The 115343-nt window shown below is 40.7% G+C and carries 115 protein-coding genes, 2 tRNA genes and 1 pseudogene (2 of these 118 cut by a window edge); 10 read left to right on the top strand and 108 right to left on the bottom strand.

Annotated features, from left to right (window positions below):
- Window positions 1-421: the 5' portion of a hypothetical protein gene (locus tag LKD41_RS08815; protein WP_022243214.1), read on the bottom strand. It extends 20 nt beyond the left edge of the window; 421 of the gene's 441 nt are visible here — the first part of the coding sequence; the start codon lies at window positions 419-421; its stop codon lies off the left edge, out of view.
- A gap of 228 nt (window positions 422-649) precedes the next feature.
- On the opposite strand from LKD41_RS08815, the gene LKD41_RS08810 reads away from it, so the two are divergent.
- The 7 genes from LKD41_RS08810 (at window position 650) to LKD41_RS08780 (ending at window position 6226) form a co-directional block, all read left to right on the top strand.
- Window positions 650-722, top strand: a tRNA-Thr gene (locus LKD41_RS08810).
- A 162-nt stretch (window positions 723-884) separates the two neighbouring features.
- Complete coding sequence (locus LKD41_RS08805) at window positions 885-1424, top strand: helix-turn-helix domain-containing protein (protein ID WP_022243215.1); 540 nt, start codon at window positions 885-887, stop codon at window positions 1422-1424.
- A 9-nt stretch (window positions 1425-1433) separates the two neighbouring features.
- The gene (gene potA / locus LKD41_RS08800; protein WP_227700955.1) at window positions 1434-2507 is read left to right on the top strand and encodes a spermidine/putrescine ABC transporter ATP-binding protein; all 1074 of its coding nucleotides are present in this window, start codon (window positions 1434-1436) and stop codon (window positions 2505-2507) included.
- The gene (locus LKD41_RS08795) at window positions 2500-3321 is read left to right on the top strand and encodes an ABC transporter permease (protein WP_227700954.1); all 822 of its coding nucleotides are present in this window, start codon (window positions 2500-2502) and stop codon (window positions 3319-3321) included. Before potA ends, LKD41_RS08795 begins: the two co-directional genes overlap by 8 nt.
- Complete coding sequence (locus LKD41_RS08790) at window positions 3315-4094, top strand: ABC transporter permease (protein WP_227700953.1); 780 nt, start codon at window positions 3315-3317, stop codon at window positions 4092-4094. The genes LKD41_RS08795 and LKD41_RS08790 overlap by 7 nt, the downstream gene beginning before the upstream one ends.
- Before the next feature lie 3 nt (window positions 4095-4097).
- Entirely contained in the window at window positions 4098-5147 is a 1050-nt protein-coding gene (locus LKD41_RS08785; protein ID WP_227700952.1) for an ABC transporter substrate-binding protein, read from the top strand.
- 161 nt (window positions 5148-5308) lie between these two features.
- Window positions 5309-6226, top strand: coding sequence for a DUF5688 family protein (locus tag LKD41_RS08780; protein ID WP_022243220.1), 918 nt, complete (start codon window positions 5309-5311; stop codon window positions 6224-6226).
- Here LKD41_RS08780 and glgA read toward each other — a convergent pair.
- The 23 genes from glgA to LKD41_RS08665 form a co-directional block, all read right to left on the bottom strand.
- The gene (glgA, locus tag LKD41_RS08775; protein WP_227700951.1) at window positions 6216-7655 is read right to left on the bottom strand and encodes a glycogen synthase GlgA; all 1440 of its coding nucleotides are present in this window, start codon (window positions 7653-7655) and stop codon (window positions 6216-6218) included. The two genes, LKD41_RS08780 and glgA, sit on opposite strands and share 11 nt — an antisense overlap.
- Before the next feature lie 458 nt (window positions 7656-8113).
- The gene (gene spo0A, locus LKD41_RS08770; protein ID WP_227700950.1) at window positions 8114-8911 is read right to left on the bottom strand and encodes a sporulation transcription factor Spo0A; all 798 of its coding nucleotides are present in this window, start codon (window positions 8909-8911) and stop codon (window positions 8114-8116) included.
- 221 nt (window positions 8912-9132) lie between these two features.
- On the bottom strand, window positions 9133-10422 hold the full coding sequence (gene spoIVB / locus LKD41_RS08765) for a SpoIVB peptidase (protein ID WP_227700949.1): 1290 nt from the start codon (window positions 10420-10422) through the stop codon (window positions 9133-9135).
- A gap of 135 nt (window positions 10423-10557) precedes the next feature.
- Window positions 10558-12234 carry a DNA repair protein RecN gene (gene recN, locus LKD41_RS08760; RefSeq protein ID WP_227700948.1) on the bottom strand — a complete coding sequence of 559 codons (1677 nt, stop codon included), beginning with the start codon at window positions 12232-12234 and terminating at the stop codon, window positions 10558-10560.
- Window positions 12235-12267: 33 nt separating this feature from the next.
- The gene (argR, locus tag LKD41_RS08755) at window positions 12268-12720 is read right to left on the bottom strand and encodes an arginine repressor (RefSeq protein ID WP_022243225.1); all 453 of its coding nucleotides are present in this window, start codon (window positions 12718-12720) and stop codon (window positions 12268-12270) included.
- A gap of 14 nt (window positions 12721-12734) precedes the next feature.
- The gene (locus LKD41_RS08750) at window positions 12735-13589 is read right to left on the bottom strand and encodes an NAD(+)/NADH kinase (protein ID WP_227700947.1); all 855 of its coding nucleotides are present in this window, start codon (window positions 13587-13589) and stop codon (window positions 12735-12737) included.
- Window positions 13590-13593: 4 nt separating this feature from the next.
- Window positions 13594-14394 carry a TlyA family RNA methyltransferase gene (locus LKD41_RS08745; RefSeq protein ID WP_117841129.1) on the bottom strand — a complete coding sequence of 267 codons (801 nt, stop codon included), beginning with the start codon at window positions 14392-14394 and terminating at the stop codon, window positions 13594-13596.
- 5 nt (window positions 14395-14399) lie between these two features.
- On the bottom strand, window positions 14400-16265 hold the full coding sequence (gene dxs / locus LKD41_RS08740) for a 1-deoxy-D-xylulose-5-phosphate synthase (protein ID WP_117841130.1): 1866 nt from the start codon (window positions 16263-16265) through the stop codon (window positions 14400-14402).
- Window positions 16266-16295: 30 nt separating this feature from the next.
- Window positions 16296-17183 (bottom strand): polyprenyl synthetase family protein, encoded by an 888-nt coding sequence (locus tag LKD41_RS08735; RefSeq protein WP_022243229.1) that lies wholly within the window; start codon window positions 17181-17183, stop codon window positions 16296-16298.
- Window positions 17183-17434 (bottom strand): exodeoxyribonuclease VII small subunit, encoded by a 252-nt coding sequence (gene xseB, locus LKD41_RS08730; RefSeq protein WP_227700946.1) that lies wholly within the window; start codon window positions 17432-17434, stop codon window positions 17183-17185. Before xseB ends, LKD41_RS08735 begins: the two co-directional genes overlap by 1 nt.
- A complete protein-coding gene (xseA, locus tag LKD41_RS08725; RefSeq protein WP_227700945.1) occupies window positions 17431-18648 on the bottom strand; it encodes an exodeoxyribonuclease VII large subunit in 1218 nt (405 codons plus the stop codon). The genes xseB and xseA overlap by 4 nt, the downstream gene beginning before the upstream one ends.
- Window positions 18645-19040 carry a transcription antitermination factor NusB gene (gene nusB, locus LKD41_RS08720; RefSeq protein WP_022243232.1) on the bottom strand — a complete coding sequence of 132 codons (396 nt, stop codon included), beginning with the start codon at window positions 19038-19040 and terminating at the stop codon, window positions 18645-18647. The genes xseA and nusB overlap by 4 nt, the downstream gene beginning before the upstream one ends.
- Before the next feature lie 97 nt (window positions 19041-19137).
- The gene (locus LKD41_RS08715; RefSeq protein ID WP_022243233.1) at window positions 19138-19515 is read right to left on the bottom strand and encodes an Asp23/Gls24 family envelope stress response protein; all 378 of its coding nucleotides are present in this window, start codon (window positions 19513-19515) and stop codon (window positions 19138-19140) included.
- A 22-nt stretch (window positions 19516-19537) separates the two neighbouring features.
- Window positions 19538-21502, bottom strand: coding sequence for an EAL domain-containing protein (locus tag LKD41_RS08710; RefSeq protein ID WP_227700944.1), 1965 nt, complete (start codon window positions 21500-21502; stop codon window positions 19538-19540).
- Between the two features lie 2 nt (window positions 21503-21504).
- On the bottom strand, window positions 21505-21984 hold the full coding sequence (locus tag LKD41_RS08705) for a hypothetical protein (RefSeq protein WP_117698585.1): 480 nt from the start codon (window positions 21982-21984) through the stop codon (window positions 21505-21507).
- A 46-nt stretch (window positions 21985-22030) separates the two neighbouring features.
- The gene (gene metA, locus LKD41_RS08700; RefSeq protein ID WP_022243236.1) at window positions 22031-22963 is read right to left on the bottom strand and encodes a homoserine O-acetyltransferase MetA; all 933 of its coding nucleotides are present in this window, start codon (window positions 22961-22963) and stop codon (window positions 22031-22033) included.
- Between the two features lie 78 nt (window positions 22964-23041).
- Complete coding sequence (ligA, locus tag LKD41_RS08695) at window positions 23042-25015, bottom strand: NAD-dependent DNA ligase LigA (RefSeq protein WP_227700943.1); 1974 nt, start codon at window positions 25013-25015, stop codon at window positions 23042-23044.
- A gap of 22 nt (window positions 25016-25037) precedes the next feature.
- Window positions 25038-25778 carry a pseudouridine synthase gene (locus LKD41_RS08690; protein ID WP_227700942.1) on the bottom strand — a complete coding sequence of 247 codons (741 nt, stop codon included), beginning with the start codon at window positions 25776-25778 and terminating at the stop codon, window positions 25038-25040.
- Window positions 25779-25981: 203 nt separating this feature from the next.
- Window positions 25982-27241, bottom strand: coding sequence for an SH3 domain-containing protein (locus LKD41_RS08685; RefSeq protein WP_227700941.1), 1260 nt, complete (start codon window positions 27239-27241; stop codon window positions 25982-25984).
- Between the two features lie 139 nt (window positions 27242-27380).
- Window positions 27381-27452, bottom strand: a tRNA-Arg gene (locus LKD41_RS08680).
- 47 nt (window positions 27453-27499) lie between these two features.
- Complete coding sequence (locus LKD41_RS08675) at window positions 27500-29353, bottom strand: ABC transporter ATP-binding protein (RefSeq protein WP_227700940.1); 1854 nt, start codon at window positions 29351-29353, stop codon at window positions 27500-27502.
- A gap of 1 nt (window position 29354) precedes the next feature.
- Complete coding sequence (locus tag LKD41_RS08670) at window positions 29355-31673, bottom strand: ABC transporter ATP-binding protein (protein ID WP_022243241.1); 2319 nt, start codon at window positions 31671-31673, stop codon at window positions 29355-29357.
- 54 nt (window positions 31674-31727) lie between these two features.
- Window positions 31728-32234 carry a MarR family winged helix-turn-helix transcriptional regulator gene (locus LKD41_RS08665; RefSeq protein ID WP_022243242.1) on the bottom strand — a complete coding sequence of 169 codons (507 nt, stop codon included), beginning with the start codon at window positions 32232-32234 and terminating at the stop codon, window positions 31728-31730.
- Window positions 32235-32438: 204 nt separating this feature from the next.
- Between LKD41_RS08665 and LKD41_RS08660 the strand changes: the two genes are divergently transcribed.
- Window positions 32439-33470, top strand: a complete 1032-nt coding sequence (locus LKD41_RS08660; RefSeq protein WP_022243243.1) for a 3-deoxy-7-phosphoheptulonate synthase — start codon at window positions 32439-32441, stop codon at window positions 33468-33470.
- Window positions 33471-33628: 158 nt separating this feature from the next.
- On the opposite strand, the gene xerD is transcribed toward LKD41_RS08660, so the two are convergent.
- The 7 genes from xerD to LKD41_RS08625 form a co-directional block, all read right to left on the bottom strand.
- Window positions 33629-34513, bottom strand: coding sequence for a site-specific tyrosine recombinase XerD (xerD, locus tag LKD41_RS08655; RefSeq protein WP_227700939.1), 885 nt, complete (start codon window positions 34511-34513; stop codon window positions 33629-33631).
- Window positions 34514-34713: 200 nt separating this feature from the next.
- Entirely contained in the window at window positions 34714-35289 is a 576-nt protein-coding gene (locus tag LKD41_RS08650) for a stage II sporulation protein M (protein ID WP_227700938.1), read from the bottom strand.
- 22 nt (window positions 35290-35311) lie between these two features.
- A complete protein-coding gene (locus LKD41_RS08645; protein ID WP_227700937.1) occupies window positions 35312-35881 on the bottom strand; it encodes an NUDIX hydrolase in 570 nt (189 codons plus the stop codon).
- Between the two features lie 102 nt (window positions 35882-35983).
- Window positions 35984-37504, bottom strand: coding sequence for a ribonuclease Y (gene rny / locus LKD41_RS08640; RefSeq protein ID WP_431978789.1), 1521 nt, complete (start codon window positions 37502-37504; stop codon window positions 35984-35986).
- 126 nt (window positions 37505-37630) lie between these two features.
- The gene (locus LKD41_RS08635; RefSeq protein WP_227700935.1) at window positions 37631-38248 is read right to left on the bottom strand and encodes a regulatory protein RecX; all 618 of its coding nucleotides are present in this window, start codon (window positions 38246-38248) and stop codon (window positions 37631-37633) included.
- Window positions 38248-39336, bottom strand: coding sequence for a recombinase RecA (gene recA, locus LKD41_RS08630; protein WP_022243249.1), 1089 nt, complete (start codon window positions 39334-39336; stop codon window positions 38248-38250). Before recA ends, LKD41_RS08635 begins: the two co-directional genes overlap by 1 nt.
- 299 nt (window positions 39337-39635) lie before the next feature.
- Window positions 39636-39842, bottom strand: coding sequence for a helix-turn-helix transcriptional regulator (locus LKD41_RS08625; RefSeq protein WP_022243250.1), 207 nt, complete (start codon window positions 39840-39842; stop codon window positions 39636-39638).
- Between the two features lie 178 nt (window positions 39843-40020).
- Between LKD41_RS08625 and LKD41_RS08620 the strand changes: the two genes are divergently transcribed.
- Entirely contained in the window at window positions 40021-40377 is a 357-nt protein-coding gene (locus LKD41_RS08620) for a helix-turn-helix domain-containing protein (RefSeq protein WP_227700934.1), read from the top strand.
- Window positions 40378-40516: 139 nt separating this feature from the next.
- On the opposite strand, the gene trxA is transcribed toward LKD41_RS08620, so the two are convergent.
- From trxA to sigK, 74 genes and pseudogenes are all read right to left on the bottom strand, one after another.
- Window positions 40517-40828: a thioredoxin gene (gene trxA / locus LKD41_RS08615; protein ID WP_022243252.1), complete on the bottom strand. Its 312-nt coding sequence runs from the start codon at window positions 40826-40828 to the stop codon at window positions 40517-40519.
- Between the two features lie 84 nt (window positions 40829-40912).
- Window positions 40913-42502 (bottom strand): peptide chain release factor 3, encoded by a 1590-nt coding sequence (locus tag LKD41_RS08610; RefSeq protein WP_227700933.1) that lies wholly within the window; start codon window positions 42500-42502, stop codon window positions 40913-40915.
- A gap of 11 nt (window positions 42503-42513) precedes the next feature.
- On the bottom strand, window positions 42514-43668 hold the full coding sequence (locus LKD41_RS08605; RefSeq protein WP_227700932.1) for a phosphopentomutase: 1155 nt from the start codon (window positions 43666-43668) through the stop codon (window positions 42514-42516).
- 104 nt (window positions 43669-43772) lie between these two features.
- On the bottom strand, window positions 43773-44483 hold the full coding sequence (locus tag LKD41_RS08600; RefSeq protein ID WP_022243255.1) for a SpoIIIAH-like family protein: 711 nt from the start codon (window positions 44481-44483) through the stop codon (window positions 43773-43775).
- Window positions 44480-45070 (bottom strand): stage III sporulation protein AG, encoded by a 591-nt coding sequence (locus LKD41_RS08595; protein WP_022243256.1) that lies wholly within the window; start codon window positions 45068-45070, stop codon window positions 44480-44482. Before LKD41_RS08595 ends, LKD41_RS08600 begins: the two co-directional genes overlap by 4 nt.
- The gene (locus LKD41_RS08590) at window positions 45067-45660 is read right to left on the bottom strand and encodes a stage III sporulation protein AF (protein WP_227700931.1); all 594 of its coding nucleotides are present in this window, start codon (window positions 45658-45660) and stop codon (window positions 45067-45069) included. Before LKD41_RS08590 ends, LKD41_RS08595 begins: the two co-directional genes overlap by 4 nt.
- A 43-nt stretch (window positions 45661-45703) precedes the next feature.
- On the bottom strand, window positions 45704-46921 hold the full coding sequence (locus LKD41_RS08585) for a stage III sporulation protein AE (protein WP_227700930.1): 1218 nt from the start codon (window positions 46919-46921) through the stop codon (window positions 45704-45706).
- Window positions 46918-47301: a SpoIIIAC/SpoIIIAD family protein gene (locus tag LKD41_RS08580; RefSeq protein WP_117947070.1), complete on the bottom strand. Its 384-nt coding sequence runs from the start codon at window positions 47299-47301 to the stop codon at window positions 46918-46920. The genes LKD41_RS08585 and LKD41_RS08580 overlap by 4 nt, the downstream gene beginning before the upstream one ends.
- Window positions 47302-47310: 9 nt before the next feature.
- A complete protein-coding gene (gene spoIIIAC, locus LKD41_RS08575; RefSeq protein WP_022243260.1) occupies window positions 47311-47505 on the bottom strand; it encodes a stage III sporulation protein AC in 195 nt (64 codons plus the stop codon).
- 11 nt (window positions 47506-47516) lie between these two features.
- Window positions 47517-48035 carry a stage III sporulation protein AB gene (locus LKD41_RS08570; protein WP_227700929.1) on the bottom strand — a complete coding sequence of 173 codons (519 nt, stop codon included), beginning with the start codon at window positions 48033-48035 and terminating at the stop codon, window positions 47517-47519.
- Window positions 48023-49027 carry a stage III sporulation protein AA gene (gene spoIIIAA, locus LKD41_RS08565; RefSeq protein WP_227700928.1) on the bottom strand — a complete coding sequence of 335 codons (1005 nt, stop codon included), beginning with the start codon at window positions 49025-49027 and terminating at the stop codon, window positions 48023-48025. The genes LKD41_RS08570 and spoIIIAA overlap by 13 nt, the downstream gene beginning before the upstream one ends.
- 10 nt (window positions 49028-49037) lie before the next feature.
- Window positions 49038-49226, bottom strand: a complete 189-nt coding sequence (locus tag LKD41_RS08560; protein ID WP_227700927.1) for a hypothetical protein — start codon at window positions 49224-49226, stop codon at window positions 49038-49040.
- A gap of 543 nt (window positions 49227-49769) precedes the next feature.
- Entirely contained in the window at window positions 49770-49946 is a 177-nt protein-coding gene (rpsU, locus tag LKD41_RS08555) for a 30S ribosomal protein S21 (RefSeq protein WP_021737899.1), read from the bottom strand.
- A gap of 160 nt (window positions 49947-50106) precedes the next feature.
- Window positions 50107-52770, bottom strand: coding sequence for an alanine--tRNA ligase (gene alaS / locus LKD41_RS08550; RefSeq protein ID WP_022243263.1), 2664 nt, complete (start codon window positions 52768-52770; stop codon window positions 50107-50109).
- A gap of 18 nt (window positions 52771-52788) precedes the next feature.
- Window positions 52789-52953 (bottom strand): hypothetical protein, encoded by a 165-nt coding sequence (locus tag LKD41_RS08545; RefSeq protein ID WP_022243264.1) that lies wholly within the window; start codon window positions 52951-52953, stop codon window positions 52789-52791.
- Window positions 52954-53081: 128 nt separating this feature from the next.
- Window positions 53082-53840 (bottom strand): MBL fold metallo-hydrolase, encoded by a 759-nt coding sequence (locus LKD41_RS08540; protein WP_227700926.1) that lies wholly within the window; start codon window positions 53838-53840, stop codon window positions 53082-53084.
- 10 nt (window positions 53841-53850) lie between these two features.
- Window positions 53851-55155 carry an amidohydrolase gene (locus tag LKD41_RS08535; protein ID WP_022243266.1) on the bottom strand — a complete coding sequence of 435 codons (1305 nt, stop codon included), beginning with the start codon at window positions 55153-55155 and terminating at the stop codon, window positions 53851-53853.
- A gap of 93 nt (window positions 55156-55248) precedes the next feature.
- Entirely contained in the window at window positions 55249-56085 is an 837-nt protein-coding gene (locus tag LKD41_RS08530) for a purine-nucleoside phosphorylase (protein WP_022243267.1), read from the bottom strand.
- A gap of 38 nt (window positions 56086-56123) precedes the next feature.
- Window positions 56124-60644 carry a PolC-type DNA polymerase III gene (locus tag LKD41_RS08525; RefSeq protein WP_022243268.1) on the bottom strand — a complete coding sequence of 1507 codons (4521 nt, stop codon included), beginning with the start codon at window positions 60642-60644 and terminating at the stop codon, window positions 56124-56126.
- A gap of 8 nt (window positions 60645-60652) precedes the next feature.
- The gene (ispG, locus tag LKD41_RS08520; RefSeq protein WP_022243269.1) at window positions 60653-61711 is read right to left on the bottom strand and encodes a flavodoxin-dependent (E)-4-hydroxy-3-methylbut-2-enyl-diphosphate synthase; all 1059 of its coding nucleotides are present in this window, start codon (window positions 61709-61711) and stop codon (window positions 60653-60655) included.
- A 28-nt stretch (window positions 61712-61739) separates the two neighbouring features.
- The gene (rseP, locus tag LKD41_RS08515) at window positions 61740-62771 is read right to left on the bottom strand and encodes an RIP metalloprotease RseP (protein ID WP_022243270.1); all 1032 of its coding nucleotides are present in this window, start codon (window positions 62769-62771) and stop codon (window positions 61740-61742) included.
- A 1-nt stretch (window position 62772) separates the two neighbouring features.
- A complete protein-coding gene (gene dxr / locus LKD41_RS08510) occupies window positions 62773-63915 on the bottom strand; it encodes a 1-deoxy-D-xylulose-5-phosphate reductoisomerase (RefSeq protein WP_022243271.1) in 1143 nt (380 codons plus the stop codon).
- A gap of 8 nt (window positions 63916-63923) precedes the next feature.
- Window positions 63924-64730, bottom strand: a complete 807-nt coding sequence (locus tag LKD41_RS08505) for a phosphatidate cytidylyltransferase (RefSeq protein WP_022243272.1) — start codon at window positions 64728-64730, stop codon at window positions 63924-63926.
- A 1-nt stretch (window position 64731) separates the two neighbouring features.
- Window positions 64732-65433 (bottom strand): annotated as a pseudogene (locus tag LKD41_RS08500) (isoprenyl transferase); the annotation flags it as partial.
- Between the two features lie 82 nt (window positions 65434-65515).
- A complete protein-coding gene (gene frr / locus LKD41_RS08495) occupies window positions 65516-66070 on the bottom strand; it encodes a ribosome recycling factor (RefSeq protein ID WP_022243274.1) in 555 nt (184 codons plus the stop codon).
- A gap of 15 nt (window positions 66071-66085) precedes the next feature.
- A complete protein-coding gene (gene pyrH / locus LKD41_RS08490; RefSeq protein ID WP_022243275.1) occupies window positions 66086-66781 on the bottom strand; it encodes a UMP kinase in 696 nt (231 codons plus the stop codon).
- Window positions 66781-67638, bottom strand: a complete 858-nt coding sequence (locus LKD41_RS08485) for a polymer-forming cytoskeletal protein (protein ID WP_022243276.1) — start codon at window positions 67636-67638, stop codon at window positions 66781-66783. Before LKD41_RS08485 ends, pyrH begins: the two co-directional genes overlap by 1 nt.
- Before the next feature lie 21 nt (window positions 67639-67659).
- Window positions 67660-68643 carry a polysaccharide deacetylase family protein gene (locus LKD41_RS08480; RefSeq protein WP_022243277.1) on the bottom strand — a complete coding sequence of 328 codons (984 nt, stop codon included), beginning with the start codon at window positions 68641-68643 and terminating at the stop codon, window positions 67660-67662.
- 186 nt (window positions 68644-68829) lie between these two features.
- Complete coding sequence (gene tsf / locus LKD41_RS08475) at window positions 68830-69768, bottom strand: translation elongation factor Ts (RefSeq protein ID WP_022243278.1); 939 nt, start codon at window positions 69766-69768, stop codon at window positions 68830-68832.
- 105 nt (window positions 69769-69873) lie between these two features.
- A complete protein-coding gene (gene rpsB, locus LKD41_RS08470) occupies window positions 69874-70611 on the bottom strand; it encodes a 30S ribosomal protein S2 (protein ID WP_022243279.1) in 738 nt (245 codons plus the stop codon).
- Between the two features lie 142 nt (window positions 70612-70753).
- Window positions 70754-71308 carry an endolytic transglycosylase MltG gene (locus tag LKD41_RS08465; protein ID WP_227700925.1) on the bottom strand — a complete coding sequence of 185 codons (555 nt, stop codon included), beginning with the start codon at window positions 71306-71308 and terminating at the stop codon, window positions 70754-70756.
- Window positions 71298-71963, bottom strand: a complete 666-nt coding sequence (locus LKD41_RS08460; protein ID WP_227700924.1) for a DUF6115 domain-containing protein — start codon at window positions 71961-71963, stop codon at window positions 71298-71300. The genes LKD41_RS08465 and LKD41_RS08460 overlap by 11 nt, the downstream gene beginning before the upstream one ends.
- 19 nt (window positions 71964-71982) lie before the next feature.
- On the bottom strand, window positions 71983-72291 hold the full coding sequence (locus tag LKD41_RS08455) for a hypothetical protein (RefSeq protein ID WP_022243282.1): 309 nt from the start codon (window positions 72289-72291) through the stop codon (window positions 71983-71985).
- A gap of 36 nt (window positions 72292-72327) precedes the next feature.
- Window positions 72328-73923: a FapA family protein gene (locus tag LKD41_RS08450; protein ID WP_227700923.1), complete on the bottom strand. Its 1596-nt coding sequence runs from the start codon at window positions 73921-73923 to the stop codon at window positions 72328-72330.
- Window positions 73924-73936: 13 nt separating this feature from the next.
- Window positions 73937-74707: a FliA/WhiG family RNA polymerase sigma factor gene (locus LKD41_RS08445; RefSeq protein ID WP_227700922.1), complete on the bottom strand. Its 771-nt coding sequence runs from the start codon at window positions 74705-74707 to the stop codon at window positions 73937-73939.
- 24 nt (window positions 74708-74731) lie between these two features.
- Window positions 74732-75040 (bottom strand): hypothetical protein, encoded by a 309-nt coding sequence (locus tag LKD41_RS08440; RefSeq protein ID WP_117699038.1) that lies wholly within the window; start codon window positions 75038-75040, stop codon window positions 74732-74734.
- Between the two features lie 15 nt (window positions 75041-75055).
- On the bottom strand, window positions 75056-75541 hold the full coding sequence (locus LKD41_RS08435; RefSeq protein ID WP_022243286.1) for a chemotaxis protein CheD: 486 nt from the start codon (window positions 75539-75541) through the stop codon (window positions 75056-75058).
- A 14-nt stretch (window positions 75542-75555) separates the two neighbouring features.
- Entirely contained in the window at window positions 75556-76176 is a 621-nt protein-coding gene (locus tag LKD41_RS08430) for a chemotaxis protein CheC (protein ID WP_022243287.1), read from the bottom strand.
- 70 nt (window positions 76177-76246) lie between these two features.
- Window positions 76247-76711, bottom strand: coding sequence for a chemotaxis protein CheW (locus LKD41_RS08425; RefSeq protein ID WP_022243288.1), 465 nt, complete (start codon window positions 76709-76711; stop codon window positions 76247-76249).
- A gap of 15 nt (window positions 76712-76726) precedes the next feature.
- Window positions 76727-78814 (bottom strand): chemotaxis protein CheA, encoded by a 2088-nt coding sequence (locus LKD41_RS08420; RefSeq protein WP_022243289.1) that lies wholly within the window; start codon window positions 78812-78814, stop codon window positions 76727-76729.
- A gap of 2 nt (window positions 78815-78816) precedes the next feature.
- Entirely contained in the window at window positions 78817-79884 is a 1068-nt protein-coding gene (locus LKD41_RS08415; RefSeq protein ID WP_022243290.1) for a protein-glutamate methylesterase/protein-glutamine glutaminase, read from the bottom strand.
- Window positions 79885-79899: 15 nt separating this feature from the next.
- Window positions 79900-80640, bottom strand: coding sequence for a flagellar brake protein (locus LKD41_RS08410; RefSeq protein WP_227700921.1), 741 nt, complete (start codon window positions 80638-80640; stop codon window positions 79900-79902).
- A gap of 8 nt (window positions 80641-80648) precedes the next feature.
- The gene (locus LKD41_RS08405) at window positions 80649-81524 is read right to left on the bottom strand and encodes a MinD/ParA family protein (protein WP_227700920.1); all 876 of its coding nucleotides are present in this window, start codon (window positions 81522-81524) and stop codon (window positions 80649-80651) included.
- 4 nt (window positions 81525-81528) lie between these two features.
- Entirely contained in the window at window positions 81529-82764 is a 1236-nt protein-coding gene (gene flhF, locus LKD41_RS08400) for a flagellar biosynthesis protein FlhF (RefSeq protein ID WP_227700919.1), read from the bottom strand.
- A 1-nt stretch (window position 82765) separates the two neighbouring features.
- On the bottom strand, window positions 82766-84799 hold the full coding sequence (gene flhA / locus LKD41_RS08395) for a flagellar biosynthesis protein FlhA (RefSeq protein ID WP_022243294.1): 2034 nt from the start codon (window positions 84797-84799) through the stop codon (window positions 82766-82768).
- A 30-nt stretch (window positions 84800-84829) separates the two neighbouring features.
- On the bottom strand, window positions 84830-85957 hold the full coding sequence (gene flhB / locus LKD41_RS08390) for a flagellar biosynthesis protein FlhB (RefSeq protein ID WP_022243295.1): 1128 nt from the start codon (window positions 85955-85957) through the stop codon (window positions 84830-84832).
- Between the two features lie 25 nt (window positions 85958-85982).
- On the bottom strand, window positions 85983-86765 hold the full coding sequence (gene fliR, locus LKD41_RS08385; RefSeq protein ID WP_227700918.1) for a flagellar biosynthetic protein FliR: 783 nt from the start codon (window positions 86763-86765) through the stop codon (window positions 85983-85985).
- Window positions 86766-86785: 20 nt separating this feature from the next.
- The gene (fliQ, locus tag LKD41_RS08380) at window positions 86786-87055 is read right to left on the bottom strand and encodes a flagellar biosynthesis protein FliQ (RefSeq protein WP_227700973.1); all 270 of its coding nucleotides are present in this window, start codon (window positions 87053-87055) and stop codon (window positions 86786-86788) included.
- Between the two features lie 20 nt (window positions 87056-87075).
- The gene (gene fliP / locus LKD41_RS08375) at window positions 87076-87933 is read right to left on the bottom strand and encodes a flagellar type III secretion system pore protein FliP (RefSeq protein WP_022243298.1); all 858 of its coding nucleotides are present in this window, start codon (window positions 87931-87933) and stop codon (window positions 87076-87078) included.
- Window positions 87926-88324: a flagellar biosynthetic protein FliO gene (locus LKD41_RS08370; RefSeq protein ID WP_022243299.1), complete on the bottom strand. Its 399-nt coding sequence runs from the start codon at window positions 88322-88324 to the stop codon at window positions 87926-87928. The genes fliP and LKD41_RS08370 overlap by 8 nt, the downstream gene beginning before the upstream one ends.
- Window position 88325: 1 nt before the next feature.
- A complete protein-coding gene (locus tag LKD41_RS08365) occupies window positions 88326-88688 on the bottom strand; it encodes a response regulator (RefSeq protein ID WP_022243300.1) in 363 nt (120 codons plus the stop codon).
- Between the two features lie 20 nt (window positions 88689-88708).
- Window positions 88709-89875: a flagellar motor switch phosphatase FliY gene (fliY, locus tag LKD41_RS08360; protein WP_227700917.1), complete on the bottom strand. Its 1167-nt coding sequence runs from the start codon at window positions 89873-89875 to the stop codon at window positions 88709-88711.
- A 3-nt stretch (window positions 89876-89878) separates the two neighbouring features.
- Complete coding sequence (gene fliM / locus LKD41_RS08355; RefSeq protein WP_022243302.1) at window positions 89879-90859, bottom strand: flagellar motor switch protein FliM; 981 nt, start codon at window positions 90857-90859, stop codon at window positions 89879-89881.
- A 42-nt stretch (window positions 90860-90901) separates the two neighbouring features.
- The gene (locus LKD41_RS08350) at window positions 90902-91414 is read right to left on the bottom strand and encodes a flagellar basal body-associated FliL family protein (RefSeq protein WP_022243303.1); all 513 of its coding nucleotides are present in this window, start codon (window positions 91412-91414) and stop codon (window positions 90902-90904) included.
- An 11-nt stretch (window positions 91415-91425) separates the two neighbouring features.
- Window positions 91426-92259: an OmpA/MotB family protein gene (locus tag LKD41_RS08345; protein WP_118057398.1), complete on the bottom strand. Its 834-nt coding sequence runs from the start codon at window positions 92257-92259 to the stop codon at window positions 91426-91428.
- Window positions 92259-93059 carry a motility protein A gene (locus LKD41_RS08340; RefSeq protein ID WP_117841168.1) on the bottom strand — a complete coding sequence of 267 codons (801 nt, stop codon included), beginning with the start codon at window positions 93057-93059 and terminating at the stop codon, window positions 92259-92261. The genes LKD41_RS08345 and LKD41_RS08340 overlap by 1 nt, the downstream gene beginning before the upstream one ends.
- Before the next feature lie 254 nt (window positions 93060-93313).
- The gene (locus tag LKD41_RS08335; RefSeq protein WP_227700916.1) at window positions 93314-95020 is read right to left on the bottom strand and encodes a flagellar hook protein FlgE; all 1707 of its coding nucleotides are present in this window, start codon (window positions 95018-95020) and stop codon (window positions 93314-93316) included.
- 81 nt (window positions 95021-95101) lie between these two features.
- On the bottom strand, window positions 95102-95500 hold the full coding sequence (locus LKD41_RS08330; RefSeq protein WP_022243307.1) for a TIGR02530 family flagellar biosynthesis protein: 399 nt from the start codon (window positions 95498-95500) through the stop codon (window positions 95102-95104).
- A 30-nt stretch (window positions 95501-95530) separates the two neighbouring features.
- Window positions 95531-96253 (bottom strand): flagellar hook capping FlgD N-terminal domain-containing protein, encoded by a 723-nt coding sequence (locus tag LKD41_RS08325; protein WP_118057400.1) that lies wholly within the window; start codon window positions 96251-96253, stop codon window positions 95531-95533.
- Window positions 96254-96266: 13 nt separating this feature from the next.
- Window positions 96267-97742: a flagellar hook-length control protein FliK gene (locus tag LKD41_RS08320; protein WP_227700915.1), complete on the bottom strand. Its 1476-nt coding sequence runs from the start codon at window positions 97740-97742 to the stop codon at window positions 96267-96269.
- 35 nt (window positions 97743-97777) lie between these two features.
- Window positions 97778-98602, bottom strand: coding sequence for a MotE family protein (locus LKD41_RS08315; protein ID WP_227700914.1), 825 nt, complete (start codon window positions 98600-98602; stop codon window positions 97778-97780).
- Window positions 98603-98617: 15 nt separating this feature from the next.
- Window positions 98618-99064, bottom strand: coding sequence for a flagellar export protein FliJ (gene fliJ / locus LKD41_RS08310; protein WP_117698273.1), 447 nt, complete (start codon window positions 99062-99064; stop codon window positions 98618-98620).
- 9 nt (window positions 99065-99073) lie between these two features.
- Window positions 99074-100381, bottom strand: a complete 1308-nt coding sequence (fliI, locus tag LKD41_RS08305; RefSeq protein WP_117698274.1) for a flagellar protein export ATPase FliI — start codon at window positions 100379-100381, stop codon at window positions 99074-99076.
- Between the two features lie 10 nt (window positions 100382-100391).
- Window positions 100392-101183, bottom strand: coding sequence for a FliH/SctL family protein (locus tag LKD41_RS08300; protein ID WP_158552072.1), 792 nt, complete (start codon window positions 101181-101183; stop codon window positions 100392-100394).
- Window positions 101176-102183, bottom strand: a complete 1008-nt coding sequence (gene fliG / locus LKD41_RS08295; RefSeq protein ID WP_022243314.1) for a flagellar motor switch protein FliG — start codon at window positions 102181-102183, stop codon at window positions 101176-101178. The genes LKD41_RS08300 and fliG overlap by 8 nt, the downstream gene beginning before the upstream one ends.
- Window positions 102184-103791 (bottom strand): flagellar M-ring protein FliF C-terminal domain-containing protein, encoded by a 1608-nt coding sequence (locus LKD41_RS08290; RefSeq protein WP_227700913.1) that lies wholly within the window; start codon window positions 103789-103791, stop codon window positions 102184-102186.
- A 21-nt stretch (window positions 103792-103812) separates the two neighbouring features.
- A complete protein-coding gene (gene fliE / locus LKD41_RS08285; protein WP_022243316.1) occupies window positions 103813-104124 on the bottom strand; it encodes a flagellar hook-basal body complex protein FliE in 312 nt (103 codons plus the stop codon).
- A gap of 27 nt (window positions 104125-104151) precedes the next feature.
- Window positions 104152-104595 carry a flagellar basal body rod protein FlgC gene (gene flgC, locus LKD41_RS08280; RefSeq protein ID WP_022243317.1) on the bottom strand — a complete coding sequence of 148 codons (444 nt, stop codon included), beginning with the start codon at window positions 104593-104595 and terminating at the stop codon, window positions 104152-104154.
- A 22-nt stretch (window positions 104596-104617) separates the two neighbouring features.
- Entirely contained in the window at window positions 104618-105007 is a 390-nt protein-coding gene (gene flgB / locus LKD41_RS08275; protein ID WP_117698276.1) for a flagellar basal body rod protein FlgB, read from the bottom strand.
- A 225-nt stretch (window positions 105008-105232) separates the two neighbouring features.
- Window positions 105233-106006 (bottom strand): GTP-sensing pleiotropic transcriptional regulator CodY, encoded by a 774-nt coding sequence (gene codY, locus LKD41_RS08270; RefSeq protein ID WP_022243319.1) that lies wholly within the window; start codon window positions 106004-106006, stop codon window positions 105233-105235.
- Window positions 106007-106097: 91 nt separating this feature from the next.
- Complete coding sequence (gene topA / locus LKD41_RS08265) at window positions 106098-108188, bottom strand: type I DNA topoisomerase (RefSeq protein ID WP_227700912.1); 2091 nt, start codon at window positions 108186-108188, stop codon at window positions 106098-106100.
- A 34-nt stretch (window positions 108189-108222) separates the two neighbouring features.
- Entirely contained in the window at window positions 108223-109317 is a 1095-nt protein-coding gene (dprA, locus tag LKD41_RS08260; RefSeq protein WP_227700911.1) for a DNA-processing protein DprA, read from the bottom strand.
- Window positions 109318-109322: 5 nt separating this feature from the next.
- A complete protein-coding gene (locus LKD41_RS08255) occupies window positions 109323-110861 on the bottom strand; it encodes a YifB family Mg chelatase-like AAA ATPase (protein WP_022243322.1) in 1539 nt (512 codons plus the stop codon).
- A gap of 219 nt (window positions 110862-111080) precedes the next feature.
- The gene (gene sigK / locus LKD41_RS08250) at window positions 111081-111716 is read right to left on the bottom strand and encodes an RNA polymerase sporulation sigma factor SigK (protein WP_227700910.1); all 636 of its coding nucleotides are present in this window, start codon (window positions 111714-111716) and stop codon (window positions 111081-111083) included.
- 120 nt (window positions 111717-111836) lie between these two features.
- Here sigK and LKD41_RS08245 point away from each other — a divergent pair, with 120 nt between their 5' ends.
- A complete protein-coding gene (locus LKD41_RS08245; RefSeq protein WP_227700909.1) occupies window positions 111837-112805 on the top strand; it encodes an RluA family pseudouridine synthase in 969 nt (322 codons plus the stop codon).
- Here LKD41_RS08245 and trpS read toward each other — a convergent pair.
- The 3 genes in view from trpS to LKD41_RS08230 are tightly spaced (at most 6 nt apart) and all read right to left on the bottom strand, a layout consistent with a single transcriptional unit that may run on beyond the window.
- On the bottom strand, window positions 112802-113806 hold the full coding sequence (trpS, locus tag LKD41_RS08240; RefSeq protein WP_227700908.1) for a tryptophan--tRNA ligase: 1005 nt from the start codon (window positions 113804-113806) through the stop codon (window positions 112802-112804). The two genes, LKD41_RS08245 and trpS, sit on opposite strands and share 4 nt — an antisense overlap.
- A complete protein-coding gene (locus LKD41_RS08235; protein ID WP_227700907.1) occupies window positions 113807-114355 on the bottom strand; it encodes a DUF5662 family protein in 549 nt (182 codons plus the stop codon).
- A gap of 6 nt (window positions 114356-114361) precedes the next feature.
- On the bottom strand, window positions 114362-115343 hold the 3' portion of the coding sequence (locus LKD41_RS08230; protein ID WP_227700906.1) for a glycogen operon protein GlgX. It continues 866 nt past the right edge of the window; only the last 982 of its 1848 coding nucleotides appear in the window; the start codon falls outside the window, past its right edge; it ends in the stop codon at window positions 114362-114364.

The raw sequence follows: 115343 nt of genomic DNA, 5'->3' as shown, positions 1-115343 counted from the left end.
GATTATTTTCCTTCTGGAATTTTAAGGCAAACAAAGCTGCCCCATAGCATAAAATTCCAATCAGCATAAATATCACTTTACCGGAAATTATTCCAACGACAATCTCTGCTGCTGCAACAATTCCATGCAGCCAGACAGGAAGGTTATGCAGACATGCAGCAAGTCCCGCTTCAATCAACACTACAATACATACGCTCACTACCGGCATCTTCCATACCAGTATACCCAGAACAATTTCCAATACGGCAAAAACCACAAATACACATAACATAATCAGCGCGCTGTTTTCCTTTAATTCTGCAATCGTAAACTGACTGTTCTTCTTTGCATAATTTTTCTTTGCGCTGTTGATTTTCTTCTTCATATTCTTCTTACTGTCCTCAGTTTTCTTTCCCCCTGAAACAAATTCCTTCACTTCCATGAAAAAAACTTCCTCCTTGTAATGATTTCCCTTTTCATAAGCCGGTTCATCTTTCTCCGGTTCTTACACATCTACGCCCATTATACCAAGTAACCATTGAAAGAACAACTTTTTTCAAAAAAACATTGCAAATTTATTTTTTTCTATATATAATATTATAGTATGATTTTAATAAATAAAGGGTTGTCTGAGAAAAATATTTTATTTCGCATATAACCAGATTATTCTGCTTCCGTGGCTCAGTTGGTAGAGCGGCGCATTCGTAATGCGTAGGTCAGGGGTTCGAGTCCCCTCGGGAGCTTTTTTTGTTGTCTAAAAATAATCTAAAAATAGTATTGACATTTCTCTTTCAATTTCTCATAATACTCCTTAGTGAGTTTATTATTATTAAACTTCAAATACATTATTAGCTTCATTTTGTAAAAACTATGTAAAATCACTTTTCATGGAAAGGAAGTACAAAATGGATATTGGAAATAAAATCAAGGAGCTGCGGATTCTCTACGGTCTCACCCAGCAGGAACTGGCTGACCGTCTGGAATTATCCAAAGGATTTATCTCCCAGTTAGAGCGTAATCTTACATCTCCTTCCGTGGGTACACTTTTAGATATTATCCAGTGTCTCGGCACTACGCCGGCAGAATTTTTTGCAGATGATGAACCTGCACAGCTTGTCTTTAAAAATGAAGATTATTTTGAAAAAGAAGATGCGGAACACAGGAGCTTAATCGAATGGATGGTTCCCGGTGCCCAGAAAGATATGATGGAACCGGTACGGCTGACGCTGAAGCCCGGCGGCACATCAGACATCTATCTTCCACATGAGGGAGAAGAATTCGGCTATGTACTTAAGGGCTCCATTAAAATCATATATGGTACCCGTACTTATACTGCAAGACAGGGGGAGTCTTTTTATCTTAAGTCCAATAAAAAGCACCATATCGAAAATACCGGCAGGAAAGATGCCGTTCTTATCTGGGTTACAAACCCGCCAAGTTTTTAGGAGGTTATGATGGGCAAGAAATTAATACAATTAGAAAATATTACCAAAACTTATGACGGAAATATGATTTTGGATGACTTAAATCTTTATGTAAAGGAAAACGAATTCTTAACACTGCTGGGACCTTCCGGCTGTGGAAAGACTACTACCCTGCGTCTTATCGGTGGTTTTGAGACACCGGACACCGGACGTATTATTTTTGATGGAAAAGATATTACTTCTCTTCCGCCAAATGAGCGTAAATTAAATACCGTATTCCAGAAATACGCACTTTTTACCCATATGAGCATTGCAGATAATATTGCTTTTGGTTTAAAAATCAGTAAAAAAAGCAAGGCTTATATTCAGGATAAAATCAAATATGCCTTAAAGCTTGTAAACTTAGACGGTTATGAAAACCGCAGCATTGATTCCTTAAGCGGTGGCCAGCAGCAGCGTATTGCCATTGCCCGTGCCATTGTAAATGAACCAAAGGTGCTCCTTTTAGACGAGCCTTTGGGCGCACTGGATTTAAAAATGCGTCAGGACATGCAGTACGAACTGATTCGTCTGAAAAATGAACTTGGCATTACTTTTATCTATGTTACCCACGACCAGGAAGAAGCCCTTACCATGTCAGACACCATTGCTGTCATGAATCAGGGCTATATCCAGCAGATTGGTACTCCGGAAGATATTTATAATGAGCCGGAAAATGCATTCGTTGCCGACTTTATCGGAGACAGCAATATCATTGACGGTGTCATGATTGAGGATAAATTAGTCAGCTTCTTAGGCATCAAGCACGAATGTGTCGACACCGGTTTTGGTAATAATAAACCGGTAGACGTAGTCATCCGCCCGGAAGATATTGAGATTGTAGAAGCCGGCACCGGTTTTATGGATGGTGATATTACTTCTGTTATCTTCAAGGGTGTCCACTATGAAATCGAAATTATGGCTGGCGGCTATGAATGGCTTGTTCATACCACCAAATATTTTGAAACCGGAAGCCATGTAGGAATGAAGGTAATCCCTTTCAATATCCAGATTATGCATAAACCGGAATCCAGTGACGAAAAGGCGGTGGAACTCGATGCATAATGCCAGAAAAAGACTTTTAGCCGGACCTTATCTGGTCTGGATTATTGGATTTACTGTACTTCCGATTCTGATGATATTATATTACGCATTCACCAACAGTGACGGTGGTTTTACCTGGGCAAATATTGCTGCAATTGCAGACCCGGTACATATAAAAGCACTCCTGCTTTCCTTGAAGCTTGGTATCTTATGTACGGTTGTCTGTCTCCTGCTCTCCTACCCGCTTGCCATGATATTAAACAGTCTTCATATCAAGCATCAGAGCTTTGTGGTATTTATCTTCGTCCTGCCAATGTGGATGAACTTCATGCTGCGTATTTTAGCATGGCAGATGTTACTTTCCAATAATGGAATTATCAATGGATTCCTTTCCATTTTTGGCATCCCGAAGCTTCATATGTTAAATACCCAGGGAGCCGTTGTATTTGGCATGATTTATGATTTTCTTCCATTTATGATTATGCCGATTTACAATTCCATAGTACGTATCCGCAAGGAAACAATAGATGCGGCAAGGGATTTAGGTGCCAACAGTTTTATCACCTTCTTCCGTATCATTCTGCCGCTTACTGTGCCTGGAATTATCAGTGGAATTATTATGGTATTCGTACCGGCACTTACCTCCTTTGTTATTTCAGACCTTTTAGGCGGAGGTAAAGTACTTCTCATTGGAAATGTTATTGAGCAGTCCTTCATGCAGGGTTCCTACTGGAATTTAGGTTCCGGACTTTCCATTGTACTTATGCTTTTTGTATTAATCAGTATGGCATTTATGAATCGTGCCGGTGAATCAGGAGGGCATGCAGTATGGTAAAGAAAAGTTTATCAAGAATTTATCTTGCAATTATTTTCCTGTTTCTGTATCTTCCGATTGGAGTTCTGATTGTACTTTCCTTCAACAACTCCCTCTCCCGTGTAAAATGGGGCGGATTTACGACAGAATGGTATCGCAATCTTGTTTCTGACCCGACTATTATGAATGCCTTTTATACCACGATTCTGATTACCGTTGCATCTTCTGTGATTGCTACAATAATCGGAACCATGGCTGCAATCGGAATCAGTGCCATGCGGAAAAGGAACCGTCAGATTATGCTTGGTGCAACTAACATTCCACTTCTGAATGCAGATATTGTAACCGGTATTTCCCTGATGCTGCTTTTTGTCCGCTTTACAGCGCTTGGAACATCAACCGTATTGATTGCACATATTACCTTTGACATTCCATATGTCATTTTAAATGTACTGCCTAAGCTTTCCAACACCTCCTCCCATACCTATGAGGCTGCCAGAGACTTAGGCGCAACACCACTTTATGCATTTTTCAAAATTGTATGGCCGGATATCAAGCCTGGTGTATTCTCCGGTTTTCTGATGGCTGTGACAATGTCCTTAGACGATTTTTCCATCACCTACTTTACCAAAGGTGCCGGTGTCAACACATTGTCTACCATGATTTATACCCAGCTGCGTAAAGGTATTATTCCGGAAATGTATGCACTGTCTACGATTTTATTCTTCCTTGCTCTGGTGCTTCTTCTGATTATGAATTACCGCAGTGTCAAGGATGCGAAAGGAAGGTCTTAAGAAATGAAGAAATTCTTATTTTCATTTATGCTTATTGCTGGTCTCCTTACTCTTTCCGGCTGTGGACAGAAAGAGGATGAAAATGCACTTGTTATTTTAAATTATGGAAAATATATAGAGCCGGATGTTATCCAGCAATTTGAAAAAGAAACCGGTATTACCATCAAATACGAAGAATATGAAAGTCCGGAGGAAATGTATACCAAATATAAGGCGGGTTCCATCAAATACGATTTAATCTGTACCTCCGACTATATGATTCAAAAGCTGATTCATGAAGGCGAAGTTCTGGAAATGGATTATGATAATATTCCACTTTACGAAAACATCGACCCGACCTATGTGGAATTTTCCAAGGCCTTTGACCCGGAAACGAAATACACACTACCTTATTTCTTCGGCACACTGGGTATTCTCTACAATAAAACCATGGTAGATGAAGCTGATATGGACAGCTGGAATGTTCTCTGGGATCCGAAATATAAGGGACAGATTATCATGGAAAATTCCGTCCGCGATACCTTCGTTCCTGCACTCCGGCTTTTGGACTATTCCATCAATACTACGGATGAAGATGAATTAAACGAAGCACTTTCCATGCTTTGTGACCAGAAAGATTTAGTCTACTCCTATCTGGTAGATTCTTCTGCCGATGAAATGATTGCCGGAAATGCTGCCATGGCTCTTATTTATTCCGGAGAGGCTGCCTATGCACAGGATTATAATGATGATCTTGATTATGTGGTTCCGAAAGAAGGTTCTAATATGTGGATGGACTCCTGGTTCATTCCTAAAACCTGCCAGCATAAGGATGCTGCAGAACAGTTTTTAAATTATCTCTGTCGTGAAGATATCGGTATGGAAAACTTTGACTATGTCTGGTATGCTACACCAAACACCGCTGTTTATGACGAACTGGATGAAGAGGTTCAGGAAAGTACTACTATTTTTTCTGATCAGGAAACTTTAGAAAACTGTGAAATTTTTAACAGTCTTGATGTCCCGGCTACAGAAACTTATGACTATCTATGGAAGAAATTAAAATCTTACTAAAATATTCTGGTCTCTAAAAGATTAGAAATTTTTTAGAAAAATTTCATATTACCTTTCTTGTTATTCAAGACACAAGATGATATATTGAAAGTCCATTGGAATAATCCATGGACTTTCTTTTCTATTTATTCATTTTTACCATTTCTAACCAGGAGGTCTTTATGACATATCAACAATTTCTTACTGAAATCCAGTTACAAATTCATTCTCTGTTTGATACAGATGTTACGATTCAGCTGCATAAAATCCAAAAAAATAATGGCGTTACTTTGGATGGACTCACTATTCTGCAAAAGGGCTGCAACATTTCTCCCACTATTTATCTCAATGATTATTACAAAGAATATCAGGCAGGAAAAAGCATACATAACATTATTTTACATATCCGGGAAATTTACCGGGCTTACCGTCCCAGCAGCTCTGTCGATGTAGCATTCTTTACTAATTTTGAAAATGTACGGCACCGCATCCTCTTTAAACTGATTCATTATCAGAAAAATGAGGAACTCCTCAAAGAAATCCCTCATTTTCGTTATCTTGATTTTGCAGTTGTTTTCTATTGTCTTTTATCTAGCTCAAGTCAGGGAAACGCCACTATTCTGATTCGTTCCACTCATCTTTCCTACTGGAACGTCTCCGCAGATGCGTTATATTCTTATGCCTTAGAGAATACGCCGGCACAGCTTCCTGCTGATTTTGAACCATTAATGCCATTACTCAATAAGCTTATGCCAATGCCCTTTCCTGCAGATAGCATGGAAGAAGAATCCGAAACACCGCTTTATGTATTAACCAATAAAGCCAGACTCTATGGTGCTTCCTGCATTCTCTATCCAAATCTTTTAGATTCCATTGCAGATAAGCTCACATGTGACTTCTATCTGATTCCAAGCAGTATTCATGAATTTCTGATTCTTCCTGTTCTGCCCGGAACCTGTATACAGGATTTAAATGCTATGATTCATGAAGTAAATTCCACTCAGGTTGAGGAAGAAGAAATCTTATCCGATCACGCTTATTTCTATTCCCGTTCCGAAAAGCTTCTTACTTCTATGTCAGAAGAAAGGACTACAATCTAGCATATAATTTTTCATATTCCTTTGCAGAACTGGACCAGGAGAAATTCTGCTCCATGCCACGTCTTGCGATATCCAGCCACCCGGTCCGGTTCTCATGGAATACCTGATATGCATAAAAAAGACTGTCACGCATTTCATGAGCATTATAATTGGAAAAAGTAAAACCTGTTCCGGTATGCTGATACTCATTATATGGCTCTACGGTATCCTTTAAGCCACCGGTCTCGCGAACCACCGGTACTGTTCCATAACGAAGACTCATCAACTGGCTCAGACCACAGGGTTCAAATAAAGATGGCATCAAAAAAGCATCTGATGCTGCATAAATTCTATGTGCTGCTTCTTCGTAATACATAATATTTGCCTTCAGTCTGTCCGGATACCTGCTCTCATAATAACGGAACATATTCTCATAACGTTCCTCTCCGGTTCCTAAGGCAACAATCTCAAATTTACCGGAAGAAAGCAGTTCATCCATCATATAATCTACCAGTGCAAATCCCTTCTGCTCTGTCATTCTTGAAACAATTCCAACTAACATCACATCATCCGAATACGGAAGATTCATATCCTTTAAAAGTGCCTGCTTGTTTTTCCGCTTACCCTCTTCTAAATCATTGGCATCATATAAATAAGCAATCTTTGGATCCGCTTTCGGATTATATTCATTATAATCGATTCCATTAATAATACCGCTTAATTTATAGCTGTTACTGCGAATGAGACCATCCAAGCCTTCGCCACCATCCGGAGTTGTTATCTCATAAGCATATGTAGGACTTACCGTTGTTACAGCATCTGCATATACAATACCACCCTTCAGATAATTTCCCTCTCCATACGACTCTAATTTGTCCGGTGTAAAAAGAGCATCCGGCAATCCGGTAATATCTTTTACTGCCTTTAGATTCCAGCGCCCCTGGAACTGTAGATTGTGTATCGTAAATACCGTTTTCATATTCTGGTAAAATACATTTTTCTTATAGATATTCTCCAGATATACCGGAACCAGTCCCGTCTGCCAGTCATGGCAATGAATAATATCCGGCTGGTAATTCATATGCGGCAATGCTTCTAATACTGCCTTTGAGAAAAATGCAAATTTTTCTACATCTTCGTAAATATTATTATATGGTCTTTCTCCCGCAAAATAGAATTCATTATCAATAAAATAATACTGGATTCCATCTTCCTTTGCCTCCAGTATTCCTACATATTGTTTTCGCCAGCCCAAATCTACATAAAAATGCAATATATGATGCATTTTCTTACGCATATCCTCACGGATACACATATACTTCGGCAGCATGACACTGACTTCATATTCGTTTTTTGAAAAATATTTTGGCAGTGAACCTGCAACGTCTGCAAGGCCGCCTGTTTTGATAAATGGAACTGCCTCTGATGTAACAAATAATACCCGCTTCATTTCTGTTACCCCCAAATCTGATACCCTTTTTACAAATACGCTGCGCTTTCTTTCGCAGTGCATCTTCGAAAGCCTACGGCTTTCTCGATGTACGGGCATTCGCCCTATTTACGCTCACACTCGCAAATCCGCTGTGCTTTCTTTCGCAGTGCATCTTCGAAAACCCTTGGTTTTCTCGATGTACGGGCATTCGCCCTATTTACGCTCACACTCGCAAATCCGCTGTGCTTTCTTTCGCAGTGCATCTCGAAAACCCCTGGTTTTCTCGATGTACGGGCATTCGCCCTATCAGCCGACAGAAATACGCGATACTTTGTGCAAGCACAGTATCGCGTATTTCTGTCGGCTGCACTGCTCATTGCTTACGCTCATTATACCACGTTATGGGGGAGCAGAAAATACCTAAACTGTCTGATTCAGATACTATATTTTGCTGCCATTTTGTAGAAACCACTCTTTTAATACGCTTTATATTCCAGGCGGATTCTGTCTGCAATCAGTGCTATAAATTCTGAATTCGTCGGTTTACCTTTTCCATTGTTTATCGTATACCCAAACAGCTCATCAATCGTGTCCATTTTGCCACGACTCCATGCCACCTCTATTGCGTGGCGGATAGCACGTTCTACGCGGCTGGCTGTTGTCTGATATTTTTTTGCGATTGTCGGATAAAGTATTTTTGTAATGGAGTTAAGCATTTCAATATCATTTACCGACATAATAATTGCTTCACGCAAATACTGATATCCTTTGATATGTGCCGGAACTCCTATTTCATGTATAATATTTGTCACTTTACTTTCCAGATCCTCCGGCTTTGTCGAAGGCTTTTTCTCATATGCTCCGACTTTTTTTGATTCCACAGCATTCATTCCCCGGAGCACTCTTGTACTTTTTATCCGATTGATAATCATATCATTATCGAAGGGCTTCATAATGTAATAATCCGCCCCCAGATTAAATGCATCTTCTGTAATCCGGTCCTGTCCTACCGCACTGATAATAATAAAACTAGGACATTTTCTTATGGATTTATCTTTTTTTACTTTTTCTAACAGTGCAAGTCCGTCAAGTTTTGGCATAACTATATCCAATAAAACAACATCCGGCTGTTTATGTTTGATAATCTCATATGCTTCGACCCCGTTCTTCGCCGTACCAACCACCTGCAAATCCTTATCGCTGGCTACGATTTCATCTAAAAGCTGTACCATTCTCTCGTTATCATCTGCAATTGCTACATTTAATTTTTCCATTTCAAACCTCCTGCCGTTTCCACTCTTTTGTACAAAGATGAAACTACTTGTATTTAAACACAACTTTTCTGTCGTTTCAAGCTAAAGCGTTCATCTTATTTCGACATCAATATTGCCCGGAAGACAACGGCTGCCTTCTTCCCCTTATACATTTTGTATCATAATTATATCCTGACATAAATTATGTCGAAACATGTCGTTAAATTATAAACTGTTTTTTCTTATGGATTCGACGTTTTCTCTATCTCTAACATATCCTCAATAAAAATACCATACCCCTTCTTTGCATCATCGACGAACACATGGGTAACTGCACCTATCAGCCTTCCGTTCTGAATCACCGGGCTGCCGCTCATTCCCTGTACAATACCTCCGGTGCTCTCTAACAGTGCCGCATCCTCTACTTCAAATAAAATACTTTTGTTCTCCTTATTCTTCCGATAATTAACTTCCGTAATTCTTATCTTATAATGCGCTATCGTTCCGTCGATATCACTGATAATTTCTGCTTCTCCAGGTTCAATATCCTGCTTATAACCAACCGGATAAGCTACGGCATTTTCCAGCAAATTATTTTTTTCATGTAATGTTCCATAGATTCCTCGTTCGCAGTTCTCCTCAATATCTCCCATACAATATTTTTCTTCATAATTAATGACTCCTGATAATTCACCCGGTTTACCGGATTCTCCTTTTACGATTCCCACCAGTCTGCTGTTATAAAGTTTTCCCGTCCCCACTTCCAGCATACTTCCGGTATCCATGTCTGTTACCGCATGTCCCAGTGCCCCATAGCTTCCATCCTGGCTGATATAGGTAAGTGTTCCGATTCCTGCCAGATCATCCCTTACCCAGACTCCTAATTTATACGTTTCTTCTTTTGACAATTTCGGCTGTATATATAATTCTAATGTTTCTCCATTTCGACGTATCCGAAGCACTAAAGATTTTCCTTCACATTTATCGACAGCATCCATTAACGCCTCCTTATTTTCAAGCTTTTTTCCATCTACTGCACAAATATAATCTCCACTCTTTAAAACATTCTGTGCCGGTGCATACAGTACTCCATCCATCCCTTCAAAATTTCCCGTTCCGATGACAAAGATGCCATCCGTCTGCACATAAATACCAATATTTTCCCCGCTGGCATAGACCTCCTGTTCCGCTACAATATCTGCCTGCACCTCTTTTATTGGTATAATTCCAAATAGCTTCGCTCGTAAAACAACCGTATCTGAAGCCATATCTATTTCATTTCTTTCGGCACCGGCCTTGTCCATGCTGCTTTGCAGCTGCTGATTTTCCATTACAGATGTATCGATAAATCTCTTTCCGGAATCCCGGCATTCGAAGGTCACCGGCATGGAAATGTCCAGTTTACTTAAATCACCATCGATAAGTTTTACTTCATCCGGAACCATATTTAACATAAGCTGGTAAGCAAATACCAGCCAGACAATCACTATAATCTGCCATATATTTTTTATGCTTTTTCTTATTAATCTCATCCGCATTATATTTTCCTCACTACAGGCATAATAACTACAGGAAACTCTCTTTACAGCTTTCCCGCGTAAAATAAAAACAGGATATTCATTGAATATCCTGTTTTTATTATGTGTATTATTGTTTGATTCAATCGTTTATTTTTTAGCATTTTGTGCCAGGTTAAGCATTTCTCTTGCACTTTCCAATACGGTGTCTGTAATCCTCACTCCACCAAGCATTCTTGCTAATTCAGTTACCTGCTCATCCTCGGTGAGTCTTCGTATGGTAGAAATGGTTGTCTCATTTTCTACGGATTTTTCAATACTGAAATGGGCATCTGCCATTGCAGCAATCTGCGGCAGATGTGTGATGCAGATTACCTGATGATGTTCTGCAATCATATGCATTTTTTCAGATACCATCTGCGCCGTCCTTCCGCTGATTCCTGTATCAATTTCGTCAAAAATCAAGGTTTCTATTTCATCATTTTTAGCAAGCACTGTTTTTAATGCCAGCATAATTCTTGATAATTCTCCACCGGATGCTACGCTGCCAAGTGGTTTTAATGGCTCTCCCGGGTTGGTTGCAATGACAAATTCCACTTCATCAAAGCCATCTGCTCCAAAAGTCTCTTTCTGCTCAAATTTCATTTCAAAACGAACATCTAAGAAGTTCAAATCTACTAACTGCTCCCTGATTTTTTCTGCCAGTTCCTTCGCATATTTTTTGCGGATTGCAGATGCTTTTTCTGACTGCTTCTGCAATGTTTCTTTTAATGCATTTTCCTGTTGCATAAGCTTCTTATGATATATATCATAATTCTGCAGCTTCTCTGCTTTTTCCTTTTTTTTCTCTAAGGATGCTAAAATTTCATCTATCGTATGACCGTATTTTGCCTTCAGATGGTTGATTTCATCCAGACGCTGCTCTGTCCCGGCAAAAGTCTCATCATCAAATTCAGCCTCATCCATATAGTCCGCAATTTCCCGGTTCAAATCATTCAAAAGATTATCAATTTCCAAAAGTTCATCTGCCATCCCACGAATTGCATCATCATAATCTGCCACAGATGACAATTCTCTATGAGCTCTTCCGGTAAGCTCCGATGCACTGCCGTCTTCCATGCTGAGTAATCCATGGGCTGCATGAATTGCTTCCATAATTTTCTTTCCGTTCAGAAGCTTCCGGTATTTTGTTTCTAAAACTTCATCTTCGCCAGCTGTTAATGCAGCTTCTTCAATTTCATGGATTTCATATTCTAAAAGAGATAATTCCCGCATCCGGCTCTCTTCATCCAGAGAAGCTTCTTCTAACTCTTTCGTAACTTCACGGTACTTTTTATAAGTTTCTTTCAACTCACTTTTGATGTCCGACAGTTCATTTCTTGCATAATCATCAAGGATTTCTAAATGCTTCTGTTTCTTAAGCAGCGACTGGTGTTCATGCTGTCCATGAATATCAATCAGCAACGCAGAAACTGCTTTCATCTTTGATGCCGGAACACTTTCCCCATTGATTTTGGCGATGCTTCTTCCTCCGGAAATCTTTCTGCTTAAAATCAGCATATCATCCTCCGGATAAACATCAAGCCCGGAAAGTGCTTTCTTTAAAGCATCTGATTCTACATCAAAAATCAGCTCCACAAAGGCATTCTCCTCATTATCCCTTAACATCTCTTTGGATACCTTTTCTCCCAGAGCCAGATTAATGGAACCAATGATAATTGATTTTCCGGCTCCTGTCTCTCCGGTCAGGATATTTAACCCTTTTTCAAAATCGACTTCCGCCTCATCAATGAGTGCCAGGTTCTTAACATGCAGGTTTCTTAACATATTTTCTCCTTCTACTCTCTCTCGTCTTTCACTCTAATCTTCCATAATCCGGCGAAGACGTCCCATTAACGCCGTGGTATCCTCTACGGTACGGACAGCGCACATAATTGTATCATCTCCAGCAATGCTTCCTACTATTTCATGGCAATCCATGGCATCCAATGCTGCCGCAACTGCCATTGCCATTCCGGATACCGTCTTAATCACAAGAATATTCTGTGCCATATCCATAGATACAAAACCATCCCGGAATACACGGACATACTTTTCTGTCATGTCTTCCTTATTTTCAGATAAAGCTACATATTTCTGACGGCCATTGCTCAATGCTACCTTAGTCAGTTTTAACTCTCTGATATCCCGTGAAACCGTTGCCTGTGTCACATGATATCCTTCCTGCTCCAACTTTGCTGATAATTCTTCCTGTGTGCCTATCTCATTCTTCTGAATTAATTCCAGAATCTTTGCATGTCGTCCTATCTTCATTACAGTCCCTCCTGTTATGTATAATTCTGCATCTTTTTCCGCAAAATTTCAAGGAAACTAATCTTACTCAAACGAATAATCCCTACGGATTCTTCTGCCTTATGCACTACAATCTTGTCACCAACCTTAAGTTCCACTCCGGAATCTCCATCGAAGCTCACTTCCACCTGCTCATCCCGCTGGCTTCTCCGCATGCCTACTTCAATGGTAATTTCATCTTCCGGTCCGATTACAATGCTCTTGGAATTCAACGTATGTGCATTGATTGGTGTCAACAGCAAAAGGTTGGCTTTCGGGTCCACAATAGGGCCACCTGCCGACATACTGTAACCGGTGGAACCGGTTGGTGTTGCCACAATGATTCCATCCGCCTTAAAATTATAGAGATACTCTCCATTTACATAAGCATTCAGATTCACAATCTGAAGTGCTCCCGTACGATGGATGACCACATCATTTAACGCAACCCTCTGAATCTTCTCTCCGCCACTTTGTACGGTATAGCCATCTAAAAGCATTCTCTGCTCTATGGTATAACGGTCAGCCATCAATTCATCAATTGCCGGGAATATCGTATTCTCTTCTACCTCACAAAGATATCCAAGCTTTCCTAAATTAATTCCCAGCAGCGGAATATTTTTCTTTACCAGATTGCGTGCCGCACGAATTAATGTTCCATCTCCACCAATAACAAGCACCGCCTCGGTTTCTGTTGGAATTTCTTTTTCCACTGATTCCGCTTTTTCTTCCTCAAAGCTGGCAAAATAATCACAGGTTCCACCCTTACGTCTGATGTAATCTATAATCTGATTGGTAAAAATAAGTTCACTGTCTTTTTGTGCGTTTACAATTATGAAAAAATGCTTCATATATCTAGGACAATGATGTATGTGCCGCCTCTACGATGGCCTCCACATCAATGGTCTCCTCCTTCTTGCTCTCGCTGTTTTTCTCAATATATACCAGATATTCAATATTTCCCTCCGGCCCCTTAATCGGTGAATAGGAAAGATTATGAACAGAAAATCCATTTTCCAACGCAAAATCAATTACCTTATGGATGACTTCCTCATGTACCTTTGGGTCACGGACAACACCTTTTTTTCCTACTTTTTCCCTTCCGGCTTCAAACTGTGGCTTAATCAGGCAGACCATTCTTCCACCGTCCCGCAGCAGCTCCCTTGCCGGTACCAGCACCTTGGTAAGAGAAATAAAAGATACATCAACGGATGCAAAATCAAGGACATCTGCAATATCTTCCGGCGTTACATAACGGATATTGGTTTTCTCCATACAGACAACCCTTGGGTCATTTCTTAATTTCCAGGCAAACTGTCCATATCCTACATCTACAGAATATACTTTCACTGCACCATTTTGCAACATACAGTCAGTAAATCCGCCGGTGGATGCGCCGATATCCATGCAGACCATTCCCTCTAAAGAAATATCAAATTCCTTCATTGCTTTCTCTAACTTCAGTCCACCACGGCTGACATATTTTAATGTATTTCCCCGGACTTCAATCTCTGCCTCTGTATCAAAATTTGTTCCTGCTTTATCCTCTCTCTGTCCATCCACAAAGACATTTCCTTCCATAATCATAGTCTTTGCTTTTTCCCTGGATTCTGCCAGTCCCTTCTGTACCAAAAGAACATCCAATCTTTCTTTCATCGTTCTTACTGTGCCTTTCTGTCTATAATCTTACCGATAATTCCATCTGCATCAATTCCTGTTTCTTTGCGGAGAAGTTCTACATTTCCATGCTCTACATACACATCCGGTATTGCAATATTTAAAACCTCCATGGAACCATCTCCATTTGTATTCATAAATTCCAATACATGCTCTCCAAAGCCTCCGGATTGCACATTTTCTTCCAGCGTAACCAGAAGCTTATGATTCTTCTGCAGCTTAAGAAGCAGTTCTTCATCAAAAGGCTTCACAAATCTTGCATTGACAAGAGAGCAGGAATAACCTTTTTCTTTTAATTGTTCCCTTACGGTAAGTGCTGTCTTTACCATGCTTCCTACTGCCAAAAGTAAAATTTCACTCTCTTCATAAAGAACTTCTGCCTTACCATATTCTAACGGTGCCCGATATTCCTTTAATTCATCAAAGGCTTCGCCTCTCGGATATCGTACTGCAATCGGTCCGGAAAAATCCACGGCATATTTTATCATATCTGATAATTCCCACTTATTCTTAGGTGCTAAAATTGTCATATTCGGCAGACAGGAAAGATAAGATAAATCAAAGATTCCCTGATGAGTTTCTCCATCACTGCCCACAAGTCCTGCACGGTCAATGGCAAATACTACATGCAATTCCTGTATACAGACATCATGCAGAATCTGGTCATATGCTCTTTGCAGGAAAGAAGAATAAACCGCTACAATCGGCTTCAAACCGGCTGCTGCCAATCCTGCGGCAAAAGTCACTGCATGTTCTTCTGCAATTCCCACATCAAAGAAACGTTCCGGGAACATATTCCGGAATCTTTTTAGTCCGGTTCCATCTGCCATTGCCGCTGTAATGGCAACCACTTTTTCATCCCGGTCGCCCAATTTACGCATAACCGTAGAAAAAATATCGGTATAATTGGCTTTTACCCGTTTCACAAGAGGCAGTCCTGTCTCAACATCAAAGGCTTCCGTTCCATGAAAACGTGCCGGATGGCGTTCTGCCGGAAGGTATCCTTTTCCTTTTTCCGTAATCACATGTACCAGAACCGGTCCTTCCACCTTAGAGGCTTCTTTGAATAATTTCACCATGGCAGGAATATTATGACCATCTACCGGTCCTAAATAAAGGATTCCCATATTTTCAAAGAGCATGCCCGGAATCACAAGCTGCTTGATTCCATTTTTGGTCTTACGGATTTTCTCAACAATACGTTCTCCATATTTCGGAATGCTGTTCAGGGAATTCGTAATACCATTCTTTAATCCCTGATAAGATTCTGCGGTACGAAGTCCGCTTAAATATCTGGATACACCGCCGACATTTTCCGATATAGACATCTTATTGTCATTTAAAACAATAATCAGATTTGACTTTAATTTGGATGCATTATTCAATGCCTCATAAGCCATTCCGCCGGTCAATGCACCATCTCCGATAACAGAGATGACTTTGTACTTTTCTCCGGTAATCTCCCTTGCCATTGCATAGCCTAATCCTGCGGATATGGAAGTCGAACTGTGTCCCGTATCAAAGCAGTCGCAATCACTTTCATGACGTTTGGGGAATCCGCTCATGCCGCCGTATTTTCTCAGTTCATCAAAACCGGCTTTTCTTCCTGTCAGTAATTTATGGGTATAAGACTGATGTCCTACATCCCAGATAATTTTATCCTCTGGTAAATCAAAAGCAAGATGCAGTGCCATGGTAAGCTCTACCACGCCAAGATTGGAGGCAAGGTGCCCACCGGTTTTTGATATTTTATCAATCAAAAAAGAGCGGATTTCCTCTGCCAGAATCGGAAGTTCGTTTTTATTTATCCTTTTTATATCGTTTTCATGCTCAATCTTTTCCAGCACCATGTATCTTTACTCCTTTGGTTTCTGAAGTTCTTATTTCTCCCTATGAATCAGATATTCCACCAGATGAATCAGAAATTCATTTTTTACCACCAGTGATTCTAATAAATTCACTGCATGTTTTGAATATCGTTTCACATCTTCCTGTGCTTTTTTCAATCCCTCATATGTAACATAAGTTGCCTTTTCGTTTTTGGCATCACTGCCAACCGGTTTTCCAAGCACTTCCTGATTACCGGTAACATCTAAAATATCATCCTGGATCTGGAATGCCAGACCAATCTCTGATGCCGCCTCTTCGATAATCTTCTGCTCGCTTTTCGTGGCTCCTGCAAGAATTGCACCAATTAACATAGATGCTTCAATCAAAGCACTGGTCTTTAATTTATAAATAAAATCTAACTGGTCTCTGGTGACAGACTGTGTTTGATCCGTTTCCACATCTACGGTCTGTCCCCCTACCATACCATAAATTCCGGCTTTCTGTGATAATACAAGCAATGCCTTTGCCACATTAGGCGTCTGTTCCGTCTGTAATGCTGTCAATGCTGTCTCATAGGCAAAATTCAAAAGACCATCCCCGGCAAGAATTGCCATAGCTTCTCCATAGACAATATGCGTTGTCTTTCGTCCGCGGCGGTATTCATCATTATCCATTGCCGGCAGATCATCATGAATTAAAGAATAAGTATGAATCATCTCAATGGCTGCCATGAATGGCTCAATTACCTCTGATTTTCCACCAAACATGCGGTAAGTTTCCAACATCAGCATTGGTCTTAACCGCTTTCCTCCTGCAAGAAAACTATAATTCATGGCTTCAATTACCTGCTTCTGATAGCCTTCTTCCTCCGGAAGATATTTTTTTATGATGTTTTCAATCTGTTCTGTCCGCTTTGTAAGCTCTGCTGTCATATCCATTAAAATTCCTCCAGCATTCCCTGTTCATTCAACACTAACATTTTCTTTTCAATCGAATCTATCCGCTCACTGCAGTGTTTCAGCTTCTTCATGCCCTGCTCATAGCAGACAAAGGATTCATCCAGAGAAATGTCTTCCTCCATATGTGCAATCAGCTGTTCCACTTCTGCAAATAAATCCTCTAAATTCTCATTTTCTTTTTTTTCCGTTATATTATCTGTCTCATTTTCATTGATTGTATGATCTGTCATCTTCCGATTTCCTCCTGGCATATGATTTCTTCTACTCTTGCCTTAACGGTTCCGTCTTTTACACTGATCTGCAATTGTTCTCCTTTTGAAACCTGTGAAACACTTTTTAAACCATTCTTCCGGCTGTCAGAAACATATGCATATCCCTGTCCCAATCGTTTCAATGGCGAAATATCATCGAAATGCTGGGCTAACATCCGAAGTCTTGCCTTATTCTTATCTAACTGCTGTGTCATGCCATGCTCTAAGCGAAGCTGTAATTCCCCCAGATACTGTTTTTGACTGTTCAGACGATATACAGGACTCTGTTGCATTAATCTTGCCTTCAGTGTCTCCATGCGTCCCTGTATCACAGCAATTTTACTCTTCATGCTGCGCATCAGATGTACCCGGTCAGTCCGTATCCGCTGTAACATCTGATTCCTGTCATATACCGCAAGTTCTGCTGCTGCAGACGGAGTCGGTGCCCGCAAGTCTGCCACATAATCCGCAATGGTGTAATCCACTTCATGTCCCACTGCAGAAATAACCGGTGTTTCACATTCAAAAATTGCCCTTGCAACAATTTCTTCGTTGAATGCCCATAAATCCTCTATGGAGCCACCACCACGCCCCACAATGATAATGTCCAAATGCATGGCATCCAATGCATGAATCCCATTTACAATGCTTTCTTTGGCACCCTCACCCTGTACCAGTGCCGGATATAGAATAAGCTGCACATAAGGATTTCTTCGTGCAGCAATATTACGGATATCCTGTATTGCAGCCCCGGTAGGTGCTGTAACAATTCCAATGCGTCCGGCATACTGCGGAATCGGTTTTTTATACTCTTCCGCAAACATGCCCATTTCCTCAAGTTCCTGTTTCAATTGAAGAAATCTGGCATATAAATCCCCTGCACCGGCAAGTGTAATTTCTTTTGCATATATCTGATATCTGCCGTCCCGTTCAAATACTTCAATAGAACCTGTTACCTCGACTTTGTCGCCATCCTTCATACGAAAGGATAACCCACCCCGGTTACCGGCAAACATAATTGCACTGATGGCACTGTTATTTTCCTTTAAAGTAAAATAAATATGACCGGTGGAATGATATTTACAATTCGATACCTCACCCTTCACACATACCTGATGCAGGACAAAATCCTGGGCAAACATATTCCTGATGTATCGGTTAATCTGGGTTACCCCATATACTTTCTTCATCATGCGATTTTTGCCAATATTCCGTTGATAAATGCCGGTGAATCATCTGTTCCATATTTTTTTGCCAGTTCTACTGCTTCATTGATGGCTACTCCGGTTGGAATATCCTCTTCATATTTTATCTCATATACAGCAAGACGAATCAGGGTCAGATCAACTTTGCCCATACGGGTTGTTTTCCAGCCTTTGGATGATTCATTGATAATCTTATCGATTTCCTCTAAAACAGCAATAATCTTATTAAATTTATCTTCAATATAGCGCTCATCCGGCTTCTCAATCGGTTCATTCTCTTCGATAAACAGATTCATCTGCTCTTCGTATTCCTTCTCACTATAAAATTCCACACGGAATAACATTTTAAATATCTGTTCTCTGATTTTTCTCCTGCTCATGTTGTATCCTTTCAATATTGGTCTTCCATGTAACTATAAAAAAGAATGCTTTAACAGCATTCTTTATTATACTACATCTGCGGTTATCACAAAAGTATTATTTCGTATTTTTCATGTCAACCGTAGCAATTCTGACATTAACAATTGCTACGGATAATCCTGTCATAGTCTCAATTGCAGATTTTACCTTCTCCTGTACTTTCTCAGATACTTCTGGAATAGAATAGCCATAAGAAATATTTAAAGCTACTTCTACGCTGACTGTTTTCTCTGCCACTTCTACCTTAACACCCTTAGATAAATTCTTCATTCCAAGTTTGCTCACCAGTTCATTGGTAATATTGCCAGCCATGGATGCAACTCCTTCTACTTCTGTTGCTGCAAGTCCTGCAATAATAGCAACGACCTCATCTGCCACATGTACTTCCCCAAGGTTATCTTCTTTTATTTTAACAACTTTTCTATTATCTGCCATCGTTTTGCCTCCTACAAAAATATTATGTGGTTATTATATCAGATAATTCATTTTTTGAAAACCTTTCCGCATAATATTGTGCATTTTCCCTGCGTAAAAGTTCTAAGAAATCTCTGTCCGGAATCGGCTTGGAATAAAAATATCCCTGCAGATAATCACAGTGCTGTTCTGTCAGATAATCTACATATTCCTGGTTTTCTACTCCTTCTACCACAATCTCAAGCCCAAGTTCTTTAATCATGCGGATAGTATTACGCAATGCAATCATTGCCTTTTCATTTTTAAATGCTTCCCACAGAATGGTTTTATCAATTTTTACGATACGGAATGGAAACCGGAACAGATAATCCGTATTGGAATATCCCGAGCCATAATCATCCAAAGAAAACTCAATGCCCTGCTTATGCAGTATCTTGATATTGTTTTCCAACATATCACTATGGGCTGCCGCTGTCTCAGTAATCTCAAGATTGATCTGGGCTGGTGCTACATGATACTTCTTCATTATTTCCGTCAACCTCTCGGCAAGATTTTCCTGCATACACTGCACCACAGACAGATTTATTTCTATATACTGTAAGCCATAGTCTGTAAGCTGCTTTTCCTGGATAAAACGACAGACTGTCTCAAATACAAATTCTCCAATCTGCATAATCATTCCGCTCTTTTCTGCAATTGGAATAAATTCTTCCGGAGAAATGTAGCCCATACTCTGATCTTTCAGCCGGATCAGTGCTTCCGCAGATACGATTCTGTTTTCTGTCACCGAATAAATCGGCTGGTAAAAGACTTCGAAACCTTTATGGTCTACTGCATCATTCAAAAGTTTCCGGATACGAAGTTCCCTCTTTGGCCGGTCAATATCCATCTCAGCAGTCTTTAATACTACATTTCCATTTTCAGATGATAATGAACGCATATACTGGATATAGTCAATTAATCCATTCAGATTATTCGCATCACGCGGACACACAATACTGCTGATATGAATCCGGAATTTTGTCTCTACACTGCCGGAATGCCATGGCTGTTCAAACCGGTCCAGAATCTGCCGGATCAGTAAGGAAGAATCAATATCCTTCTTCTTCCGGTCTAACGCCAGCACATATACGCTCTGTGAAAACTGGTAAATACGGGAATTGTCGATAAGCTTACGAAAAAATGCCGCCATTTCCTTCAGGAATTCATTGACGGAATCATTTCCCAATGTCTGCCGCATCACCTTTAAATTATGCACTTTAATGACAAGCATCGGAAAACGCTCACTTCCTAACAGGCGTTCCTCCGACTCTTTTAAAAATGCCCTCCGGTTCATAATTTCAAGCTCCGGCACCGTATATTCCTGTGGCCTTTCCGAAGAAATCAGATATAAAAGTACGCACATTGCCATTCCAAAAAACTGAAACCGGAAACCCGGAAATGCAATATGAAGCACCAGTGTAAACACACTTACAACTGCAAATACAGTCGTAGAGAATAATACTTCAAAGCTGAGCCGTTTTCGGAAACGAACCAGAAACACTTCCCCCATCAGATAAAAATAAATCATACATAGGTAGAATAACATAATTCCATTCTGTCTCTGATAGCTGCCATCCGTTCCCACTTTAAAAAGATATGATATAAATAACTGTACTACCAGCAATGCGATTACAATCCAGGCCGGTACAAACAACCATCCCTTTTCCTTCCGGATAAAGCGTTCCACTCTTCCTGTCAGGCACAGAATATACAAAAGATATGCTGCCGCTGCCACAACCTGTCCTAAAATACAGATATAGAGCAGGACTGTAGTTCCTGTTTTTCCGAAAGTAATTTCCTCCCAGAACAGTAAAAAGTCGCTGGTAGATACGACAAGCAGAGCATACAACATTACGCGGTATACCCTGCTTTGAAAATTGTCACTGTATTTTCTTAAATGATACGCAACTAATGCAGTCAGAAGAACAAATGCAGCCGCAATATCGTAGTATACTAAATGCTCCATTCTTATCCCTCACACTCTGCATAAATATTATCTGAAAGATATTTTACATCACTGAACGGTTCCTGCTCTGTTGTTTCTTCTGCCATTCCTGCCGCCTTTATCTTCGTCAGTTTGTCGATATAAAAATCCACAGCCTTCTTTGACTCTTCGAAAGTATATAACGCTGCCGGGGAATTCCATTCCCTGATATAAACCTTGTTGTAGTCAATATAAGCAATCATGGCAAAATCGCCGTCTTCCGGGTTAAGAAATGTCTTCTGCATGGATGCATGCATATCACAGCCACGGATGATTTTATCCTCTTTGTTTTTCTTCTGCCCGGTTACAGCTTTTGCAGACTTCTCTCCGGATTCCGTTTTATTTCCGGATGCCTTCTTTTTCTTCTGGTCTTCTTCCACCATCCGGTCTATGGCATCTGCTGCACGATTCATTGCTTCGAAAATATCAAGTTGTCCCTCTACACCTTTTTTCTCCGTTTTCATTGTGCCCCCTGTATTTTCTTAAGCCTTTTTCCAAAAAGAAATCTGCTTATTTTCCCACAATTTTTCTGGTATTGATATAATCATATGGTGTCTGCTGATACACATAATAATTCAGCCAGTTTGCATATAACATATTACCGTGTGAACGCCACTGCAGTAATGGTTTTGCATTGATATCATTGTCCGGATAATAATTCTCCGGCATGGCAATATCCATCCCTTTCTGCAGATCACGCTTATATTCCTCATCCAATGTATAACGGTCATATTCCGGATGTCCCATTACAAAAATTTTGCGTCCCTCATTGGCAATTGCCAGAAATACACCTGCTTTTTCTGATTCTGCAAGAATGGTAATATCCTTTACTTTCTCAATATCCTCTTTACGGATTCCGGAATGTCTCGAATGCGGTGCCATAAAGCGGTCATCAAATCCCCTTACCAGTGGTACTTTGCGGTTCTTTACCTGATGTTCGAAAATTCCAAACATTTTCTCATCCAGCATATATTTTGGGATACCATAGTGATAATAGAGGGCAGCCTGTGCGCCCCAGCATAAATGCAGGGTTGATGTTACGTGGGTCTTAGACCACTCCATAATATCACAGACTTCCTTCCAGTAATCCACCTCTTCGTATTCCATGGTTTCTACCGGTGCACCGGTTATAATCAGTCCGTCCAGATTCTCATCCCAGATTTCATCCATTGTCTGATAAAAATGATTCAGATGACTCATGGATGTATTCTTTGATTCATGGGATGATACCGTTAAAAAGGTAACATCAACCTGTAATGGTGTATTTGCAAGTGAACGCAGCAATTGCAGTTCCGTTTCTTCTTTTAATGGCATCAGATTCAGTATTCCAATCCGGATTGGGCGGATATCCTGATGTTCTGCTCTTCCCTCATCCATAACAAACACATTTTCCCGTTCCAGAATCTCTCTGGACGGTAAATCGCTCATTATCTTAATCGGCATATTATCTAACCTCTTTTCATCATATACACATATCTCATCTCATAATACCTTAATTTTACGAATACTTCAATATGCAATTCACTTTCCGAAACGTTCCACAAACATATCTTCAGAAATAATCGGAATGCCAAGACTCTTTGCTTTCTGATTCTTTGATGATGTGGATTCAATATCATTATTCACAAGATAATCTGTCTTCTTAGAAACACTGCCGGTAACAGAGCCGTTCTGGCTCTCCACATACTCTTTAAATTCGGTACGGTTTTTAAACTGATGGACATCACCGGTAATGACAAAGGTAAGTCCTTCACAGGTTCCGCCCTCTGTCACCTTCGGCTCTACTTCCGCAATGTTTAATATTTCTTCTAATGCAGCTACCGTATGACGGTTTTGATTCTGTCTGTACCAGTCCAGCATGGAAGTCGAACGCTCCGGTCCGATTCCGTCAATATCCTCAAATCCTTCCCCTGCATGCAGTTTCTGAAAGAAACCTCCTGTGCCAAGGGCAGCAATCATTTTCTTTCCTGCATCGGTGCCAATCTGCGGAATGCATAGTGCATAAATAAAATGTACCGGATCAACATTTTTGCTCTTTTCAATTGCCTGCAGCATATTGTTACAGGATTTCTCGCCAAATCCGTCTAAAGAGCGGATTTCATCCGCATGATTTTTAAGTGTATAAATATCTTCAAAATAATGGATATATCCTAAGTTCATAAACTTTAGCATGGTCTGTATGGACAATCCGTCAATGTCCATGCCGGGCTTGCTGACAAAGCGGCTGAATTTTTTTACATGCTTTGCGGTACAGTCCGGATTCGTACAATGTAAAGTCTTTGTTCCGCTGTGTTCACTGATTCTGATTTCCGTTCTGGCATGGCATACCGGACAGAATTCCGGAATCGTAAAAGTTCCTTCCTTTTTCTTTACGCCGATACATTTTGGAATAATCTTATTTGCTTTAATAATATCAAGTGTTGTCTTCCCATCTTCTCCGATTCCAAGACGTTCCATTTCACTGATATTACAAAGGGAGGCTCGGCTTACGGTGGTTCCCTCCAGTGCAACCGGCTCAAATACTGCTACCGGAGAAATGGTAGATGCCGCACAGGACCACTCTACATATTTTAATGTGGTCTCCGCAGAGACATCCTGCCATTTAAACGCATAACCGGCTCTTGACGCATGATGCCCGGTAACACTACCCGTCTGGGCATAATCATTATCTTCGTAACAGATAACCAGTCCATCTACCGGAATGTCCATTTCACCATCTTCTACCTTCTTTGTCCAGCGTTCTACAACTTTCTCCAACCCTTTCGCATCGGTCAATTCATGTGCTACTGTCGTAAATCCAAGCTTCTCAAGATAATCCATCCGTTCTCCCCAGGATGACATTGTTTCATCCAGATGCACCAGTGTAAATGCATAAAAATGAATATGGCGTTCCTTTACTTTATCAAGATTGCTCTTATCCAGACCTAAAGTGCCGGATGCAAGATTTCTCGGATTGGCATATTTTTCATCATCATCTTCAATGGTATCATTGATTAATTCAAAATCTGTATAGGTAATAGCCGCTTCGCCACGGACTACCAGATGTCCCTTATATTTTACAGTCTTTGGAATCCCTTCAATGGCATCCTTCATAAATGTGATATTGCTGCCGACGGTTCCATTTCCTCTTGTTAAAATCTTAACAAGTTTTCCATTATCATAAGTTACTACCAATGTTAATCCATCCAGTTTCCAGGATAACCAGACTGGTCTTTCTCCCGCCCACACCTGTAAATCAGAAATCCGTTTCGTCTTGGCAAGGGAAAGTGCCGGATATTCATGCGCTTCCCGTTCACCATTGCTTTCCTCAAATCCGGCATTCTGTGTCGGACTTTCCGGCAGAATATATCCTGTTTTTTCTTCTAACCGGGTCAGTTCGTCAAACATGCCATCCCATTCATAGTTTGACATAATTTCATCCTGTCCATTGTAATATGCTTCGGACGCCTCATTTAACGTTTTTACCAGTTCCTCAATTCTCTTCTTCTCATCCATGGATATGCTCCTTACCCTCAATCTATTTTGGCATTACTGTTGTATTGCTGGAATTTAAAATGCGCCGGTTCAGCTCAGTCCACTCTTCCGCCGTTACTCTGCGGTACTTTCCTTTTTTGAGACTGCCCAGTTCTATATTCATAATGCGGACTCTCTTTAATTTTACTACTTTATATCCGCAATACTCACACATCCGGCGGATCTGCCGGTTATACCCCTGGGTTAATATGATTCGGAATTTACGCACATCCAGTTTTTCTACTGCACATGGTCTTGTAACCACACCAAGTTCTTCCAGTGGAACTCCCCCGGACATTTTCTTTAAAAATGTCTCCGTTATGTCATGATTTACGGTAACTTCATATTCCTTTTCATGCATATTCCCGGCACGCATCATCTTATTTACAATATCCCCATTATTTGTCAATAATATAAGTCCCTGGGAATCTTTATCCAGTCTTCCTACCGGATAAATACGTTTCGGATAATGAATATAATCAACAATATTGTCTTTTTCGTCTTTTGCAGCAGTGCAGACAATGCCCACCGGCTTATTAAATGCAAGAAGAATCATTTCCTCTTCTTTTTTTATTTCTTTTCCATCTACGCGCACTCGCTGTCCCGGCATCACCTTACAGCCAACAGAAAGAACTTTTCCATCTACCGTAATGCGTCCCTGCTCAATCAGACGGTCAGCTCCTCTCCGGGAACAATATCCTGCTTCACTTAAAAATTTATTGATTCTGACTCCGTTTTCTTCCATCGATAGTTTCACCCTGTGTAAATTTTCTCACTGCCCGCGGAACAAAGAATGTGCCAAGGCACATTCTCGCGCCTGCGGCAGTCGCTTGCAACATCTACCTTATACGCCGCAGTGTGCATCCTCGCGGAGCGTTTTTTACTTTACAGAAAAGCAATTTCCTGTAAAGTAAAAATAACGGAGGTCCTAAGACCTCCATCTGTTTATTATTTTAAGAACTCTGTCTTAACATATCCTTCTTTATCTTTCCAGGTGACTTTTGTCCACCCTTCTGCATAGCTCATCTGAACAGTAACAGAATCTCCTGCATAAGCAACTCCAACCTTGGATGCGGTCTCACTCATAGAGGAACGGATATTAACCGTATTGGTTAATGTAATCTTAGTGCCCGCTGCAATTCCGCTGGTGTCTGCCGCCGGCTCCTGTGCCGGTGCTTCTGTTGAAACATAGTCACTCTTTACATATGCCGGTGTACCATTGTAATCAATGCTGCTCCATCCATCTTCTGTCGTACCGGTTCTTGTCAGTGCAGTTCCCCTTTCAACTGTTCCAAGCAATGCTCCGGACTCATTCGGTTCCTGTCTGACATTTACTTTATCCAGTGTATATACCGTCTCCGTTGTCACTTCCGGCTCAGCTGGTGTCTCTGGTTCCACCGGTGCCTCTGGTTCCGCTGGTGTCTCTGGTTCCGCCGGTGTCTCCTCTGTTGCCGGCTGCTGCTGTGCCTGTGCCTGTGCGATTGCTGTTGCCCATGCATTATATGCATCAGCAATTGTAACCGTTACCATATTAGAAAGATTTTCATCTGAAGCAATTGCTTTTTCATAATTTGCCTGTACTTCTGCCTGTAATGCAATGACATCTTCCTGTGTTTCAAAACTACTGATTAAGTTTTCCACATTATTATCGGTCGGCTGTTCTTTATAATGACGGTTAAAGCTGCTGTATAAGTTATCAATATAAAGTGCTCCCTGCTCATTCTTCTTTACATAGAAGAACTCCATACCAGGTGCTGTAGTATCTACTCCTGCGAATTTCAAATCCAGCGTTACACAGACAAGATAAGAATCTGCTTCTAATCCTGACTTGGTATAACATTTGATATTCTGATAACTCTCTGCATACTGTGACATCATGGTAATCAGGCTCTGTTCATTCTCGGAAACAGGTGTTGCATAGGTCTGTAATGTTGCCAGATCACCTGCCGCATATGCATTGTAATAATTCTGCATCAGGGTATTGATTTCCGGAACGGCATCTACCTGAAAGTTCTCTGATTCGGTACTCTGTTCCGTAGAAAGTCCATTATCTTTATCTTTATTTCCACTGCTGAATTTTATCATTACTACTGCCAATACAACAAATAATATTACTGCAGTAAAATATTTCCAGTTCTTCTGAAAGAAACTACTTATATCATTCTTTGATATCTTACTCATTTTTTCTTTGATTTCTGACGCTTTCATATCTGTCCTCCTAACCTTACCCATGACCCCCAAAAAAGCATGCTTTGTGAGCTGCCCGTGTAAATAATGAAAAACGTTTCTTATAAGTTTTGCGGGACATAAATCCCGCAAAAAAAATGTGTTAATATAAATTATAAAATGCACCCGGCGGGAATCGAACCCGCATTATCAGAGTCGGAGTCTGACGTTCTATCCATTAGACTACGGTTGCAGCTTATTTATACTAACACATCTATATAAAAAAATCAAAGGTTTTATTTAAGAAGCTTCTTCAAACTGGGAATTATAAAGCTGTGCATAGAAACCATTCTTCTGTAACAGTTCTTCATGATTTCCCTGTTCAATAATATCACCATCTTTCATAACGAGAATCAGATCAGCATCACGAATGGTAGACAGACGATGGGCAATAATAAAACTTGTTCTTCCTTTCATCAGGTTATCCATAGCCTTCTGGATTCTGTGCTCTGTTCTGGTATCAACAGAAGAAGTTGCTTCATCTAAAATCAATACCCGGTTGTCTGCTAAAATAGCACGGGCTATGGTAAGCAACTGTTTCTGTCCCTGGGATACATTGCTGGCGTCCTCATTTAATTCCATATTATAACCACCCGGCAGTGTCTGGATGAAATGATGGGCATGGGCTGCTTTTGCTGCTGCAATAACTTCTTCGTCCGTGGCATCCAGTCTTCCGTAACGGATATTTTCCATAATAGTACCTTTAAATAACCAGGTATCCTGAAGTACCATGCCGAAGGCATCTCTTAGCTCCCGGCGGTTATAGTTTCTGATATCGTTACCATCTAATCTGATGCTTCCACTGTTGACATCATAAAAACGCATCAGCAGCTTCACCATGGTAGTCTTACCTGCTCCGGTTGGTCCTACAATGGCAATCTTCTGTCCCGGTTCTACCTTTGCTGAGAAATCATTAATGATAATCTGATCCGGATTGTATCCGAAATGCACATGGGAGAATTCTACTTCTCCACGAACATCCTTTAATTCCACTGCATTTTCTGTGGTCTGGTCTTCTTCCTCTTCACCTAAGAATTCAAAAACACGTTCCGAAGCTGCGGTCATGGACTGTACCTGGTTAATGACCTGTGCAATCTGCTGGATTGGCTGGGTGAAGCTCTTTACATACTGGATAAATGCCTGAATATCACCAATTCCGATTGTTCCGTTAATTGCAAGCATTCCACCGGAAATTGCCACACCTGCATAGCCAAGGTTACCGACAAATACCATAACCGGCTGCATCATTCCGGATAAAAACTGGGATTTCCAGGCAGACTCATATAATACATGGTTTGTATCATTAAACCGTTTTATGGTTTCCTTTTCTTTATTAAATGCCTGGATAACTAAATGTCCGGAATAAGTCTCTTCCACCTGTCCATTAATATGTCCCAAGTACTCCTGCTGGGTACGGAAATATTTCTGTGAAAATTTTGCAATTGCCGAAACCATCAACGCTGAAATCGGAAGAATTACTAATGCAATCAGTGTCATCAGTGGTGAAATAGAAAGCATCATCACAAGCACTCCGATAATGGTTGCCACGCTGGTAATAATCTGTGTCACACTCTGGTTTAAGCTCTGTCCCAAAGTATCCACATCATTGGTAATACGGGAAAGAACTTCCCCATAAGTTCTGCTTTCAAAATATTTCATCGGCATACGGTTGATTTTTTCAGAAATCTCTTTACGCATACGATAGCAGATTTTCTGTGTGATTCCAGTCATAATAAACCCCTGAAAAAAGCTGAATACCGCACTGATAATATATAAGCCAAGAGTAAATAATAATATCTTTCCAATCAGTGTAAAATCAATTCCGCCGGTTCCTGCTACTTTATTCATCAGACCGTCTGCCAATGCCGTAGTAGCTTTACCCATTACCTTTGGTCCTAATACAGAAAATACGGTAGAACAGATTGCAAGTATCATAACTGCAACAATTCCAATTTTATATTTTCCAATATAAGAAAGAAGTTTCCGGAAAGAGCCCTTAAAATCTTTTGCTTTTTCATCCGGCATCATTCCACCGCCCATTGGTCCTCTCGGACCTCTACGACGTGGTGCACGATAACTTTGCTCATTACTCATGTTATTTTTCCTCCTTTCCCTCTTCTAATCCCAATTCCTTTGCGGATAACTGTGACTGTGCAATCTGCTGATATACTTCACAATCCCGTAATAATTCTTCATGAGTACCTTTTCCGACAATCTTACCTTCATCCAATACAAGAATCTGGTCGGCATGTAAAATGGTACTGATTCGCTGTGCCACGATAATTACACTGCTTTCTTTTGTTTTTGACTCCAATGCTTTACGCAGTGCCGCATCGGTCTTCATATCAAGTGCAGAGAAACTGTCATCAAAGATATAAACATTCGGATTCTTTGCGATTGCTCTGGCGATGGATAATCTCTGTTTCTGTCCACCGGAAACATTCGTTCCACCCTGTGCAATCCCGCTGTCATATTTTTCCGGCTTTTCATTAATAAATTCTGTTGCCTGTGCAATCTCTGCAGCCTCTGTCATTTCTGCTTCCGTAGCTTCCGGTCTGCCAAATTTCAGATTGGATGCAATGGTTCCTGAAAACAGAATTCCCTTCTGTGGTACGAATCCGATTTCATCTCTTAATTCAGCTAAGCTTAAATTCCGGATATCCACACCATCTAAGGTAATCTTACCGGCTGTTACATCATAGAATCTCGGAATCAGATTAACCAGCGTTGACTTTCCACAGCCGGTACTTCCGATAATTGCTGTTGTCTTTCCCGGTTCTGCTGTAAAATCAATATCTTCCAGTACATCTTCATCCGCACCCGGATAACGGAAGTTTACATGATGGAATTCCACTTTTCCGGTATGTTTTTCAATTGTTTCTTTTTCTGCCTTTTCTATAATAGAAGAATTTGTAGTAATAACTTCATCAATCCGGTCTGCTGCAACACCGGCACGCGGCAGCATAATAGACATCATGGTAAGCATCAGGAATGCCATAACAATCTGCATAGTATAAGTAATAAATGCAGTCATTGCTCCTACCTGAAGCTGTCCGGCATCAATACGATGTGCCGATACCCAGACAATCAGTATGGTTACTCCATACATAATAAACATCATGCCCGGCATCATAAAAGTCATGACACGGTTGGTAAATAACTGTGTTCTGGTAAGATTCCGGTTTGCTTCATCAAACCGCTCTTCTTCCTTTTTTTCTCTTCCAAAAGCGCGGATTACGGAAAGTCCCGTAAGAATCTCTCTGGATACTAAGTTCAAGGCATCCACTAACTTCTGCATTATTTTGAACTTCGGAAGTGTAATGGACATCAACACCATAACCAGTCCGGAAATTACCAGTACTGCCATTACGATAATCCATTCCATATGTGCTCCGGTCTTTAATACTTTATAAATTCCACCAATTCCGATGATTGGTGCATATAAAAGCATTCGAAGCATAATTGCTGTTACAAACTGAATCTGCTGAATATCATTGGTGCTTCTTGTAATTAAGGAAGCGGTAGAGAATTTATCCATCTCAGTATTGGAAAAGCCTACTACCTTACCAAAGATTTTCTCTCTTAAGTCTCTTCCGACTCCTGCGCCGACTCTGGATGCAAGATATCCGACTACCACTGCAACTGCCAGCATGAGTAATGACATAGCTGCCATCTTTCCACCCTCTGACCAGAGATAATTCTTCTGGATATGCTCCACATCAAGTCCTGCCTTTTCGTCACAGGATGTTGCATATGCTGTTCCCATGGCATGTAAGGTACTGCTTCCCACAGAATCTATCATATTTTCCATATATTCTCTGGACTGTGCTATACCATCCTGCGTCATTGCACCGCTTGCAATCAGCTGCTTCATCATCGGACGCATATCCACATAAGTTACCATTTCGCCATCATCATTTTCCGCTTCATATGTGGTCAGTTCCATCTGCATCATCTGTCCGATTTCTTCAATGGACATCTCATCTAAGCTTTCTTTGGTAATCTGGTTCTGCGGATTCTGCTCCAATGCTTCCGCAATCGTATTCTTAAAATCCGTTTCACTCATATTTGCCATACGGTAAGTCAGTACGATTGGTGTCAGTAGTTCATCATCCAATGTTTCTAATGTCTCTTTATCCGCAGTACATACATAAGTATCGTCTTTTTTTTCATAGACCGCTTCAAAAGTATCCTTTTCACCATCTGTCATAAAAAGTTCTGCCAGCTGATATTCTTCCTCCGGCATCTTTTCCGGCAAAATATGTTTGATTCCCTTATTCTGGATTCCTACATCAATGATATCGGATGTATATTGTGGCAACGACAAATCGCAATAAGCCTGTACTCCAAGGAGGAGAAATATTACCACGATGATATGCCAGTACGGGAGCATATTTTTAAATAGTTTCCGCATCTTTCCTGTTCCTTCCTTTTCTATATTATTTATAAAATATTTCTATTTTAATTGCTATTTCAACTGTCTTCTCTTTTCAATCTCAAGCTCTGCTATCTGCTCTAATTTATTCAGATAGCCAATCAGCCGGTTCATATCTTCTTCTCCCATTTTCTCCGTAACCGACTTTAATAATTCACTCAAAATCCGGTTGCATTCATTTAAAACCTCTTTTCCTTCCTCAGTTACTCTCACATAAACATTCCGCCGGTCACCCTCACACACCATACGTTCGACATAATTTTTCTCTTCCAGGGAACGAAGTGTCCGGGACACCGCCGGTGCTGCCACACGCATATAACGTACCACTTCCGATACCGTAACCTTTGCATCTATCGATTTGCTATCCGGCTCTTTGGCATCTGTCTCTTTGGTAGCCATCTCTTTTTCTTTGCGGCAATGCTCGATGGTCTTTAAGGTTCCCATTTCCACGGATGAGACCCCCGGCAGAATTGATGAGATTTTCAAACGATGAAAACGATTAAATATGGAAAATATTTCATTTCCACAACCCTGCATCATTTTCACCTCCATTTCTTTACATTTTATATTTTCTATTTATTTAACATTGTTAACTATTAACATGTGAAAACAATAATAGCACCATGATTAAGATAGGTCAATTAAAAAAGTATAAAATTATTATTAAATCATATCATTGACAGTTAAAAACGAATCTTATAATATAAAAAAAGCAAGTTTTTTTTACTAAAGGAGACTAAAAATATGAGTTTTAATTTTTTAAACCAATTACCAAGTCCGGAAGAAATCAAAAAAGAGTATCCGCTTCCGGAGAAACTGGCACAGATAAAAAAAGAACGGGATGCTGCAATTCGTAAAGTCTTAACCGGCGAAGATAACCGTTTCTTAGTTATCATCGGACCTTGTTCCGCTGACAGCGAAGAACCTGTCTGCGACTACGTCAGCCGCCTGACCAAAATTGCAGAAGATGTCAAAGACCGTCTGATTATTATCCCTCGTGTCTACACCAATAAGCCAAGAACAACCGGCGAAGGCTATAAAGGTATTGCTACCCAGCCTGACCCTGAGAAAGCTCCTGATATGGTTGCCGGACTGATTGCAATGCGTAAGCTGCACATCCGTACCATTGAAGAAAGTGGTCTGACCCCTGCCGACGAAATGCTTTATCCGGAAAACTGGAGTTACATTGACGACCTGCTCTCCTACGTTGCTATCGGTGCACGTTCTGTAGAAGACCAGCAGCATCGTCTTGTAGTCAGTGGGTTTGATGTTGCATCCGGAATGAAGAACCCGACCAGTGGTGACTTCTCCGTTATGCTCAATTCCGTATATGCTGCCCAGCATCCACATCATTTCGTATATCGCGGATATGAAGTAGAGACTCCTGGTAACGACTTAACTCACGTTGTTCTCCGTGGTGCTGTAAGCAAACATGGTAATAGCACACAGAACTACCACTACGAAGATATTATGCGTCTGATTGAAATGTATAATGAACGTGACCTTAAGAATCCAGCTGCTATCGTAGATGCAAACCACTCTAACTCCAATAAAAAGTACTTCGAGCAGATCCGTATCGTCAAAGAAGTGATGCATAACCGCCAACTCTCCCCTGAAATTCATAAGATGATTAAGGGTGTTATGATTGAAAGCTACATTGAACCGGGCAATCAGAAAATCGGCGAACACATCTATGGTAAATCCATTACTGACCCATGCTTAGGCTGGGAAGATTCCGCTCGTCTTATCTATGACATTGCAGAAATGAATAAATAATAATTTCATCTACAGGAGCGTTTTTTACTTTACAGGAAAGCAATTTCCTGTAAAGTAAAAAAAGGGGGCAGCCATTTTTTTAAGAAATGACTACTCCCTTTTTTCTATTTATGCAAGTAGTAAGAAACTCGCAAAGCGTGTTTCCCGTAGTTTCTTCTTTATCCTCTGGGATGTGCCTTGGCATATACTTCACGGATTCTGCTCTGTTTCATCTGTGCATAGATTTGCGTGGTAGAAATATCTGCATGTCCTAACATTTCCTGAACCGCTTTCAAATCTGCCCCATTGCTTACCAGATGAGCTGCAAAAGAATGACGCAGCATATGCGGTGTTATCTCTGTCTCAATTCCGGCTTTCTTTCCATAGGCTTTAATTAATTTCCAGAAACCCTGACGGCTCATTTCTTTGCCGGAACAGTTGGTGAAAAGATATTCACTGCCCTCTTCACTGACAAGATATGATCTTCCCTCTTCCAGATAATGCTGCAGAGCCTCTTTTGCTGCTTCTCCAAAAGGAATAATTCTTTCTTTATGAGCATCTCTGCAGGTAACATATTCCAGTTTCAAATTAATATCACTTAACTTCAAAGAAATCAATTCAGAGACACGGATTCCCGTCGCATAAAGCAATTCTAACATCGCATGGTCCCTTAATTCCTTCGGTGTATTTCCGTTTGGCTGGTCTAAAAGCCGGCTGGTTTCTTCCATAGAAAGAATAACCGGAGCTTTCTTCTCTAACTTGGGTGCCTTTAATCCATCCGTCACATTTTGGTTTACATAATTCTGTACCACAAGATACTGAAAAAAGGCTTTCATGGATGCAAGTCCTCTGGAAATCGTTGCCGGTTTCTTTCCTTCCTGCTCCTGCTTTTCCATATATATTTTTAAGTGTTCCTGTCTGACATCCTCAACAGAAAGCACACCTTCAGAATACAAAAATTCCTTCATTTTGCGCAAATCCGTCTCATAAGAAACCGCTGTATTTTTCGATATTTTCTTTACTTCCTGAAGGTACTTCATAAAAGCATCTATTTCCTGTGTCATAACTGTAACCACCTAACTCTTTTTCTCTCATGCCCTTCTATTCTTTTCCAAAAGGCAGGTACAATCCCTATTATAATGATTCTAATTTGGAAAAGCAATTCATATTTTGTCTGTTTTTTGCTGATTTACATAAATCTACCACATGTATCTTATTTCTATTTTTCTACCCACAATATGTTGTAAAAATTTCGTAAAATTTTTTATATTTTTTTCAACACGAAGTGCACCATACCTGGATTCAGATATGCCTCTGTTAAAAATCCGATAAAGAACAATAATAATATAATCCCCCACAAAAGAATCCATTCCCCAAGCTTTCCATGTTCCTTTCCGCACTGGTACTTTTCTTCTAACTTTAATAACAGCAGGTATCCGGACACATAGAAAATAAATTGTGGACATAACGCAATCATCATAAGCCAGATGGCACCTGCGCCAATATTGCTGATTGCCATCACGCACAGAAAGCCAAAAGAAAAGCCGCTCCATATCAGAAATATACTATTCACAACCCGGTACCACGGTGTCATTCCAAAAAAAATTAATGCAAGGACAACCGGTGCTCTTGCGGATAGTACATAAATAAAATAATCATGTTTTTCTATCGTAATATATTTTAACTGCTGTATGAAATAATCATTTAATATGCCATATTGCTGCAGACGGCTTCTTCCATACAGATTGGCAGCTATAATGCCAATCACAAAACAGCCTAAAAATAACACCTCTAACAGATGAAGATGCTTTTCTCTTCTTATCCCCGATACTCTTTCCATGTATTCACTTGTCTTAATTTTCTTATTTCATATTATTCCGGTAACGGTAACAATATGCCAAGATACCAGCTACGGTTTTACTGTCCTGGATTACTCCGGCATAAATTTTTTCTAATAATTCTTCCGGTTCATATGCCCTTACTTCAATAAATTCTTCCGGATCAAGATGCTGTTTGCCCGGTTTTAAATCCGTTGCCAGATATACATCAATAAACTCATTACAGAAAGCTACGGTCGTCTTTAAAGAAAGCATCTTTTCGATATGACCACACTGAAAGCCTGTTTCTTCCTCTAATTCCCGCATGGCACTTATTTTCGTATCCTCTGTCAGGGAATCCCTGCATCCTGCCGGCAGTTCAATAGTATAACGGTCTAATGCATTCCGATACTGGCGTACCATTAAGATTCTGCCCTCCGGTGTAACCGGCACAACTGCCGCCGCTCCTTTTCTGTGTTCCACATAATCCCAGTATGCAATATTTCCATCCGGTGTCTCGATGGTGTCTGAATAAACATCCACGATTGCGCCCTGATATTTTAACTCCCTGTTAACTCTTCTGATTCTTTTTTCTTCCTGATGATTCTGTCCCATTGTATTCTCCTTTTTTCTTACAGATTTTTCCTCATTACTTGTTTTTCTTGCAAAAAAATAAGTGTCCAAAAAGCTTTCACTCTTCGGACACTTATTTCCTGCTTATTTTGCGTAATCAACTACACGTGATTCACGAATTACGTTTACCTTAATCTGACCTGGATATTCTAATTCAGATTCAATCTGCTTTGAAATATCACGGGCAAGCAATACCATTTCAGCATCACTTATCTGTTCAGGAACTACCATTACACGAATCTCTCTACCCGCCTGAATTGCAAAAGATTTATCTACACCTTTAAATTCATTTGTAATATCTTCTAACTGCTTTAATCTGTTGGAATATGTTTCCATTGTCTCGCGTCTTGCACCTGGTCTTGCTGCGCTAATTGTATCGGCTGCCTGTACCAGACAAGCAATCAATGACTCTGGCTCTACATCGCCATGGTGTGCCTCTACCGCATTGATAATAAGCGGAGATTCTTTGTATTTTCTACATAAATCCACACCAATCTGAATATGTGAGCCTTCTACTTCGTGGTCTACTGATTTACCAATATCATGCAGGAGTCCTGCACGTTTTGCCAATCTTACGTCTACACCAACTTCAGCCGCAAGTAAGCCACAAAGCTGTGCTACTTCTATAGAATGCTTTAATGCATTCTGACCATAACTGGTTCTGAATTTCATTCGGCCTAATAATTTCACAAGTTCCGGATGAATGCCATGTACACCTACTTCTAAAGTGGCAGCTTCACCCTCTTCACGAATCATGGTTTCAACTTCTTTTTGCGCTTTCTCTACCATTTCTTCAATTCTAGCCGGATGAATTCGTCCGTCTACAATCAATTTCTCTAATGCAATACGAGCAACTTCTCTTCGTATTGGATCAAATCCGGAAAGGATAACTGCTTCCGGTGTATCATCGATAATTAAATCTACACCAGTCAGTGTTTCTAACGTACGGATATTTCTTCCTTCACGTCCGATAATTCTTCCCTTCATCTCATCATTCGGAAGCTGTACTACAGAGATGGTTGTCTCTGACACATGGTCTGCAGCACATTTCTGAATTGCAGTAACCACATATTCTTTTGCTTTCTTTCCAGCTTCTTCTTTTGCCTGATGCTCCATCTCTTTGATTAATTTTGCAGTATCAAGCTTTACATCTTCTTCAACAGTTTTTAATAGATATTCTTTTGCCTGGTCGGAGGTAAGTCCTGAGATTCTTTCTAGTTCCCGTACACGCTCTTCATGAAGCTTTGTAATTTCAGCTTTCTGTTTGTTCAGCTCTTCTTCTTTTGCTGCAAAACCTGCTTCGCGCTTCTCAATGGTTTCCAGTTTCTTATCCAGATTGGATTCCTTCTGTTCCACTCTGCGCTCGTTTCTCTGAATTTCGTTTCTTCTTTCCTTGATTTCCTTGTCCAATTCGTTCTTCGTACGAATCGACTCTTCTTTAATCTCAAGCAAAGATTCTCTCTTCTTCGTCTCAGCGGTCTTCACAGCTTCATCTATTATCTCACGTGCTTTATCTTCTGCACTGCCAATCTTTGAAGCAGTCTGCTTTTTCTGGTATGCATTTGCAACAAACCAGGTGATAGCACATGTGACAATAAATGTAATTACAACAGCTATAATTACTGCCTGCACAGGAGCACCTCCTTTATTCAATTTTCATTGTTCATATAACATAAATATTCATTCATCTGTCATAAATAACAATAAATAAATTTTATACTTTTTCTAATATTATGTCAAGTAGTCCGGACATTTCATTACACGTAAAATGTCTTCACTTTTATATCCTCTCCGCATCAGATATCCATACTGTTTCTGCATTTCCTTTGTATCCGGCTGCTCCGGATTATAATGTCTCTTTTTTAATATTTCAGCAATTTTTTCTGTATCATTATTTTCATAGATTTCTTCTAAGGCCTGCTCTGTAATTTCTTTGGGAACTCCCTTCTGCATCAGTTCCTGCTGTAGCCGGCGGCGGCTCTTACTGCCCTGTCGGTAACTGATATAATTTCTTGCATAGCGCATGTCATCAATATAATGATATTTCTTCACATACTCTATGGCATCAAGAATCAGTTCTTCCGGATATTCACTCTCAGCCAGTTTCCGGTAAAGCCCCTGTTCTGTCCGGTCCATCTTCTCTAAAAGTGCAAGTGCCCGTTTTTTCACCCGCTTACCTACTACTTCATAAAAGAGTTCCTGATACAGTGCCTCGTCTACGGTCTGCCCTTCCTGTAATCTGTAGCGGTGCACCTCACCTTTATATAATACAAGGTGTGTACCATCATCCATACACACCTTATATTTGTTTTTCTTATATTCTGTTATCCCTGAAACAATTCTGTCCATTACTCTGCATCAAGAACTTCCGGTCCATTTGCAGCTGGAGTCTCTGTTTCTTCTTCACTCTTATCCACTGCATAATGAGCTCTTACTTTTTCTTCGATTTCCTGGCAGACCTGTGGATTCTCTTTCAGATAAGTCTTGGCATTTTCACGACCCTGGCCAATCTTATCTCCATTATATGCATACCATGCACCGGACTTATTTACAATACCAAGTTCAGAAGCCAGATCAAGGATATCTCCTTCTTTTGAAATTCCTTCTCCGAACATAATATCAAATTCAGCCTCTTTAAATGGCGGTGCCACTTTATTCTTCACTACTTTAATACGGGTACGGTTACCGACAATTTCTCCACCCTGTTTTAAGGATTCAATTCGACGTACATCAAGACGTACGGAAGAATAGAATTTCAATGCACGGCCACCGGTTGTTGTCTCCGGATTACCAAACATAACTCCAACCTTTTCACGCAACTGGTTAATAAAGATTACAATACAGTTGGAACGGTTGATTGCTGCAGTCAGCTTACGAAGTGCCTGTGACATTAGTCTTGCCTGTAAGCCCACATGGGAATCTCCCATATCACCATCAATCTCTGCCTTTGGCACCAGTGCTGCAACAGAGTCTACGATTACAATATCTACTGCACCGGATCTGACCATAGTCTCTGTAATCTCAAGTGCCTGTTCTCCGTTATCCGGTTGTGAAATATAAAGATTATCAATATCTACTCCGATATTCTTCGCATATGCCGGGTCTAATGCATGCTCAGCATCAATAAATCCGGCAATTCCTCCACGCTTCTGTACCTCAGCGACTGCATGCAGGGCAACTGTCGTCTTACCACTGGACTCCGGTCCATATATCTCAATAATTCTTCCCTTAGGAAGTCCGCCTAATCCCAAAGCAATATCAAGACTTAATGCTCCTGTCGGAACAGTCTCCACATTCATCCGGTTGCTCTCATCCCCCAGTTTCATAACAGAACCTTTTCCGTACTGCTTCTCAATCTGGGATATAGCAGCATCCAGTGCCTTTAATTTATCTTCTTTACTGCTGTCTCTTCTCGTATCTTTTACATCTCTCGCCATGTCAATTCTCCTTCATGCGAACTTATGTTCGTTTTCTGATATTATAGTAGTATACTTTCTTCCAAATGTCAACTGCATTTTTAGAAAATATTTTTTTCTGTCCCTATACATTCTGTAAAGTGGGTATACCCGGCAGAATAGCCAAATATTTTATAGACTGTAAATATTCTCATGTAAAGAAAAAAGACTTCTTTCTGAAGTCTCTCATGGAAAGGTATCCTTATCTTAACATAATAAGATTCCGGTTACAAATTAATTTTCTATAAACAATGGAAACCTCTGGCAATCGTTCCATCTTTTTAATCATGATATTCATCCATACCAAGAATCAGGAAAATCTGTTCTAAGTACTTCTCACCAGACCGTTCTCCATAAATGATATGATTGATATACTGCGGACTGCACCCAACCGATGTTGCAAGTTCTTCCTGACTCATCTCAAGTTCTACCAGCCTGCGCTTTATTTCTTTCCCCATTGGAGTAATCTGCCGTTTTGTCTTTGCCATAAAAGTCTCCCCTTTTCTTCTTTATCATTTGTGTTTATATAAAAAATGATGTATAATATGAAAATAATTTCACAAATTACATTATAATTCATAAATATGAATTTGTCAATTCATATTTGCGTATTTTATTTTTTATTTTCTATACAATATTATTTAATACCTGATAAAGGAGTACACTATGACAATCAGCCAACGTATCTTTGCATTATTACGGGAAAAGAAGCTTTCACAAAAAGAATTATCGGAATACACCGGAATCTCTCCCGCTGCTATCAGCAGCTGGAAATCCAAGGGTACAAATCCTTCTTCTGATAAAATTGTAAAAATAAGTGAATTTTTAGATGTTGATGTATACTATCTTCTGACCGGTGAATACCAGCCGGCTTCCAACCTTCAGATTGCAGAAGATTCAGAATATCATGCTTTCCCATCCGACCCGGATGAACATTTACTGCTCCAGCTTTTCCATAAACTTTCCCCGATGGACAAAGGACGCATCATCGGTCAGTTAGAACAGAAACTTGCTGAAAAATAACTTCTATATTTTTTTATATGCAATGATATATTTTTATAGCAATATGAATCAGGCATTTATTACGCATCTATAAAAATTGTATAATAAAATCCGGACAGTATATTAAGATATACCATCCGGATTTTCTTATCAGCTACAATCATAAAGCTAAAAGCCTTAATACTTCGTCTTTATCCTGCACACCGATGCTCTTTCCCTCAAAAACACCTTTTTTCATTACAACCAGGGTCGGAATGCTCATAATCTGATATTTTAAAGCCAGTGCTGCTTCTTCATCCACATTCACTTTTCCAACCTTTACCTGTCCCTCTAATTCATCCGCCAGTTCTTCTACAACCGGAGACATCATTTTACACGGACCGCACCAGTCTGCCCAGAAATCCAAAAGTACCGGTTTATCTGACTTTAATACTTCTTCTTCAAAATTGTCATTTGTAATCTTTACTACCATTTCGTTATCCTCCTTTACTTTTATAGAAAAACTTCTATTTTTTCTTTTTTAAGTATGTCTCTTCTTAATTTTGTTTATACCCGCTTAATTTTTACCGAATTCCGATAATACCAGACCATCATTCCGGTCAAGAGTCATGCCGACACTCCATGCATTGACAAATAACAGCAATGGATTGCCCTTAAGGTCACGGATTTTCTTCATATCGGAAGTTCCGGTAAGCTTGTCCATATCAATATCTTTATTTTCAATCCAGCGGATATGCTCATATGGAAGCTTCTCCAAGCGGATTTCCACATTGTATTCATTTTCCAGACGGTATTTTAATACATCAAACTGCAGTACACCTACTACGCCTACGATAATCTCTTCCATACCACCCTGATATTCCTGGAAAATCTGGATTGCACCCTCCTGTGCGATCTGCATGACACCTTTGACGAACTGTTTTCTCTTCATGGTATCTACCTGACGTACCCTTGCAAAATGCTCCGGTGCAAAAGTCGGTATTCCTTCGAATTCGAAGTTGTCTTTCGCAGTGGTTAAAGTATCACCGATTGAAAAGATACCCGGGTCAAAGACTCCGATAATATCTCCGGCATATGCTTCTTCTATAATCTTTCTCTCCTGTGCCATCAACTGCTGCGGCTGGGAAAGACGGATTGCTTTTCCACCCTGGATATGTTTTACTTCCATGCCGGCTTCAAACTTTCCGGAACAGATTCGCATAAATGCAATACGGTCACGATGATTCTTATTCATATTTGCCTGGATTTTAAAGACAAAAGCAGAGAAATCGGAACCAAACGGATCAATCAGCCCCTTGTCCGAATTTCTCGGAAGCGGTGATGTAGTCATGGAAAGGAAATGCTTTAAGAAAGTTTCTACCCCAAAGTTCGTTAAAGCAGAACCAAAGAATACCGGTGACAGTTCTCCCCTGGACACAAGATCCATATCGAATTCTGCACTTGCACCATCTAACAATTCAATTTCTTCATCCAATTTATCCCAGTATTCCTGCCCGATTTCTGTTGTCAATGCCGGATCATTAATATCAAAATCTTTTTCTTCACCTTCCTTGGTTCCCTTCAAGGTATCAGAGAACAGCATGACTTTTTTCGTATTCCGGTCATAAACTCCCTTAAAATTCTTTCCGGAGCCAATCGGCCAGTTAACCGGACAGGTAGCAATGCCAAGTTCTTTTTCGATTTCATCTAATAAATCAAAGGTATCATTAGCATCACGATCCATTTTATTGATAAATGTAAAAATCGGAATGTGACGCATTACACAGACTTTAAACAGTTTTCTGGTCTGTGCCTCTACACCTTTTGAACCATCGATTACCATAACTGCAGAATCAGCAGCCATCAGGGTACGATAGGTATCTTCCGAGAAGTCCTGATGTCCCGGTGTATCCAGAATATTGATGCAATATCCACCATAATTAAACTGCAATACAGAAGAAGTAACGGAAATACCTCTCTCCTTCTCTATTTCCATCCAGTCGGAAACTGCATGTCTTGCAGTTGCTTTTCCTTTTACAGAACCTGCCAGGTTAATAGCTCCTCCATACAGAAGAAATTTCTCTGTCAGGGTTGTCTTACCGGCATCCGGATGGGAAATAATTGCAAATGTTCTTCGTTTCTCTATCTCTTTTCTAAAATCAGCCAAAATGGGACCTCCTATAATTCCAGCGGCTCACCCGCACATTTTTGCTTTATGTCGAAGTAAGATAATATGGTTGCGGCAATGTCTGCAAAGCTGCCTCTTGTGCCATAGTTCTTACCCGGAGTAATATGTGCTCCATACATAAGAAGTGGTGTATACTCTCTGGAATGGTCAGTAGAAGGTGTACTCGGATCACATCCGTGGTCGGCTGTAATCATTAAAATATCATCCTCCCGTAACTTTGCCAAAAGCTCCGGCAGCCGCTCATCAAAGTGTGTCAGTGCTTTTGCATAACCATCTACATCATTCCTATGTCCATACAACATATCATAGTCTACCAAATTTGTAAAACATAATCCAGTAAAATCTTTGTCCATATAGGCTAATGTTTTGTCAATTCCATCATCATTTCCGTTTGTTCGTACAAAATCTGTAATTCCGCGTTCTGCAAAAATATCTATGATTTTTCCAACAGACAGCACTGTTTTCCCACTTTCCATCAGCTGATCTAACATGGTAACTGCCGGCGGTTCTAAGGAAAAGTCATGTCTTCCTGCAGTACGGGTAAAATTCCCCGGTTCTCCGATAAACGGTCTTGCGATGACTCTTCCCACTCCGTTTTTCCCAGTCAGCATATTTCTTGCAATCTGGCAATCCCGGTACAGTTCTTCAATCGGCACTACCTCTTCATGGGCTGCCACCTGGAAAACAGAATCTGCTGATGTGTATACAATCAGTTTTCCAGTTTCCATATGCTCTTTTCCATAATCCCGGATAACATCCGTGCCGGAATATGGACGGTTGCAAAGTACCCCTCGTCCGGTTTTCTGCTCAAATTCTTCTATGATTTCCTGTGGAAATCCATTTGGAAATGTTGGCAGTGGATGACTGGATATCACGCCTGCAATCTCCCAGTGTCCGATGGTGGTATCTTTTCCTTTGGACACCTCTGTCAGTCTGGCAAATGCACCTTTCGGATTTGCTTCTTTTCCTCCAATGTGGACTCCGTCAATATTAAAATAGCCCAGTGAGCGCATATTTGGCATGGAAAAATATGGACTTCGTGAAGCTGCAAGTAAGGTATTGCTTCCTTCATCATGATACTCTGCCGCATCCGGCATTTCTCCGATTCCAACGCTGTCTAATACAATTAAAAATACTCTCTTCATAGGTATTCCCTCTCTTCTCATGGTTCTGTCGTTTCTTTTTCTTATGCTATTATTATACTAATTTCAGCCCCGTTTTCAAGTATCTAAGGGCGGGGCTGCTTCCCTTAATTTGTCTGTTCTGTTGTGTCTGAATTTTCGGTGGTTTCTGTTGCCGGATTCTCCTGTGCAGTATTTTTCTGAATTGGTGTGATAATGATATTTTCTGCCTCAATGCCGGCTTTTCTCTTTACAATATCCTCTATTTGGGCACGTTTGGCATCTGTTACTTCTCCCATATCAAGTACCACATCCGCTGTATTATCAGTAATGCTGACAACTACATCCGTAAATCCTTTTGCCTCTAACAACATCTCGGCTGCATTTTCCCGTTCTGCAATATCCGTCATTGCCACCATCTGATTTAAGGCATCCTGCTTTGCAGCTTCATCTATATTTGTATTATTGATAATTTCCAGCAAAGTCTCTTTGTTTTTAGAACGTACCTGTTCCCGGCCCAGTTTCATTTCTGACGCATAATCCATGCTGCTGCTTGCCATGACGGCTTCGCCCGGGTTCTCAAGGCTCTCTTCAACCACACCGTCTGCCGCTGATACAGCTTCACTACTGTTATCTTCCGTATCGGTAAAAATATCTGCTTCCGCTAAGTCATCCTCTGCCGATATCTCATAAGATAAATCTGCCGTATCCGCAGAAGCCTCCATTGCCACTTTTTCATCTTTGCCATTCTTGTCGGTAAAACTTAAGTAACCAGCCACTGCTATCATCAATGCCAATGCGGTTATAATGAGTTGATTTTTCTTAAATACTTTCTTCATTTACTGTCCTCCAGTCCGCTCATTTTTACTATTTTTATTCTATGTGCTTCTACCTGAAATAATGCCAAAACCGCCTCGGAAATATTCTGTTTCACCTTCTGGTTATCACCACCGGATGCCACAATTAAAATTCCCTCCACTTTGGGAAGAAGCTCCTTAGAAACAAAGGGTGTATTTCCGGCATCTGCTTCCTCATATACCGTACTTTCCTGTAGCTGCTGTTCCTTTGTGCTTCTTACTCCACCAGTGCTGTCACTTTCCTCTAAAGAATTTTCAGAAGTATTTTTATCCTTTTCCACCACCTGCGTCCCACTGTCCTGATAAGTAATCATCACCTTTACATCTCCGGCTCCGTCGATTTTTTCTAAAATATCTTCTAATTTCCGCTCTATTTCATCCTTAGATGCCTCCATGGTATTATTTTCCTTTGAAATATTTTCTTTTGATTTCTCTGCCTGTTTTTTTTCTTTTGTATCTGTGGGCAATGCGATAATCAGAATCAATATGCCTGCCAGGACTAAAATCAGCCAATCTGACCGTTTTAGTTTCTTTTCTTTTATCTTTTGCATAAAATCCTGCATTTTCATCGTCTCACCTCTTCTATCTGAATCTGCGTCTTATCAACCAGATAATTTTCACATACAAATTTTTCTAATTCTGCATACTCCTGACTTGTATGCTCCTTTTTCTCCTCTGTTTCTTTTATCTCAATTGCCGGTATCTCAATATCCGAAACATGGACGGAACTATTTTTTTCAATGTTATCCCCAGACTTTTCCATACCGATTGTAATATGTTCTATTTCATAAACCTCATTTAACGTTACCTTACTGTATGCCACCGCATAGCCCTTTTGTCTTAACGTATCCTCTACCTGTCCACTGCAGGCTTCTTCATATTGCAAACGATAATCTGCAGTCTCTGCACTGCTTATGGCATTTATATTTTGTACATTTTCAAGTTCCTGAAAGAACTGTGCCTGTTCCATATTCTGTATCAGCGTATCCTCATCAATTAACCTAGAAGCAATGGGTGCCATTACCGCCAGCAGAATCAGAATCCTAAGAAAGAAATGCACATATTTTTCATAAGTTTTATTCTGTACCAGATACAGCATCACATGTCCAATCAGAAAAAGGATCAGAATTCCCTTCATCCAGTTTAAAATTGCATCCATTTTATATTGCTCCCGCTTCCCCTTCTTATTTCTCTTCTTTCCTTCATCCCATAAGGAATCCGGATACCGCAGTAATCATGGCAATCGTCACAAGAAAAAGAACCAGCGAAGTAAGTAAAATCCTTGTAAGCAGCCGGCAGCCCAGACAAATGCCGTTCATGCTTCCTGCGATCCTCTTATCCGATACCGGTTCGGTTACTGCCGCTGTCACTTTATACATAAGACTCAGCAAAAACATTTTGCATAGTGGAAACATCACCAGCAAAAGTAAAATCAATACCCCGGCTGTTCCGACACTGTTCTTAATGACCATACCTGCTCCAAGCATCAGTTCACTGACTGCTCCTGTAATGTTTCCCATTCCCGGTATCATTCCAAGTGTCTTTGTAACGGTACTCATTTTCAAGCGGTCAATGGCCGGAACCACCATGGTCTGTACCACATTCAGACCAATGGTTGCTGCAATCGCACATTTTAAGCACCAGCGGATTATTTCTTCCATCAGTTCACACATTCTGCTAAAACGTTCCCCTTCTATCATATAATTCATAAATTCCATCATAATAAAAAGTTTCGTCATTGGCACCAGACAGGCAAGCATTCCCCACTGAACAATATAAACCACGATAAAAGCAATCTGGTAAAATCCTGCCGCTGTAAAATTTGCCATGGAAAATGCCAGAGACATGCCAAATACTGGAATCAGCATATTCATAAAATCTACAATCTGATTCATTGCCGTTACCACAATATCACTCATCATCTGATAGGACTGCAGCAGCAGGACTGTCATCTCCATATAAATCAGGAAAAAGCAGACCTCCGATATATAAGTATTATGAAAAATATCAGAGAAATTTTTAAGAAATGCACAACTGATTGCCAACAAAAGAACGGTTACCAGTATTGCCTTATTATCCTGCAATTCTCCCCACAGAATCCTTCCCACTGCCTGCGTCAGCTTTTGCCCGTCACAGGAAAAGTTTCCGGTTGCCAGCTCTTTAATCAGTTCATAGAAACTAATCTCTTCTGTAGCATCCTGTTCCTTTAAATACTGCTCAATCTCTGATAAATCCAGCTGTTCCATAAAATCATCCGTATAATCCTTATCCGTCCCTGTCCTGCTGTTATCTGATGCTGCTGATACGGAAGATGCCTGTACAAGTCCTCCTGGCATGAGCCAGAACATGAAAAATATAATGAAACATCCTGCCATTCTTACAGGCATCTTAAACGCATTTTTTAATGGTTGTTTCTTCATAAAAAAGCCCCTAACGTTTCAATAAATCCCATCAGCACCGGCATACTGATTAAAAGAATCGACAGCTTGGCAAAGATTTCAATTTGTCCGGCAATCGCCTGATACCCGGATTCTCTGCAGATATCTGTTGCAAATTCTGCTACATAAGTAATTCCAATCATTTTTAAAATCATGGCAAGATACCTTCCATCTACAGGAATCAGCTCCACCACACTATTGATGTAAGACAATACAAGCTCCAATTTTCCTATCAGAAAGATAAAGATGCAAATACATGCCACAATGCTGATTAAAATGCTGTATTCGCTTTTGTAATTTTTGATAAAAAGAGCAAGGAAAACCGCAGTGATTCCCAGTAATCCAACCTGAATAATATCCATATTTCTCCTCTACAACGAAAATAGTGACTTCATCGTTTCAAACAAATCATATATGTATGGAACAATCCAGAACAGCACAATCAAAAGTCCTGCCAGACTGGTTAAAAATGCATGTTCTTCCCGCCCACTGTGCTTTAGCACCTGGCTGATTACCGTCACCAAAATACCGACTGCCGCAATTTTAAATATCAGGTTTACGCTCATCTTCTCCTCCATTAAACCAGAATCAGCACCAGAAATATTCCTGCGGTAGCACACAGGTACATGCTGACTTTTATCCTCTCTCGCATCTCTGTCTGTTCCCTTTGAATCAAAATATTGATTCTCTCTATCAGTAGCTCTGCCTCTTTTTCAAACATTCCTCCGCTTCCCTGTTCCAAAAGCCTTCCGCACTCCAAAAACAGCTGTCCTTCCTCTTTCGTAAATATTTTCCGGTTCTCCCATGACTTCCATGCCTCCTTCCAGCAGCTTTTCGGGCTGCAATTTTCATACTGCATCAGTTCCTTATGAACCTGCATAAAAAAGGACTGAAAGACTTCCGGTGCATGATGCCCCAATTCTGCAATAATATCCGGCAGCGGCTTCTTTAAGCTTTGCATATCTCCCTGTATTTTGAGCATACATTCCCGCCAGTCTAAAAGCCCTTCATAATGACGCTTTATCTGCCGCATTCTGTCATACCCAATTCCAACTGTTCCAAAAAGTATCAGTACTGCTCCTATCAATCGGACCATATTTTTTCCCATGCCCCATCATAAATCATAAAATGTCTTCTTCCCTCATCATCCTTTTTTAAGATGACATACCGCTCAAAAATCTTTTGTTCTACCCATTTTTGAAGCTGTTCCTTTTGTTGTAACTCCAACATATCAGCCGCGTGAATGGTTCCAAGAATACTGCAGCCACAATGCATTACTTCATCCACCGCCTGAAAATCTTCCATGGAACCAAGTTCATCCACTGCAATTACATCCGGCGACATGGAACGAAGAAGCATCCTCATTCCAACCGCCTTTTTACACCGGTCTATCACATCTGTACGTATGCCAAGATTATTCTGCGGAATTCCACGGCAGCAGGCTGCTATCTCAGAACGTTCATCTACCACCCCTACTTTAAAGTGTATTCTGCTTGTCTCATCTCCGGAAATCAGGCGAATACAGTCCCGGAGCAGGGTAGTCTTTCCAATCCCAACGGAAGATACGAAAAGCGTATTTCTCACTCTCTGTTCCGTTCGGATAAAGGGCAGAATTTCCTTTGCACATCCAATCTTCTGATGTGCAATTCTTATGTTCAATGATCCGACATAAACAAGCTGTTCCACCTTTTCTCCCTCCATCCGAATCTGTCCGGTTACTCCTACCCGGTGTCCACCTTCCAAGGTCAGGAATCCACTCTTTAACTCTTCTTCATAGGCATAAATGGAATACCTGCTTAAAAAAGTCAGCATCGCAGAAATATCACTTTCCTTTATGTAATAACTTCCTTCCGCCTCCACACTTAATCTGCCACTTAGCTTATCTAAAAAATATTCCTTTCTCCCATCCCAGAGAATCATCGGCTGGTTTATACGGATGCGTATTTCCTCTGTCTCCTTTAATTTATCTTTATTTGCAAGCAGCATTTTCCGAAGCTCTGCTGGGAAAATCTGAAGTACCTGTTCTAACATTGTTTCCGGATTTACTCCTTTCTTTCGGTCTATCAATATATTCTTTCTAGTATTCATTAACCCGGCGTCATGGTTCCTCAAAAAGGAATGCCACATAAAAGTTGTAAGCGGCACTAAGAATTTTAATTAAGATATTGTTTTTCCCGGCAACCGGCGCAAATTCACATCCATGTTCAGGTTGCGCCTCGCTGTCACATCCATGTGCCAGCGTTGCCTGGTGCCCACTGAAATTCCAAGTGCCGCTTACAGCTTTCATCAGGCATCCATACTTCGAGGAACCATGCCGCCTTTTTTCCAAATCATAGAAAAACCTTTTCCATATCTTCCAGACTTTTTCTCGCGTAACTACGAGAAACACGCGTAAAAAAGAATGCGCCCTGGCACATTCTCGCGCCTGCGGCGGTCGCTTGCGACATCTACCTTATACGCCGCAGTGCGCATCCTCGCGGAGCATTTTTTACTTTACAGGAAAGCAATTTCCTGTAAAGTAAAAAAGTCGCAAGGATTTCTCCTCACGACTAATATATGACTTGTCTTATAAAATATGCTCTAAAATTTGTTTTCCTCCTACAAAACCTGCCACCGGCAGTTTCTTACGAATGCTTGGCAACCCATAAGCTTGGCAATAGAACAGAGAATATGCCTTGGCACATTCTCGCGCCTGCGGCGGTCGCTTGCGACATCTACCTTATACGCCGCAGTGTGCATCCTCGCGGAGCGTTTTTTACTTTACAGGAAAGCAATTTCCTGTAAAGTAAAAAAGTGAAAGCTGCCACAAATGTGACAGCTTTCTATCTTATTAGTTGTACTTACGTTTTCTTGCAGCTTCCGACTTTTTCTTACGTTTAACACTTGGTTTCTCGTAATGCTCTCTTTTACGGATTTCCTGCTGGATACCAGCTTTCGCACAGTTTCTTTTGAATCTGCGTAAAGCGCTATCTAACGTCTCGTTTTCTTTTACGATTACATTTGACATTGTCTCACACCTAACCTCCCTCCAGTTGCGTATTGTGCATATTCAACTGTTTGGGTAATTTTATTGCACTACCAAAGATTATAGCATAATTTTCCCGTACGTCAACCGTTTTTTTGCTGTTTTTCCAATTTTCCGGAAAATATTTTTAATTCAGTATATTTTATGCTAACTGCTGTGCAAGAACAGTCTTTGCTTCTGTCAAAGCATCTTTGATGCCAGCCGGATTCTTACCACCAGCCTGAGCCATATTTGGACGGCCACCGCCGCCTCCGCCAACCTTCGCAACAATTCCCTTGATGAGGTTACCGGCATGTGCACCCTTGCCCATTGCTTCCTCAGTTGCCATTGCAACAAGATTTACTTTGCCATCACAATCAGAAGCTAATACGATAACACCTTCGCCAAGCTTCTCTTTGAGCTGGTCTCCTAAGTCTCTTAAACCATTCATATCTACACCGGAAACGCTGGTTGCTAAAAGTTTCACACCAGCTACTTCCTCCACCTGATTCATAACATCGCCTAATGCATCCTTTGCCGCTTTGCTCTTTAAGGATTCATTTTCAGACTGTAATGCTTTTACTTCGCCTAATACATGATTTACACGCTCAACAAGATTTGCAGGTGTCGCTTTTAATAATTTTGCAGCCTCTTTTAAGATTTCTTCTAACTGGTCATAATATTCAAATACACCTTTGGATGTCAGGGCTTCAATTCTTCTGACACCAGCCTGGATTCCAGCCTCGGAAACAATCTTAAATGCCTGGACTGCACTTGTATTGCTTACATGGGTACCACCGCAAAGCTCGGTAGAAAAATCTCCCATTTTTACAACACGGACGGTATCACCGTATTTCTCACCAAATAATGCCATTGCACCGGTCTTCTTTGCATCCTCTAAAGACATTACTTCTGTTATAACAGGAAGTGCTTCTGCAATTTTCTGGTTTACAATGTCTTCCACTTTGGTAATCTCATCTGCTGTCATTGCTGAGAAATGTGTAAAGTCAAATCTTAATCTGTGCTCGTCTACATAAGAACCGGACTGCTGTACATGGGTACCAAGTACTTCTCTTAAAGCTTCCTGAAGAAGATGTGTTGCACTGTGGTTCTTTCCGATTGCAAGTCTTCTGTCTGCATCAATGGAAAGTTCTACTTCATCACCGGTCTTAATCATTCCCTTGGTAACTTTACCAATATGTCCGACTTTGCCGCCAAGCATCTTTACGGTATCTTCTACTTCAAAGACAAAGCTTCCGTCCTTGCTGCTGATAACACCGGTATCTGCTACCTGTCCACCCATGGTTGCATAGAATGGAGTCTTCTCTACGAAAATAGTTCCAATCTCACCATCGGATAAAGCTTCTGTGATTTCAGTCTCGGTAGTCATTACTGTAATCCTGGAAGTATAAGTATTGTTCTCATATCCGACAAATTCAGTTGTAATACCTGGGTCGATGGATTCATATACGGTAACATCTGCACCCATGTAGTTGGTTACTTTTCTTGCTTTTCTTGCTTTCTCTCTCTGTTCTTCCATTGCAGCCTTAAATCCGGCTTCATCAATGGTAAATCCTTTTTCTTCTAAGATTTCCTGGGTCAGGTCAAGAGGGAATCCGTAAGTATCGTAAAGCTTGAAAGCATCCGCTCCGGATAATTCTTTCTTTCCTTCTTTTTCCAGCTTGTCCTGCATCTCTGCTAAGATAGCAAGTCCCTGATCAATTGTTTTATTGAATTTTTCTTCTTCCTGGGATAATACCTTGAAGATGAAATCTTTCTTCTCTTCTAATTCCGGATAACCATCCTTGCTCTCATGAATAACAGTATCACTGAGTTTTGCTAAGAACAGTCCGTCAATTCCAAGTAATCTGCCATGTCTTGCAGCGCGCCGAATCAGTCTTCTTAAAACATAACCTCTTCCCTCGTTACTTGGCATAATTCCGTCAGATACCATAAAGGTTACAGACCGGATATGGTCTGTAATCAGACGGATAGAAACATCATCTAATGCATCCTGCTGATAAGACTTTCCTGATAATTCACAAATCTTATCACGGATTGCTTTCATAGTATCAATATCAAATACGGAATCTACATCCTGCATAACAACTGCCAGACGCTCTAATCCCATTCCGGTATCAATATTTTTCTGGGAAAGCTCGGTATAACCACCTTTGCCATCTCCTTCGAACTGTGTAAATACGTTGTTCCATACTTCCATGAAACGGTCGCACTCACATCCTACTTTACAGTCAGGACTTCCACAGCCATATTTTTCTCCACGGTCATAATAGATTTCAGAACATGGTCCGCAAGGTCCTGCACCATGCTCCCAGAAGTTATCACATTCTCCGGTTTCCGGGTCACGATAGAATCTGGTAATTTTCTCTGCCGGAACACCGACTTCTTTAGTCCAGATTTCAAATGCTTCTTCGTCTTCTCCATAAATAGATGGATACAGACGCTCCGGGTCAAGCTCTAACACTTTTGTTAAGAATTCCCATGACCATGCAATTGCTTCATGTTTGAAATAATCACCAAAAGAGAAGTTTCCAAGCATCTCAAAGAAGGTAAGATGTCTTGCTGTCTTACCTACATTTTCAATATCTCCGGTACGAATACATTTCTGACAGGTTGTCACTCTTCTTCTCGGCGGAATCTCCTGTCCTGTAAAATATGGCTTTAATGGAGCCATACCAGCATTGATAAGCAGAAGACTGTTATCATTATGTGGTACTAAAGAAAAGCTCTTCATTGCCAGATGTCCTTTGCTCTCAAAGAATTCAAGATACATTCTTCTTAAGTCATTTACTCCGTATTTCTTCACAATAATTCCTCCAAAAAACTATTTTTCTTCCTTTTTATCTTCATGTAATGCCAGTTCCTTTGCATCTTTCCGTTTCCGCAGTGCAATACCTGTAAACACACCGAGAACTGCAATTGCAACCAGAATCACAAAAATAACTACATACTGTAAAAAACTGCCTCCAAATGCGAGAAATTTATCCATACATTCTTCCTCCTGATTTTAACTACGGGAACCACTTTTTACCGATTTCCCGTGTAACGAAATTGTTTCCTTCCCCTAAGCAGGAAACGTATTAAGTATAGACCAATTAATGGCATAATTCAAGAATTTCATTTGAGATTGTCCATATCAAATACCTGATTTTCTTTTTCGATATCCATGATTCGGTCCGTATACAAATGATTATCACATTTTTGCTTGTATTTTTCAATGGCAGAATAATCCTGCCACATATGCATCGGGAATACATAATCAGCTTCCACATTTTTCATAAAATAAGCCAAACCAAGGTCAGTATACGCACCAAGTCTCGGGTCTAAAACCACAAATGCCACATTAATATGCTCACCTTCTAACTTGCGTATCTGGTGTCTATAGTCCCGCTCCATCTTGCCATTAATCAGCTCTCCCACATGCTCCATCTTCCAGTTATGAAGGTCTCCTGCATGATAAATGGTCTTGCCACAGGTCTTTACCAGAAACGCCACACCGGCATCCGTGGAACGAAGGGTTTTTACCTTCACTTTTCCGATTTCATATTTCTTATCCGGAATAACATATTCGATACATTTCTTTGCCCGCTCCGGAATACCGTGTTTTTTCATAAAATTCGGACTCATTTTTGTATCTTTTGACAAAATAAAATGAATGTCTTCATAATCCTCTGCCAGTTTTAAAATATTCATATCAAAGTGGTCCTGATGCTTATGGCTTGCAAAGAAATAAATGGATTTGTCTTTGTCAAATACCGGAAGCACTCCGGTAAAAGTATAACCGGTTACACGGTTTCCTTCAAAATAATCAAATATCAAAACCACATCTTCCATTTCCACCACAAAACAGCTATGATGCACAAATATTACTTTCATATCGTTCCTCTCATTTCATTCTGCCAATAATTTCATTTGCTTTCCGGTATATTTCTTCCGGTTCAAATCCAATCTGAAATGTGTTATCTTCATAAAGAATTTGTCCATTTACCATGGTAAGCTTTACATTCTGTTTGCTTCCGCTGTATACAATATTCCTGACGAGATTATTTTCCGGCTGCATATTCGGCTGTTTTAAATCAAGCATGATTAAATCTGCTTTCTTTCCCTCTGCCAGACTATCGCATTCATTTAATCCCATGGCTGCAGCTCCTCCTGTCGTTGCCATATAAAGTACTTCTTCCGCACCAACACAGGCTGCATCCTTTTCTCTGACCTTTGCCAGACCGGTAGTTAAAAACATTTCCCGGAACATATCAAGGCAGTTGTTACTTGCCGGGCCATCTGTTCCGATAGCAAGATTAATTCCCTCTTTTATAAAGCGGTCAATCGGTGCGATTCCGCTTGCCAGCTTCAGATTCGATGCAGGATTCGTTACTGCCGTAAGATTTCTCTTTCGAAAAATTTCAAAATCCTCATCTTCAAAATATACACAGTGATAACCACCGCCGCCATATTGAAACATTCCAAGCTCTTCCATCAGTCGGGTCGGTGTCATTCCATAACGCTCCTTACACTGTTCTACTTCAAGTGCAGTCTCGGAATTATGGAAATATACCGGTGCATGCAGCTTTTCGGATAATGCTGCCACCTGTTTTAAGTGCTCTTTTGAGGTGGTATATTCCGCATGAAATCCCGGCACATAACCGGTTAAGTCACTCATTTCATTGACTTTATGATAAATTTCTTCCATCTCTTCAATGGAGCTTGTAAAATCATTGAAGCTGCTGACCTGCATGGTCCGGAATCCACAGTCTATGGAAGCCTTTGCAATCGTCTCCGGAAAGAAATACATATCAAAATTTGAAGTGATGCCACTGGTCAGATATTCCATGATGCCTAGTATGCTGAGCCAGTATATATCATCTGCCGTAAGCAGTGCCTCTTTCGGAAATACCTGCTTTGTCAGCCAGTCCTGTAATGGCAGGTCATCCGCATAGGAACGTAAAAATGTCATAGCCGTATGGGTATGGGCATTTTTAAATCCCGGCAGCAGCAGGTTTTTCTCTGCGTCAATTTCCCTGTCCCAAAGAATCATTCCTGCCGGCTCTTTTTCAAAAACACGTTCCGTATCAAGGCCATCCCCGATATAGATAATCTCATCCTTCTTTACCCACAATTCCCCGGTTATCACCTGAAAAGAATGTCCCTCTGACGGCGCTAAGATTCTGGCATTGTAAAAACGTATATTCATACGCAATCCCCTCCTTATCTTCTACCTTCTCCTGATAGATATCTGCCTCTTATATTTAATTTCTATAGCTGCCTCCCTCGCTATACCATTTTCTTACAGAAATGTTTTCATACCGGTAATAGAATCGGTCACCAGCTTTTTAAACAATGGTGCAACACGATCTGCTGTCTCCTGAACTTCACGGTGTGTCAGTGAAAATGGTGAAATTCCTGCCGCGAGATTTGAAATACAGGAAATACCGCAGATTTTCATCCCCATATGATTTGCTGCAATGGCTTCACAGGCTGTACTCATGCCTACCGCATCTGCCCCCAGTACACGACACATGGAAATCTCCTGTGGTGTTTCAAAATTCGGTCCTGATAACTGCAGGTAAGTGCCTTCCCGAAGCGGAATATCTGCTTCAATGGCAGCTTTTCGGATTATTTTCTGTAAATCCTCATCATAGATATGGCTCATATCCGGGAACCTTTCCCCCAGTTCATCGATATTTGCCCCGATTAAAGGAGATGGTACAAAGCAGCCAATCTGCCCGGTAATCATCATCAAATCTCCGGCTTTCATTCCCTGCTGTATTCCCCCTGCAGCATTGGTAAGAAAGAGTACCTTTGCTCCCATCATTTTCATTAATCTTGTTGGCAGCACAACATCCTGCATGGAATAACCTTCGTAATAATGCACACGTCCCTGCATACATACTACCGGCACATCCCCTACATAACCGAATACAAAGCGCCCCTTATGTCCCGGTACCGTTGATACCGGAAACCCTTCGATATCGTGATAATCAAGCACTGCTTCCACCTTCATATTTGTGTCAGCATAATCTCCTAATCCAGAGCCTAAAATCAATGCCGCCTGTGGTTTAAAATCAATCTTATCTTCAAAACATGCATAACATTTTAAAAGCTTTTCATATACTTCGTTCATGCTCCTCACTCCTTTTAACAATTATACCTTCCTATGTATTAAAAATCAAATAAAGAAAGCTGGTTCGATTCCGGCAAGTCCCCGAATAATCCAAGGTCTCCCATCAGATCAATTACGGTCTTACTAACTTTGGTCCGTTGCCTGAAATCATCCTTGGATAGAAATGGACCATCCTTGGCAGCCTCTACCACTGCCTCTGCCGCCTTCTCGCCAAGACCATCTATCGTACTTAAGGCAGGCATCAGTTTGCCATCAATAATCTGGAAACGGGATGCCTGGGCTTTATATAAATCAATGGTCCAGAACTCATAGCCTCTTGCATACATTTCCTGCACAATACGCATATCCTTATAGGTATCCTGCTCCTTCTTCGATAGTGAATCCTTTCGTTTCTCATAATCACGCATGAAGTAATTCAGCTTATCCTTTCCCTGACACATAAGCTCATAACTGAATCCGGTTGCACGGATGGAAAAGTATGCTGCATAATATGCCAGCGGATAAAATACCTTACAGTAAGCAATACGCCACGCCATCATAACGTATGCCGCCGCATGGGCCTTCGGGAACATATACTTAATCTTCTTACAGGACCAGATATACCAGTCCGGTACGCCGTGGGCAGTCATTTCTTCCTCCCACTCCGGTTTTAAGCCCTTTCCCTTACGGACAGACTCCATAATGGTAAAGGATTCCTCACTGTCAAGTCCCATACTGATAAGATAAATCATGATATCATCACGGGTACAGATTGCCGTAGAAATGGTTGCTTTTCCCTCTTCAATCAATGTCTGGGCATTTCCTAACCATACATCCGTACCGTGTGACAGACCTGCAATTCGAATCAGATGGGAAAAGGACTGCGGGTCTGCGTCAATTAACATCTGCATCGCAAAGTCTGTTCCAAACTCTGGAATTCCAAGTGCTCCAAGTGTACAGTTTGTCAACATATCCGGTGTAATACTCAGTGCACTGGTATTCTTAAATAAGGACATGACGGACTTATCATCCAGCGGAATCTTCTGTGCATCAATTCCGGTTAAGTCCTCAAGCATACGGATCATGGTCGGATCGTCGTGTCCGAGAATATCAAGCTTTAATAAGTTGTGATCAATGGAATGGTACTCAAAATGAGTCGTAATAATATCGGTTGTCATATCATTAGCAGGATGCTGAATCGGTGTAAAGGAATAAATCTCTTCCCCCACCGGCAATACTACGATACCTCCCGGATGCTGTCCGGTGGTCCGGTGGATTCCCACGCAGCCCTGCACAATCCGGTCTATCTCACAATTTCTCTTATGCACACCATGCTCTTCATAATAATTCTTTACATAACCGAATGCGGTTTTATCTGCCAGCGTACCAATGGTTCCGGCACGGAAAGTCTGTCCCGCACCGAAAATTACTTCTGTATATTTATGGGATTTACTCTGGTAATCACCGGAGAAATTAAGATCAATATCCGGCTCTTTATTTCCCTTAAATCCAAGGAATGTTTCAAACGGAATATCAAAACCGGCTTTCACTAACGGCTTGCCACAGTTCGGACACCGCTTATCCGGCATGTCACAACCGGACTGTCCGCCATATTTCTTTACTTCCGGCGAATCAAAATCACTGTAATGACAGTGGGCACAGTAATAATGCGGTGCCAGCGGATTTACCTCCGTGATTCCGGACATGGTTGCCGCAAAAGAAGAACCTACGGATCCACGGGAACCTACCAGATAACCATCCTCATTTGATTTCCAAACCAGCTTCTGGGCAATGATATACATTACCGCATAACCGTTTCCGATGATGGATTTTAACTCCCGCTCCAATCGCTCCGATACGATTTCCGGCAAATCCTCTCCATACATCTCATGTGCCTTGTTATAGCAGATATCACGCAGCATCTGGTCGGAATTTTCAATCACCGGCGGACATTTATCCGGACGAACCGGAGAAATGCGCTCGCACATATCTGCAATCATATTGGTATTATCGATAACGACTTCTTTCGCTTTCTCACTGCCTAAATAGCTGAATTCCTCCAACATTTCTTCTGTGGTACGAAGATATAGCGGAGCCTGCTCATCGGCATCCTTAAAGCCTTTACCAGCCAGAATAATCCGGCGGTATACCTCATCCTCCGGGTCCATAAAATGCACATCACAGGTTGCCACAACCGGCTTATGGAATTCTTCTCCTAATTTTACAATCCGGCGGTTAATGTCCTTTAATTCATCCATGGTGGAAATCGGTGCTTTTTCATCTTTTATCATAAATGCATTATTTCCAAGAGGCTGGATTTCAAGATAATCATAAAACTTCACCAGACGAATAATCTCTTCCTGCGGCCGTCCCTGTAAAATTGCCTGATAAAGTTCTCCCGCCTCACAGGCAGAACCAATCAGTAAGCCTTCCTTGTGTTTTAAGTATTCGCTCTTTGGAATTCTCGCCCTCTGATGGAAATAATCAAGGTGGGATAAGGATATCAGCTTATAGAGATTCACACGACCCAGATCATTCGTTGCAAGAATAATAGCATGATGGGTCGGCATCTTCATAACGGTCTCTTTGCTGACATGTCCCTCGGCATTTAATTCATCCAGTGTATTGATGCCACGGTCAGCAAGCATTTTTACAAACTTTTCGAATATTTCAGCGGTACATGCTGCATCGTCTACCGCACGGTGATGATTCTCCAGCGAAATATTTAATGCCCTTGCTACGGTATCCAGCTTAAAACGGTTCAGATTCGGCAGCAACATTCGTGCCATGGCAACGGTATCTGCAATGGTAAAATCATAAGGAATGCTTAAACGGTCACAGTTATATTTGATAAAACTCATATCAAAATCAGCATTGTGTGCTACCATAACAGCACCATCACAAAAGGCTAAGAACTCCGGCATAACTTCTGCAATCACCGGTGCCGTAATTACCATATCATCTTTGATTCCGGTCAGATTTTCAATGTGGAACGGAATCGGCACTTCCGGATTAACAAAAGTGGAAAAACGCTCGGTTATATTCCCCTTTTCTACTTTTACCGCACCAATTTCAATAATTTTATTTACCAGCGGTGAAAATCCGGTGGTCTCTATATCGAATACCACATAGGTATCCTGCAGGGACTGATTCTTTGAATTTTCTACAATGTCCTTTAAGTCATCCACAAGATAAGCTTCCACACCATAGATAATCTTAAAGTCCGGGTCATCCGGCAGTGCATGGTTTGCAATCGGGAATGCCTGGACATTTCCATGATCGGTAATCGCCAGTGCCTTATGTCCCCACTTATATGCCCTTTTTACCAGATCTCCTACATCAGTAACACCATCCATGTCACTCATCTTGGTATGGCAATGAAGCTCTACTCTCTTTAACGGGCTGTTGTCCATTCTTATTGTAGTAAAATCAGGGATTTTCTTAATTCCGACAATGGAGCCGATGGTCAGCTCACTGTCAAATTTATCAATGGTCGTTACACCTTTAATTTTAAGAAATGCTCCCTTTTTCAAATCTCCCATCAGTTCCGGTAGATTCTCATTTTTTGTAAAGATTTTAAGCACAATGGAATCCGTAAAATCCGTTACTGACATAATGATAATTGTCTTTTCACCACGGATTTCTCTTGTATCTAATGTCATTATCTGTCCACGGATGACAACTTCTCCCATTTCACCTACGATGGTCTCAATCGGAATTGCATCCTCTTCAAAATCACGGCCATAAATAACATCCGGATTGTCTGATTTTTTAACAAAATCTCTTCTCTGGAAGGAAGATTTTCCCTTGAAATCCTTTCCGCCGGAAAAGTTATTCTTTCCAGCAGCAGGCACTGCTCCTGTGCCTTCTGCACCGGTGGTCTGATTTTTTTCCTGGACAGCAGGAACTTTTTCTGTCTTCGCTGCTTCTGCATTCCGCTGTACTTCTGCCTCTTTTATTGCAGGCTGTTCCATGCCATCCGTATTCTGCGTTCTTGCTGCTGCAGTACGTGCCACGATATGGGCAACCTCTGTTTCAATCTGGCTGTCTGCGCTCTTTAAATAATTATTTTCTGCCGGTTTCTCATACTGTGACTCAATCATTAATTTTAATCCACAACGTTCGCAGATGATTTTTTCTAAGATATCAATCAGTTCATTGCTCCGCTCTGTGGCAACAATAGTATCCTCTAAAGTAAGAATCATATGGTCTTCCCGGTCAAATTCCATTTTGCTGCAGCGCATCAGATTATAGAGCAATACGCTGTAATTGCGAATCTCTTCTAAAATACTCTCCCGGTATACCGCCATCAGTTTTTCCGGTGTATACTGGCTGGATAAATTAAATTTTTCTATGATTTTAACAGCTACCTCCTTGTGCGGAAATAGCTGTTGTCTGATTTCTTGTTCAATATGATAGATTTCCGGTTTTGGAATTAGCCTTGTACTCTCTAAATAAATCCGCAGTGCATTCTGTGCGGAATTCGATGCCACTTTTGTAATCTCTGTTTCTTTCAAAAGTGCACTCATCTCTCCGGTAATCTTTAATGTTGGAAAAACTTCAAAAAACAGTTTTGCCATAATTTTTCCTACTCCTTGTTCCAGTTCAAAAGTTCCTTTCTCAATTCACTTAAGAGCTGATTCTCCGGTACTTTACGGTCTATCTGACCATGCTTTATAATTAGTCCTTCTCCCACACCGCCGGCAATTCCGATATCGGCTTCCTTTGCTTCTCCCGGTCCGTTGACTACACAGCCCATAACAGCAACCTTGATGTCTAAAGGAATGTCCGCTACCATATTCTCTACCTGATTTGCCAGTTCGATTAAGTTGATTCTTGTTCTTCCACAGGTCGGACAGGATACAACTTCTATGCCACCTTTACGAAGCCCTAAAGTTCTTAAAATCAGTTTTGCTGATTTAATTTCTTCTAACGGATCTCCGGTTAATGAAACACGAATGGTATCTCCGATTCCCTGATTTAAAATCAGTCCCAGTCCAATGGAGGATTTAATATTTCCACTGATAATCGTTCCTGCCTCTGTAATTCCCACATGCAGTGGATGATCGGTTTGCTCAGCAATCAGTTCATGGGCTTTTACACACATCATAACATCTGAAGATTTGATACTGATAACGAGATTGTCATATCCCATATCTTCAATAAGATGCACTTTATCCAAAGCACTTTCTACAATGCCTTCTGCGGTAACACCATGATATTTTTCTACTAAATCCTTTTCCAGTGAACCGCTGTTGACTCCCACACGGATTGGAATATTTCTTTCCTTTGCTACGTCTACCACAGCCTGCACACGCTCTTTGCCTCCGATGTTGCCCGGATTGATTCTGATTTTATCTGCTCCATGCTCCATGGCAGCAATAGCCAGCCGGTAATCAAAATGAATATCTGCAACCAGTGGTATTGCTATCTGCTTCTTAATCTCAGTCAATGCTTCTGCGGCTTCCATTGTCGGCACCGCACAGCGGATGATATCACAGCCTGCCGCTGCCAGACGGTTAATCTGCTCTACGGTTGCTTTTACATCCTCTGTCTTTGTATTGGTCATTGACTGTATCAGGATTGGATTTTTTCCACCGATGATACGGTCTCCTATTTTTACCACTTTCGTATCTTTTCGTTCCATGATTGCTTTTCCTCCTGTGCAGGATTATTTAAAATAATTTTCGAATATCATTAAACATGACAAGCACCATCAATGCCAGAAGCAGCATCAGTCCGACAAAATGAACCATACCCTCTTTGTCCGGATCCACCCGTTTCTTTCTGACGGCTTCTATAATCAGAAATACCAGTCTTCCTCCGTCTAATGCCGGTAATGGAAGCAGGTTCATAATTCCAAGATTGGCAGTCAGCATTATGGAATAATTAATTAATGTCAATACCACCGATAGCGTTCCCGCTGACTTGCTCTCGTCATAAGTATCACCAATATTCTTTACAATACCTACCGGTCCCGAAAGTTCATTGACACTGACTCTTCCGGTCACTAACATCTTCAAGCTGTCCATGGTAACTTCTATCCAGTATTTCACTTCATATACGCTATATTTTATAGTCTCAAAAATATTACCCCGCTCACGCATGGTATTTCCATAGATTCCAAAGAGATTTCTTCCTGCTTCTTCATTATATTTCGGGCTGATGGTACAGGTATATTCCTCTCCATCTCTTTCATAGGTCACTTCCAGATTCTCATTGGAATGAAACAGCGTGTAAACACTTACTTCACGATAAATATGAATGTTCTTTCCATTGATTTCTTTAATGATATCTCCAGCCTGAAGTCCTGCTTCCTCTGCCGGATATCCTTCCATAACACCTTTTACCTCCGGCCGGTCAAATCCGGCTGTCCCGATAACAATCAGTGCCAGAAGGAATGCCAAAATAAAGTTAAAAACCGGTCCTGCCGCTACAACTGCTATTCTCGCCCATACGGACTTGCTGTTAAAGGAGCCTTCACTTTCCGACTCTCCGTCTTCGCCTTCCATCATACATGCTCCACCAAAAGGCAGCAGTTTTATGGAATATTTTGTCTCTCCCTTTGTAATTCCAAATAGCGTTGGTCCAAGTCCCAGACAAAATTCATTTACTTTGATTTTATTTTTCTTTGCCAGCAAAAAATGTCCCAGTTCATGAAAAATAATAATAAAACTGAACATTAAGATTGCAATGATTATTTTCAATCTACCACCTGCTCTCTATATACTCATACGCGGCCTGCTCTGTTGCAAGGATTTCTTCTACGGACGGACTGGCAATATAGGTACACTGCTCCATACACGCCTGTGCGATTTCCGGAATCTCTAAGAAACGAATCTTTCCGTCTAAGAACATTGCTACCGCTCTCTCATTTGCTGCATTAAAAGCAGTCGGAATGTTACCGCCCTTTCTGCAGGCTTCATAAGCCAGCTTCAATCCATAAAAAGTCTCCATATCCGGCTCTTCCAATGTAATTGCCTTCATTTTCCAGAAATCAAGCCGGTCTCCACTTAAGTGTAACCGGTTCGGATAATACAGGGCATACTGGATTGGAAGCCGCATATCTGCTGTTCCAAGCTGTGCAATGACTGCACCGTCTTCATACTCTACCATAGAATGTATGATACTCTGTGGTTGTACTACAACCTGAATCTGGTCTGCATTTACATCAAACAGCCATTTTGCTTCAATGACTTCAAGTCCCTTATTTATCATGGTTGCGGAATCAATAGTGATTTTACGTCCCATGCTCCAGTTCGGATGCTTCAATGCATCTTCCACTTTTACCTGTTCTAATTCCGCCCGCTTCTTTCCACGGAATGGTCCGCCGGAAGCTGTCAAAAGTATTTTTGCAATTTTATTGTCTCCGGCTCCCTGCAGAGACTGAAAGATTGCACTGTGTTCACTGTCCACTGGAAGGATTTTCACATTACATTCCTTTGCCAGCGGCATAATAATATGTCCTGCGGTAACTAAAGTCTCCTTATTAGCTAGTGCAATGTCCTTTCCTGCTTTCATAGCGGCTATGGTCGGACGGATACCAAGCATACCCACAATGGCAGTTACAAGAATCTCTGCTTTCTCTTCCGTTGCTACTTCTAAAAGTCCTTCCATCCCGGAAGCCACCTTTACCTTCAAATCTGCAACCCTTGTCCGAAGCTCAATCGCGTCCTCTTCTGCCCATACAGCAACCAAAGCCGGATGAAACTCCCGGATCTGTTCTTCTAATTTTGCAATATTATGTCCTGCCGCAAGTGCAGTTACTTCAATATCTCCATGTTCTCTTACAACAGAAAGTGTCTGGGTTCCAATGGAACCAGTGGAACCTAAAATTGCAATCTTCTTCATGCTTCCTCCTACTTGCCAATCAGATATAATGCAAGATAATAAATAATTGGCGCTGTAAATATTACACTGTCAAAACGATCTAAGATTCCACCATGGCCAGGAATCAGTCTGCCATAATCTTTAATGTCATAATTACGTTTGATTGCAGATGCAGTCAGGTCTCCAATCATAGATATGATTGCCCCAATCGCACAAATCATGCAAAGCATAATGATATCACGGTTGGTGCTTCCCATAGAGCCCTGGAAAACAAAGCAATAAATCAGGGTTAATAATGCTGCTCCCACTACTCCGCCAACAGCTCCTTCCCAGGATTTCTTCGGAGAAAGCACCGGTGCCATCTTGTGTTTTCCAATCAGCACACCCACACAATATGCACAGGTATCGCAGCCCCAGGAGCATAAGAAAATTAACCATACAATATAAGCTCCACCCGGTAGCATTCTGGTCTGATATACATAAGAAAGCATCACCGATACATAAAATACACCAAAAAATGCTGCTAACATCTGCTCGGTATGATATTTCGGATAAGAAAATACATATACAAACATCAGCACTACCAAAAGTGCGATGACAAATAACATCATATCCGGAATAAACTGAAATTTCAGATTGCAATAATATACAATCGTTGCCAGTCCGCCGACTACACCGGCACAGCTTTTTTCAATTTTAAACACACGATACAGTTCATATAATCCAATCAAAGAAATAATTCCGGTTACTGCCAGCAGCAAATCATTTCCGGTAATAATGAATACCAGTGCCAGAATTACCAGCACGATTCCACTTAATAATCTTGTCTTAAACATATTACTCCTCCTCTATCTTTCCATATCTCCGGTCTCTTCCGCTGTAATCCTCTACTGCTTTACGCAGTTCTTCCGGTGTAAAGTCCGGCCATGGAACTTCTGTAAAATATAACTCACTATAAGCAAACTGCCACAGCAAGAAGTTGGAAAGCCGCTGTTCTCCACTGGTGCGGATCATAAGATCAGGATCCGGGATATCTTTCGTATCAAGATAGGATGCATATTTCTCTTCGGTAATCTCCTCTGCCGAAATACCATCCTGCCACATTTTCTTCATTCCACGGATCATTTCATCTCTTGCTCCATAATTAATGGCAATCTGTAAATTCAGTCCCGTATTATGGGCAGATTCTCTTTCCAATACAGCAATCTGCTGCTGGAATTTATCATCCAGCCGGCTGGTATCTCCGATTACACGGACTCTCATATTATTCTTGTCCGCTGTCTTTATACAGTTCTTAAGATAACTGCTCAAAAGCTTCATCAAAGCATCTACTTCATTCTGTGGACGGTTCCAGTTCTCTGTGGAAAATGCATACATGGTTACATATTCTATACCCAGATCATGCGCTGCTTTACAGATAACTTCAACATTCTTTGCCCCCATGGTATGTCCATAGTTTCTTGGCATTCCTCTTTTCTTTGCCCATCGTCCGTTTCCATCCAGAATAATTGCAACATGTTTTGGAATCTTCATCTTTGTTCTCCTTTTTACAGATGTTTACAACATAAAAGGGGACACGGCAATCGCGCTATGTCCCCATATGTGTCGTACATGGATAAGATTATACCGTAAGGATTTCCTTTGTCTTTTCCTCTACTGCACCATCAATTTTTGCAATATATTTATCCGTAATTTTCTGAGTATCGTTTTCTAATTCTTTTAATTCATCCTCAGATACTTCATTTGCTTTGTTCTGTTTCTTGAATGCATCATTGGCATCCCTTCTGATATTACGGATTGCCACCTTGGCATTCTCACCTTTTTTCTTAATATCCTTTGCCAGTTCTTTACGTCTTTCCTCGGTAAGCTCCGGGAATACAAGACGGATTACTTTACCATCGTTGGTTGGATTTAAGCCTAAATCAGATGTTAAAATTGCTTTTTCAATCTCTTTTACAAGAGATGCTTCCCAAGGCTGGATCTGAATCATTCTTGGCTCCGGAACATTGATATTTGCCACCTGCTGTAACGGGGTCGGTGTTCCATAATAATCTACAGTAATTCTGTCTAAGATATGCGGATTCGCTCTTCCTGCCCGGATAGTTGCATATTCTTCCACAAGATTCTCGTATGATTTCTGCATTTTCTCTTCATATGGGTTTAATCTGCTATCCATAAATAATCTCCTTTATTATACAGTCACTTTCGTGCCGTTAAATTTTCCGCTCATTGCATTTACAATGCTGTCCGGCTCATTTAATCCGAATACATACATTGGCATTTTATTTTCCATACACATAATAGATGCGGTTAAATCTACTACTGCAAGCTTCTTATCAATCACTTCCTGAATGGATACCTCATCATATTTCTTTGCTGCCGGATTTACCTTCGGGTCACTGTCATAGACACCGTCAATGGCTTTTGCCAGGAAAATGCCCTCTGCATCCATTTCAATGGCACGGAGTACAATTCCGGTATCTGTTGAAAAATAAGGATGTCCTGTTCCACCTGCAAAAAATACTACCATTCCTTTTTCAAAATATTTATTGGCACGGTCTTTTGAGAAAAGTTTGGTCATGCTTCCACACTCAAACGGAGTCAGAATCTGTGTCATCATTCCAACAGAACGGAAGATTTCAGATACATAAATACAGTTCATAATCGTTGCAAGCATACCAATCTGGTCTGCTTTGGTACGGTCGATAGTCTCGCTGGAACGTCCTCTCCAGAAATTACCGCCACCAATTACGATTCCAACCTGGCATCCGCCATCTACAATCTGTTTTACCTGGCGGGCAACTTCTGTTACGGTCGGCTCATCAAAACCTGTTTTCTTTTCTCCTGCAAGTGCTTCTCCACTTAATTTTAAAAATACTCTCTTCATTATTTATTCTCTCCAAAAAGACTTTCCACATCAATATCAGCATAGCACTGGGAACAGAAACCTTCGATAACTGCACCATTGTTAATCTGAACAGAACGGGATTTGATGTTACCCATAACAACTGCAGAAGTATCTACAACTACAGGTCCCTGAACATCGATATCGCCCTTGATTGCTCCTGCGATAACTGCAGAGCTTGCGGTAATATTTCCAATAATGACAGAACCAAGTCCGATTTTAACAGTTCCGGTGCTTACTACTTCACCTTCTACTTTTGCAGCATCAGCGAAGAATTCAGCAGAATTGCTGTTTCCATTGATAGTTCCGGTAACAACCAGCTTGCCATTACACTGAACATCACCATTAATATTTCCACGGATATCTAAAGAACCAGTAGATGCCATATTACCGGTAATGGATGTTCCTTCTGTGATTACAGATACTTCATCTGAAACTTCATCTGATGTCTGAACCGGAGCAAAATGTGCCGGAGTTGCCGGCTGTACCGGTGTTACTGTCTCTTCTGGCATTGTCATGGTTTCATTTGCTGTTGTCTCACTCATTTTACTTTCCTCCTGAATATGTAAATCTTCTTTTTCTTCTGCAGCTGGTGTCTCTACTTTTGTTTCTGTTTCCTGTGCCGGTGCTTCCTTCTCTACCGGAGCATTGGCATCCTTGGTAACCTTTTCTAAAAGTCCGTCCAATTTGGATAATTCAGACTCCACATCCAGTTCATCTTCCAATGTATTGACTACTACATCGTTATCCTGCTCTGCTGCCTCTGTTGTGTCTTCACCCGGTACCAGTTCGTTCACTGCCTGCGATAAATCCTCTTTAAAATCTTTAAAAAAGCTCATTCTTAAAAACCTCCATTTTTTCTATTGAACACTGTCTGCACTAATATGCTGTATTACAGTTGTATCCTCAGTAATCGGAAGTAACTCTACTCCCTGTGCCTGTAGTGCCTCAATCATCGGACCTAAGGCTTCCACCGTTGTCTCCTTCGTATTTGCATCATGAAGTAACACAACCGATGTTTTATATTTTACCACATCTTCTAACACATTATCTACCAGCTCGTCCGCTGTATATGCCTGTGATGTAGCATCACCACTGGTTACATTCCAGTCAAAATAAGTAACATCCTGATCATTTAGATATTTTATAAACTCTTTCATATCTGTATTACTGACCTGATTGCTGCTTCCACCCGGGAAACGATAATAATGGCAATCCTCTCCCGTTATATCATAAAGATAATTTTGTATTTTGGTAAAATCATCCTCAAAATTTTCAAGCGAATCGTAAATCACACTGTATTTATGGGAATAAGAATGCATTCCCAGTGTGTGCCCCTCATTTACAATTCTTTTATACATCTCCTGGGACTCTTCATCTTCTTTTCCTACAACAAAAAATGTTGCTTTCACATTATACTGCGCCAATGTATCAAGAATAGCTGCCGTATTGGAACTTGGTCCATCATCAAAGGTAAGATATACTTTAAGCTGATCTCCCGGCTGTGCCTTGTTGCTTTCATCCTCTGCCACCAATGACTGGACAATCGAACTGTCTGCATTCTGATCCTGATATTCTGTGTCTGTCTGTAATTCCGTTCCAGTAGACATTTCTCCTTTCGACTGGTTCTCGTCCTGCTGTACCTGTCCGGAAACAATACCGCTTGATACCAGCCTGTCTATCTGGTTCTGTAAAGAAATTACCCGGCACAACAATACCACGCACAAAATAATCGATATCAGCATCCAAACGAAGATAGATGTTATAATCCCCATCTTCATGCAATTAATGCGTTTTCGCCTTTCCCGCTGTTCCTTTAACCCCTTCGTGGTCTTCTCTTCCATGTAGTGACCTCCCGGTCATAAAATCTCTTTTCTATTGTAACACACTTTAACAAAATATCACTATAAAAAATAATTTTAATTGAATTACTTCTTGAGATTTTTCTTTCTTTTGTCAGAAAATTCCCCTGCAGAAATCACTCTACAGGGGAATTTTATATACTTTTACAATTTGTGCTAAGCTTTTACTTAGTTTCCTGCTATCTGAGCAGCAACTTCTGCAGCAAAGTCTTCATTTTTCTTCTCCAAACCTTCACCTGTTTCGAAACGTACAAACTTCTTAACAGATACAGGAGCACCAACTTCTTTGGAAACCTGCTCTAAGTATTTTCCAACTGTCTGTTTTCCATCTTCTGCTTTTACATATACCTGATCTACTAAGCAGATTTCTTTTAACTCTTTGCTGATACGTCCTTCGATCATTCCATGGATAACCTTTTCCGGTTTCTGGGACTCTTTCGGATCATTCATAATCTGAGCTAAGAGAATTTCTTTCTCATGTGCGATGTAATCTGCACTTACTTCATCTCTGGAAACATATTTTGGATTTAAAGCTGCTATCTGCATTGCAATGTTGGTTAATGCTTCTTTTACTGCATCATTTACAACAGTTGTGTCAGCATCAACGATAACACCGATTCTTCCGCCGCCATGGATATAAGATACTACACAACCATTCTCAGCTACAACCTTTTCGAATCTACGAATCTTTAAGTTCTCTCCGATAACTGCAACTTTCTCTACTAATGCATCTTTTACTGTCTTGCTTTCATCTGCATTCCATTTTTCTTCCATGAATGCATCCATGTCTGCTGCGTCAGAGTTTACTGCCTGTGTTGCAACAGCCTCTACAAACTCACGGAATGTATCATTTTTAGCAACGAAGTCTGTTTCAGAGTTAACTTCAACAACTGCTGCTGTCTTATCATCTTTTACTACAACAGTACAAAGGCCTTCTGCTGCGATTCTTCCAGCTTTCTTCTCAGCTTTTGCCTGTCCGTTTTTTCTTAAATATTCAACAGCCTCATCCATGTTGCCGTCTGTTTCACCTAATGCTTTTTTACAATCCATCATTCCTGCGCCGGTTAATTCACGCAGTTCTTTTACCATTGCTGCTGTAATAGCCATCTTCATTTTCCTCCATTTATTTTTTCTAAAGGTAAGGACAGGCAATTACTGTCTGTCCTGTTTTATACACACGTTGTGTGTTTCTTATCGTTTAAAATACTGTTCTTATGCCTCTACAGCTTCTTCTGCATCCTCTGCAGCTTCAGTGTCAACATCAACAGTTCCCTGATTTGCTTCGATAACAGCATCTGCCATTTTAGAAACGATTAATTTAACGGCTCTGATTGCATCATCGTTACCAGGAATTACATAATCTAACTCTTCCGGGTCACAGTTTGTATCTGCGATACCAATAAGTGGAATTCCTAAGGAATGAGCTTCCTGAACGCAGATTCTTTCTTTCTTAGGATCTACGATAAAGATAGCATCTGGAATCTTCTTCATTTCTTTGATTCCGCCTAAGTTCTTCTGTAATTTATCTAATTCTTTCTTTAATTTGATAACTTCTTTCTTAGGAAGAACATCAAATGTTCCATCCTCTTCCATAGTTTCGATTGCTTTTAATCTTGCAATACGGCTCTGGATTGTCTTGAAGTTAGTAAGCATACCACCTAACCATCTCTCGTTTACATAGAACATGTTACAACGCTCTGCTTCTGTTTTGATTGCATCCTGAGCCTGTTTCTTTGTTCCTACGAAAAGAATAGTACCACCATCAGCAGCGATATCTGCCATAGCCTTGTAAGCCTCATCAACTTTACCTACAGATTTCTGCAGGTCAATGATGTAGATACCATTTCTCTCTGTGTAGATGTATGGAGCCATTTTAGGATTCCATCTTCTGGTCTGATGTCCAAAATGAACACCTGCTTCTAATAACTGTTTCATTGAAATAACGCTCATTGTTTTTCCTCCATTTGGTTATTCTTCCATATACTTCTTATTATCAGACAACCTTGCGGCACCAATCTGACAATCGGTATATGTGTAAATTTATCGCAACGCATGGATTATATCATACTCAGCCATGCTATGCAACCTTTTTTTAATGATGAATCGTTTTATCCGTAAGTATTCCGGCAATTTCTTCATAGCCAGCCCCTTCCGGAATCGTTACGGTTCCGGGCAGGACAAAATTGGCATAATTATTATCTACCATATATTTATTAAATGCTTCTGCATTGTCCACAAGACCTTCTTCCTGCAGACGCTGCGAAACCGCATTAGAAGAATCTCCTACTTCTACGGTAAATTCCTTCTGTACCATATTGGTTCCATCCTGAGATGGTGGTACGGCATCCGCTCCATCTGTTCCCACATCCTGCGATATCTCCCCTGAATCAGTTGTTCCCGGCTGTATATCTGTCTGTTCTGTATTAAAGCCGCCTTCCGTGCTCTTTGGAATCTCATCTTCTGTTTCTGTAGCTTTTGGTATGGTGTCCTTTCCGGTATCTTCCATTACCATTCCAAGTTCTTTTGCCCTTGCAATGATTTCATCATCTGAAAGGTCATTTTTCTTCATTGCAAATGATACGGATAAGATAATCGTGCTTATCAGAATACCAATTCCCAAGCCTCTCAGATAATACTTAAACTTCACTTGTATCTACTCCTTTATACAATCCTACAACCAATCTCACTTCACCCTGTCCAAGGCCCAGTTCCTTTGCTATCTCTACATACGATTTTCCCTGACTGTATAAGGCAAGGATTTTTTCGTTATGATTAGTCTGCTCCGGCTGTTCTTCCATTTCTCCGGTTGCCGGTTCCGTTTCTGTCTCCACCGGTTCCTCTGTGACTTTTACTTCTTCCGTTTCTTTAACTACAGACTCTTTCGCCTCTTCTAAGCTCTCACCGATTTCGGCTGACATCTCGCCAATTTGTCCTGCAAGCTTTGTCAGTTCTGTGTGCTTGTCATTTAGCATGCTGTATAAAAACATAATCTCATTATGGGTCTGATTCATCTTCTCCATAACGGTATCCGAATATTCACCGATTGCCAGCATTTTTTCATTGGTCTCTTTGTCCAGTGCCCGCTCCACCTTATCTGTGGAATCTTCAATTGCATGGTCAATCTGGTCTTCTATCGCAGCTTCTGCATCTTTTAACTTGTTTTCCAGTATTTTTTTTATCTCATTCTGACTCAGTTCCGCAATACGGTCTAATTCTGCACCGGATAGCTTTTCTGTTACCATAAAGCTTCCTATCATCATAACCAGACCAGCCAGAATCAGGATGATTTCCACGCCTGTCATCTGTCAGATACACTCCTTTTTATATTTTAACATCAAAGCCTCCAATTGCACCTTTGATAACCACACGGTCTTCTTTCTGTTTCTTTTTCCGTTGTTCCTGCCGCTGGTACTGCCCCTTTCCCTCTTCCTTTGCATCAAAACGATGTTCTTCCATCTGGGAATCATCTTTCCTGGTCACCTGCTCTGATTGGCGGTATTCTTCTCTTTGCACCTCTATCTGGATGTTCTGCTGATCTACCATTGGTTTCATATCCTGATGTTGTTTCAGTGTTCCGACATCCTGCGTTCTTTGAATGACTCCATTCATATCTACCGGACGAATCGACATATCCATGCACCTCCAGCCTGTCTCAACCATACTTCATTACATGTTTGAGATTTTTACTTCACCCTCGTCCTTATAAAGCTGGCAGAAACTTCTGTCATCCTTTACAATAAGGCTTACATCGGTAATATTTACAATTACTCCCGCATACAGTGTCTTTGATACTTTCACCCTTGCATTGCTACTGCCATTTAATATACTCTGCAGCCTTTCGTATTCATGCTCTAATGGTGTACGCTGAGCTTCCTTCTCCTTAAAAGCACGCATAAGCTGTTCAATATACTGGATTTTTCCCTGATCCAGTTTTTCTTTATTCTTAAGCTTCTCTCCATAGGTAGTAAGAATCGTCCGAATCTGTTCAATGGTCTTATTCAGCTGAAGCAGTTCTTCCTGCACTTTCACATAACGTTCTTTCTTTTCCGGATCCACACCAACTTCAATACGTGTTCCTGCTCCAAGGCTGGAACCAATGGTCTGGGCTTCTACCAGACTGCCCGCCCGGATAACACCACCTGTTATGAATCCGTTCTTACCACTTACGCGAACCTCTGTTGCTGCTGATACCTTACTATGTAAAATAGAATCTGTTTCAACATAACCTCCGGAAATGATGGTTGCATTTTCAATAAACTTGCAGATAACATTTCCCTGTGCCCGAAGTATTCCTTTGGTCATTCCATGAATTCCACGTTTTACAATAATCTGACCACCCGCCTGTATCAGTGCATCTTCTACCACGCCTTCTACTACTATATCACCTTTTGCAATAATTGAAAAACCACCCTTTACATTACCTCTTACGGTAACGTTTCCCGGATAATCAATATTACCGGTGGAATTATCCACGTCTGCCGGGACTTCATAGACATCTGATACAAATACTTTACCATTTACCAGACTTGCATGTCCGGTTACTTCAGAGTACAGTTCTGTTTTGTCTTCCGATACCCGGATATTATTTCCATATTCTAACTGAAGGGAGCGTACTTGTTTTGGTTTAATTTCCCTTCCCTGTACATCATATCCTTTGATTCCACGATCTTCCGGAAATAATTTTGCCAGAAGGTCGCCTTCTTTGATATAGCTGATTACATTCAGTTCACGGTAATCTACCGAACCATCTTCATTCTTCTTCGGCTTTAAATCAACATCTGTATTAAAATAATATTCAATTCTGGCATCCTGACCATCTACCGGTTTTTTCCCTTTTGCCAGCACAAAATCGGTACAGTATGCCCTATCCTGGAAAAATTTCAAAATTTCATCCTGATCAACCCCTGCTTTGACACCTTTTGCAGTTAAATCCCTTAAGATTTCCTGCACATTCATATTCGTGCCGCCTGCAGCCGGATAAAATCTGCATACCGCCTCCATGGCATCTGCTGATACTGTTACGGACATCTCTTCATTTATCTGAATCGGATAAATATCTCCGACCATAATCTCTGTCATCTCATTGCTGTTAATTGCTGCAACCAGTTCCTTTAAATTATAATCCGGGCAGCCATGCCTTTCCAGATACTCTGTCAGTTCACCAATTTCAATAACATTTCCTTCCAGAGCTGCCGGGAAAAGCTTAATATAAGTCGCATGTTCCTTTATCACAAATTGAAAATAAGCATTTGCCTGTCCCATAGCTTCCCTCCTTTTAACTTTCTTCAACCAATATATCCATATAACTTCCCATTTTCTTTTTCATCTTTGCCAGAGCTCTGGTATGAAGCTGGGATATTCTTGATTCAGATACTTCAAGAATACTGCTGATTTCCTTCAAAGTAAGTTCTTCATAATAATAAAGTTCAATTACCCTGCGCTCCTTTTCCGTCAAGGTCTCAAGGCTTTGTGCCAAAACTTCTTTCAGTTCGCTTTCTGCCACCACATCTTCCGGTTGTGCAAAATGGGAATTTTTTGTCGCATCCATCGCAGGCTCTGTTCCCTGCTCCACAAACTCATTTAAAGAAACAACATTGGTAACTTTTAACTGGGACTGCCAGTTCAGGTATTCATCCTCTGATACCCCAAGTTCGCTTGCAATCTCTTCATCCAATGCCGTCTTTCCTGTCTTCATTTCTATATTTTTTATTGCTTCGTCAATCTTTTTCTGTTTTTGGCGAACAGCCCTCGGTATCCAGTCCATTTTACGAATCTGGTCTAATATTGCCCCACGGATTCGAAGGCTTGCATATGTCTCAAATTTAACATCCTTGCTTCGGTCAAATTTATCAATTGCATCAATCAGTCCAAAGATTCCATAGCTGACCAAATCTTCATATTCTACATTATATCCAAGATACATACTCAATCTGCCCGCTACTAATTTAACTAACGGAGCATATTCTATGATAATCTGTTCCCGTATTTCAGATACTGGATTTTTCCGATAGCTTTCCCACAGTTTTTCTCTGTCCACTGTTTTCATGCCATAGCCTCCGGTTTCTTATAATTACTCTTCTTTCGCTCTTTTCTCTTCCTCTTTTTCTGACTTTTCTGATGTATCTTCTTTTTTCTCATCAGCAGACTCTTCTGCATCACCATCTGCTTTTTCTTCTGTACTGCTTTCTTCATCCTTTGCAGCTTTAAAATTCTTTTCCAAGATATAAGCTGCAATGCCCCCAAGCAGATAGAATATAATCAGTACCAGCAATAATGTCTTTGTAAAGGCAAGCAATTCCATTTTCTGAAAAATTGCCACAATACAGGTAATAAATCCTGCGGTCAACATTACGATTGCAGGAATCGGTTTTGTCTTCATCTTTACATCCTCAATCTAAATAATTTTCAATTCTTTTCCAACAGACTTAATATAGAATTCTCCGGTATCGCAATGCAATTCTACGGTACGTCCATAATTCAGCCCGGTATCCTCTGCCAGAAGCGGAATACCAAGCTCCTTCAGTTTCTGTCTGGAAGCTTCTGCATTTCTTGCTCCAATATTTCCCACTTCAGAGTTACCACTTACCTCGAACATTCTGGCTCCGCCTGCAATCTTTGCTACAAGCCTGCTCTTTGCCGCCCCTGCTTCTGTCATCCGGCGAACCAGCTCTACAATTCCTGTATCTGCGAATTTCGCTATATTCGAATTATTTTTCATCTTTGTACTGTCTGGCAGCATAATATGTGCAAGTCCGCCAATCTTTGTAACCGGGTCTAGCAATGCTATTCCTATACAGGAACCCAGTCCTAATGTGGTAATTGTATCCGGAGCCTTGCAAATATTTAAGTCTGCCATACCAACTTTTATTACTTCACCCATTGATACCCTTCTCCTTATAAGGTAATTCCCAGAGATTTCAGAATCTTCTCATAAGACTCAAGGTCAGGTAACAGAATAAAATATCCTTCTATCATCACTTCATCTCCGAATTCTGTCGTAATCATAAGTGCATTGTCTCCAATTTTACCAAACTGTATTGCCGGAACACTTAAAATAGCTCCCGCCATATCAATTGCAATATAAGGAACCGATGGTGCAATAGTAAGCTGTGTCATGGCAGAAAGCGCGTTCAGATAAGAACCGGCAATGATATTTCCTATTTCTTTTAATGCAGACATATCCATCTCATCAAAATCTTCCGCATAATCTGCCGGACGTCCCATTAGTTTATTTACCAGATAATGTGCAGAATCAAGTTTCATAAGAAACATCATGCTGCCGGTAATATCATCTGTTACTTCCAGATAGATTCCTACGATTGACTCATCTTCCGGGCAAATTGCAGAACCCAGTTCCTGAAAGGTCAGTAATTCAACTCTTGGTACATCCATATTAATCCGGATATTCAACATATTTGCCATTGCAGTTGTTGCATTTCCGGCACCAATATTTCCAATTTCTTTTAAGACATCCACATACATGTCATTTACCTGGTTCAAAGTATAATCCGCCAATTTTATCCTCCTGCTGTCATTTCAAGATATAGAATATAGTGAGGCATTTGCCTCACTATATCTATAACAATTACGCATTTTCTTTTTCTTCTATAATAGAATGAATATCCAGAAGGGAAATTAATTCATCTCCGTTTTTACCGATTCCATCGATAAAAGATACCTTGGCATTCTTCATATCGCCACTCACTTTATCAATTTCATTGGTTCCTAATGTAACAACTTCTTTTACTTCATCCACGATTATTCCCAGTGCACTCTGCTGTTCAATTTTTAAAATTATAATACGGCTGGCATTGGTAAATACATCTTCTTCCAGTTCCATACGGATTCTGAGACTCATAACCGGTACGATTTCTCCACGAAGATTGATAATTCCTTTAAAGAAATTCTGTACTCTAGGTACTCTTGTAATCTTCTGCATACGGACAATATTGTCTACATAACTGATATCGATTCCGTACTGCTCATTTCCGATTTTTACAACAATATACTGTTTTCTGATATTTTCTACTGTTTCAAGTTGCTCTGCCACTCTGCACACCCCCTGTTAAATCAATGTATTTGCATCCAGGATTAATGCGACTTCGCCATCACCCAGAATTGTTGCACCGCTGATTGTCTTATTATTATTAATATACTTACCAAGTGATTTAATTACGATTTCCTGCTGTCCAAGAAGATTGTCTACAACAAGTCCTGCATAACGTTCGCCTTTTCTTACGATAACAACAGTAAGGCTTTCTACTTCTTCATCCTTCGGTGGAATATCAAGTATCTGATCCAGCCGGATGATTGGAATAACAGAACCACGTAAATTAATTACTTCCTTGGATTCTACATATTTAATATCTTCAACCGGAATATCCTCGATAGTCTGAATTGCGCCTAACGCAATTGCATATTTTTCATCGCGAATTTCCACCATCAACGCCTGAATGATTGCCAGTGTAAGTGGCAGTCTTACTACGAATTTGGTTCCAACGCCAAGTTTGCTCTTTACCTCAACATCTCCGCCTAATGCTTCAATATTGGATTTAACAACGTCAAGACCTACACCACGTCCGGAAATATCGGTAATCTGTTTTGCCATAGAGAAACTCGGCATAAATAAGAAATCGATAATTTCTTTCTGGCTCAGCTTTTCTGCCTGTTCCGGTGTTACCAGACCACGCTCTACTGCTTTTGCTTTAACCTTCTCTGTATCAATTCCGTTACCATCATCACTTACTTCAATGATTACATTATTTCCTTCCTGGAATGCATTCAGATTAATGGTTCCTGTTTCTGGCTTACCGCGTTCCTTACGAACTTCTGCACTCTCAAGACCATGGTCAGCAGAGTTACGAAGCAGATGCTGCAACGGGTCGCCAATCTGGTCAACTACAGTACGATCAAGTTCTGTATCTTCACCGGTCATGCACAATTCCATCTTCTTATTCAATCTTCTGGAAAGGTCACGAATCATACGTGGGAATTTGTTTACAACGCTCTCAATTGGAACCATCCGCACTTTCATAACCGATTCATGAAGACTGGTTGTAATTCTTTCCAGATACTCAATCTGCTCATGGAATGACTGATTCTGGAAATTGCCTCCTTCCTGGGAGCCAATGGATACCAAACTGTTTTTTGCAATGATCAGCTCACTCACCTGGTTCATCAGTGCATCCAGTTTTTCGATATCCACACGCACGGTACGGTTTGTAACCGGTTTGCCTGCCGGTTTTGACTTAGTCTGTGCCGGTTTATTCTCTTTATGTACTGCCTGTTCTGCCGGCTTTGCTTCTGATGTATTTGCTGGAAGATTTTCCTGTACATTTTCCTCATGGAATAGGGTTGCCGTCTTCACTTCTTCACCAACGGCATCCGCAATTTCAGATACATTTTTAACTGCTTTTAAAATATCATCTAATGCAGCATTGGATGATAAGAACAAACTGAAGTCCAGTTCAAAACGTTCATCCTCAATATCCTGGGAACTTGGACTGTAAACAACAATCTGTCCAAACTCTTCTACTGCTTTAAATACAAGGAATGCTCTTGCCGCTTTCAAAAGGCAGTCTTTCTGTACTTCTACTGTAATTCCGTAAATTTTGTTTCCACTTTCTTCAGCTGCTTTTAACGCATCTTTATCTTTGGAAGAAAATTCTACGCTTAAGTATTTCTTTTTACCATCACCGTTTTCCGGTTCTTCTGCTTTCTTTTCTTCTTTTTTCTCTTCCTTTGCAGGTGCGGCTGCTCCGCCGTTCTCTGCATTCTCTAAGAATTTGTTCAAAGCTGTAATCAGTGCTTCGTTGTCTTCTGTACCTTCATCTGATGTACTCTTGATCGTATCGAGGTAACTTTCAATTGCATCCAGACACTGGAAAAGAATATCAATCATTTCACTGGTGACTTTTACTTTGTCACTACGAACTTCCTGGAATACATTTTCCATATCATGAGTCAGATGCTGCATTCTCTTAAAGCCCATGGTTCCTGCCATTCCCTTTAAGGAGTGTGCTGCACGGAAAATTTCATTAATGGTATCTTTGTTTTCCGGCTCCTTTTCCAAAGTCATAATGCAATCATTCAGGCTCTGGATATGCTCACTTGTCTCATCAATAAAAATTTCTAGATACTGGCTTACATCCATCTTTAATTTACCCCCACATTCTTTAGAATTGTGTCCGCAACACTTTCTAATGGTACTATTTCATCAACAAGTCCTGTCTCTGCAATTGCCTTTGGCATTCCATATACCACAGATGTTTCTTCATCCTGAGCAATTACGTATACATTTTTTTCTTTCTGGAGTTCTGAAATTCCCTTTGTTCCATCAGCACCCATTCCGGTAAGAACTACACAGGTAATTTCATCATAGCCGCTGTCCATCAAAGACTCATACATCAGATTGGCACATGGTCTTAATCCACCAATTGCCGGTGCATCACTTAAAACAATACAGTGCGTTCCATCTGCTAACCGCTGTACCAGTAAATGTTTTCCTCCCGGTGCCACATAAACATGTCCTTTTTCCAAGACATCACCTTCGTTTGCCTCTTTCACATCCAGCGGGCTGAGTTCATTCAGCCGGTCTGCCATGGATTTTGTAAAACCAGCCGGCATATGCTGAACCACAAGAACCGGTGCATCCATATTGGATTTCAGCAATGGAATTACACTCTGTAAAGATTTTGGACCGCCTGTGGAACATGCAATTGCAACAATCTTGCTCCGGGCTGCATCCTTCGTTCTAATCTTCCGGACAGCTGCCGGTTTTACCACATTCGTAATTACTTTTTTCTGATACGTCTGTGTGCTTCCTGCTGTAGTTATTGTTGCAAGAACTTTTATCAGTTTTTCCCGGAAACGCTGTCCCTTTGTCTCTATCAGATTATTTGGTTTCTCGATAAAGTCAATTGCACCACGTTCCATTGCCTTGAGTGTAACTTCAGCTCCATCTGTCGTTAATGTACTGACCATTACTACTGTTGCTTTTATATTTTCTTTTTGTAATCTTTCAAGTAGTTCCAGTCCGTTCATTCTTGGCATATTTACATCTAAAACAACTGCGTCATATGCTTTCTGACACAATTTTTCATATGCTTCCAAGCCATCTCTGCATGTATCCGTTGCCTGAAAACCACTATCTGAATTAATTATATCACAGATAACTCTTCTCATGAGTGCTGAGTCATCAACAACCAGAATATTCTTTTTCATTCTATTAATTTAACCCTATCCTTTTCCTCTCTGTCTTGCTTTTCTTTCTTCTGCAAAAATATACCTGATAATTTCTTCCCTTATTTTATCATCACGAATAATAAATTTCAGTCGGTTTTCATACATATTATCACGATTTAACAGCTTCGTACTTCGCAGGATATATCCTGGAAGATAATATTGTTTTTCACCGGTCTGCGTCTGTAGCATCACAATAATCAGAACAGCTTTTCCCTCTTCTAACTGCTCATTCGTCACAAAGCGTACACCACCTCCACTGATATCAACAATAGTGCCCTTTTTCTGCTTTTTATAAAAATCATCATCCCTGAGACTTGCGATGATGTCTTCCGTCTGTTCCATTTCCGCTTCTTCGTCTGTCAGATGGAAATACCCCATATCAAGGACACATTCCATACGGTAATATTCCCGTCTCTGATATTTGCTCAGTGGTGTATTTAATACAATCCGGAGCAGGTAGCGGTTCTCCGTCTTATAACGTTCCCGGATCTGACCAATGCTTTTATACAATCCATTCGGTGTATAGAATACAAATTCATAGCGAAGTCCCAGTGGAAGTAATATCAGTTTTCCACTCTGAATCGGCATCATTATCTCCATTTCACCATTTTCAAACAGTTCAAAAATCTGACTCTTGTAAACTGGTGCAGCCTTTTCTGCAGATTCTGGCCTTTCCGTCTGGTTCACTATATGAATATCAATTTTCATTCCTTCCCGTAAAACATTTGAAATCATTCTATCACCTATCTGTTATTAAAAAATTCAGCAAACAACTGGGCAAAGCCCCGCTTCATCAACGGAATATCATGCGCACCTTCTATAAGATTATTTGCAAGTATCTCAAATGCTTTTGCCGACTTGGTCTCCGGTGCATATAAAGATACTATCTGCTGCTGGCGTATTGCTTTTTCAAACATGGAATCCTGCGGTATCATGCCGAGATATTCAAGATTACCATTTAAAAACTGTGACACAACGGTATTTAATTTATCATATACTGCCTGTCCATCTTCCACAGAATTTACACGGTTGGCAACCACATGAATCTGCGTTCCGCTTTTGGCAAAATTCGGATTCCGGTGCAGTGCCTTTAACAGAGAATAGGAATCGGTCAGTGAGCTTGGTTCCGGTGTTGATACCAGAAGGACCTCCGGACAAGCCATAACAAATTCCAATACGCTGTCTGCAATTCCTGCTCCGGTATCCACCAGTACAATATCAGCCATTTCATCTAACTGTGCCAGATTACGTACTAAAAAAGTAATCTGATCCTTGGACAGATTATTCATTCCCACAATGCCTGAGCCGCCTGAGATAAAGCTTACTCCTGCCGGTCCCTCTGTTATAATCTGCCGTATATCCATTCCCCGGTATATAACATCACTCAAATTATGTTTTGGTATTGCTCCAAGCATAACTTCTACATTTGCCAGTCCCAAATCAGCATCAAAAATAATAACTTTCTTATTCATTTTCTGAAACTGGATTGCCAGATTAACTGTAACGCTGGATTTTCCCACGCCACCTTTTCCACTGGTAACCGTAATTACTCTTGCTTTCTGGGGAAGCTTCTGGTTCTTTAATTTAATTACATTGCGCAGCTTTTCTGCCTGATCCATATTATTATCTGCCTCCCAATAACTGTTTTACAATTTTCTGTGACTGGAAAATTTCAATATCATCTGGCACATTCTGCCCTGTTGTCACATAGGAAACATCCGCACCAGAATACATGCGAATATTTAACAGACTACCATAACTACTGGTTTCATCTAATTTAGTAAAAATAATCTTATAATCCGATATCTCATGGTATTTATCTACAATTTCCATCAAATCGCGGTATTTTGTAGTTGCGCTTAATACCAGATAAACATCCTTCTCATATTTGTCATCCAGACTTTCTATGAGGTTTCTCATATCTTTTCTCTGATCTTCATTCTTATAAGAGAATCCTGCGGTATCTACCAGAATGAGATCATAATCCTTTACACGCTCTATGGCTGCATTCATTTCTTCCGATGAATAAATAACTGTCAGCGGTGTATCTAAGATATTCGCATAAGTACGTAACTGTTCTGCCGCAGCAATCCGATAAGTATCTGCTGTTAAAAACGCTACTTTTTTGCCATAATCCACTTTAAATCTGGAAGCCACTTTTGCAATGGTTGTTGTCTTGCCAACACCGGTTGGTCCAATAAAAAATACGATTTTAGGCTGTCCCGGTATCAGTTCAATCTTTTGAGGCTGTCCGAATTTTAATACCATTTTCTGGTAAACATTGGATAAAATAATATCCATGCTTGCACTGCCTCTTAAATTCTTCTCCACATCATCTAATATCTGGTTGACATATCTTTCATTCACTTCATTATCCAGTAATGTTTCATAAATCATGCGGATACAACGGAAAGTCTCAGACTGCTGATGCTTCATATCCTTTGGAGCATCAGTCTCCTTTTCCGGCTTTTCCTCTTCTTTTGGTTCTTCCTCTTTTTCCGGTTTTAACTTCTTTTCTAATAAATTAGAAAGACTTTCTATCTTTTCTTCCAAATCATGACTGCTTTCCGGATGAATGGCTGCTGGTTCCGGTGCCGGAATTTCAATCTTTTCATTTGCTGCAAAATTTATGCTGTCATGCATCTTTAATGGAGCATGTAACGCAGGAAGAGGATTAACTGTCTGTTCTTTTTCCTCTAATGCTGCCGTCACTTCATAAGTTGTGCTCTTTAATGCCCGGAATAAACCCTTCGGTTTGATTTCCTTTACATTCATAATCACAACTGCTTCTCCCATTTCCTTTTTCGCCTTATCAACTGCCTCTTCTCTTGTTCTGCCCTGAAATTTATTAATCGTCATTTTATGCTGTCACCATCCCTACTGATTGTAATTCCACATTTGATTCCACTTCATTATAAGACACCACAATGAGGTCTTTGAAATAGTCCTCGGTGAGTTTCTTAAAATACATCCGCACAATTGGCGAAGTAATGACAATCGGATTCTTTCCAATATTCTCTAACTTTGCTACTTCCTGCTTTAAGGATTCCATAATATTCTTGGTCTTCTCCGGATCTAAAGTCAAATAAGCCCCCTGCTCAGTCTGTTTTACAGAACCCATGATTTCCTGTTCCACCTTCGGATCTAATGTTACCACGCTGGTTGTCTCATTTGCCGGAAAGTATTTACTTGAAATTGCACGTTTTAATCCCTGACGCACATATTCTGTCAATACATCGGTATCCCTGGTTGTTACCGCATGGTCTGCTAAATTTTCAAAAATCGTAAGCAGGTCACGGATAGAGATGCCCTCCTGTAAAAGATTCTGTAAAACTTTCTGAATTTCACCAATACTAAGAAGCTTCGGTGTAAGTTCATCCACAAGTGCAGGATTGTTTTCCTTGATATTACTAATAAGATTAGATACATCCTGTCTGGTAAGAAGTTCTGCAATATGGGAACGGATTACCTCTGTAAGATGGGTGGCAATAATAGATGGTGGATCTACTACGGTATAGCCAAGACTCTCCGCACGCTCTCTCTGTCCCTCTGTAATCCAGATTGCCGGCAGATGGAAGGATGGCTCAAAGGTCGGAATACCGGTGATTTCCTCTTCCACATATCCCGGATTCATTGCCATATAGTGGTCAAAAAGGATTTCTCCTTCTGTTACCTGAATTCCCTTTATCTTAATAATATACTGGTTAGGATTTAACTGAATATTATCACGCAGACGAATAATCGGAACCACTGTTCCAAGTTCCAGCGCAATCTGTCTACGGATCATTACTACACGGTCCAAAAGGTCTCCACCCTGATTTACATCTGCCAGTGGAATAATACCATAACCAAACTCCAGTTCAATAGGATCAACCTGAAGCAGTGAAACCACATTCTCCGGCCGCCGGATTTCTTCTGCCGCCGTTTCATCTGCATTGGTTTCCTCTTCGATTTCTTCCACCTTTACATCCTTTTGTATCTTCCGTCCGGCAGCTAAAAATGCAATGCCAAGCGCACAGAAAAGTACCGGATTCAGCGGAGTTGCAATTCCAAGAAAGGTTATCGTTGCACCTACAATATACAATACCTTGGGAATTCCAAAAAGCTGTTTTACCAGCATGGATCCAAAATCCGCTTCACTGGATGCTTTTGTTACGAGAATACCTGTTGCCAGCGAAATCAAAAGAGACGGAACCTGGCTGACCAGTCCATCACCAATGGTTAATATACCATATTTCTGAAGTGCCTCCATGGCAGACAGCCCGCCATTCATGACCCCCATAATCGTTCCACCAATCAGGTTGATGAATGTAATAATAAGGCCGGCCGTTGCATCTCCTTTTACATACTTGGTTGCACCATCCATAGAACCAAAGAAGTTAGATTCCTGCTGAATCTTAGTTCTCCGTTCTCTTGCTTCCTTCTCTGTGATGGCACCAGTATTTAAATCCGCGTCAATTGCCATCTGTTTTCCAGGCATTGCATCCAATGTAAAACGTGCAGTTACCTCAGATACACGCTCAGAACCTTTATTGATAACGATAAACTGTATCAGAATCAGGACAATAAATACAATTGCTCCGATTACAAGATTACCACCACCTACAAAGCCTCCAAAGGTCTCTACTACATTTCCTGGTTCACCGGTAGATAAAATCAATCGGGTGGAAGAAACATTTAATGAGATTCGGAATATGGTGGTAAACAATAACAGTGTCGGGAAAAATGACATATCCAGCACTTCTTTTGCAAATAATGCATTAAAAAGAATAATCATTGCCAGTGAAATATTAATCGCCAGCATGACATCCAATAAAATAGAAGGAATCGGAATAATAAAGAATATGACTGCAGCAAGAAGATAGATTGCTACACCAAAATCCGCTTTTTTCATTCCGGTTTCCTCCTTTCATTTAAATTCGTATTAATTTCTGCCTTTTAGATTGTAAACCATCGCAAGCACTTCTGCAACTGCCTGATACAATTCTGGTGGAATTTCTGCTCCGACATTTACATTTGCATAAAGCATACGCGCCAACGGTTTATTCTCTACAATTTCCACCTGATTTTCTCTTGCCACTTCCTTAATCTTTGCAGCAAGAAAATCTTCACCCTTTGCAACCACAACCGGTGCTTTGGATACTTCCGCATCATACCTTATCGCAACTGCATAATGGGTCGGGTTCGTAATGACTACGTCTGCCTTCGGCACATCCTGCATCATTCGTCGCTGCGATGCCTCACGCATTCTCTGACGCTGTCTTCCCTTAATCTGTGGGTCTCCTTCAGTATTTTTATACTCGTCCTTTACCTCCTGTTTGGTCATCTTCATTTCTTCTTTGAATTTATGTTTCTGATAAATCAAATCAGCGATTCCGACAATCAGGTAAACCAGGCTTGTTTTTAAACCCACATCCACAATAAGTCCGGCAATCAATGCAACTGCCTGTAACAGTTCCATATCATAGATAACAAATAATTCTCCCTGCCTGTCCTTAATCTCGGAATACGCCACATACATGACCAGTGCCACTTTGACAATAGACTTTACAAGTTCAAACAGAGAATCTTTGGAAAACATCCGTTTAAACCCATTGATAGGATTAAACTTTGATAATTCCGGTTTTAATGGCTTCCCGCTTATTTTCCAGCCCACCTGAAGTACACTGACTAAAAACGTTACCACTATTCCGATTAAAAGAAACGGTATCATGACCTTTATCATTTCAATCACAGCCTGTGACATTAGCATATGGCTGGATTTTACTGTCATGCCCGTCTTATTTTCTAATAGAATATCCGGGATTTTCCGATAGAAACCTGAAAACTCATTCATTAAGGTTTCTGAAACATAGCTTCCAAAAATCTTCAATCCCAGGAATAAAACAATTAAATCTACTGCTCCGGAAAATTCCTTGCTTTTTGCAACTTTTCCTTCTTCTCTTGCATCTTTTAATTTTTTTGCAGTTGCCGGCTCTGTCTTTTCGCCGCCAGGTCCCTCTTTTGCGAACCACTGCAGATTATATTTCAGAAGTAAATCTCTTTCCTCCATATAAATCTCCTATTCATGTACCAGCTTATCCATACATTCCTGATGCAATTCCGGTAACCATCCGTTTCATCTCAGTAAGCACAAAATCGGATACATACGGAAGCAGCTGTATCGTCAAAAACAAAACCAGAAATCCAAGTAATATCTTAAGCTGGATACCAACAGAAAACATATTCATCTGTGGTGCAATCTTTGCCATGATTCCAAGAATACAGTTCAATATCATTAACACTGCAAAAACAGGAAGTGCCACCCGGAAACCAAGCACCATGGAATCCGTCATATAAGAAACCATGGTCTGAAGCAGGGAATCCCACATAAAATTCTGACCATTTACCGGAATCAGAGTGAAAGAATCAACAATTGCCTGTAAGATATACTGATACATTCCACTGGACATGAGCAATAACATGACCAGATAATTATAAAAATTACCTGTTATTGGAGAATTTGTTTTACTTACCGGATCATACTCGGTTGCCATGGACAAGCCCATATTTAAATCCATAATATTACCCGCAAATAAAACAATGGAATTACAAATATTTGCTCCAAAACCAATCAGCAATCCTGTAATTCCCTCTTTCACGACAATTGTGGCATATTCAATTACTCCTCCATATTCTATCGTGCTTTCAGGTAATACTCCAATCAACAGGATGGATACAAATACTGAGAAACCAATTTTGACTCTTCCCGGAGTATTCGACATGCTAAAAAATGGAGCCGAAAAAACAAAAGAAGTAATCCTCACCAGAACCAGCAAAAAATATTCAAATGTAAGCAGTGAGAAACTATAATTAACCATGTTTTATCTCTACCTGTATATCAACTGATATATAAACTAAAATCAGACCACAATCTCGTCATAAAATCAGTCATATTATTCAGCATCCACGCTCCAAAGAGAAGCATTCCTGCAAATACACCCAGAATCTTCGGTACAAAGGTAAGCGTCTGTTCCTGAATAGATGTAACCGTCTGAAAAATACTAATAATCAAGCCTACGATAAGTGATATTAAAAGCAATGGAGCCGAAGTTAAAATAATATTATAAATAGCGTCCCTTGCAATATCTAAAACTTCTCCCTGTGTGATCAATTTCTACACCTCTTTCATCAGTAAAATGTCTCTACCAGTTCCCTGATAACAAGATTCCATCCATCAGCAAGCACAAACAGCAGAATCTTAAACGGAAGAGAAATCGTAGTTGGCGGAAGCATCATCATACCCATCGACATAAGGACAGATGCTACTACCATGTCAATTACAATAAACGGAATATATATAACAAATCCAATAATAAATGCCTGTCTCAGCTCACTTAAAATAAAGCTCGGAATCAGCACAGTATTGGATATATCATCCTGTGTCTCATAAGTCACGCCGGCAATGTCACAAAATGTATTGATATCCTTTGCCTGTGTCTGTTTAAACATAAATTCACGGATTGGCTCCATTCCTGCCTCAAAGGCCTGTTCCTGCGTGATTTCACCGGCATCCAGCGGTTTCAATGCATTTTCATTAATCTGTGTAAAAACCGGGCTCATAATAAACAGGGTAAGGAACAACGCCAGTCCAATCAACACCTGATTTGGCGGAACAGTCTGCGTTCCAATTGCTGCTCTTACAAAATGAAGCACAATAATAATTCTGGTAAAGGAAGTCAGCATAATAAGAATAGATGGTGCTAACGCAATTACAGTCAGTACCAGAAAAATCCGAACTGTTCCGGATAAATTTCCCTCTCCATTATTAATATTAACAGAAAGTCCATTATTACCAGAGGATGCTGTTCCATCTGTACCATTGCCATTTTCAGTTGACTGATTACTATTACTGCTGTCAGTTACCCCAGGTATATTTACAGATGCCGCATACGCTTTCTGTGGTACAAATGCCACCAGTGTAACAACAACTGCAATAACCGCAAATATAAAAGATACCAGACAGTATTTCTTCTTAAAATTACTCATCCTTATGCCTGCTCTTCGGTAAATGTTCTTTGAACTGTTTCATAATGTTAGAGAAACTTTCTCCTGTATTCTGATATTTCACCGTATCTTCCAGCGAAACATCATTTAACTGTTCCCTTGTAAGCTGTGCTAACATCGTCACTTCATCTTTTCCGATTCCGATTACGAGATAGGTCTCTCCCACCTCTATAATCTGAATATACTTATTTGTAGTGAGTTTCATAGTCTCCACTACCCGCATATTCTTCTGAAAATTATGTTGCTTCTGATATCCGGCAATCCATTTTGTTACATAATATGTAATTGCAAGCACAAAAACAAATATCAGCAATACACCTATCAATTGGAAAAAGCTTTGTACGCCCGATGTTCTGCTACTCAGTAATATCATATTAACCCACTACTTTTTTTACTGCTTCAAGAACACGTTCTGCCTGAAATGGTTTTACAATAAAATCCTTTGCACCAGACTGGATTGCTTCAATAACCATTGCCTGCTGACCCATTGCAGAACACATAATTACACATGCATTTGCATCTGCTTCTTTAATCTTTTTTAATGCCTGAATTCCGTCCATCTCCGGCATGGTAATATCCATCAGTACCAGGTCTGGATGTACTTCATTATATTTTTCGATTGCCTTTACTCCATTTTCTGCTTCCCCGGCAACTGTATATCCATTTTTGGTAAGGATATCCTTAATCATCATTCTCATAAAAGCTGCATCATCACAAATTAAAATACTCTTTGCCATATTAGTTATCTCCTTGCTAATTATTTAATAATCTCTGTAATTCTTACACCAAAGCTTTCTTCAATTACAACTACTTCACCTTTTGCAACGTACTTTCCATTTACCAGTACATCAATTGGTTCTCCAGCAATCTTATTCAATTCAATGATTGTTCCCGGAGCAAAATCCAATATATCATGAATGGATTTACTGGTTCTTCCCAGTTCCACGGTTACTTCTAATGGTACATCCATAATAAGATCAATATTTTCCTTTGGAAATACCCCATTCATATCTCCAGTAAAATTTTGGAACTGAGCCGGCTGTACATTTACCTGCTGGTTTGCATACATTGCCGACATATCTACAGGTTGTCCCATCATTGGCTGCCCCATCATCGGCTGTCCCATCATTGGCTGCCCCATCATCGGCTGTCCCATCATTGGCTGAGGCTGTGGTGCTGTCTGGCTTGCCTGTGGTTGTGGTGCAGGAGCCGGTGCCGGCTGTGGTGTTGCTTCCTGTATTGGTTCGTTTCCACCTGTCATGGTCTCCGTAATACTTTTACACATCTCTCTTGCAAAAGATACCGGATACAGCTGCATGATTTCACTGTCCACAAGATCACCGATTTCCATTTTAAAAGAGATTTTCACAAATGGCTGTGTCAGGAAATCATCAATTGCTCCCTCATCAATATTTCCTGTCAGATCAATCAGATCTGCAACAGGCGGGCTGATATCAATCTTTTTATTCAGCATGGATGATAATGAAGTAGCTGCAGAACCCATCATCTGATTCATTGCTTCACTGATTGCGCTTAAATGAAGCTCTCCCAGTTCCACGTCTGTATTGGTTCCGTCTCCTCCCATCATAAGATCTGTAATGACCTTAACATCATGCTCCTTTAATATCAGGATATTGCTTCCATCCAATCCAACGGTGAATCCGATTCGTATAAATACACACGGACGCTCATACGCCTTTACCACGTCGTCCCAGTTTGCCATGGTAACAACCGGTGTGGATATTTCCACTTTACGGTTCACCAGCGAAAACAATGTCGTTGCTGCGGTACCCATACTGATATTAGCAATTTCACCGATTGTGTCTTTTTCTGAATCACTCAGCTGTCCATCTGCCGTATCTGATGATGCACCCGGATTATTTAGCAGGGCATTGATTTCTTCCTGCGATAGTACTCCATCCATCACTTACTGCTCCTCTCTAATTACTGACATTACTCTTACTGCATAGTCATCACCCGAAGCTCCCGGCAATGCAGTAAACTTACGAATGTTTCCAACGTAAACATCCAGCTCCTGGTCCACTTTCGTGTCCAATCTAACTATATCACCCACCTGTAAATTCATGAAGTCGTTTACCGATATGGTGCTGTTACCTAAAATTGCTTTTACAGGTATCGGTGCTTTTGAAATCAAAGTTTCAATTGCTTCCGTATAACGCTGTTCATCTTTTTCCTGCATGGTAGAATACCAGTATTTTGTATTCAACTTGTCCATAACAGGTTCCAAAGTAAGATACGGAAGGCAGATATTCATCAGACCTTCAACATCCCCTATTTTTACATTAATTGTAATAATTGCAATCATTTCACTCGGAGAAATAATCTGGGCAAACTGCGAATTTGTTTCAATACGTTCCAGTCTTGGATGTAAATCCACAACATTTTCCCACGGTTCCCGGAGCAGGTCGACGCAGACTCCCATAATTCTTTCTATAATCAGCAACTCTATTTCTGAAAAGTCACGGACTTTCGCTAATGGTTCTCCGCTTCCACCAAGCATACGATCCACCATGGTATATGCAAGATTTGAAGCAATCTCCAGAATAACCGAACCTTTCAATGGAGAAAAATTAACAATACCAAGAACCACCGGATTAGAAAGTGCATTTGAAAACTCAGAATAGGTAACTGCTTCAGAGTTCATCACCTCAACCTGAATATTTTTTCTTAGATAAACCGGAAGATTTGTGGATATCAGTCTGCCATAATGTTCAAACACAATCTCCAGTGTTCTTAAGTGTTCTTTTGAAAACTTGGAAGGTCTGGCGAAATCATAATTCTTAATCTGCTTCTCGCCATTGTCCTTCATTTCTTCTACATCCAGCTCGCCGCTGCTCAATGCCTGAAGCAGGTTATCTATCTCATTCTGAGATAAAACTTCGCTCACGGACTCTCACCACCTTATATTTCATGCTTACTATTTTTAATCCTATACTACAGTTACTTCCGAGAAGTTGACTGCAATGATAAAATCTGAACCAAACTGCTTCTGTAGTTCTGCCAGTATAGCGTCTTTAACCGCCTGCCGATCCGCATTAAATTCATCCATTGTATAGGTATTAATTACGCTATTAATGGTATCTTTTAAAATTGTTTCACGTTCAGCCATATCTTCGCCATAGGTTTTATATCCATCGTTCTTGCTGTCCATGGAAATGGATGCTGTAAGCTTTACATAATGAGTTTCGCCATCTGCACCTGTTTTTAAATTGATTGTCATGGCATCTTCAATTTTATAGGTCTCAACCTGGTCCATTGGAATGCTGGCAGACTCAGTTCCATCCCCACTCTCCAGCTCCAGATCAATTGCACTGCATACCTTGTTTACCAGCTCATTGGATTTCTTTGTTTGCGGCAGGATTGTTATTGTAAGTATTCCTGTCAAAATCAGGTTCACCAGAACCAGTGCCAAAATAAGCACTGACATAAGGTTCTTCTTCATCTCATTTCCTCCTATTCTGTAGCGCCGCCGGAATTATATGAATTATATACCTTAATTTCAACACGACGGTTTCTTGCTCTGCCTTCCTCTGTAGTATTATCTGCTACAGGAACATATTCCCCTCTTCCTGAGGATTTAATCAGTGCCGGATCCAATGTGGTATTATCCCGGATAAAATCCGCCACAGAAAGTGCCCGGTACATGGACAGTACATTATTGTTTTCATATTTTGACGAATGGATTGGCACATTGTCGGTATGTCCTTCAATTTCAATCACATTGCTGTCATAGTTTTCCAGGATAGTTCCTATTTTAGCAATCAGCGGCTGGGCATCTTCCCGGATATTTGCCTTTGCCGAATCAAATAATATTGCTCCATTTAATGTAAGTTTTACATACTCGGCATTAAAATCTACTTCCACCTGATTCTGTAATCCCCCCGCCTCTATCTGCTGCTCGATTTGTTCTGCCATTTGTTCTGATTCCGACAATGCCTGTTCTTTATACTGCTCTGCTACATCTGTCTCAGTCTCAGTCTCTTCTGTTTTGCCACCCTGGGAATCCCCATCCTCTCCTGAGGACGTTTCAAAAAAAACATCAATATTCGGCAACTGGCTGATTCCGTTGCCCACCATTTCTCCCTCGCCAATACTCATACTGCCTGCCGGCATAATACTTAAGCTGCTCTGCAGCGAGGCTATCACCATCTGAAACTTCTCTGCATCAACGGTAGACATGGAAAAAAGCAACACGAAAAAGCACAGCAACAGATTCATCAAATCACTAAAGGTGGTTATCCAGCCAGCCGCCGGCTTTGCTTCCGGTTCCCGCTTCTTTCTCGCCATTATTCTTCACCTCCGGCTTCATCTTGTGCATTATAAGCCTCTCTTGCCTGTGGTGACAGGAATGATTTCAGTTTTTCTTCTATTACACGAGGGTTTTCTCCTGCCTGAATAGACAAAAGTCCCTCAACGGTAACCTCTTTCATTATAATTTCTCTGGCATTATTATCTGACATCTTTGATGCAATCGGATTACAGATCCAGTTAGATATCAGCGAACCATACAATGTTGTAATCAGGGCAACTGCCATATTAGGTCCGATGGAAGATGCATCCTGTAAATCCTTCAACATATTAATCAGACCAATCAGGGTACCAATCATACCCCAAGCCGGAGCTAATTCTCCCCACTTTTCCCAGAAGCCGATTACTTTCTTATGCCGGTCCTCAATGCAGCCCAAATCTGTTTCCAGAATTCCACGCACCAGTTCCGGGTCAGTTCCATCTACTACCAGCATAACTCCTTTTTTCAGAAAGTCATCATCAATATCATTCGCTGCTTCTTCCAATGCAAGAAGCCCCTCTTTTCTGGCAATATTTGAAAGATTAATGATATTTCCAATAATCTCACTCGGGTCATTCTTATGTAACTTAAAAGCATTTCCCGCTGACTTAAAGCCATTAATGAAATCTGCCATACTGTTACATGCCAGAACACCAGCAATAGATCCTCCAATCGTAATAACAGCGGATGGGAAGTCCATATATGTATTCCATATTGCCGATACACCTGCACTTTGAATAATTCCAAATAAAACCATTGCAAGTCCCATCAAGGTACCAATAAGTGATGCTATATCCAATTTATCCACCTACATTTCTATAAAATTATGGGAACACCATTCTTTTGAAAATGGTCCTTGTTACCCACCTTTTTGTATTTTCATTTTCATTTCTATATAATCTTACTAAACTTTCAGCAAAATGTCTACTTTTTTTACAATTATTTTAGAAACAATTCCATTTTCTATTATACCATATATAGGGGAACTATCAAATATAGTCCCCCTATATGTACTGTTTTTATATTATTTTTCGCTATATCTGACTATTTTTATTATCGTTTCAGATTAATCAACTCCTCAAGAAGCGTATCGGATGTAGTAATTACTCTTGAGTTTGCCTGGAAACCTCTCTGCGTGGTAATCATCTCGGTAAATTCAGAAGCCAGGTCTACGTTGGACATTTCCAGTTCTCCGGAATTCATGGTACTTCCGTTTGAAGTAATTTCGACACCAATTCCATCAAATTCACCGGAGTTTAAAGTAGTACGGTAGCAGTTATCTCCTACTTTTTCAAGTCCGGCTGCATTTGCAAAGCGGGCAGATGCAATCTGGCCCAAAAGAACAGTATTACCATTATCGTAAGAACCGTAAATTTTACCATTGGTATCTACAAATACACCGGTTAATGCTCCAAGCTTCTTACCTGTTCCGGTTGTTCCATCAATTGCTCCCGCATCCATTCCAACAGTAGATGTTCCACCATTATTAGAATTCTTACACTGTGTAAAATCAATGGAAATATTTTCAAACTGGTCGCCTAACTGTTTCATGTTCAATGTGACTGAGCCGTTAGTGCTGTCACCCACGGAAACAAATTTACCTTTTCCAGTACCAGTATCAAACTTCAGTTCGTAATTTACTGCTGTTGCTTCAATAGTAGGTGGATTACCATCAGTAATGCTGTTGATGGTTGCACCAGGCTGTAACCCGGTATAAATATCAGAAAGTGATACGTCCGTTACTGCTTCGTATCCGTTTACTACACCACCGACTGAAGTAATTGCACGATATACTTTGCTGTCATACTGTCCGGTAGCGGCATTCTGTGTTGTATTGATATAGTACATTTCACCACTGCTGTTACGGAACTGATGATATGTATTTCCGCCAAAGGAATTAGATGCTCCGGTATCTGTCCACTCTGTACTGATTGCATTGTAAGCAGTCTGTGCATTAGTAATTCCACCGCTGGCATTTGCTCCGAATACATCAGAAAGATTTCCACCATTTGCCAAAAACTCCTCTAAGATATTCTTATTGGAAGAATCATAAATAGCACTCAACTCAACGGTATAAGTTCCGGCATCGGTATCTACACCTTTGACTGCAAATTTTGCGGTATAGGAATATCCCAATGCATCGAAGAAATTCAAATTCATGGCATATCCACTTTCACTGGTTATTTCTGTACTGTTTTTATCTACAATACCACCACAAACTGCATTCGTTGTTGCTTCTGCCGGAGAAGTAAGATTGCTTTCCTGCATGATACGAAGTGCAGATACCTGGTCTTTTTTAATCTGTCCGGTAGTCGGGTCTACCTGCCATCCCATAACATTGTATCCGGTAGATGTCATGGCAAGGTTTCCTGAGCCATCGATATAGAAAGAACCTGCTCTGGTAAAAAGATTTTCAGTACCGTTGCTTACAACAAAGAAACTTGTTGTATTACCCTTGTCTGTAATTCTTAAGTCAAATGCTTTTCCGGTTGTCTGGGCTGCCCCACCGGAAGTAATGTCGATGGAAGTAGAACCTGTTGTTACACCAAGACCAATCTGCTTGGCATTAATTCCACCGGTTCCGGTTGTTGCATTTGCTCCGGATGCACCGGAAATTGTCTGATACATAATCTCGCTGAATGTTACACTGGACTCTTTAAATGCCACGGTATTTACATTGGCAATATTGTTACCGATAACATCCATCTTTGTCTGATGTGTCTTAAGTCCTGACACAGCAGAATACATTGATCTCATCATAATGAAATGACCTCCTAAATTTGATGTCTGACGCAGAACCCATCTGTCAGTCAGGGTTCTCACAGCCTCCATAAGGTCCGGCTATGCTATTACTGCACCATCAATATTTGTAAAAACATTATTTTCTGATTCATTCTGGTCCATTGCTGTTACAACTGTCCTGCTCGGTACATTTACAATGAATGCCAGCGAATCAACTACTACTAAGGATTCTTTGATTCCTTTCTTCTCAGCCATCTCCACACCCGCTTCCAAGCGTTCACTCTGCTGGTCTGAAAGACTGATATTCCGGGTAGACAACCGCATGCTTGCATGCTTCGAAAATTTCACTTCGGAAACATCTGCTGCTTTTTGCTTTTCTTTTAATACCTCCGCAAAAGAAGCTCCCTGCTCCGGCTGCGTTTTATTACTCTTCGAAGGATTGAGATACTGGTCTGCTACCTGTTCAATGGAAGTGAATTGATTTGCTATCTTATTCATGCTTTCATCTCCCTAATAACCTTCCGTGGTTTACTCTGCTTTCCCTGTTTCTTCTGTATCTTTTTTGTCTTCTGTACCACCGTTACCTTCTGTCTTATCACCGTTTTCTCCTGCGGCAGCCTGTAACTGTTTCATTTTCTCTTCCAGTTTTACAAGTTTATCGATATCACTCTGTTTAATGAATGACTTCTGATAACTGGTCATGCTGTCATATGCTTTCCGAAGGTTAGTCAGTGTACCTGCATTATCCAGTGTAAGTTCATCTGCTGAAGGTAATGATGCAATTGCAAGTGAAAATGATTTTGCAAGGCTGATTGCATCCATGTAACTGTCGTCCATAACAGAATATAAATCGTCAATGGAGTAAAGGTTGTTATTTACCATAAGATAAGTCTTATTGTTCTCATGGATTACACTGTCTACTGTTCCGGTAACATCGGATGTCTCGCCTGTTGCAGAAGATGTAACACGAAGTACTACCTGTTTTCCCACCAGTGAATTTGCTTCCATCTCCTGTAAGGATGCCTGCATATTCTGGGTTTCCTCTAACTGTGAGAATGTTGCCAACTGTGAAATATACTCTGTATTATCTGTTGGTTCCAATGGATCCTGATATTTCATCTGTGCTACTAACAGTTGTAAAAACGCATCTTTATCCAGACTACCTCCGGATTTTTTGGAAGTAGAGGATGAGGAATTTGATTCTGCACTGGTATCCACAACCTCTCCATTTTTTATAAGCTGTGTTATCATTTTGTGCTCCTTTCTACGCTGTTACATCCATGGTATTTCCATGGTCTTTCATAATCTGGGCTGCCAATGCTTCTTCTTCATTCATAAGCCCGGATAACTCGTCCAATTCTCCACGGAACAATCTTCTTCCGGCTGTTCTTCCAGATTCTTCTCTCTGACTGCCCTGCTGTTCTTCTCCAGATGCATTCTGCTCTAAGTTCCGTTCAAATTCATGACTTGCTATTGCAACTTCGACTGCATCTACTTTGATTCCCTGCTGGTTTAAACTGGTTCGAAGGTCTGCAATCTGTGCTTCCAAAGCGGTCTTTACTGTTTCACTGCTTACTGCCAGTTCTGCAGTTATATTTCCTTCTTTGGTTGCTGCAATGTGTAAATATACTTTTCCGAGATTTTCCGGATTCAGCTGCATCTCAATGGATGAATTTTCTGGGGAGAGATTCACTTTTGCGAATTCTGTAATCTGGTTCATAATATCCTGCACATCAATGGTTGTACGGGATGCCACCTTATTTACCTCTTCCGGTGCTACAGTCTGCTGTTCTGCTCTTACCTGAAATTCCATATTCTGCGCATGTTCATTTACACTGCTCTCTTTCGTTTTCTGTGACTGGGCTGCTGGCTCGCCCATTTCACCGGACGCATTCTCTGATACATTGTTTTCAGTCTGTGCATCCTCTGACGCATTCACCTGAATTACCGGCGCTGCATCTTCTGTCTCTTCTTCCGGCTGTACATTCTGTGTTTCTTCTGTAGTATGGGTCATCTGAACTGTAGCTGCCATTACTGTTGTATCCTGTGAAGTAATTGTCGCATCAGTCTGTGGAGCAATTTCCTGCACGCCGCCATCTGCCATATCCACTGTTTCGTTAAAATCCGCTGTCAGTTCTGCCAACTGATTCTGTAATGCTACCCACTCATCCTTAGAAATTCCAAGTGTCTCACTTAAGCTCTGAACCAACTCATCTGTATTCTGCATAATATTTGTGAATTCTTCACTCATAAGCAGTGAACAGGCATCCTCAGTTCCTGTCAGTTGTGTCACAAGCTGTGAAAGGCTTGCCGGGTTCAGTAAATCCATCCACTGCAATCCCAGTATAGACATAGCATCTTCTACCTGCTCATCCGAAACGCCAAGTTCATCTTTCAGAATTTCTTTTACACCAGTTTCAAATGCATCCTTTGTGTCTTCCAGTTGATTCTGCAGCTCTTCCACTTTCTGTGTAGGAGAATTCTCCTTTACATTCAGTTTCTTTGCGCTGTCTGCTACAGCTGCCGGCTGTGTGGTTGTTGCTGCAGGTTCTTTTCCTACCGGATTTCCACTGGTAAGCTGCTGGTTTCCATAACCGGATGTTTTCTGTTCCATCACAGAAGCAAAGCTTGCCTGTGCAGTTGCACATAACCCTTTTTCCACAGTGCCCGTCACTTTGGAAAGTCCTGTGTCTAAAGTTCCAGGGGTTGATACCATTCCCGAAATCTTTGCACTCGTCATGTATTCTTCCTCCTTTCTTCTTTATTCAATTTTATTTATTCTGAAGGATTCATGATTTCTGTCACCTTTGCGGCTGTATCAGAATTCATTTTCCCTAGAATATCAGCTCTTGACTGCGCATCCATATTTTCCAATATCTGTGCCACCAGATTCAGATTATCTGTCATGGTGTCAAATATGGCTGCTGCTTCCTTCGGTTTCATCTGGGAATAGCCCTTAACATAATCAGATATCTTACTGTCTGTCTGCTGCTGTTCCACTACCTGTTTATACAAAAGTTCCGCATTATCCGGATCAATGCTCTCATAATATTCCTTATATTGTTCTATATCGGGTGCCTGGTCCGAAAAAACAACCTCATTATAAAATTTTTCTTTTTCTTCTTCAAAAGCAGCCTCATTTGCTTCATATTCTTTCAGCTTCTGGGACTGTGCTTCCAAATCCGCGATATAAGCACTGTTTTCACTGCTCCCCTGCTGTGCCTGTGCCAGTTCCTGCTCCAGTTCTTTTATGTAAGCTACCGCTTCATCCATGTTCTTATATGGATAATCCTCTTCCGTAGAAAGATCGTCCTCAGAGTCCGGTAAAATCCGGTTGACATACGGAATATCTTTTAATAGTGGACGCATTACCGTAGAGCCAAATCCTCCAACATCCCATTTAATCAGCAGTGCCAGTATTGCCAGCCATACAATAATGATGACCAATGTTACCAGAGCAACTGCCAGTTTTGAAGAACTGCCTTCCTCTTCTTCTGTATTTTCCAAATCAGTTTCCATGTTCTTTGCAGTCTTTTTTTCTGCCTTCTTTCTTGCCTTCTCCGCTTTCTTTGCTGCTTTCTTATCCATTTCTTCTGCCATCGTTACACCACCTGTCTATTTTTTCGGTCTGCCATAGCTATAGCTTACCAGTTCGTCTACTACCTTGTTATCTTCCTGCGCCAGTTGTTGTTTGAAATCTTCAAAATCTTTTTCCCGTAGTTTTTCCTGCGTCTTTCGCTCTTTCATAACTTCTTCCAGTTTCTGCCTGGCGGCTTCCACATTTTTCTCTGCTACCTGCACCTGCATCATCTGTCTTCGAATCAACACCTTCATGCTTTCAATTGCCTGTCTGCATTTTTTTATTTCCAGCAAATCTATTTTGCCTTCAACCAACTCTTTTGCCCGGTTATCATATGCATTCTTCCGCTCAAAGAGTTTTAAAAGCTTTGCCTCTTCTTCCCGGAGTGCTGCATTTGCCTGGCTGTATGCAATCTTTGCCTGACTTTCCAGTTTTAATTTAATATCTAAAATATTCTGCATTCGGTAAATAAATTTTGCCATATCTCATTCCTACTTGAATACATCTTCCAACAATGTCAATTCTTCTTCAAATGTAAATTTTTCATCAGTCCTCTGACACAGAAACTCATTGACCGCTTTTATCTTAGAAACCGCATAATCAATTTCTTCATTGGAGCCGCTCTTATAAGCGCCAATATTAATCAAATCTTCTGCTTCCTGATAGGTTGCCAGTACATTTTTCAGCTTTCCTGCCACCGCCTTATGCTCCGCCGAAACAATGGAACTCATTACACGGGAAATACTCTGCAAAATATCGATTGCCGGATAATGATTCTTATGTCCTAATTTTCTGGATAACACAATATGTCCATCCAGAATACTTCTTGCTGTATCGGTAATCGGCTCATTAAAATCGTCACCGTCTACCAGCACCGTATAAAGTCCGGTAATAGAACCTCTTTCTGCTGTTCCTGCCCGCTCTAATAATTTCGGCATTTCCGAATACACGCTTGGCGGATATCCACGGGTAACCGGTGGTTCCCCGGTAGCAAGTCCGATTTCTCTTTGTGCCATGGAGAATCGGGTCAGTGAATCCATCATCAGCAGTACATCTTTTCCCTGATCCCTGAAATATTCCGCTACAGCTGTTGCAGTTTTGGCTGCTTTATTACGAATCAATGCCGGTTTATCTGAAGTTGCCACAATTACCACCGAACGGCGCATACCTTCTTCGCCAAGGTCCCGTTCAATAAATTCTCTCACCTCTCTGCCCCGCTCTCCAATCAGGGCAATTACATTGATATCCGCTTTGGTATTTCTTGCAAACATACCAAGCAGGGTACTCTTACCAACTCCGGAACCCGCAAAAATTCCAATACGCTGTCCCTTTCCAATGGTAATTAATCCATCCACTGCTTTAACTCCCAGTGGTAATACCTCACTGATGATTTCACGCTTCATCGGATCTGGTGGCGGGGCTTCAATCGGATATTCCTTATCGGTATGAATCTCATCCACATCTGTCGGTCGTCCAATTCCATCCAGAATATGGCCTAAAACCTCATCTCCCACCAAAACAGACAAAGGATGTCCCGTATTTGCTACGATACATCCAACACCCAGACCTTCAATACTGTCAAAAGGCATCAATAACAGCCGGTTATCCTTAAAACCGACTACCTCTGCCATGACATATTCTTTTTGCTCTCTATCCCGATATATTTTACACAAGTCATTCAGTTTTGCTTCCGGTCCGATAGATTCAATGGTAAGACCTACTACCTTAGACACTCTTCCAAGGCAGGTATAATATGTCTTATCCGAAAGTAACTGATATTTTTCCAAATCACATGTCACTCTTTTTTCCTCACATACACAATGACTGTATATCACGAATCAGATTATCCAGCTGTACATCCATTCCACACTCAAACACTCCTGTATCTGTCTCTATGATACATTCTCCTTCAGTCATGGAATGAATGGTAACTAAATCCAAAGTTGCATTCTGTCCCACGCATTCTAACAGCTCCTGTTTATGTTCTTCCAGATATGCTGCCTGTTTCGGACCTGCTTTGATTGTAAATTCTTTCGGTCCGTCAATGGATTCCATTGCCCGTTTTACAAGATAAAGTACAATCTCATCCTTATCATGGAACTGCACATGGAAAACATGGGAAACCACATCTGTAATTGTATGTACAAGCTTCGGTTCCAGTTCCCGCATCTGTTCCAGATAAGAATCCTGCAGCTGCTGTTCCCTTTTTCCAATGCTCTCTAACTTTGCATCATAAACCGCAGCACCTTCCTGCATTCCCTGTTCCAAACCTTCTGCCTGTCCCTGTTCCTGTGCCTGCTTACGAATTTCGTCTGCTTCCTCCCGGGCTGCTTTTCGGATTTCGTCTGCTTCGGCATTTGCCTGTGCTAAAATTTCTTCTGCTTTTTCCTTTGCCTCTGCTTCATAATCAATTGTTTCCACCTGCGGTGCAGCAATTCCTTCTACAAATCCACCTGACTCTGCCTGTGGCTGTTCCGGTTCTCTTGTCTTTGCAAGAGCCCGGGACTGTTCTTCTAAAATACGATACGCCAGCGTATTGGAATTAATCACGCGGCTCTCAGATTCATTCGTGATAAAACGCTGTTTATATAAATTAGACAATAATCTCATCACCTCCGCCACGGGAAATTACAATTTCTGCGGAGTCTTCCAGTTTACGAATAATACCAACAATCTTCTGCTGTGCTTCTTCTACATCCTTCATTCTTACCGGACCCATGAATTCCATATCTTCACGAATCATGGCAGCAAGACGTTTGGACAGGTTCTTAAAGATAACATTCTGAACCTCTTCGTTGGCACCCTTCAGTGCAACAGCAAGGTCATTGTTGTCCACATCACGCAGCACACGCTGGATTGCACGGTCGTCCAGCAACAGGATGTCTTCGAACACAAACATCTTCTTGCGGATTTCGTCTGCAAGTTCCGGCTCTTCGATTTCTAAGGATTCCATAATATGTTTCTCTGTTCCACGGTCTACCGTATTCAAAATACCAACGATAGCATCTACACCACCCACAATTGTGTAATCCTGATTGATCAGGGAAGATAGTTTTCTCTCTAACACACGCTCTACCTCTTTGATTACATCTGGTGAAGTTCTGTCCATCTTGGCAATACGTTTTGCAACATCCGCCTGCTTCTCCGGTGTCAGGGCTCCTAAAATCATTGCAGACTGTGCCGGTGACAGATATGACAAAATCATGGCTATGGTCTGCGGATGCTCGTCCTGAATAAAGTTCAACACCTGACTCGGATCTGTCTTTCGTACAAATTCGAACGGACGAACCTGAAGGGATGCTGTCAGTTTTGTAATAACCTCCTGTGCCTTGTCGCTGCCTAATGCCTTATCCAGGAGCTCTTTGGCATAGCCAATACCTCCTTCTGCAATATACTGCTGTGCAAGGCATACCTGATAGAATTCGTTTAATACGCTTTCTTTGGTCTGCGGTGACACACTTCTGGTATTTGCAATCTCCAGTGTCAGTTCTTCTATTTCATCTTCTTTTAAATGTTTGAAAATACTGGCCGACTTCTCCGGTCCTAATGCTATCAGCAATATCGCCGCTTTCTGAATGCCATTATATTCTTCTGTTCCCATTTATTCCCACTCCTCATTCAGCCAGTTACGAAGCAACGACGCAACAGCCTCCGGATTTTCATCTACGAATTTTTCAATCAGGACACGAATCTCTGACTTCTCATTGTAACCAATATCTTCCAAATCTTCCTGTTCTGCCTGCTTGGTTGTCTCAAGCAATGATTCTACAGAAAGTTCCGGTTCAATCTCAGTTTCTTTTTCTTTTCTGGTACTGCGGAATACCACATATCCTAACAGTGCAAATATCAGAACCGCAAGAATAATCTGCAGGTAATCCTGAAAGCCCCTGCCGCTGCCCTTAGAATATTCAAACATCGGAATATCATAGCTGACAATCGAAATATTAGATGTCGGGATACCGGTTGCATTAGATACCATAGTATAAAGATCCTGATCTACCGTTCCCTTTACCCGGTTGTTATTCTGTGTTACAAATTCATCAAAGGTCATATTGTCCAGAGTACCATCTGCTTTTAAGGTATCCTCATTATAAGTCACATAACGGGCTACCGTTACAGATATGGATGACTGGTCATATTCTATATCCCCTACAGAGCCAATGGTCTGGGTGTTCTTTTCATCCAGTGCACGGTCAATGGAATCATCTGTAATAGAGCTTTCTGATGTGCTTCCATCCGGAAGTACATAAGTTGTTCCATCTCCATTAGAGTCTGTTCCCGGTGTTCCCGACGTACCACCGGTTGAGTCTGACTGATAACGGTCCTCATGGGTAATCAGTCCTTCATCCCTGTCTCCCTGTGCAGAATAATTTTTCTCATTAGTTGTAACCTGATTAAAATTCAGTTTTAAATTTAATCCTACATCAATCGTATCATAAAGGTCTGTTCCCTTAATTACATCTGTAACAGCCTTCTTCACCTGTGTTTCTTTCTTCGTCTGATAACTGAGCTGTGTGCTGGCAGTTCCGATTGCTGTACTCTCTTCTCCACCCGCAAATAAAAGGTTGGAATTAGAGTCAATAATCGTAATATTATCCGTGGAAGAATTGCCAATCTCAGTTGCAATATATCTTGCCAAAGATGCCGCCTGGTCTTCGGACATCTCTCCGTTCAGTTCCAGCTTAACGCTGGCATAGGACTCCTGATTTCTTGTAACTAAGGTTCCATCATCTTCCGGAATATTTAAGTTAACATCTGCCGACTTAATCAAATCCATATTTTCCAGTTCTTTTGCAAATTTATCTTCCAAAAAGACCTGATACCGTTTACTCTTATCAGCTTCCGTTGTGCTGATACTGCCGCTTAATGCATCATCAATGGTAAATCCGTTGGTCGGAATACTGTTTGAACCAAGCAAAATATTTGCATCTGCCTGATTCTTTGCATTTACCGAAAAAGTCATTCCATCAGAAGAAACCTCATAATCTATGCTGTTTCCATCCAAAAGGTCTTTTACAGATGATGCCTGCGTTGCATCCTCACAGGTTATCAGCTGAACCATCGTAGGTTTCGTCATCACGACAGCCAGTATCACCAATGCAAGAATTACTACAGCCGTAATACTGATAAGAAGCGTCTTCTGCTTTGTTGTAAACTTCAGCCACCACTCTTTTATTTTTTCTAATATTGCTTTCAATCTGTCTGGCATAATCTACTCATCCTACCTATACTAAATCTGCATGTTCATAATTTCTTTGTAAGCATCTATTACTTTATCCCTTACTGCAACTGTATAGGATAATGCAATATTGGCCTTTTCCTGTGCCACAAGCAATTCATGGGTATTGGTTGATTCTCCCAATGCAAATTTAATCTCCTCTTCCTCTGCATTGTTCTGATAATTATTTGTTTCCTTCACCATGTTCATTGCCGTTGCAAGAATATTATCAAAGCTTTCCGCACTGTTTGACTGCTGTGTTGCAGCTGCATTCTGTGTATTAAAAACATCTGACGAAACTCCTGTTAATACATTAACATTCATCGTTTATCTCACCTTTCCAAATATCCTTTATGATTTACCAATCTGTAATCCCGCCTGCGCAATCTGTTTGCTTGCATCAAAAGCTGTTACGTTCGCCTCATATGCTCTGCTGGCATCAATGAGATTCGTCATTTCTGTTACTATATTTACATTCGGATATGACACATAACCATTTTCATCCGCATCCGGATTGGACGGGTCATATTCCATAGTAAAATCAGTAGAATAATCTTCTGTTACGGAAGAAACCTTTACTCCGTTTCCCACATAGCCTTCCCGGGAATCAGAAAGTACTTTACTGAACGGAGTTACGCCTTTTTCCGAAAAAGTTACGATTTTTCTGCGGTAAGGTGTTCCATTCTCTGTACTGGTTGTATTTACATTTGCTACGTTCTCAGAAATGGTATCCATACGAAAACGCTGTGCCGTCATACCGGACGCACTGATATCAAACGACTGAAATAATGCCATTCTTTATTCCTCCCACACAATTTTATTTAATAACAGTTTTATACCGTGATATTTCCTGACTGATACTGTTGGTCAATCCCAGATAACGGATTGTTTCTGAGGCAAGCTCTACATTCTCCTGCTCCGGGTCAACATTGTTGCCGTCCAGACGGTAAGAATAAGAGGCATTATCGATATATGTCTTTGCATTCAGATGGTCCATATGGATATTTGCCACCTTGTCATCCAGTGAAACATATTTGCTTTTGCCCAGTTCGGATTCCAATGTACTTTCAAAATCCAAATCCCGGCGTTTATATCCAGGTGTATCAGCATTTGCAATATTATTTGATATTAACTGTTCTCTTTCCCAGCTCGCACTTGCGGCCTTATTCAGCACATTCATATAGTCAAACGCATTTGAACTTATCATACTGCACCTCCATAGTTATCCATATTGTTATTGCATCATATTTTATTATAAATAATCTTGTAAAAAACACAAGTATTTTTTTCTTATTTTTACATTATCTAGTGTTTTTTCCAATTGGCTACACAATATAAAAGGGATTTACAGCTTTTTCCCACTATAAATCCCTTTATCCGATGCACCATCCGTGTGCTCTTCTTTATATTCTGTTTGTTTATATTTCTATGGTTAATCTGCCTTTCGTATTCTGGCAAGTTCATCAAACACCACATCATTTACAACTTTGATATAAGTTCCCTTCATTCCGGAAGAACGGGATTCGATGACTCCTGCACTTTCGAACTTACGCAATGCATTTACAATAACGGAACGTGTAATTCCTACACGATCTGCAATCTTGCTGGCTACAAGAATACCTTCTGTTCCGTTTAACTCATCAAAAATATGAGTAATTGCCTCTAACTCTGAAAAAGAAAGTGTGCTGATTGCTGAACGCACAATCTGTACTTTTCTGGTCTCTTCCGCATTTTCCTCATTCACAGAACGCATCATTTCCAGTCCGACAACCGTTGTTCCATATTCACTGAGAATAATATCATCAATGTCATACTGGTTATCATAACGATATACAAACAATGTTCCTAACCGCTCACCAGCAATATCAATCGGTGTAATAATTGCAGAATATTTCTTAATATCTGATTCAAATCCTAATGTTTCCAGATTGACGTTTTCCTTTGTGGAAAGAATTCCAAGCAGTCTTTCATTCAGCATAGAATCAATAAACCCGCCTACTTCATCAACAATCAGTTCATGAATCTCATCAATTCCACGGCACTGGCTGCTTCCGAGTACCTTTCCTTTTTTACTGATAACAAGGATATTGGAATCCAATATCTCTGTCAAAACCTCACAGATATCATTGAACACAACCTTTGACGAATTATTATTGTGCAAAAGCTTATTTATTTTTCTTGTTTTATCCAACAGCTGAACGCTCATACTTATATCCTCCACGCTATATTCAGAATAACTAGACTGTTTAATATTTTATCATGTTTATTCTGATAATTCAAGGATTTGAATTGTACTTTTAATTCTTTTCATCCCTTTTTGGTTTTTCCTCTGAAAAGCCACACTGCTCATTGGAACAGGCAAGCTTATTGCCCTTTTCTACCATATAACTTCCGCACTTCGGACATTTCTCAGATGACGGCTTTGCCCATGACATGAAATCACATTCCGGATTATTCTCACATCCGTAATATCTTCTGCCCTTCTTGGTTTTACGTAGTACAATATCTTTGCCGCATTTCGGGCAGGCAACACCAATCTTCTCAAAATACGGTTTGGTATTACGGCACTCCGGGAATCCAGGACACGCCAAGAATTTACCATGCGGGCCGTATTTAATTACCATATTTCTGCCGCACTCTTCACAGATTACATCGGTTACTTCATCTGCTATCTGCACTTTTTCCAGATCTTTTTCTGCCTTCTTTACTGCCTCATCCAAATCCGGATAGAAATTGCTTACTACTGTCTTCCAGTTTACGGTTCCCTCTTCCACGCTATCCAGCAGCGACTCCATATTAGCGGTAAAATGTTCGTCCACGATACTGGAAAATGCTTCTGTCATAATGGAATTTACTGCTTCACCAAGCTCGGTAACATAAAGGTTTTTATTTTCCTTAATCACATATCTTCTGGCAAGAATGGTGGTTATGGTCGGAGAATAGGTACTTGGTCTTCCAATTCCACGTTCCTCCAATGCCTTTACCAAAGATGCCTCGGTATAATGAGCAGGCGGCTGTGTAAAATGCTGTTTTTCATCCCATGCATCAAAACTTAATTCTGTATCTTTATCAATGGACTTAAGCATCACATTCTGTGTGCTCTTTTCCTCATCTTCATTGGTGTATACAGACATAAATCCTTCAAATACAAGCTTGGATGCTGCTACGGTAAAAAAGTATTTTCCAGCACCGATTTTTACGGATGTTGTCTCATATTTTGCATCACTCATACGGCTTGCAGTAAAACGGTTCCAGATTAACTGATACAGGCGGAACTGGTCTCTGGATAAAGATTCCTTTACCATTACCGGTGTTCTTGTAATATCAGACGGACGAATCGCTTCATGAGCATCCTGAATCTTGTTACTGCTCTTCTTTTCCTCTACATGGGAAGAAACATAATTTTCGCCATACTGCTCTGCAATAAAGCTGCGTGCCATAGCATCTGCTTCTTCTGAAATACGGACAGAATCTGTTCTCAGGTAAGTAATCAGACCAACCGTTCCGATTCCCTTTACATCCACACCTTCGTATAACTGCTGTGCTAAGCGCATGGTTTTCTGTGTGGAGAAATTCAATACCTTGGATGCTTCCTGCTGTAAGGTACTGGTGATAAACGGCTGTGGAGCCTTTTTATTACGTTCCCCTTTTTTCACATCTGTTACGGCAAATTTTTCTTTTTCAAGCTCTGCCATAATAGCATCTGCCTGTTCTCTTGAGGTGATATTCATTTTTTCTTTTGCTGTTCCGTAAAACTTTGCAGTTAACGGTTTCTTCTCACCTTTTACTTTCAGGCTGGCATCTAAGGTCCAGTATTCTTCCGGTATAAATGCATTGATTTCACTTTCACGGTCGCAGATCAAACGCAATGCCACAGACTGTACACGTCCTGCACTTAAGCCTCTTTTTACCTTTGCCCATAATAACGGGCTGATCCGGTAACCCACCATACGGTCTAACATACGGCGCGCCTGCTGGGCATTCACTAAATCCATATCGATGTCTCTCGGTTTTTTTAAAGAAGTTTTTACTGCATTCTTGGTAATCTCATTGAAACTAATCCGGTAAACCTTTTTATCAGAATTTGCCAGATTCAGTGCCTGATATAAATGCCAGGAAATTGCCTCTCCCTCACGGTCCGGGTCAGTTGCAAGATAAATGACATCTGCTTTTTTCACTTCTTTTCTTAATTTTGCAAGTACATCACCTTTTCCCCGGATGGTAATATACTTTGGTTCAAATCCGTGTTCTGCATCAAAGCCTAATGTACTCTTCGGTAAATCTCTCACATGTCCATTGGATGCATCCACTTCATAATTCTTCCCCAGAAACTTTTTAATTGTTTTAACTTTTGCCGGTGACTCAACAATAACAAGATATTTAGCCATAACCCTGCTCCTTTATTTTGTTCTCTCTATACGGTTATTCATGCATTTTTATATAATAATTCTTATATACTTCTTTGATAAAACCTGCATTTTCCAGCGTCAGCAGTATCTCACACATCCGGTCTACCGGTAGCTTTGTTTCTTCCAAAATCTGCTGGGCACTTTTCGGTTGCAAATCGAGAACACTATACACCACCCCTTCATCTTTTTCAAGTACCTTTTTTGAAAAAGCATTGGAAACTACTATATTGGCAAGATCAATTTCAAGATCCTTAAACCATTCCTCCGGAGACACTATGATGCCAGCCCCCTGCCGTATCAGGCGGTTACAGCCTCCACTTAACACATCTCCAACACGCCCCGGAAGTGCATAAATATCTTTTCCCTGCTCTAAGGCAAAGTCTGCCGTAATCAATGAACCACTCCGCTCCTTTGCTTCTATTACAACTACCACATCTGAAAACCCGCTGATTAACCGGTTCCGTTGTGGGAACAACTTTCCCAAAGGTTTTGTCTGCGGCATATATTCAGATAGAATTCCGCCTTTTTGTGTCATGGTCTGATAAAGCCTCTGATTCTGTCTGGGATAACAGTAATCTGCCCCGCATCCCATAACAGCATAGGTTTCTCCCTCTGCCGCCATGGCACCACTGTGGGCTGCTCCATCAATTCCTGCTGCCAGTCCACTGATTATAATGCAGCCTGCTTTTACTGCCAGTTCCGCCAGATGTTTTGCATAGTAACGACCGTATTCACTGCATCTTCTTGCTCCCACAATAGCAATACTTTTCTTATCTTCCGGTGGCAGACTGCCCTTATAAAAAATTCCATAAGGTGGCTTATTGATATATAAAAGACGTTTCGGATAGTTTTCATCCTCTCTTGTTACAAGATACAGTCCGCTTCTTTTTAAATTCTCCCATGCTTCTTCTAAGTTCCATGCTTTTTTATAGGTAAGAACAGACTTCACATCTGCTTCGGTAATGCCCGGAATCTGCATGAATTCCTTTTCTGACATGTCATATAAGACTCTTGCACTTCCGGCAAAACGAAACAGTTTTTCCACTTTTCCGGTTCCAATGTTTTCTGCCATCTGTGCCATACACGCCAGCCAGTATTTATATTTCATTCCATTTATCCCTCCCAGAATTTCTTATCTACATTCCGATAACAGACCGCCTCACTTAAATGTCTGGTTAGGATTTCATCTGAACCGTCCATATCTGCAATGGTTCTCGCCACCCGCAAAATTCTATGATAAGATCTGGCTGTCAATTCCAGCTTCTGATAAATGCTTTCCATATACTGTTTTTGTTTTGTCGATAATCTGCAATATTTTGTCAGTAATGCCGCCGGAATTCTACTGTTATAACGAATATTAGTTCCAGCAAACCTTTGCTGCTGCCGCTCCATAGCTGCAACCACCCTTTTTCTGATTTCTGCCGAAGTCTCCTGATGCGGATTTTCTTTAATTAAATCCTGATATTCCACACGCTTTGTCTCTACACAGATATCAATTCTGTCCAATAAAGGCTGACTGATTTTCTTTAAATACTGTTCCACCATTCCTTTCGTGCAATGACAGCGGTTCAAATCCGGATAATATCCACATCGGCAGGGATTCATGGCAGCCACCAGCATAAAATCCGACGGAAATTCATAATTTCCGGCAAGCCTTGCAAGCTTTACACAGTGTTCTTCCATAGGCTGTCTTAAAATTTCCAAGGTTTCCCGCCGGAACTCCGCTAGCTCATCTAAAAAGAGCACACCATGGTGGGCGAGGCTGATTTCTCCCGGTCCCGGAACCATTCCACCACCTGCCAGTCCCTGTGGTGTTATGGTATGATGTGGATTACGGAAAGGACGTTCTGCCATCCATGCTTCACTTTCCGTCAAAAGTCCCCTTACACTGTATATTTTTGTTACCTCCAGGGCCTCCTCTTCTGTCATCTCCGGTAAAATACCCGGAATTCTCCTTGCAATCATTGTTTTTCCTGCGCCCGGTGGTCCAATCATCAGGAGATTATGTCTGCCGCTTACCGCAATCTCACAGGCTCTTTTCACAAACTGTTGTCCATTAATTTCTGAAAAATCCGGTACTTCTTTTCTCTTAACCTTTTTCTCATGCCCGATTTCTTCTTTCTCAGGCTCCCAGAATTTAATTTCATCATTAAAGCCTTTTATCACTTCTTCCAGTGTGTTTACACCAAACAGACGGATTCCTTTTACCAATGCAGCTTCTTTGGCATTTTCCACCGGCACCATACAGGCGTCCATCCGCTCCTGTGCAGCCTTTGTCACGATGGGCAATACTCCATGAATCGGTTTTATTCTTCCATCCAGTCCTACTTCTCCTACAATCAGAAGCTGTTCCAGCCTGTCTTTCGGAATAATCCCCATTGCTGCAAGCACTGCCACTGCTACCGGCAAATCAAAGGACGAACCGCATTTTCTTACATATGCCGGCGAGAGATTAATCGTAATCCGTTTTGGTGGGAGACGGTATCCACAATTTTTAAGGGCTGTCCGCACCCGCTCTCTTGCCTCCCGCACTTCTGCCGATAAAAATCCTACCATTTCAAACACTGGCATACCATCCGTCACATCTGCTTCCACGCGGATAGGAATGCTCTCAATGCCACGCACGATTGCCGTTGATACAATACTGTACATTAAATTTCACCTTTCTGTTTTGCAATTATTCTGTTTTTTGTAATTATTTCATTTTCTCTGTTCATTTTGTTTGTCCGGGATTTTTCTGCAGAAGAACTCTGCAATTTACATGAGCAGCCCCAAGATGGGTTATTCATCATTTATTTCGATAAAAAAGATGGACTCATCATATCATGAAATCCATCCTTTTCAAATACCAATTTAACACATTATAAAAATTTAATAATTGTAACCTTTTTCAAAATAAGCTTTCAGCTTCTCCAATGCCCTTTTTTCAATTCGTGAAACATAGGATCTCGAGATATTTAAACTTTTTGCAATCTCCTTTTGTGTCACCGGACAGTCCGTTTTCAAACCATAGCGCAGGTTTATGATAATCTGTTCCCGCCTGTTTAGAACCCGGGGCAGTATTTCATATAATGTCTTCACATTTCTGTCATACTCCATCTGCTCCACCACATCCGGTTCGTTATGCTCTACAATATCCAGTAAATGTATCTGGTTTCCCTCTTTATCTGTTCCGATTGGCTCATAAAGAGACACTTCCCTGGCAATTTTACGCTTACTGCGCAGATACATCAGAAGTTCATTTTCGATGCATCTCGCTGCATAAGTTGCCAGCTTATTTCCTTTTTCTACCCGGAAGGTATCGATTGCTTTAATCAATCCAATGGTTCCAATCGATATCAGATCTTCCATATCCTCTTCCACATTCTGATATTTTTTTACCACATGTGCTACCAGACGCATATTATGTTCTATCAGAATATGTTTTGCTTCAAGGCTGCCTTCCCCAAGCTGCTTTAAATATTGCTTCTCTTCCTGTATAGTCAATGGAGATAAAAATGTTTTCAATACAGCACCCTTAAAAAGCGATTTATTATATTCTATGCGTCTGCCAGGTTCTTCGTGCCTTTCCTCCTTTTTTTATCTCTATCCTTTTCTTCTGTGTCTTTTTCCTTTATAATTATCCTTATGAAGCGAATATTAGACTATACCATAACAAATGAATACAAAAACTATACGATAAGAGAATTTCTTACGGAAAAAGGATACCCGAAAGGGCTCCGGGCACATCTTTTCCGCACCAAAGATGTTCTTTTCCGAAACGGTGATACCGGGCACAGCAGTGACCGGCTGAAGGTTTCTGATAAATTAAAGATTATTTTAGAAGAATCTATGCCAAAAAGCTATCCCGCACCGGAAAACATTCCCCTTTCCATCCTCTATGAAGACGAAGATATTCTCGTTATCAATAAACCGGCACATATGCCTGTCCACCCATCCATGACACATTACGAGCATACCCTCTCCAATGCTGTCTTTTATTATCTGGGCAGCAAAAACGAAGCCGGTCCTTTCCGTTGCATCAACCGGCTGGATAAGGATACTACCGGTATCACAATCCTTGCAAAAAACAGTCTCAGTGGCGGTATCTTAGGCAGGCAGATGAATGAACGGAAAATCCACCGCACCTATCTTGCCATTGTCCGTGGTATTACCCCGGAATCCGGTACCATTACTGCGCCAATCGGCAGAAAGGAAGGTTCTGTATTAGAGCGTCAGGTAGATTTTGAGCAAGGTGAATACGCCTGCACCCATTACCGCAGACTAGCTGTGAAAAAAATTTTTCCAAAAAATACTTTTTCAAGGGAGCCTCTTTCACCGGATGCACTCTCCCTTATTGCTTTGCGGCTTGACACCGGCAGAACCCACCAGATTCGTGTCCATATGAGCTACCTCGGCTACCCTTTAATTGGAGATTTCCTTTATAACCCGGATTTTTCCCTGACAAAAAGGCAGGCTCTTCATGCCTGCCAGTTAAAATTCGAACATCCAATCACAAAGGAACAGCTCTGCTTTACGGCTCCACTTCCTGCCGATATGCAAATGCTGTTCCCTGAATTTCATGTTCCAAATCTGGACAATCTATTTTCGGATTAACGGATTCTTTCGGTAAGTCCGACTTTCTTCTGTACCTTACGCAAGGTCTTATTAGAATAATAAGCTGCTTTTTCGTCATTCATTTTAATCATGCTGTCAAGATAGGTCTTGTCTGCCATCAGTTCCCCATAACGTTTCTGCAATGGCTCTAACTCTGCAGCAACTGCCTCTCCTACTGCCAGTTTGAAATCACCGTAGCCTTTTCCGTCAAATTCTTTTTCGGTTTCTTCTCTTGTCTTACCGGTTACACAACCATAAATATCAATCAGATTACTAATGCCCGGTTTATCTTCACGATATACAATTTCACTGCCGGAGTCGGTTACTGCACGTTTAAATTTGCGGATAATGGTATCTTTATCATCTAAAAGGCGGATAGTTGCATTCGGATTCTCATCGGACTTTGACATCTTTTTCTCCGGCTCCTGCAGACTCATAATCTTTGCACCTGCTTTTCCGATATATGCCTCCGGAATTGTAAATACATCTCCGTAAATAGCATTAAAACGCTGTGCAATGTCTCTGGTGATCTCAAGATGCTGCTTCTGGTCTACTCCAACCGGAACCACATCTGCCTGATACAATAAAATATCAGCCGCCATTAATACCGGATAGGTATAAAGACCTGCATTGATATTATCTGCATGCTTTGCAGCCTTGTCCTTAAACTGTGTCATACGGTTTAACTCTCCCATATAAGTAAAGCAGCCTAATATCCAGCTTAATTCTGCATGTCCGGATACATGGGACTGATAATAAATACAGTTTTTCTCCGGGTCTAATCCTGCCGCTACATATAATGCATAAAGAGAACGGGCATTTTTGCGGAACTCTGCCGGCACCTGTCTTAAGGTAAGGGAATGTAAATCCATAACACCATAGATACATTCATATTCATCTGTAAGATTTACCCAGTTTTTCAATGCTCCCAAATAATTTCCAAGGGTAAGGGTTCCTGTTGCCTGCATTCCACTATATAAAATCTTCTTTCCGTCTAACATTTATTTATCCTTCTTTCTTTTATTTTTCAATACTTCATATCGAATATATGCATAAGTCTCTTCTTCGCCGCATTCTGCCAGCATATGAAGAAGGCACTCTAAAAGTTCTCTTGATTCCTCATGAATAATATGATACTGCTTTCCATGTTCGTAATAAGCCAGAGGACTTTCGTCGGTATATTTTTCTCTCTGGTAATTCCTGCTTGCTGCCACCCGGTCAATAAACATCTCAACAACATATTTTGTTGGCATCTTCATTCCAGTAATTCCGGTGCATTTCTCCGGTCCGTAATCAATCCAGTATTCCATATGATGCTTGTTTCTGCCCTTATGGTGCAGCCAGGCTGCGGAATACCCCTTATCCTCACGCTCGGCATTGTTGGGACTCATATTTCCCTGAAAATACTTACAACCCACTAAAAATTCCGTTGGTGAATATTTCGACAAATCATGCAATAAGCCCTGGCGGTAAAGTCCAACTTTAAAACAGCCTTTCATGACCAACATCTTGTGATGATTAATTGTGCAAAAATGTTTCCATGCTTTCATCTTACTTTATTTCCCTATTAATATCTGAATGGACATCCCGGCAATTTCTACCTGGACTGCATCCATTTTCATTTCTTTCTCCAGAAAACCATTTTCATTTCCTGTATCCATTACTTTATACCATTTTTTACTTTTTGGCAATTTCGGAAGTGCAAGGAACTGTTTTCCGGTGTGAAAATTATATGCCACATAAATCATTTCCTCACAATCCGCATACAGTCCGCAATAAAGCATCCCAACCGACTGGCGGTTCGGGCTAAATCCCACAGTCCATGCACTATCGCAGTGAAAAGAAAGATCCGGATATCCCAGTCCCTTATAATCATTCATCCGCATCGGCTCTTCCATCCGAAGAACCGGGTGTGCCTTACGAAAGGCTGTCATTTCCTTTACAAACTGTTGTAAGGATGCATATTTCTTATCATTTTTCCAGTTTACCCAGCCAACCGCATTATCCTGGCAATATGCATTATTATTTCCCCTCTGGGAATTACCAATCTCATCACCGGCAGCAAGCAGTGGAATACCCTGTGCTAAAAATACTGCCGTAATCGCATTTCGAAGCTGTTTTTTACGCAGGCTTTCTATATATTTTTTGCGGGTTGGTCCTTCTATGCCATAGTTGTCGCTGTAATTCCAGTCATTTCCATCAGCATTGTTTTCCCCATTTGCTTCATTATGTTTCTCACTGTACATAAATACATCTGCCAGTGTAAAACCATCATTAGATGCTGCATAATTCACAAATCCGGCATATTTCTTCTGCTTACGCATCTGGTTTACAAAATCGGTAAGACAGATTTCCTTATGATTTAACATTTTCCGCAACGGATAATAAAATTCATCCCGGTAAACAAATAAATGCGGATATGCATAATCCTGTTCCAGCAAATCCTCCGGAATCGTATCTGCAAACAGCTTACTGCGGCACAAAATCAAATCCTGTGCCATAGCACGAACCGGAAGATTTGCTCCCATCAGACGGAAT

The organism is Roseburia sp. CLA-AA-H209, assembly GCF_020687575.1.
Taxonomy (GTDB): domain Bacteria; phylum Bacillota; class Clostridia; order Lachnospirales; family Lachnospiraceae; genus Roseburia_C; species Roseburia_C amylophila.
Note: the sequence above shows the minus strand (reverse complement) of the source record. Positions and strands in the feature narration are given on the sequence as shown.

Excerpts from the sequence above, each read along its gene's own strand:
- ligA (WP_227700943.1), bottom strand. The coding sequence starts at position 25,015 with ATGGATGAGAAGAAGAGAATTGAGGAACTGGTAAAAACGTTAAATGAG.
- dxs (WP_117841130.1), bottom strand. The coding sequence starts at position 16,265 with ATGGTGCTGGAAAAGATTGAGCATGAAAACGATATAAAAAGGATAAAT.
- LKD41_RS08635 (WP_227700935.1), bottom strand. The coding sequence starts at position 38,248 with ATGGACAGAATTGTTTCAGGGATAACAGAATATAAGAAAAACAAATAT.
- LKD41_RS08410 (WP_227700921.1), bottom strand. The coding sequence starts at position 80,640 with ATGATTTCAAATGTTTTACGGGAAGGAATGAAAATTGATATTCATATA.
- LKD41_RS08580 (WP_117947070.1), bottom strand. The coding sequence starts at position 47,301 with ATGGATATTATTCAGGTTGGATTACTGGGAATCACTGCGGTTTTCCTT.
- LKD41_RS08805 (WP_022243215.1), top strand. The coding sequence starts at position 885 with ATGGATATTGGAAATAAAATCAAGGAGCTGCGGATTCTCTACGGTCTC.
- LKD41_RS08450 (WP_227700923.1), bottom strand. The coding sequence starts at position 73,923 with ATGGGACAGGCAAATGCTTATTTTCAATTTGTGATAAAGGAACATGCG.
- LKD41_RS08670 (WP_022243241.1), bottom strand. The coding sequence starts at position 31,673 with ATGCGGAAACTATTTAAAAATATGCTCCCGTACTGGCATATCATCGTG.
- LKD41_RS08645 (WP_227700937.1), bottom strand. The coding sequence starts at position 35,881 with ATGGGACAGAATCATCAGGAAGAAAAAAGAATCAGAAGAGTTAACAGG.
- spoIIIAC (WP_022243260.1), bottom strand. The coding sequence starts at position 47,505 with ATGAGCGTAAACCTGATATTTAAAATTGCGGCAGTCGGTATTTTGGTG.
- ispG (WP_022243269.1), bottom strand. The coding sequence starts at position 61,711 with ATGGAACGAAAAGATACGAAAGTGGTAAAAATAGGAGACCGTATCATC.
- LKD41_RS08505 (WP_022243272.1), bottom strand. The coding sequence starts at position 64,730 with ATGTTTAAGACAAGATTATTAAGTGGAATCGTGCTGGTAATTCTGGCA.
- frr (WP_022243274.1), bottom strand. The coding sequence starts at position 66,070 with ATGGATAGCAGATTAAACCCATATGAAGAGAAAATGCAGAAATCATAC.
- dxr (WP_022243271.1), bottom strand. The coding sequence starts at position 63,915 with ATGAAGAAGATTGCAATTTTAGGTTCCACTGGTTCCATTGGAACCCAG.
- LKD41_RS08710 (WP_227700944.1), bottom strand. The coding sequence starts at position 21,502 with ATGGAGCATTTAGTATACTACGATATTGCGGCTGCATTTGTTCTTCTG.
- LKD41_RS08690 (WP_227700942.1), bottom strand. The coding sequence starts at position 25,778 with ATGGAAGAAAACGGAGTCAGAATCAATAAATTTTTAAGTGAAGCAGGA.
- LKD41_RS08530 (WP_022243267.1), bottom strand. The coding sequence starts at position 56,085 with ATGAACGAAGTATATGAAAAGCTTTTAAAATGTTATGCATGTTTTGAA.
- LKD41_RS08620 (WP_227700934.1), top strand. The coding sequence starts at position 40,021 with ATGACAATCAGCCAACGTATCTTTGCATTATTACGGGAAAAGAAGCTT.
- spo0A (WP_227700950.1), bottom strand. The coding sequence starts at position 8,911 with ATGGAAAAATTAAATGTAGCAATTGCAGATGATAACGAGAGAATGGTA.
- LKD41_RS08790 (WP_227700953.1), top strand. The coding sequence starts at position 3,315 with ATGGTAAAGAAAAGTTTATCAAGAATTTATCTTGCAATTATTTTCCTG.
- LKD41_RS08780 (WP_022243220.1), top strand. The coding sequence starts at position 5,309 with ATGACATATCAACAATTTCTTACTGAAATCCAGTTACAAATTCATTCT.
- LKD41_RS08685 (WP_227700941.1), bottom strand. The coding sequence starts at position 27,241 with ATGAAAGCGTCAGAAATCAAAGAAAAAATGAGTAAGATATCAAAGAAT.
- LKD41_RS08665 (WP_022243242.1), bottom strand. The coding sequence starts at position 32,234 with ATGATGCAGGGTTGTGGAAATGAAATATTTTCCATATTTAATCGTTTT.
- flgB (WP_117698276.1), bottom strand. The coding sequence starts at position 105,007 with ATGATAAGTTCAAATGCGTTTGACTATATGAATGTGCTGAATAAGGCC.
- LKD41_RS08330 (WP_022243307.1), bottom strand. The coding sequence starts at position 95,500 with ATGAATAAGATAGCAAATCAATTCACTTCCATTGAACAGGTAGCAGAC.
- LKD41_RS08440 (WP_117699038.1), bottom strand. The coding sequence starts at position 75,040 with ATGAAGACAAAACCGATTCCTGCAATCGTAATGTTGACCGCAGGATTT.
- nusB (WP_022243232.1), bottom strand. The coding sequence starts at position 19,040 with ATGAGCAGGAGAAAAATCAGAGAACAGATATTTAAAATGTTATTCCGT.
- flgC (WP_022243317.1), bottom strand. The coding sequence starts at position 104,595 with ATGGCATTATTTCAGTCGTTTGATATCAGTGCGTCCGGTATGACGGCA.
- tsf (WP_022243278.1), bottom strand. The coding sequence starts at position 69,768 with ATGGCTATTACAGCAGCAATGGTAAAAGAACTGCGTGAATTAACCGGC.
- LKD41_RS08345 (WP_118057398.1), bottom strand. The coding sequence starts at position 92,259 with ATGGCGAGAAAGAAGCGGGAACCGGAAGCAAAGCCGGCGGCTGGCTGG.
- LKD41_RS08625 (WP_022243250.1), bottom strand. The coding sequence starts at position 39,842 with ATGGCAAAGACAAAACGGCAGATTACTCCAATGGGGAAAGAAATAAAG.
- topA (WP_227700912.1), bottom strand. The coding sequence starts at position 108,188 with ATGGCTAAATATCTTGTTATTGTTGAGTCACCGGCAAAAGTTAAAACA.
- LKD41_RS08650 (WP_227700938.1), bottom strand. The coding sequence starts at position 35,289 with ATGGAAAGAGTATCGGGGATAAGAAGAGAAAAGCATCTTCATCTGTTA.
- LKD41_RS08735 (WP_022243229.1), bottom strand. The coding sequence starts at position 17,183 with ATGGATATGACAGCAGAGCTTACAAAGCGGACAGAACAGATTGAAAAC.
- LKD41_RS08605 (WP_227700932.1), bottom strand. The coding sequence starts at position 43,668 with ATGAAGAGAGTATTTTTAATTGTATTAGACAGCGTTGGAATCGGAGAA.
- LKD41_RS08545 (WP_022243264.1), bottom strand. The coding sequence starts at position 52,953 with ATGGATAAATTTCTCGCATTTGGAGGCAGTTTTTTACAGTATGTAGTT.
- LKD41_RS08365 (WP_022243300.1), bottom strand. The coding sequence starts at position 88,688 with ATGGCAAAGAGTATTTTAATTTGTGATGATGCAGCTTTTATGAGAATG.
- spoIVB (WP_227700949.1), bottom strand. The coding sequence starts at position 10,422 with ATGAGATTAATAAGAAAAAGCATAAAAAATATATGGCAGATTATAGTG.
- fliG (WP_022243314.1), bottom strand. The coding sequence starts at position 102,183 with ATGGGAACAGAAGAATATAATGGCATTCAGAAAGCGGCGATATTGCTG.
- LKD41_RS08750 (WP_227700947.1), bottom strand. The coding sequence starts at position 13,589 with ATGAAGCATTTTTTCATAATTGTAAACGCACAAAAAGACAGTGAACTT.
- LKD41_RS08595 (WP_022243256.1), bottom strand. The coding sequence starts at position 45,070 with ATGAAAATGCAGGATTTTATGCAAAAGATAAAAGAAAAGAAACTAAAA.
- LKD41_RS08590 (WP_227700931.1), bottom strand. The coding sequence starts at position 45,660 with ATGGATGCAATTTTAAACTGGATGAAGGGAATTCTGATCCTTTTTCTG.
- LKD41_RS08350 (WP_022243303.1), bottom strand. The coding sequence starts at position 91,414 with ATGAAGAAGAACCTTATGTCAGTGCTTATTTTGGCACTGGTTCTGGTG.
- LKD41_RS08290 (WP_227700913.1), bottom strand. The coding sequence starts at position 103,791 with ATGCCAGACAGATTGAAAGCAATATTAGAAAAAATAAAAGAGTGGTGG.
- spoIIIAA (WP_227700928.1), bottom strand. The coding sequence starts at position 49,027 with ATGAATACTAGAAAGAATATATTGATAGACCGAAAGAAAGGAGTAAAT.
- flhF (WP_227700919.1), bottom strand. The coding sequence starts at position 82,764 with ATGACGATTAATAAATTTCAGGGCAGAACAAGAGAAGAGGCAGTTGAT.
- LKD41_RS08445 (WP_227700922.1), bottom strand. The coding sequence starts at position 74,707 with ATGAAAACAGTGGACAGAGAAAAACTGTGGGAAAGCTATCGGAAAAAT.
- LKD41_RS08315 (WP_227700914.1), bottom strand. The coding sequence starts at position 98,602 with ATGGCAGAAGAAATGGATAAGAAAGCAGCAAAGAAAGCGGAGAAGGCA.
- LKD41_RS08325 (WP_118057400.1), bottom strand. The coding sequence starts at position 96,253 with ATGATAACACAGCTTATAAAAAATGGAGAGGTTGTGGATACCAGTGCA.
- flhB (WP_022243295.1), bottom strand. The coding sequence starts at position 85,957 with ATGGAGGAAAGAGATTTACTTCTGAAATATAATCTGCAGTGGTTCGCA.
- xseB (WP_227700946.1), bottom strand. The coding sequence starts at position 17,434 with ATGACAGATCATACAATCAATGAAAATGAGACAGATAATATAACGGAA.
- LKD41_RS08335 (WP_227700916.1), bottom strand. The coding sequence starts at position 95,020 with ATGATGAGATCAATGTATTCTGCTGTGTCAGGACTTAAGACACATCAG.
- fliE (WP_022243316.1), bottom strand. The coding sequence starts at position 104,124 with ATGAATGTTAATGTATTAACAGGAGTTTCGTCAGATGTTTTTAATACA.
- rpsB (WP_022243279.1), bottom strand. The coding sequence starts at position 70,611 with ATGAGCGTTATTTCAATGAAACAGTTATTAGAAGCAGGTGTTCATTTT.
- LKD41_RS08415 (WP_022243290.1), bottom strand. The coding sequence starts at position 79,884 with ATGAAAAAGAATATTCTGGTTGTTGATGACTCAGCACTCATGAGAAGA.
- LKD41_RS08660 (WP_022243243.1), top strand. The coding sequence starts at position 32,439 with ATGAGTTTTAATTTTTTAAACCAATTACCAAGTCCGGAAGAAATCAAA.
- LKD41_RS08485 (WP_022243276.1), bottom strand. The coding sequence starts at position 67,638 with ATGAGCTTTTTTAAAGATTTTAAAGAGGATTTATCGCAGGCAGTGAAC.
- LKD41_RS08560 (WP_227700927.1), bottom strand. The coding sequence starts at position 49,226 with ATGAAAGCTGTAAGCGGCACTTGGAATTTCAGTGGGCACCAGGCAACG.
- fliP (WP_022243298.1), bottom strand. The coding sequence starts at position 87,933 with ATGAGTAATTTTAAGAAGAAATACTGTCTGGTATCTTTTATATTTGCG.
- LKD41_RS08795 (WP_227700954.1), top strand. The coding sequence starts at position 2,500 with ATGCATAATGCCAGAAAAAGACTTTTAGCCGGACCTTATCTGGTCTGG.
- fliR (WP_227700918.1), bottom strand. The coding sequence starts at position 86,765 with ATGGTTAATTATAGTTTCTCACTGCTTACATTTGAATATTTTTTGCTG.
- LKD41_RS08405 (WP_227700920.1), bottom strand. The coding sequence starts at position 81,524 with ATGGATCAGGCAGAAAAGCTGCGCAATGTAATTAAATTAAAGAACCAG.
- xseA (WP_227700945.1), bottom strand. The coding sequence starts at position 18,648 with ATGATGAAGAAAGTATATGGGGTAACCCAGATTAACCGATACATCAGG.
- LKD41_RS08435 (WP_022243286.1), bottom strand. The coding sequence starts at position 75,541 with ATGGGTGAAGTAATAAAAGTTGGTATGGCAGACTTAAATATTTGCAAG.
- LKD41_RS08370 (WP_022243299.1), bottom strand. The coding sequence starts at position 88,324 with ATGATATTACTGAGTAGCAGAACATCGGGCGTACAAAGCTTTTTCCAA.
- LKD41_RS08715 (WP_022243233.1), bottom strand. The coding sequence starts at position 19,515 with ATGGCAGATAATAGAAAAGTTGTTAAAATAAAAGAAGATAACCTTGGG.
- LKD41_RS08420 (WP_022243289.1), bottom strand. The coding sequence starts at position 78,814 with ATGGATGTAAGCCAGTATCTAGAAATTTTTATTGATGAGACAAGTGAG.
- pyrH (WP_022243275.1), bottom strand. The coding sequence starts at position 66,781 with ATGAAGAGAGTATTTTTAAAATTAAGTGGAGAAGCACTTGCAGGAGAA.
- argR (WP_022243225.1), bottom strand. The coding sequence starts at position 12,720 with ATGAAGATAGGACGACATGCAAAGATTCTGGAATTAATTCAGAAGAAT.
- potA (WP_227700955.1), top strand. The coding sequence starts at position 1,434 with ATGGGCAAGAAATTAATACAATTAGAAAATATTACCAAAACTTATGAC.
- LKD41_RS08585 (WP_227700930.1), bottom strand. The coding sequence starts at position 46,921 with ATGAAGAAACAACCATTAAAAAATGCGTTTAAGATGCCTGTAAGAATG.
- LKD41_RS08745 (WP_117841129.1), bottom strand. The coding sequence starts at position 14,394 with ATGAAAGAAAGATTGGATGTTCTTTTGGTACAGAAGGGACTGGCAGAA.
- LKD41_RS08535 (WP_022243266.1), bottom strand. The coding sequence starts at position 55,155 with ATGAATATACGTTTTTACAATGCCAGAATCTTAGCGCCGTCAGAGGGA.
- LKD41_RS08785 (WP_227700952.1), top strand. The coding sequence starts at position 4,098 with ATGAAGAAATTCTTATTTTCATTTATGCTTATTGCTGGTCTCCTTACT.
- dprA (WP_227700911.1), bottom strand. The coding sequence starts at position 109,317 with ATGAAATATAAATACTGGCTGGCGTGTATGGCACAGATGGCAGAAAAC.
- LKD41_RS08675 (WP_227700940.1), bottom strand. The coding sequence starts at position 29,353 with ATGAGTAATGAGCAAAGTTATCGTGCACCACGTCGTAGAGGTCCGAGA.
- LKD41_RS08455 (WP_022243282.1), bottom strand. The coding sequence starts at position 72,291 with ATGTCGATTCGTCCGGTAGATATGAATGGAGTCATTCAAAGAACGCAG.
- LKD41_RS08705 (WP_117698585.1), bottom strand. The coding sequence starts at position 21,984 with ATGAAAACGGAGAAAAAAGGTGTAGAGGGACAACTTGATATTTTCGAA.
- LKD41_RS08245 (WP_227700909.1), top strand. The coding sequence starts at position 111,837 with ATGAAGCGAATATTAGACTATACCATAACAAATGAATACAAAAACTAT.
- LKD41_RS08540 (WP_227700926.1), bottom strand. The coding sequence starts at position 53,840 with ATGAAAGTAATATTTGTGCATCATAGCTGTTTTGTGGTGGAAATGGAA.
- LKD41_RS08235 (WP_227700907.1), bottom strand. The coding sequence starts at position 114,355 with ATGAAAGCATGGAAACATTTTTGCACAATTAATCATCACAAGATGTTG.
- LKD41_RS08320 (WP_227700915.1), bottom strand. The coding sequence starts at position 97,742 with ATGACGAGTGCAAAGATTTCGGGAATGGTATCAACCCCTGGAACTTTA.
- fliY (WP_227700917.1), bottom strand. The coding sequence starts at position 89,875 with ATGGATGGAGTACTATCGCAGGAAGAAATCAATGCCCTGCTAAATAAT.
- LKD41_RS08460 (WP_227700924.1), bottom strand. The coding sequence starts at position 71,963 with ATGACAGGCGTGGAAATCATCCTGATTCTGGCTGGTCTGGTTATGATG.
- LKD41_RS08525 (WP_022243268.1), bottom strand. The coding sequence starts at position 60,644 with ATGGCAAAACTGTTTTTTGAAGTTTTTCCAACATTAAAGATTACCGGA.
- LKD41_RS08255 (WP_022243322.1), bottom strand. The coding sequence starts at position 110,861 with ATGTACAGTATTGTATCAACGGCAATCGTGCGTGGCATTGAGAGCATT.
- flhA (WP_022243294.1), bottom strand. The coding sequence starts at position 84,799 with ATGAAAAAAGCGGATTTTGGTGTAGCAATCTATCTTCTTGCTGCAGTC.
- metA (WP_022243236.1), bottom strand. The coding sequence starts at position 22,963 with ATGCCGATTAAGATAATGAGCGATTTACCGTCCAGAGAGATTCTGGAA.
- glgA (WP_227700951.1), bottom strand. The coding sequence starts at position 7,655 with ATGAAGCGGGTATTATTTGTTACATCAGAGGCAGTTCCATTTATCAAA.
- recN (WP_227700948.1), bottom strand. The coding sequence starts at position 12,234 with ATGTTAAGAAACCTGCATGTTAAGAACCTGGCACTCATTGATGAGGCG.
- codY (WP_022243319.1), bottom strand. The coding sequence starts at position 106,006 with ATGAGCGTTCAGCTGTTGGATAAAACAAGAAAAATAAATAAGCTTTTG.
- rpsU (WP_021737899.1), bottom strand. The coding sequence starts at position 49,946 with ATGTCAAATGTAATCGTAAAAGAAAACGAGACGTTAGATAGCGCTTTA.
- LKD41_RS08570 (WP_227700929.1), bottom strand. The coding sequence starts at position 48,035 with ATGGTCCGATTGATAGGAGCAGTACTGATACTTTTTGGAACAGTTGGA.
- trpS (WP_227700908.1), bottom strand. The coding sequence starts at position 113,806 with ATGTTAGACGGAAAGAAGATTTTATATAGTGGAATGCAGGCAACAGGA.
- xerD (WP_227700939.1), bottom strand. The coding sequence starts at position 34,513 with ATGACACAGGAAATAGATGCTTTTATGAAGTACCTTCAGGAAGTAAAG.
- recA (WP_022243249.1), bottom strand. The coding sequence starts at position 39,336 with ATGGCGAGAGATGTAAAAGATACGAGAAGAGACAGCAGTAAAGAAGAT.
- fliJ (WP_117698273.1), bottom strand. The coding sequence starts at position 99,064 with ATGGCAAAATTTATTTACCGAATGCAGAATATTTTAGATATTAAATTA.
- LKD41_RS08600 (WP_022243255.1), bottom strand. The coding sequence starts at position 44,483 with ATGAAGAAAGTATTTAAGAAAAATCAACTCATTATAACCGCATTGGCA.
- LKD41_RS08480 (WP_022243277.1), bottom strand. The coding sequence starts at position 68,643 with ATGGAAGAGAAGACCACGAAGGGGTTAAAGGAACAGCGGGAAAGGCGA.
- trxA (WP_022243252.1), bottom strand. The coding sequence starts at position 40,828 with ATGGTAGTAAAGATTACAAATGACAATTTTGAAGAAGAAGTATTAAAG.